The organism is Erwinia sp. TECH1 (assembly GCF_054057575.1).
The window spans coordinates 2,569,401-2,682,801 of sequence record NZ_JBSRZK010000001.1 but is presented as its reverse complement, the minus strand read 5'-3'; the positions used below and the strand labels follow the sequence as shown (position 1 = coordinate 2,682,801).

Here is a 113,401-nt window from a genome sequence, read left to right as displayed (position 1 = left end):
AGAAACCGGTAAATGGGCCGACGGCGTGGCCCTGACTCCGGAGCAGAAAGAGAATAGCCTGCAGCTGGTGATGCTATGGCAGGCGCGTCACAACGACGAGCCGCAGCATATGAGCGTGGGCAAGGGCGGCGAAATGGTGACCAAAAGCAAGAAACAGCTGAAAGAGGAATTTGGCATCGACGACGACATCACGCCTATCAGACTGCACTAACATCGTTTGATGCCGTGATAAAGCCCGGCTACGTATTGATAACCGGGCGAGCGGGCCCTCTTAGCCTGGTGACTAAAAGCTGCATGGATGCGACGCCGAACGAGGCAGCGTCTGCGGCGCCGTTTAAATAATGACTGCGCCTTTAGCCGCCATTTCTGCCAGCGCGATTTCACTGTCCTGCGGTGACAGGTTTACGCCCCGACAGCCTGCGGCGACGACCTGAACCTGATAACCGAGCGCCAGCGCGTCCAGCACACTATATTTTACACAGTAGTCCGTCGCCAGGCCCATCATCGTCAGGCTGGTGACGCCACGGCTCTTCAACCAGCTATCCAGCCTTGTTTTGTTGCGGTGGCCGTTATCGAAAAATGCGCTATAGCTGTCGATAAGCGGCTGCTCGCCTTTATAAATCTGTGTGGTCAGATAGCGCCGATCCAGCTCAGGGTGCAGCTCTGCGCCTGCGCTATGCTGCACGCAATGATCCGGCCACCCTATTTGCGGCAGGCCGTCCAGTTCGCCCAGCGTGCCCACCGATTGCCCCGACACTGACGCAAAGCTGCCGTGGTTAGCCGGATGCCAGTCCAGCGTTGCCACCACCGGCCGCTGAAGCCGATGAAATTCTGCCGCATATTGGTTAGCGACGGCGAGGGTGCTGTCGCCGTCCTTCACGGCCAGCGCGCCGCCGGGGCAAAAATCATTTTGCAGATCGATCAGGATCAGGGCCTGGTTCATGCTTATCTCACTTTTCGTCAGGAGTCAGCTCACCGCGCAAATTCACCTGCATTTGCTGGCGAACTTCATCGCTGGAAAGGTTCTGGCTGAGCAGGAAGTGCAGCTTGGTCAGCGTTGCCTCCACGGTCATATCGTAGCCGCTTACCACGCCCGCCAGCGCCAGCGCGTTCCCCGTCGCATAGCCGCCCATGTTTACCTTGCCGGACATACATTGCGTCAGGTTCACCACGACAATGCCGCGATCGGAAGCTTCTTGCAGCTCTTTCAGGAAAGCCGGATTCTGCGGCGCATTGCCAACCCCGTAGGAGCGCAGGATCAGCGCTTTTACCGGCTGGCGCAGGAAGTTGCTCACCACGTCGGCAGAAATTCCCGGATAGATCGTGACGACGCCGACAGGCTGAGGCGTAATCGAGCGCACAATGAGCGGTCCCTGGCCGCCAGGAGCCGGAGGCGTATTCAGACGACGAATATGGATACCCGCTTCCAGCAGCGGCGCCAGGTTAGGCGAGGCAAAAGCGTTAAAGCCGTCGGCATGGGCTTTAGTGGTGCGGTTACCGCGATAAAGCTGATTATTGAAGAAAAGGGCGACTTCATTAATGGGATAGTTAGCCGCGACAAACAGCGAATTAAGCAGGTTTTGCTGACCGTCGGAACGCAGCTCCGCCAGTGGGATCTGTGACCCTGTCACAATTACCGGCTTGGCCAGGTTTTCCAGCATAAAAGAGAGCGCGGAGGCGGTAAACGCCATGGTATCGGTGCCGTGCAGGATCACGAAACCGTCGTAATTATCATAATTAGCCTGAATATCATCCGCAATCGTTTGCCAGTCCTGCGGCGTCATATCGGAAGAGTCGATCAGCGGCTGGTACTCGTGAATGGTAAAATCCGGCATTTCGGCACGATGGAATTCCGGCATCTTCGCCAGCTGATTTTGCAGATGACCAGAAACAGGCACATAGCCATGCTCGGAACGCTGCATCCCGATGGTGCCGCCGGTATAGGCTACATAGATGGATTTTTTTTGCATGTGATTACTCAGGCTTGAAAAAGAGGGCAGTATAAGGGGAAAAACCGGGAAAAGCAGCCCGACCAGCGGGCTGCTTTCGGCTTATTTGACCTGGCTACAGGTCAGGCAGAACGCATAGCGGTTCTGCGGGTCGTTCAGGTTGTCGAGCAGGCCCGGCTGATTTTTCATCGCGGCCATTACGTCATACATTGGCGCAGGCAGATACGCTTGCAGCGCCTCGGGCAGCGCCGCACGTGCGGATGCGTCCATCTGGCTGAACAGCAGATCCATAAAGCCAGGCTCATCCTGATACCAGTTCAGCTGGTATTGCTTGAGATGCGCCAGCTCCGCCGCCTTCGCCACCGCGTCGTCGAAGTCGCCCAGCGCGTCGACCAGGCCATTGCTTTTGGCGTCGCTGCCTGTCCAGACGTGGCCCTGAGCGATTTGATCGATCTGCTCCGGCGTTTTGCCCCGCGAGCTGGCTACCAGACCCAGGAAGTTTTTATAGCCGTTTTCAATGCTCAGCTGCATCAGCTGCTGCACTTCCGGCGGCAGCGCTTTGGTCGTCGTCACGTCCGCCAGCGGCGAAGTCGCCACGCCGTCGGTATGGACGCCAATCGCATCCAGCGAATTTTCAACCGTATTGATCACCCCGAAGATACCGATAGAGCCGGTCAGCGTGCTCGGGCTGGCAATAATGTAATTCGCCGGCGTAGAGATCCAGTAGCCGCCGGAAGCCGCCATACCGCCCATCGACACCACCACCGGCTTGCCTGCCGCTTTGGCCGCCGCCAGCTCCTCACGAATGGTTTCAGACGCGCTGACGCTGCCGCCAGGGCTGTTGACGCGCAGAATAATCGCCTTGACCTTGTCATCCAGGCGCGCCTTGCGAATAGCCAGCGCGGTGGTATCGCCGCCGACGTTGCCCGGCGTTTCCTCGCCGTCCATGATCGCGCCGTTAGCCATGATGACGGCAATATTGCCGTTGGCCACCGGTTTGTCCTTCAGCGGGTAATCGTAGATGCTGGTGCCGTTAAAGTCCTGCGCCTGCTTGTCCCAGCCGAAAACTTTGCCCAGCTGCGCATCCACGACTGAACGAGAAGCCAGTTCATCCACCAGTTTGTTATCTTTTGCATAGCGCGCGGTATCGCCGCCTACTTTCTGCAGGCCATCAAGCACGCCCTGTGCGCCCGGGAACAGCTGCTGCGGCGTTACCTGGCGATTGGCAGCGACAGTATTAAGATAGTTTTGCCACAGCTCGCCAATCCAGCGGCTGTCCGCATCACGCGCGGCAGGCGACATATCATCGCGCAGGAAAGGCTCTACCGCCGACTTATAGGTGCCGACGCGGAAAACATGCGAGCTGACCTTCAGCTTGTCCAGCAGCGTTTTGTAGTAAAGCCCGTTGGTGGCGAAACCGTGTAAATCGACCGTGCCCTGCGGCGACAGATAGATCTTATTGGCGAAGCTGGCGAGGTAGTATTGCGCCTGGCTGTAGCTGTCGCCCGTGGCGTAAATCTGTTTGCCGCTGTCGCGGAATTCGCGCAGCGCTTTGCCCATATAGCTCAGCGAGGGCTGATCGGCCCCGGCGAAATCGCGCAGATCGAGCACCATGCCGGTAATATTGGCATCGCTTTTCGCCTGGCGAATCGCATCCACGACGTCAAACAGCGAATTCTCTTTCAGCCGATCGCTGCTGGTGCCAAGCAGCTGGCGGCCAATCTTGCTGAGCTTATTGCTGACCGAAGGCTTGTCGACAATCACACCGGCAAGGTCGACCACCAGCGCGCCTTTCTGCGTTTCCACAGGCGCGGAAGATTTGGTGAACTGAAAATAGACCACGGCGCAGATCAAAATCAGCAGCACCAGGAAAAGATTAAGAATAAATTCCCGAATAAAATTCAGCAGGCGCCAGGCCCATTTAAAAACGCCAGCGATCGCTCGCCACAAAGTGCGCATAGTCTCTCCATAATCGCGATAATAAACCCGGAAAATCGACGGAAACCAGCCCGTGCCGGGTCGGGATGGTGACATCCTAAAGAGCAGGGGCAAACTTGTCAGCAGGAAAAAGCGGAATGCTGTAACAAATCATCATCCTGTGCTAGCTTCAGCTGCTCAGCATTCTTATCAGGAGTAAGTTATGGACGCACTGGATCTGGTAGTCAACCGTCGTTCCGCCTCACGTTTAAGCGAACCTGCGCCCGCCGGAGAAGCGCTGGAAAATATCATCCGCGCCGGGATGCGCGCGCCCGATCACGGCACGCTGCAACCGTGGCGTTTTATTGTTGTAGAGAACGAAGGACGCGACCGCTTCAGCCAGCTGCTGGAAAAAGCCGCGCGTGACGACAATATGGAGCCGAAAGCGATTGAGAAGGCTAAGCAGTCGCCGTTTCGCGCGCCGATGATTATCACCGTGGTGGCCCATTGTGAAGAGCACCATAAGGTGCCGCGTTGGGAACAGGTGGTGTCCGCCGGCTGCGCGGTGATGGTGATGCAGATGGCGGCCGTGGCGCAAGGTTTTAACGGCATCTGGCGCAGCGGCGCCTGGACCGAGCATCAGGCCGTGCGCGAGGCGTTTAACTGCCGCGAGCAGGACGCCATCGTCGGCTTTCTTTATTTAGGCACGCCGCAGTTGAAATCCTCCACCACGCTTGTTCCGCCCGATACAACGCCTTTTGTCAGCTATTTCTGACAGATTGTCACCTTCAAAAAAGGCAGAATAGTCGCCTGACCGTCATTTTGCCGGGATAATAAGCGAACGGACGGTGAAACGCTTATCACCGTCTGTTGAAAACGCTACCATCTACCCACTGTTATCCCCTGAAGGAAGCCATCGCCGGATGCGTTTGTTTATTGCCGAAAAACCCAGCCTCGCTCGCGCGATTGCGGACGTTCTACCCAAGCCGCATCGTCGGGGCGACGGCTATATCGCCTGCGGCAGCGATGATGTAGTGACCTGGTGCGTCGGTCACCTGCTGGAGCAGGCGCAGCCCGACAGCTACGATAGCCGCTATGCGCGCTGGTCGCTGGCCGACCTGCCTATCGTGCCGGAAAAATGGCGCCTCCAGCCGCGTCCTTCCGTAGCAAAGCAGCTTAACGTCATTAAAACGCTGTTGGAGAAAGCCAGCGACGTGGTACACGCGGGCGACCCGGACAGAGAAGGGCAGCTGCTGGTGGACGAAGTACTGGACTATCTGGCGCTGCCGCCGCAGAAGCGCGAGCGGGTACAGCGCTGCCTGATCAACGATCTGAACCCACAGGCTGTTTCAAGGGCGATAGATCGTCTGCGGGAGAACCGCGAATTTATCCCTCTGTGCGTATCGGCGCTGGCGCGGGCGCGGGCGGACTGGCTTTACGGCATCAATATGACCCGCGCCTATACGCTGCTGGGCCGTAATGCCGGTTACGATGGCGTGCTGTCGGTCGGGCGCGTGCAGACGCCGGTGCTTGGGCTGGTGGTACGGCGCGATGAAGAGATCGAGAATTTCGTGCCGAAAGATTTCTTTGAGGTAAAGGCGCATATCGTCACGCCGAAGGATGAGCGCTTTGTCGCTACCTGGCAGCCGAGCGAAGCCTGCGAGCCGCATCAGGATGAAGAAGGACGGTTGCTTAATCGCCAGCTCGCCGAGCACGTAGTCGCGCGTATCGGCGGCCAGCCAGCGCACGTGACCAGCTATAACGACAAGCGCGAGAACGACACCGCGCCGCTGCCTTTCTCGCTTTCTTCTTTACAGATAGAAGCGGCCAGGCGCTTTGGCCTGAGCGCGCAAACGGTGCTGGATACCTGTCAGAAACTTTATGAAACGCATAAGCTCATCACCTATCCGCGTTCGGACAGCCGCTATCTGCCCGATGAGCATTTTGCCGGCAGGCATGCTGTGCTCAACGCCATCAATGCGCATCAGCCAGAACTCACGCCGCCAGCCGATTTTGACAGCGATCGCCGCAACCGCTGCTGGGATGATAAGAAGGTGGATGCGCACCACGCTATTATTCCTACGGCGCGCAGCGGGCAGGTGAGGCTGACGGAAAACGAAGCGAATATTTATCGCCTGATCGCCACGCAGTATCTGATGCAGTTCTGTCCCGATGCCATTTACCGTAAATGCGTGATCGAGCTGGACATCGCGGGCGGGAAATTTATCGCTAAAGCGCGCTTTCTTGCCGAAGCGGGCTGGCGCGCGCTGCTGGGCAGCAAAGAGCGGGACGAGGAAAACGACGGCACGCCGCTGCCCGTAGTGGCGAAAGGCGATGAGCTATTGTGCGAAAGCGGAGAGGTGGTCAGCAAGCAGACTCAGCCGCCTCGTGCCTTTACCGATGCCACGCTGTTATCGGCCATGACCGGCATTGCGCGATTTGTTCAGGATAAAGATCTAAAGAAAGTGCTGCGTGCGACCGATGGTTTAGGAACAGAGGCGACGCGCGCCGGGATTATCGAACTGCTGTTTAAACGCGCTTTCCTGATTAAGAAAGGGCGTTACATCAATGCGACTCCCGCCGGGCGCGCGCTGATCCACTCGCTGCCGGAAATGGCGGCGCGTCCGGATATGACCGCCCAGTGGGAATCCACGCTGACCAAAATCAGTGAGAAGCAGTGTCGCTACCAGGACTTTATGCAGCCGCTGGTGGGGACGCTCTATACTCTGATCGATCAGGCGCGACAGCAGCCCGCTGCGCACGCGTTCCGTGGCCTTCCATCACCGGCGGGTAACCGTAAAAAGCCGCAGCGTAAGGCGGCGAAAGCGAAGGGGAATTAAGCGATGAAAAGCATTTTAGTCACGGTCGCGCTGCTGTTTTGTGCTCCGCTGTATGCGGCAGGCGGCATGCATCTCAGCACCGGCCACGGCGATTATGAGCAGGAACCGCCGCAGGGCGGCGGCGTCAATGCCGATGTGATGGTGGATATGCCGCCGGAAGCGTGGACGCAGGGGCAGAACAATCAGCCGCCGTGCCTGCGCTGCTGTACCTATCAAAATCGCAGCTATACGGAAGGCTCGGTAGTGAAGATGGAAGGCGTGCTGTTGCAGTGCAGCCGCGATGAAAAATCTTACGGCACCAATAATCTGATTTGGCAGACCATTAAGTAATCTGTGCGAGCCAGGCGGCCAGCAAGGGAATATCCGCTGGCGCCAGCTCGTAACGCATTGCTTCCTGCGGCAAACACCAGGCGAGCGCCTGATGACAGTTAAGCCCGGGTTCACCGGTAAAGGCTTCTACCAGCCAGGCGTGCAGATGGATCTGCCGCCCGCTGACTTCCCGGCTTTCGCTGGCGATATAGCCACCGATAGCGGCCTCAATGCCCAGCTCCTCTTTCAGTTCCCTTTGCAGCGCCTGAGGCTGGCTTTCGCCTGCCTCCACTTTGCCGCCCGGAAACTCCCACAGGCCGGCCTGATCGCCATGCGGGCCGCGCTGCGCCAGCAAAATTTTCCCCTGACGTACAATCAGCGCGGCCACTACGTCAAGCCGTTCAGCTGCCATCAGAAGCGGAATTCGGCCCAGACGGGCGCGTGGTCGGAAGGCTTTTCCATGCTGCGGATATCGTAATCAATGCCGGTTGCTACGCAGCGCTCGGCCAGCGGCTGGCTTGCCAGCAGCAGATCGATACGCAGGCCCCGGTTGTCATCGAAGCCCTTAGAACGGTAATCGAACCACGAGAAGCGATCGTTGATGTCAGAATTCTGCGCGCGCCAGGTATCGACCAGGCCCCAGTTCAGCAGGCGATCCATCCATTCCCGCTCTTCCGGCAGGAAGGAACATTTGCCGGTGCGCAGCCAGCGCTTGCGGCTCTCTTCGCCGATACCAATATCCAGATCGGTCGTGCTGATATTCATATCGCCCATAATCAGTACAGGATTACCGGGCTGGTGCTCCTGCTCCAGATAGCTTTGCAGATCGCGGTAAAACTTCTCTTTTGCCGGGAATTTTGTCGCATGATCGCGGCTCTCGCCCTGAGGGAAGTAGCCGTTGATCACGGTAATATTGCCGATTGGGCTGGCGATATCCGCCATAATCAGGCGGCGCTGCGCATCCTCATCGTCACCGGGAAAACCGCGACGTACCGCTACCGGCTCGCTTTTAGTCAGCAGCGCGACGCCGTAGTGGCCTTTCTGTCCGTGGTAAAACACGTTGTAGCCCAGGCTGGCGACTTCTTCGAGCGGAAACATGTCATCGTGGACTTTGGTTTCCTGTAGCCCGATGACGTCCGGCTGGTGCTGCTCGACGAGCGCGGCAAGCTGATGAGGGCGGGCGCGCAGCCCGTTGATATTAAAAGAGACGAATTTCATAACTGCACCCGGTGGCGGGAAAAAAGATGTGCGGATGGTAGCAGAATCGGGCGCGGGCTGTCATTAACGCGCTTTTACTCTATTGACAGACCGGCTTATTGCAGAGCTTGTCATAAAAAAGCATGGCGTCGTGCTTTCGGTTATTCTATCTTCACACGAATCGTTCGATCCGCACCATTTATCCCATGAGGAACCTCTATGTTAAGTTTTACCGCCAATCAGGCTAAAACGCAGTTTGGTGATTTGATGACCAAAGCCCAGCGTGAGCCAGTCAGCATAACCCGTAATGGTCGTCCTGCCGTTGTTGTGGTTTCTGCCGCAGATTATGAGGTCATCGAACAGCTGAAACTGGAAGCCTTACGCACAAGGTTGGCCCATTCGATTGCGCAGATGGAAGCCGGCCAGGTTCAGGATGGCGAAGCCGTATTTGATGAGCTCATGAAGGATTTGTAATGGGAAAGTATACGCTTACGGATGATGCAAAGCAGGACGTGGAAGAGATTAAAGCTTATTCAATGGAGACCTGGAACCGTGAAACTGCAAAGGCGTATTTGACAGGGATGCGTCTTGCTATACAAAGGCTTGCGGATAATCCCGGCATTGGCGAAGACGCCAGTGATAATACCTGGCCGGGAGTGCGTAGCTGGCCTTATGAGAGACACTATATCTTTTTCGTGCCGAACCCTGAAGGGGTGACCGTGGTCGGCATTCTTCATCAATCCCGCTTGCCAAAGGCATTTAAAAAACGCGCGCCGTGACTTTATTGATACATCTTTACAGGATTAGGCCGAAGCTTCTCATCCTTCCCCGTGGGGGATCTGGAAGATTGTGCTTAAACATTGGGATTCAAAGAGGTCTGAAATGGTGGTGCTGAGGATGGCATCGTGCGGGAAGGATTCACGTCACTGCGTTCCGTGCCCTTCGGGTCAAACCTTCGAGGTCGAAGCTTCTCATCCTTCCCCGTGGGGGATCTGGAAGAATGTGCTTAAACATTGGGATTCAAAGAGGTCTGAAATGGTGGTGCTGAGGTTGGCATCGTGCGGGAAGGATTCACGTCACTGCGTTCCGTGCCCTGCGGGTCAAACCTTCGAGGTCGAAGCTTCTCATCCTTCCCCGTGGGGGATCTGGAAGATTGTGCTTAAACATTGGAATCCGAAGAGGTCTGAAATGGTGGTGGGGGAAGGATTCACGTCACTGCGTTCCGTGCCCTGCGGGTCAAACCTTCGAGGTCGAAGCTTCTCATCCTTCCCCGTGGGGGATCTGGAAGATTGTGCTTAAACATTGGGATCCGAAGAGGTCTGAAATGGTGGTGGGGGAAGGATTCACGTCACTGCGTTCCGTGCCCTGCGGGTCAAACCTTCGAGGTCGAAGCTTCTCATCCTTCCCCGTGGGGGATCTGGAAGATTGTGCTTAAACATTGGGATCCGAAGAGGTCTGAAATGGTGGTGGGGGAAGGATTCGAACCTTCGAAGTCGATGACGGCAGATTTACAGTCTGCTCCCTTTGGCCGCTCGGGAACCCCACCAGGGGAAGCGTACTACTTGTTGGCTTTAAACGCCGAACCAACATAAGTTGGAAATGGTGCAAACTAACTTGTGCTGCTGTGCAGGAAGGATTCACGTCACTGCGTTCCGTGCCCTTCGGGTCAAACCTTCGAGGTCGAAGCTTCTCATCCTTCCCCATGGGGAATATGACAGAGCGTGCTTAAACGCCGGACCAACATAAGTTGGAAATGGTGGTGGGGGAAGGATTCGAACCTTCGAAGTCGATGACGGCAGATTTACAGTCTGCTCCCTTTGGCCGCTCGGGAACCCCACCACTGGCCTTGCTTCCTGCTTGCTGAAGCGGGGCGCATCATATCAAATGCTGGCCCGCTGTAAAGCCCGGATTCAGCGATTATAACGCGTTTGCCGCTTTTTTATTCTGACTGCTGCTTTGTCCGACAAAACAGCAGTCTTTAACCTTTACAGAATGATAGTGCGATTGCCGTAGACAAATACGCGCTGCGCCAGCACTTGATAAAGCGCGCGGCTCAGCACATTTTTCTCTACGTCACGTCCCGCACGCATCATATCTTCCGCCGTGTAGGTGTGATCCACATGGATGACGTCCTGCATGATAATCGGGCCTTCGTCCAGATTGTCATTAACGTAGTGCGCGGTAGCCCCGATAATCTTCACACCACGCTCGTAGGCCTGGTGATAAGGCCGCGCGCCGATAAAGGCAGGCAGGAACGAGTGGTGGATATTGATAATCTGATTAGGATAGCGCTGCACAAAAGCAGGCGTCAGCACGCGCATATACTTGGCCAGCACCACATAATCAGGCTGGAAACGGTCAATCTCCGCCGCCATGTTATTGTCGTGATCTTCCCGCGTCAGGCCTTCATGGCTCACCAGAATAAACGGAATATCAAAGCGTTCGACCAGCGTCCGCAGCGTTTCGTGGTTGCCGATAACCGCCGCGATTTCAACATCCAGACCGCCATAGGTGCTCTTCATTAACAGATCGCCCAGGCAATGCGCTTCTTTCGTCACCAGGATCACCACGCGGCGACGGCCCGCAGCGTTCAGCTCTCTGAACGATCCGGCAGGCAGGGCGTTGTCCAGCTCGGCCAGCAGTGTGGCATCGTTAAAAACGCCTTCCAGCTCGGTGCGCATAAAAAAGCGGCCGGTGCGATGATCAACAAACTCATTGTTCTGCACGATGTTCAGCTCGTGCTGGTAACAAATGCTGGTAATTTTGGCGATCAGGCCTTTGGCATCAGGGCAAATGGTTCGTAAAACTTTTCGTTGTAGTGTTTGCGCTTGCATTGCGATGGTAATCCTGTCAAAGCAATTCTGAGGGAATGCGGGGGACCATTACTGGCCACAACATTTTTTAAATTTTTTTCCGGAGCCGCACGGGCATCGGTCGTTTCGCCCTGTTTCGGGGAAGGTTCCGTCAACATAATACCAGCGTTGCGCCAGACGAAGAAAGCGCGAACGCTCATGAATAAAGCTGTTGCGCTGATTTTCAGAGAAACGGGCGAAGAAGGTGACGTAGCCTTCTGCATTATCCCCTGGTGCTTGTGCCTCAACTATATGTAAACTAAGCCATCTGGTCACGGCAAAGCTCTCTTCCAGGCTCTCGCGGAAGCGCGCGGCATCGCAGTCAGGATGCCAGGTGGCAATCAGGTAATCGGCATCGCCTTTGGCGTAAGCGGTATAGCGCGAGCGCATCAATGCTTGCGGCGTAGGGGGAATGCCGTCACCATTGAGCCAGGGCTGGCAACATAAGCTATACTCCAATCCGCTACAGCATGGGCAGGATTCAGACACGTTGTCTCCAGAGGATAATAAAAAGCAGAGTGAGTTTTGGGCGTCATGGTAACCGAGCTGTGTGAGTGGCGCCATTGGTTCGTTAAGCAAACACCAGAGGTGGAATGAGACAGGTTAAGATTGGGCTGGCACTGGGATCGGGTGCAGCCAAAGGGTGGGCTCATATCGGCGTGATTGAGGCGCTGGAACGAGCCGGCATCAGGATTGATGTGGTGGCAGGTTGCTCCGTGGGAGCGCTTGTCGGCGCCGCTTATGCCAGTCAACGTCTTCCTCTTCTCGCCGGTTGGGTGCAGGGTTTCAGCTATTGGGAAGTGCTGCGCCTGATGGACTTCTCCTGGCAGCGTGGCGGCCTGCTGCGCGGCGAGCGCGTGTTCAGCCATGTACGTCGCCTGCTGCCGCATACGCATATTGAGGCTTGCAGCCTGCCGTTTGGCGCCGTCACCACCAATCTCAGTACCGGACGCGAACTCTGGCTGACGGAAGGGGATCTTCATCAGGCCATTCGCGCCTCATGCAGTATGCCGGGTCTGCTTTCGCCGGTCGCCTGGAACGGCTACTGGCTGGTGGACGGTGCCGTCGTCAATCCCGTGCCCATTTCTTTAACCCGTGCGCTGGGCGCCGATATCGTTATCGCCGTCGATTTACAGCACGACGCGCATCTGATGCAGCAAAACTTACTCTCCGTTACGCCACAAACCGTGAAGCTGCCCGCTGCTGCCGATGGCTGGCGCGGCAAGCTGCGACAAAAACTGAGCGAGATAGCCCAGAAAAAAGTTAATCAAACGCCGGGAGCGATGGAAATTATGACTACCTCGATTCAGGTGCTCGAAAACAGAGTCAAGCGCAACCGGATGGCCGGCGATCCGCCGGATGTGCTGATACAGCCTTTCTGCCCGCAGATTTCCACCCTGGATTTTCATCGGGCGGAAGAGGCCATTGAGGCAGGCAGGCTTGCCGTAGAGAAAAAGATGGATGAATTGCTTCCGCTGGTCCGTCAGTACGCAATGCCGGAAGAGAAATGAACAGACTTCGGGCAAATCTGAGAGGCGCAATTGTGGTTTTTGAGCCACTATTGACTTATCTGGCGCACAAGGGGGGACAATGGAGAAGCCATTAAGCGGAAAACAGATCCTGATAGTTGAAGACGAAGTGGTTTTCCGTTCTCTGCTGGATAATTTTCTGAGCGCGCTGGGCGCCGTTACCTCGCTTGCCGATGATGGCGTTCAGGCTCTGGAAAGTATGCAGCACCAGGTCTTTGACCTGATGATATGCGACCTGGCTATGCCGCGCATGAACGGTATCAAGCTGGTTGAACATCTGCGCACCCGGGGCAACCCCGTGCCGATCCTGGTGATTTCCGCCACTGAAAACATGTCTGATATCGCACACGTACTGCGTCTTGGCGTGCAGGATGTGCTGTTGAAGCCGTTAAAAGATCTGGAAAGGCTGCGCGAGGCGGTTTACGAATGCCTCTATCCTTCTATGTTCACTTCCAAAGTCGAGGAGGACGAGCAGCTCTTTCAGGACTGGGACGCCCTGGTGCGCGATCCCCAGGCGGCGGCAAAGTTGTTAAAGCAGCTGCAGCCGCCGGTACAGCAGGAAATCGCTAACTGCCGCATTAACTATCGTCAGCTGACGATGGCGGAACAGCCGGGCCTGGTGCTCGACGTCGCGGCGCTTTCTGATAAAGACCTGGCTTTTTATTGTCTGGACGTTACGCGCGCGGGCGATAACGGCGTGTTGGCCGCGTTATTATTAAGGGCATTATTTAACGGCCTGCTTCAGGATCAGCTTTCGGGTCAGGCGCAACGTCTGCCCGAGCTAAATAGTTTGCTGAAACAGGTTAATTTACTTTTACGCCAGGCCAACCTTCAGGGGCAATTTCCATTGCTGGTCGGCTATTATCACCAGGGATTAAAAAACCTTATCCTGGTTTCTGCTGGTTTAAACGCCACTCTGAATATTCATTCTCATCAAATACAGCTGAGTAATGGCGTTCCGCTTGGCACGCTGGGCAGTACGCATCTTAATCAAATCAGCCAGCGCTGCGATGCCTGGCAGTGTCAGGTGTGGGGCGCCGGCGGCAGGCTGCGCCTGATGTTGTCCACCGATTAAACGTCCCTTTCCTTTTTATCGCTGCGTGCCAGGGACAGGACCAGCGATAAGCTTTACACTTAGGTAATAGTCTTAAATTGCGTGGAAATGAATGAACCAGGATAAATCCATCCGGGTTCAGCTGATATACTCACTTCGTTTTTTAACTCGACATATCAAGTAATAACTTGAACGGCCTAAAGAGAGGTACTTAGATGTCTGCCTATAAGTCCAAAGTAAAAAAAGCGGTTATCCCTGTTGCTGGTCTGGGAACCCGTATGTTACCTGCCACCAAAGCAATTCCTAAAGAGATGCTGCCGCTGGTTGATAAGCCGTTAATTCAGTATGTCGTTAACGAGTGTATCGCTGCTGGTATCACCGAGATCGTGCTGGTAACGCACTCATCTAAAAACTCTATCGAAAACCATTTTGATACCAGCTTTGAGCTGGAAGCGATGCTGGAAAAACGCGTTAAGCGTCAGCTGCTGGAAGAAATCCAGTCTATCTGCCCGCCTCACGTGACCATCATGCAGGTACGTCAGGGTCTGGCGAAAGGCCTGGGCCACGCGGTAATGTGCGCTTATCCGGTTGTCGGTAACGAGCCGGTAGCGGTTATCCTGCCTGACGTTATCATCGACGAGTACGAATCTAACCTGGCTCAGGACAACCTGGCCGACATGATGCGTCGCTTCGATGAAACCGGCCACAGCCAGATCATGGTAGAGCCTGTAGAAGACGTGACCGCATACGGCGTGGTTGACTGCCAGGGCGCAGAGCTGAAAGCGGGCGAAAGCGCGCCGATGGTCGGTGTGGTAGAGAAGCCTAAAGCAGATAAAGCGCCATCTAACCTGGCGGTTGTGGGTCGTTACGTGCTGTCTGCGGATATCTGGCCTCTGCTGGCGAAAACGCCTCCGGGCGCAGGTGATGAAATCCAGCTGACTGACTCTATCGCTATGCTGATGGACAAAGAAACCGTTGAAGCTTACCACCTGAAAGGCATCAGCCACGACTGCGGTAACAAACTGGGCTACATGCAGGCATTCGTCGAATACGGCGTGCGTCATAATACGCTGGGTGCAGATTTCAAAGCATGGCTTGAAAGCACCGTTGGCAACGAGAAATAAGATTAATTTTTTAACCGGGACAATTCAATGAAAGTCACCGTATTTGGTATCGGCTATGTGGGTCTGGTTCAGGCTGCGGTTTTGGCCGAAGTCGGACATGACGTTCTTTGTATCGATGTCGACGCAAACAAAGTCGAGAATCTGAAGAAAGGGATCATTCCAATTTTTGAACCAGGCCTGACGCCGCTGGTGATGCAGAACTATGAGGCCGGTCGCCTTAAGTTCTCCACCAATGCGGAAGAGGGTGTTAACCACGGCATTATGCAGTTTATCGCTGTGGGCACGCCTCCGGATGAGGATGGCTCTGCGGATCTGAAATATGTCACCGCGGTAGCGCGTACGATTGCCCAACATATGAACGATCATAAAGTGGTTATCGACAAGTCAACCGTACCGGTAGGAACGGCTGACCGCGTGCGCGGCGTGATGGAAGAAACGCTGAAGGCGCGTGGCAAAGAGATCGCTTTCGATGTGGTATCTAACCCGGAATTCCTGAAGGAAGGTGCGGCGGTCAACGACTGTATGCGTCCTGAGCGTATTGTGGTAGGTACCGACAACGAAGCGGTAGTAGACCTGCTGCGCGAGCTGTATGAGCCATTCAACCGCAATCACGATCGCATGATCCTGATGGATATCCGCAGCGCCGAGCTGACCAAGTATGCGGCTAACTGCATGCTGGCAACAAAAATCAGCTTTATGAACGAGATCTCCAACCTGGCTGAACGCCTGGGTGCGGACGTCGAGAAAGTGCGTCAGGGTATTGGTTCCGATTCCCGTATCGGCTACTCCTTTATTTACCCTGGCTGCGGCTACGGCGGCTCCTGCTTCCCGAAAGACGTGCAGGCGCTGATCCGCACCGCCGAGCAGATTGGCTATAAGCCGCGTCTGCTGCAGGCTGTGGAAGACGTTAACGACTCGCAGAAGCACAAGCTGCCGGACTTTATCAAGCGTCACTTTGGCGACAACCTTCAGGGCAAAACCTTTGCGCTGTGGGGACTCTCCTTTAAGCCAAACACCGACGATATGCGTGAAGCGTCAAGCCGCGTGCTGATGGAAGCACTGTGGCAGGCCGGGGCTTCCGTTCAGGCTTTCGATCCGGAAGCGATGGACGAAGCGCAGCGCATCTATGGTCACCGCAGCGATCTTAAGCTGATGGGCACCAAAGAAGCGGCATTGCAGGGCGCAGATGGCCTGGTTATCTGCACCGAATGGCAAAACTTCCGCGCGCCGGATTTTGATGTCATTAAAAATGCGCTGAAAGAACCCGTGATTTTTGATGGTCGTAACCTGTATGATCCAGAAAGAGTCAGCAAACGCGGTTTCGTTTATTATGCAATCGGCCGCGGAGCTTCTATCCAAATTGCATAATTAACGAGGGAAGTATGAAATATCTGGTTACCGGCGCAGCAGGCTTTATCGGTTTTCATGTCGCACAACGCCTGTCAGGCGCCGGTCACCAGGTTGTCGGTCTCGACAACCTGAATGACTATTATGATGTAAAACTCAAACTCGCCCGCCTGGATTTACTCAAACCTTTTTCAAACTTCACTTTTATTGAGCTTGACCTTGCCGACAGGGAAGGGATGGCCGCGCTTTTTGCCGCCGAAGGTTTTGACCGCGTTATTCACCTGGCCGCGCAGGCAGGCGTTCGTTATTCGCTGGAAAACCCGCTGGCCTATGCCGATGCCAATCTCATCGGACATTTAAATATTCTGGAAGGATGCCGCCATAATAAAGTCGGTCATCTGCTTTATGCTTCTTCCAGCTCCGTATATGGCCTGAACCGCAAAATGCCGTTCTCAACCGACGATACGGTAGACCATCCGGTTTCCCTGTATGCGGCGACTAAAAAAGCCAATGAGCTGATGTCTCATACCTATTCTCATCTTTATGGCATCCCAACTACTGGCCTGCGGTTTTTCACCGTCTACGGCCCGTGGGGACGCCCTGATATGGCCTTGTTTAAGTTTACCCGCGCCATGATTGCGGGTGAAAAGATTGACGTATATAACAATGGCCAGATGCGCCGCGACTTCACCTATATCGACGATATTGCCGAGGCCATCGTACGTCTGCAGGACGTTATTCCTCAGCCAGACGCCAGCTGGACAGTAGAAAGCGGCAGCCCGGCGACCAGTTCGGCGCCGTATCGCGTCTATAATATCGGCAACAGCAGCCCGGTGACGTTAATGGCTTATATCGAGGCGCTGGAGAAAGCGTTAGGCATGACCGCCGAGAAAAACATGCTGCCTATGCAGCCAGGCGACGTGCTGGAGACCAGCGCGGATACCACGGCGCTTTATAAGGCGATTGGATTTAAGCCACAGACTGGTGTAGAGGAAGGCGTAAGTCGATTTGTTAACTGGTATCGCACTTTCTATCAGGTATAACGGTAATAAAAAAAGGAAGCTTCGGCTTCCTTTTTTTATGTAGCCCGGATGAAAATTCATCCGCTGAAGAAATTTACAGCATGAAATCTTCGAGTTTTTTACCCTGTTCTTCGATAGCTTTTTTGATTACGGCTGGCGTACGACCCTGGCCGGTCCAGGTTTTCGTTTCGCCATTTTCATCCACATATTTATACTTGGCAGGACGGGCAGCGCGCTTGGCTTTACCCACGCTTTTTGCAGCGTTCTGCGTAGCAAGCAGTTCATTAGGATCGATGCCGTCGGCAATCAGCATTTCACGATATTGCTGCAGTTTACGGGTGCGCTCTTCGATTTCAGCCTGAGCGTGGCTCTCTTCATCACGGCGTTCGTGCACAACAACTTCCAGCTTCTCCAGCATCTCTTCTAAAGTTTCCAGCGAGCATTCTCTGGCCTGTGCACGCAGAGTACGGATGTTGTTCAAAATTTTAAGTGCTTCGCTCATTGTTCTAATCTCAAAAATTATAATGGGGGAATGTTCTGCCTGATAATAATAGAGTGCGTCATAATGAACTGCAATAGCTAATTTTGTAAGGGAAAGAAATGTGTTTATCTTTCGACGCTGACAATCCCTTATTAAGCCCTGGACAAATAGGCTTAAGATGAATAAAAGATTGATTGTTGCAACAGATAACCACTTCAGCTTACCCCAACGCCTGGAATTATAATCAAAGTTGTAGGCTTGTTTTGCTAAATGGTGTTCAAAGCTAACCCACAGAAAACGCAGTGAATAATAGCAAGAACACAATCCTTTTTTTAATCGTTAAATGCGATAAAAATAGCCGCGGTAAAACCCGTTGCGAAAAGGGGCCGGCGATTTCGCCTGTCCATTAGTACAGTCTTTACGCCAGCGGCTACGCAATACTGCACGAAAAAGGCGCGCCGCAGGGTCATCCTGGTCTTTGATGAGTGTGATACAATAATCTTAACCCGTTAAACTTTAATTCGGAGCAAGGCCAGATGGCTCAGCTTTATTTTTATTATTCCGTAATGAATGCAGGTAAATCGACTGCGCTATTGCAGTCCTCATATAACTATCATGAGCGCGGGATGCGCACGCTGGTCTATACAGCAGAAATTGATAATCGTTTTGGATTGGGCAAAGTGAGTTCGCGTATTGGCCTTTCTTCTCCAGCAAAATTGTATAATAACGACACGGCACTTTTTGATGAGATAAAAGCAGAACAGCAAATGGAACCGGTTCACTGCGTGCTGATAGATGAATCGCAATTTCTGACCAGAGAGCAGGTAAAAGCGTTATCTGACGTGGTGGATAATCTGGATATCCCGGTTCTCTGTTATGGTTTGCGAACCGATTTTCGCGGGGAGTTATTTAGCGGCAGCCACTATCTTCTTGCCTGGGCCGACAAGCTTGTCGAGCTGAAAACAGTTTGCCACTGCGGAAGAAAAGCGGGAATGGTATTAAGAGTCGATGAAAACGGCGAGCCTTACGATGAGGGCGAGCAGGTAGTGATCGGCGGCAACGAGCGCTACGTCTCGGTCTGCCGTAAGCATTATAAGGCGGCGCTTGAGCAGCACTCGCTGGAGGCGGTTTACGGGGAAAAAGGCCGCAAGCCAGCCTGAAAAGGGGAAAGGCGATGCGACAAAACCAGAGCGGTTCTTAACGCCTGATGTGCGCAGGATGATTAGCCCGGCTTAAGGATAAAAAAAACCCGCCTTGCGGCGGGTTTCAGTCAGGTTAGATTATTTTTTCACTTTCTTGCGCATTTCGACCGGCTGCGCCACCAGGGCTTCGGCTACGGAATCGAAAGGCTCTACGTATTCACGACCGTAGAAGGTATCCATCATAATTTGCTTCAGCTCGGCAATCAGCGGATAGCGCGGGTTAGCACCGGTACACTGATCGTCAAAGGCATCTTCCGCCAGCTTATCCACTTTTGCCAGGAAGTCCGCTTCCTGTACGCCAGCCTCGCGAATCGATTTAGGAATACCCAGTTCCGCTTTCATTCCTTCGAGCCACGCAAGCAGTTTTTCAATTTTCTGCGCGGTGCGGTCGCCAGGCGCGCTAAGACGCAAATGGTCGGCTATTTCAGCATAGCGGCGGCGAGCCTGCGGACGATCGTACTGGCTGAACGCCGTCTGCTTGGTTGGGTTATCGTTAGCGTTGTAGCGGATAACGTTGCTGATCAGCAGGGCGTTAGCCAGACCGTGTGGAATATGGAACTCAGAGCCTAACTTGTGCGCCATGGAGTGGCAGACGCCCAGGAAGGCGTTGGCAAAAGCGATACCGGCGATGGTCGCGGCGTTATGGACGCGCTCACGAGCAACAGGGTTTTTCGCGCCGTCACGATAGCTCGCCGGTAAATTTTCCTGCAGCAGCTTCAGCGCCTGGAGCGCCTGGCCGTCGGAATATTCGTTAGCAAGCACGGAAACATAGGCTTCCAGCGCGTGGGTCACGGCATCCAGACCGCCAAAAGCACACAGCGACTTCGGCATGTTCATCACCAGGTTGGCGTCAACGATAGCCATATCCGGCGTCAGCGCATAGTCAGCCAGCGGATATTTCTGGCCGGTCGCGTCATCGGTCACCACCGCAAAAGGCGTAACTTCTGAACCGGTGCCGGACGTAGTGGTAATGGCAATCATCTTCGCCTTCACGCCCATTTTCGGGAACTTATAGATACGTTTACGGATATCCATAAAGCGCAACGCCAGCTCTTCGAAATGGGTTTCAGGATGCTCGTACATCACCCACATAATTTTTGCCGCATCCATTGGCGAACCGCCGCCGAGAGCAATAATCACGTCCGGTTTGAAGGAGTTCATCTGCTCCGCGCCCTTACGCACGATGCTCAGCGTCGGATCCGCTTCGACTTCAAAGAACACTTCGGTTTCAAGGCCGTGAGATTTCAATACCGATACCACCTGATCCGCATAGCCGTTGTTAAACAGGTAACGGTCGGTAACGATAAAGGCGCGTTTGGCACCGTCGGTCGCCACTTCTTCCATGGCGATAGGCAGGGAACCGCGGCGGAAGTAGATAGACTTAGGAAGTTTATGCCACAACATATTTTCTGCTCGCTTGGCCACGGTTTTTTTGTTGATCAGATGTTTAGGTCCTACGTTCTCGGAGATAGAGTTGCCGCCCCAGGAGCCGCAGCCCAGCGTCAGTGACGGAGCAAGTTTAAAGTTATACAGGTCGCCGATGCCGCCCTGCGAAGCCGGGGTATTAATCAGAATACGCGCGGTTTTCATTCTGTCGCCGAAGTAGTTAACGCGCTCACGCTCGTTATCCTGATCGGTGTACAGGCAGGAGGTGTGACCGATACCGCCCATCGCCACCAGTTTCTCCGCTTTGCTGACCGCGTCTTCAAAATCTTTTGCACGGTACATGGCAAGCGTAGGGGAAAGTTTTTCATGCGCGAAAGGTTCGGACTCATCGACCAGCTTCACTTCGCCAATCAGGATCTTGGTGCTGGGCGGTACGCTGATACCTGCCATTTCGGCAATTTTCACCGCTGGCTGGCCCACAATCGCCGCGTTCAGACCGCCGTTTTTCAGGATGATATCCTGTACCGCTTTCAGCTCTTTGCCCTGCAGCAGATAGCCGCCGTGGCTGGCGAAGCGTTCGCGTACGGCGTCGTAGGCGGAATCCACTACGATAACAGACTGTTCAGAGGCGCAGATTACGCCGTTATCGAATGTTTTAGACATCAGGATGGAAGCTACGGCGCGTTTGATATCCGCCGTCTCGTCAATCACGACCGGGGTATTACCGGCACCGACGCCGATAGCCGGTTTACCGGAGCTATAGGCCGCTTTCACCATGCCTGGCCCGCCGGTCGCAAGGATCAGGTTAATATCCGGATGGTGCATCAGCTGATTGGAAAGCTCCACGGAAGGCGCGTCAATCCAGCCGATAATATCTTTTGGTGCACCGGCGGCAATAGCTGCCTGCAGCACGATGTCCGCCGCTTTGTTGGTGGCGTCTTTAGCGCGCGGGTGCGGAGAAAAGATAATACCGTTGCGGGTTTTAAGGCTAATCAGCGCTTTAAAAATAGCGGTGGACGTTGGGTTAGTGGTGGGGACAATGCCGCAGATCAGGCCGGTAGGTTCGGCGATAGTGATGGTGCCGAAGGTGTCATCAGTGTCGAGAATACCGCAGGTTTTCTCATCTTTATAAGCGTTATAGATATATTCAGAGGCAAAATGGTTTTTGATGACTTTATCTTCAACAATCCCCATTCCGGATTCCGCTACGGCCATTTTAGCCAGAGGAATGCGGGCGTCGGCAGCAGCCAGAGCGGCAGCGCGGAAAATCTTGTCGACCTGTTCCTGAGTGAAATTCGCGTACTCTCGCTGGGCTTTCTTTACACGTTCGACCAGTGCGTTAAGCTCAGCAACGTTAGTAACGGTCATAATGCTCTCCTGATGAAAGTTAAACTCTGTTAGTAAACAAGTCAGAACTGTCAATTATAGACAAGGGCGCCTGGTTGTTACCGAAACGTGCTGGCTTTTTGGTTTCCAGGTTCTACAGGTTTACTAAAAGAGTCTACGCATCATTACCGTTACAGGCGGTGAATCTGCGGGTAATTCCGTTTACTGAGTACAATAGTACGCACAGGTCTGGCCGATGATTTTGATGTAGATCAAGAAGCATTCATGCTGACACCTTTCAGCATCAGCCTTGCGGCCTGTTACCTGAATTTTCAATAGGCTACATTTGCCGAACAGGCTAAATTATTAGCGCTATAGTTTGCTAATATATGAATTATTAGAGTAATTAACTGCTTAAACAGCTGTCGAAGGGAGCAAATCTACGGCAGCCCGGGCTTGACCGACGCGTTAAGCGACATCCCCCTTACTGGAGTAAAGCGTGAACCCGACCATCCTCGATCTTTCAGGCTATATAAAATTTTTCGTCGGGCTTTTTGCGCTGGTAAACCCGGTCGGCATTATTCCCGTCTTTATCAGTATGACCAGCTATCAGCTGCCGGCAGCCCGTAACAAAACCAACCTGACGGCCAGCCTTTCCGTCGCCATTATTCTCTGGACCTCGCTGTTTTTAGGCGACGCCATTCTGCATCTGTTCGGTATCTCGATTGATTCTTTCCGCATTGCGGGCGGAATACTGGTGGTGACTATCGCGATGTCGATGATCAGCGGCAAGCTGGGCGAGGATAAACAGAACAAGCAGGAAAAAACAGAAACCGCCGTGCGCGAAAGCGTGGGCGTAGTGCCGCTGGCGCTGCCTTTAATGGCGGGGCCTGGCGCCATCAGCTCGACCATTGTCTGGAGCACCCGCTATCACAGCTGGGTAAACCTGCTTGGCTTTAGCGTGGCGATTGCGCTTTTCGCCGTCTGCTGCTGGCTGCTGTTTCGCGCGGCACCGCTGATGGTCAGGGCGCTGGGGCAGACAGGAATCAACGTTATCACCCGTATTATGGGACTGTTGCTGATGGCGTTGGGTATCGAATTTATCGTCACCGGCGTCAGGGCGCTGTTTCCGGGGCTGGTGGGATAAAACTCCTCACTATAAAACGGGCCTGTAGAGGCATAATCTGCGCTTAATTCACCGATGCAATAAAATGGCGCCCCAAAATTGTGCAAAAGAGTGCCGCGCTGCCCTTTTTTGGTGCGAGTATTCTTCTGGCTTAACCAGCTGCGCAGATTATTAATGTAATTACTGAAAAATAACCTTTTTTCAGAAGCTCATCAGAAAATGTTATTTCAATAACAAATTTTATCGCTGTTATGATGCGTGCATCACACAGTAAATGTCATGATAAAGGTTTCATCTATTATTTTATGCTAAGAAATAGGGGTTAAAGCCCCATCTCTGCTGCAACATACCAATAACGGCAAGAAATAGCGGATTTTTAAAGAAATTATTTCCAAATCAAAGGGTTGCCTTTTGTTTTTTGTTCAAAATAAGTTATGTATTCGTTAACTTCTGCGTAATAAAAGCGAATTGGTTAACATTTTCGTTATTTTACCTTGGCGCGAAAAGTCGGCATCTGATAGGTTTTGCTGCAGCGGACAAAACTGGCATCAGATGTGCAAAGCCTGTCAGGCAACGTTTACGTCAGAAATTTTCGTACAGAGGTAGAAATCGTTTAATGAGATTATTGCTGAAGCCTCTGAAGCTGGCCGTCGCTGTCTGTAGCGCGTTGACCGCTTCCTCCCTGAGCGCTGCGCCCGCAGGCATTGCACTGGCCCCGCAGCAAAGCATCACGATTAATAACGGCGGCGAAGTCTCCACGCTCGACCCGCAAAAAATTGAGGGCGTGCCGGAAAGCAACGTGGTGATCAACCTGCTGGAAGGGCTGGTGGCGACCGACAACAATGGCCATATCGTGCCGGGTATGGCCGAGAGCTGGCACAGCGAGGCGGGCAAGGTCTGGAATTTTACGCTGCGTAAGGCCATGTGGAGCAACGGCGAGCCGGTAACCGCACAGGATTTCGTTTACAGCTGGCAGCGCCTGGCCGATCCGCATACGGCTTCACCCTATGCCAGCTATCTGCAATACGCGCATATTGAAAACATTGACGAGATCCTGGCCGGAAAAAAACCACCGACAAGTCTTGGCATCCGCGCGGTTGACGACACTCATCTACAGATAGTGCTGAGCGAGCCGGTACCTTATTTTATCGCGCTGGCGGCCTACGCGGCACTGAAGCCGGTAAACCGTAAAGCCGTCGAACAGTGGGGCGAGAAGTGGACGCAGCCTGCGCACTACGTCGGCAACGGCGCTTATACCCTCAGCGACTGGGTAATCAACGAAAAAATCGTGCTGAAGCGCAATCCTCACTACTGGAACAATGCGCAGACCACTATCGAAACGGCCACCTTTCTGCCCATAACGTCTGAAGCGACCGATGTTAACCGCTATCGCAGCGGCGAAATCGATATGACCAACAGCGTGCTGCCGCCCGAGCTTTTCCCCATGCTGAAGAAAACGCTGGGCACTCAGGTGCGCGTCAGCCCGCTGCTGTGCACCTTCTATTATGAACTGAATAATAAGCGACCGCCGTTTAACGATCCGCGCGTGCGTACAGCGGTCAAGCTGACCCTGGATCGCGATATTATCGCCAACAAGATTATGGGGCAGGGGCAGATCCCGGCGGGCGGGTTTACGCCGCCTTTTATTGACGGCGCGGATTTACCTCCACCGGCCTGGATGAAGCTGACGCAGCAACAGCGCAACGAACAGGCGAAGGCCTTGCTGAGCGAGGCAGGCTACAGCGCGGAAAAACCGCTGCGTTTCCGGCTGCTTTATAACACTTCCGATTTAAATAAAAAGCAGGCTATCGCTGCGGCTTCAATGTGGCAGAAAAACCTGGGCGCGCAGGTCACGCTGGATAATCAGGAGTGGAAAACCATGCTGGATACCCGGCATCAGGGCGATTTTGAGGTGGCTCGCGCTACCTGGTGCGCCGACTACAACGAACCCTCCACCTTTCTTAACGCCATGCAGAGCCAGTCTTCCAACAACACGGCGTTCTATAAAAGCGATAAATTCGACGAGCTGTTGGCAAAAACGCTGTCGGCTGACGATGCCGCACAGCGCGCCTCGCTTTATCAGCAGGCCGAGCAGCAGCTCGATCGCGATTCCGCTATCGTTCCCGTCTATTACCGCGTCAGCGCAAGGTTGATCAAGCCCTGGGTTGGCGGTTTTACCGGTAAAGATCCGCAGGATCAGCCGGATATAAAATATTTATATATTATAAAGCATTGATTTGTAAGGAAGGTAATAGCTAGTGATGACAGCAGCCAGGGCAAATAAAAAACGGCCGTGACGTATTCGTTCCCCGTCATGAGCCGTGGCCCGGCAAAGAGGGATAGCTAAAGCGTCCCGGTAATAATAAAAACTGGAGTAGCAAAATGACCAACATCACGAAAAAGCGCCTGCTGGCGCTGGGTATTCTGAGCGCGCTGACCGGCATGGCATCGGCCGCTACGGTGCCCGCAGGCGTGCAGCTTGCCGCTAAGCAGGAGCTGATTAAAGGTAACGGCGACGAAGTGCAGTCGCTGGATCCCCATAAAATTGAAGGCGTGCCGGAATCTAACGTCAGCTACGACCTGCTGGAAGGGCTGCTGATCAACGACACCAACGGCCATCCCATTCCGGGCGTGGCGGAAAGCTGGGAAAACAAGGACGGCAAGGTCTGGACTTTCCATCTGCGCAACAACGCTAAATGGTCTAACGGCGAGCCGGTCACCGCACAGGATTTCGTCTACAGCTGGCAGCGCCTGGCCGATCCTAAAACGGCATCGCCTTACGCCAGCTACCTGCAATACGGGCATCTGGCCAATATCGACGATATTATCGCGGGCAAGCAGAAGCCCGACCAGCTGGGCGTAAAGGCGCTTGATGCGCACACGCTTCAGGTCACTTTGACCGAATCGGTGCCTTATTTTTATAAGCTGCTGATCCATCCATCCATGTCGCCGGTTTATAAACCCGCTATCGACAAGGCTGGCGAAAAGTGGACGCAGCCGGAAAACTGGGTCGGCAACGGCGCCTATAAGCTACAGGAACACATTATTAACGAGCGCATCGTCGTGGTGCGCAACCCGCAGTATTGGGACAACGCGCATACCGTGCTCGATAAGGTTACCTTCCTGCCGATCCCTTCTGAAGTTAACGACGTTAACCGCTACTTCAGCAGCAACGGCAGCGATATGACCTACACCAACCTGCCGATCGAGCTGTTTAAAAAGTTGCAAAAAGAGAATCCGAAGGAATTGCGCGTCGACCCTTATCTCTGCACCTATTATTACGAACTCAACAATCAGAAAGCGCCTTTTAACGATCCTCGAGTCCGCACCGCGCTGAAGCTGGGGCTGGACCGCGATATCATGGTCAATAAAGTGCTGGCGCAGGGTCAGCAGCCCGCCTGGAGCTATACACCGCCGGCCATTGACGGCGCCGATTTAGTCAAGCCGGAATGGATGAGCTGGACGCAAGAGAAGCGTAACGAAGAGGCGAAAAAACTGCTGGCGGAAGCGGGCTACACTGCCGATAAGCCGCTGACCTTCGAGCTGCTTTATAACACTTCCGATCTGCATAAGAAGTTGGCTATCGCCGTCTCGTCGATCTGGAAGAAAAACCTGGGCGTCAATATCAAGCTGAATAACCAGGAGTGGAAAACCTTCCTGGATACCCGTCATCAGGGCAATTTTGACGTGGCGCGCGCCGCCTGGTGTGCGGACTATAACGAGCCGACCTCGTTCCTGAACACTATGCTCTCCGACAGCAGCAACAATACCTCGCACTATAAATCGCCAGCCTTCGACAAAATTATGGCGTCGGCCATGGCGGCCAGCGACGAAGCGGCCCGCAGCAAAGCTTATACCCAGGCGGAGCAGCAGCTGGATAAAGATTCGACCATCGCGCCGGTGTTCTACTACGCCAATACGCGCCTGGTTAAGCCTTACGTCGGCGGCTATACCGGCAAAGATCCGTTGAACTATCTGTACGATAAAAATCTCTACATCATCAAACACTAAAAAAATCGGGGGAAGGAACGCTTCCCCCATGTAATTCTTTTGAGCAGTGCTGAAGCACAGGCCAGCAGGTACGGGCAATGTTAAAATTTATTTTTCGTCGTTTTCTGGAAGCGATTCCGACGTTACTGATCCTGATTACTATCTCTTTCTTTATGATGCGCCTCGCACCCGGCAGCCCTTTTACCGGCGAGCGTACGCTGTCGCCCGAAGTGATGGCGAACATCGAAGCCAAATATCATTTAAACGATCCCATCTGGAAACAGTATCTGGACTATTTGATCCAGCTGGCGCGCGGCGATTTCGGGCCGTCGTTTAAATACAAAGACTATTCGGTCAACTACCTGGTCGGACACGCCTTTCCGGTATCGGCCAAACTGGGTTTTGCTGCTTTTATCCTGGCGATTGTGCTGGGCGTGACGGCGGGCGTAATAGCCGCGCTGAAGCAGAACAGCAAATGGGATTTCCTGGTGATGGGCGTGGCGATGACCGGCGTGGTGATCCCCAGCTTTGTGGTGGCGCCGCTGCTGGTGCTGGTGTTCGCCATCGTGCTGAAATGGCTGCCGGGCGGCGGCTGGAACGGCGGGGCTATCCAGTACATGATTTTGCCGATGGTGGCGCTGTCGCTGGCCTATATCGCCAGTATCGCCCGCATCACGCGCGGATCGATGATCGAGGTGCTTCACGCCAACTTTATCCGCACGGCGCGCGCTAAAGGGTTGCCGATGCGCCGCATTATTCTGCGCCACGCGTTGAAGCCTGCGATGCTGCCGGTGCTTTCCTACCTTGGCCCGGCGTTTGTCGGCATTATTACCGGTTCAATGGTTATCGAAACCATTTACGGCCTGCCGGGTATTGGGCAGCTGTTCGTGAATGGCGCGCTGAACCGCGACTACTCGCTGGTGCTCAGCCTGACCATTCTGGTCGGCGTGTTGACCATTCTTTTTAACGCGATCGTTGACGTGCTTTATGCGGTTATCGATCCAAAAATTCGTTATTAATCGCGGAGTTCGCCATGATACTGAGTAAGAAAAACAGCGAAGCTCTCGACGCCTTTAGCGAAAAGCTGGAGATCGAAGGCCGCAGCCTGTGGCAGGACGCCCGCCGTCGCTTTATTCATAACCGGGCGGCGCTGGCCAGCCTGAGCGTGCTGGTGCTGATTGCGCTCTTTGTGATCTTCGCGCCCATGCTCTCCTCGTTCACCTACGATGATACCGACTGGGGCATGATGTCCAGCGCGCCGGATATGGTGTCTAAGCACTACTTCGGCACGGACTCGTCGGGACGCGATCTGCTGGTGCGCGTGGCGATCGGCGGACGGATCTCGCTGATGGTCGGCATCGCTTCCGCGCTGGTGGCGGTGCTGGTGGGCACGCTTTACGGCTCGCTGGCCGGTTACCTGGGCGGCAAAGTCGATTCGGTGATGATGCGCCTGCTGGAAATCCTTAACTCCTTTCCGTTTATGTTCTTCGTGATCCTGCTGGTGACCTTTTTTGGCCGTAATATCCTGCTGATTTTCGTGGCGATCGGGCTGGTTTCCTGGCTGGATATGGCGCGTATCGTGCGCGGCCAGACGCTGAGCCTGAAGCGCAAAGAGTTTATCGAGGCGGCGCATGTCGGCGGCGTCTCTACCGCCAGCATCGTGCTGCGCCATATCGTGCCTAACGTGCTGGGCGTGGTGGTGGTTTATGCCTCGCTGCTGGTGCCGAGCATGATCCTGTTTGAATCCTTCCTCAGCTTCTTAGGCCTGGGCACGCAGGAGCCGTTGAGCAGCTGGGGCGCGCTGCTCAGCGACGGCGCCAACTCGATGGAAGTCTCGCCGTGGCTGCTGCTGTTCCCGGCCGGTTTTCTGGTGGTGACGCTGTTCTGTTTCAACTTTATCGGCGATGGTCTGCGTGATGCCCTCGACCCGAAAGATCGCTAAGGAGTTTCCCGATGAACGTTACACAACTACAGCCAGCGATGGCCACGCAGGCGGGAAGCGAACTGCTGCTGTCGGTAAAAGATTTGCGCGTGACTTTCACCACGCCGGACGGCGATGTGACCGCCGTTAACGACCTTAATTTTGACCTGCGGGCGGGCGAAACGCTGGGCATCGTCGGCGAGTCCGGCTCCGGCAAGTCGCAGACGGCTTTTGCGCTGATGGGGCTGCTGGCGGGCAACGGGCGCATCGGCGGCTCGGCGCGTTTTCGCGGCAATGAGATCCTCAACCTGCCGGAAAAGCAGCTTAACCGGCTGCGGGCGGAACAGATCGCGATGATTTTTCAGGATCCCATGACCTCGTTAAATCCCTATATGCGGGTGGGCGAGCAGCTGATGGAAGTGTTGCAGCTGCATAAAGGCTTGAGCAGCGCGCAGGCTTTTGAAGAATCGGTGCGGATGCTGGATGCGGTGAAAATGCCCGAGGCGCGCAAGCGCATGAAGATGTATCCGCACGAGTTCTCCGGCGGGATGCGGCAGCGCGTGATGATCGCGATGGCGCTGCTGTGTCGGCCTAAGCTGCTGATTGCCGACGAACCGACCACGGCGCTGGACGTCACCGTGCAGGCGCAAATTATGACGCTGCTCAACGATCTGAAAAGAGAGTTCAACACCGCGATTATTATGATCACCCATGATTTGGGCGTGGTGGCGGGCATCTGCGATCGCGTGCTGGTGATGTATGCCGGACGTACGATGGAGTACGGCAAAGCGCGCGATATCTTCTATCAGCCAACGCACCCTTATTCGATTGGTTTGCTCAACGCCGTGCCGCGCCTCGACGCGGAGGGCGAATCCCTGACCACCATTCCCGGCAATCCACCCAACCTGCTGCGGCTGCCAAAAGGCTGTCCGTTTCAGCCTCGCTGCCCCCACGCGATGGAAATTTGCGCCACGATGCCGCCGCTGGAGCCGTTTGGACAGGAGCGGCTGCGCGCCTGCTTTAAACCTGCGGAGGAGCTGGTATGAGCACGACAGAAAAGAACGTTCTGCTGGAAATCGCCGATCTGAAAGTGCATTTCGCGATCAAAGACAGCGGGCAGTGGTTCTGGCAGCCGCCGAAAACGCTGAAGGCCGTGGACGGCGTCAGCCTGCGCCTGTACGAAGGCGAAACCCTGGGCGTGGTGGGCGAGTCCGGCTGCGGGAAATCAACGCTGGCCCGCGCCATCATCGGGCTGGTCAAGGCCACGGAAGGGCGCGTCGCCTGGCTGGGCCGCGACCTGCTGGGGCAAAGCGAAGAGGAGTGGCGCAGGGCGCGTAGCGATATCCAGATGATATTTCAGGATCCGCTGGCCTCGCTGAATCCGCGTATGACCATCGGCGATATTATTGCTGAACCGCTGCGTACCTATCATCCCAAAATGGCGCGTCAGGAAGTCAAAGAGCGGGTCAAAACAATGATGATGAAGGTGGGGCTGCTGCCGAACCTGATTAACCGCTACCCGCACGAATTTTCAGGCGGCCAGTGCCAGCGCATCGGCATTGCCCGGGCGTTAATTCTGGAGCCCAAACTGATTATCTGCGACGAGCCGGTTTCCGCGCTGGATGTTTCTATCCAGGCGCAGGTGGTCAACCTGCTCCAGCAGCTACAGCGCGAGATGGGGCTGTCGCTGATCTTTATCGCCCACGATCTGGCGGTGGTAAAACATATCTCCGATCGCGTGCTGGTGATGTATCTGGGTCATGCGGTAGAGCTGGGCACCTATGATGAGGTTTATCAGAACCCGCAGCATCCTTACACCAGGGCTTTAATGTCCGCCGTGCCGATCCCCGATCCCGACCTGGAGAAAAACAAGGTTATCCAGCTGCTGGAAGGGGAGCTGCCTTCGCCGATCGATCCGCCGTCGGGCTGCGTATTTCGCACCCGCTGTCCGATAGCCGGGCCGGAGTGTGCCAAAACGCGTCCGCTGCTGGAAGGCAGCTTCCGTCATGCGGTCTCCTGCCTGAAGGTCGATCCGTTATAAAAACCAGACCGCATCCCGGCGACGGGATGCGGCTGCGGTTTATTCACGCCACAGAATATGGCAGAGCTTGTGGTCTTTTTCGCGGCACAGCAGGACGCGAGCGAAGATATCGGTCACCGGGTCGCCGTCGTTTTCTCCCAGGCCAATCACCACCTCGGCAAAAAAGTCCGGGTTCAGATCGAAATCCACATGCTCGGCCCAGTCCTCGGCGGGATCGTGCAGCTCTGCACCGCCGCGCTCTTCAAACTGAAGATTAAAGAGCAGGATATCAGCCGGATCGAGATTATCGCCCGCCAGCTCCAGAAAAATATCGTAGGCCTGTTCCAGGGTTTCATCTTCGGTAAGGCGGTTATTTAAATCCATAAAATTTCCCATAATGCCCGTCAGGGCTGTGCAATGCCGCTCGTTTTACAACAGCGGGCTGAAGAAATAAAACAGTCGTTCGACAATCCTCTGCCACCAGGCGCGCCGCGTCCACTGTTTTGCATCCAGCAGCCGCGAACGGGCGATATAATCATCCTGTACGCGCGCCAGATCGCCGCCGAAACCGTCATCATCAATCACCAGCGTAATCTCGAAATTGAGCCACAGGCTGCGCATATCCAGGTTAACCGTGCCGATGAGGCTCAGCTGCCCGTCAACCAGCACGCTTTTGGTATGCAGCAGGCCTTCTTCAAACTGATAAATTCTGACGCCCGCTTCCAGCAGTTCCGCAAAAAAAGCGCGGCTCGCCCAGCCTACCAGCAGTGAATCATTATGTCTTGGCACGATAATGCTCACCTCGACGCCGCGCTGCGCGGCGGTACAGATAGCGTGCAGCAAATCGTCGCTGGGCACGAAATAGGGAGTGGTCATAATCAGCTGCTCGCGCGCCGAATAGACGGCGGTCAGCAGCGCCTGGTGAATCAGATCTTCAGGAAAGCCCGGCCCGGAGGCGATAACCTGAATGGTGTGGCCGCTTTCCTGCTCGAAAGGCATAATAGTGCCGTCCGGCGGCGGCGGCAGAATGCGCTTGCCGGTTTCAATCTCCCAGTCGCAGGAGTAAATGATGCCCATGGTGGTTGCCACCGGGCCTTCCATGCGCGCCATCAGGTCAATCCACTGGCCCACGCCCGCATCCTGTTTAAAAAAGCGCGGATCGACCAGGTTCATGCTGCCGGTATAGGCAATATAGTTATCGATCAGCACCACTTTGCGATGCTGGCGCAGATCCATGCGGCGTAAAAAGACGCGCAGCAGGCTGACTTTCAACGACTCCACGACATCAATGCCCGCGTTGCGCATCATCGCGGGCCAGTCGCTGCGGAAAAACTGCACGCTGCCGGCGGAGTCCAGCATCAGCCGACAGTGAACGCCGCGCCGCGCCGCCGCCATCAGCACTTCCGCCACTTCATCCGCCATGCCGCCGGGCTGCCAGATATAAAACACCATCTCGATATTATGGCGAGCCAGCTGGATATCGCGGATCAGCGCCTGCATCGTATCGTCCGTAGAGGTGAGCAGCTGTAGCTGGTTACCTTTTACCCCGGCGATACCCTGACGGTTTTCACAAAGCTGAAACAGCGAGCGCGCCACGTCGCTGTTATCACGGGCAAAAATATGGTGACAGGATTTCAGATCGTTCAGCCATTTGGCGGTGGAAGGCCACATGGTGCGGGCGCGTTCGGCACGACGCTTCCCCAGATGCAGCTCGCCAAAGGAAAGATAGGCGACGATGCCTACCAGAGGGAGAATATAAATAATCAGCAGCCAGGCCATCGCCGAAGGCACCGCGCGGCGCTTCATCAGAATGCGCAGCGTGACCCCGGCAATCAGCAGCCAGTAACCAAACAGCAGCAGCCAGCTCATTAAAGTATAAAAAGTCGTCATAAAAGCGGAAGTCCTGTTCACCTCTGATTACAGGAGTTTACGTGCAGATCGGAGCGGACGAAACCTTTTCCTCAAGTCATCGGACTTGGCGTAGAGACAGAAGTCTTTATAATGCGGCGCGAGTTTTTGCAAGCGAAGAGGGTAATATGAGACGGAGTAGAAATGAAGTCGCACGCTGGCGCATGTCGCGTCAAATTCAGCGCCGACGGGCGCGCTGGCTGGAAGGGCAGTCGAGACGCTACGGACGGATGCACGCCATTCGCCATCAGCTAAGCCAACAGCAGCGTCGTTCTATTCTGTTTATTACCCAGCTGGTCTGAGCGTAAATACCCGGCCTTGCGCCGGGTTTCTTTTACTGCCTGCGCCTCAGGCGCCCGGCATCCAGGCACCGCTGGCGATAAACCATATCAGCAGCGCCGCGCCTGCTATACCGACCGCGGCCGGGAAAAGATAGCCAATTTTCATCAGGGTTCCAGGCGGAAGGCGTTAAAACGTGCGCTTAAATGGTTTAACGGCAACCTGCTTATACACGCCCGCGGCGATATAAGGATCGTCCTGCGCCCAGGATTGCGCCTCTTCCAGCGACGAGAACTCGGCGATCACGGTAGAGCCGGTAAAGCCCGCCACGCCAGGTTCGTTGCTGTCCACCGCCGGCATCGGCCCGGCGATAATCAGGCGTCCCTCATCCTGTAACAGCTGCAAACGTGCCACATGCGCGGGGCGAACCGCCTGCCGCTTTGTCAGTGAATCCGCATTATCTTCTGCATAAATTACGTAGAGCACGTTAACTCCTGTCCATCGCTAATGATTGGCGATCACGTTAAGGCATCGTTCGCTATTCTGCAAATGAAAGATGCTCTTGCAGGCGCGGCGCGTAAGGCTAACCGATTTTCTGACAAATTCACGCCTGAAAAGAGGCGAGTTGTTGAAACTGATTGCTATTTGCATTTAAACTTACGCCTCAACTTTTACAGCAGAAAGATTATGACGACGCTGACAGAAACTTCATTTTCTCGCCGACTTTCGCTACCGACCCTGCTTTCCGTGGGTCTGCACGCCGTGGTGATTGGCGGAATACTTTATGCTTCTTTTCACCAGACCGTGGAAGTGCCAAAAGCGTCTCAGCCTATCAGCGTCTCTCTGGTCGCGCCGGAAGTGCAGCCGGAGCCACAGCCAGCGCCCCAGCCTGCGCCGCAGCCGGTAGCGGAGCCTGAACCCGAACCTGAACCCGTGCCGGAGCCGGAGCCGCCTAAAGCGGAACCGGTGCCGATCCCGAAACCCGTTCCCAGGCCTAAACCCAAACCTAAGCCTAAAAAGGAAGTGGTGAAGCCGAAGAAAGAGGTGAAGCCGCGCGAGGAGCCTCGCCAGGCCGCGCCGTTGAATAACGATCGTACGGCTACCGCGACCAAACCTTCTACCGCGCCGAAAACATCGGCAGCGCCTTCAACGGCCGTCTCTTCCGGCCCGAAAGCGATGAGCATTGGCAAACCGGCCTATCCGTCACGCGCCTTTGCGCTGCGTCTGGAAGGGCATGTTCGCGTGCAGTTTGACGTGGACAGCTCGGGGCAGGTGGGAAATATCCGCATTCTCGAGGCCGAGCCGCGCAATATGTTCGAGCGTGAAGTGAAAAACGCCATGCGTAAGTGGCGCTATGAGGCGGGCAAGCCGGGCAAGGATTTGAAAATGAACGTTGTCTTTAAAATCAACGGCGGCAGCAGCATTGAGTAACGGGTGATGTTGCCCATCATAAAAAAACGGGAGCAAATTTTGCTCCCGTTTTTTATGCCGTTACGCTTCGCTAAAATGGCTTTTTTCCGGTGGCAGCGGTCGCGATTTGCCTTCGCTGTCAACGGCAACGTAGATAAATACCGCTTCGGTGGTACAGTAGCGCTGGCCAATCGGTTCTGAAGACACCTTCTTAATCCAGACTTCTACGTTAATCGTAATCGAGCTGCTGCCGGTACGAATGCAGCGCGCATAACAGCTGACCACGTCACCTACCGCAACCGGCTTCAGAAAGGTCATGCCGTCAGCCCGCACCGTCACCACGCGGCCGCCCGCGATCTCTTTTGCCAGAATGGCGCCGCCCATATCCATTTGCGACATCAGCCAGCCGCCGAAGATATCGCCGTTGGCGTTAGTATCCGCAGGCATAGCCAGCGTGCGCAGCACCATTTCGCCCTCAGGCTGTCGTTGTTCGTCGCTCATTATCTTGCTTCCGCATAAAAACGCCGTATCCGGCGCTGAATTATTTTTCTTCCTGCGGCATCAGGCGATAGATATAGACGCCGCTGAGCAGGGTGAAGAGCAGAGTCAGGCCGGTCAGGCCAAACACTTTAAAGTTAACCCAGAAATCCTGCGGTAGCCAAAAGGCGACGTAGATATTGGCCAGGCCACAGGCCAGAAAGAATATCGCCCAGGCCACGTTCAGCCTGCGCCACGCGGCCTGCGGTAACGTCAGCTCTTTACCCAACATGCTCTGGATCAGCGTCTGTTTCATCCAGAACTGGCTGTAGAGCAGCGCGGCAGAGAACAGCGTGTAGATAACCGTGACTTTCCATTTAATAAATTCGTCATTATGAAAAACCAGCGTCAGCGTGCCGAAAACGGCGACCAGCACAAAAGTGACGATGGTCATCTTCTCCAGCCTGCGATAAAGCAGCCAGCTGGCCACCAGCGCCAGCGCGGTGGCGACGATCAGCGCGCCCGAGGCGACGAAAATATCGTAGAGCTTATAAAAAACGAAAAAGACCACGAGAGGAAGAAAATCGAGTAACTGCTTCATAAGGGCTTCCGGTTATCAGATCAACACATCGGCTGCGCGCCGGTGAAGCGCGCAGCGACTGATTAACGTAACAGCATATACAGGCGGCTGAGGTAAATGATCAGCAGCGCCGAAACGAGATTGCTTAGCGCGTTCAGCAGCACCGAGGTGACGTTGGCCGGCAGCACGGTCAGCGACGAGGCCATCAGCAGCACCAGCACCTTCGCCAGCAGCCAGCCCAGGATAGCGGGTGCCACCACCTTAACATGTCCCCACACCAGCCGAGTGCTGGCGCGCATCGCGGCGAAAATGCCGACTTTTTCCGCCGTCATGATCATCGGCGACAGCGACAGGATGATAGCGAAAATAATGCCGGGCACCATCAACGCCATAAAGCCGAGCTGAATAATCAGCGTCATAAAAAACACCAGCGGCAGCAGTCGCAGCAGCATCGGCGCGGAAGCGCCCATGGCGCGCAGGGCGCTGACGCGCTCGCCGGCGGTAACCATAGGGATCAGGCAGAGCATCGCGCCCAGCAGCAGCGTATTGCCGACCAGCGAGGCAAGCGTACCCGCAGCGGAAGCGTGCAGCAGCAGCTGCTGCTGTTCTGGCGTCATGGTACGGATCCACTCCATCAGGCTCATTGAGCCGCTGTTGCCATCCGCCAGCCCGGAAATATCAGGCGTCAGCGCATGGCCGATCAGTACCGTAATAAAAGAGGTTAACAGCGCGATCAGTACGATGGTAACAAACTGATGGCGAAAGAAATTTCCCGTGTCACGGTATAACGAAGCCGCCGTGAATGACATGTACACTCCTTGAGAGCCGAATTTAGCGATCCGGCGATTGTACATGGTCTTAAGCCAACCTGGCACCCTGGCTTACACAACTTTCGCTTTGGCGATTTCTCGTGCCGTCTGACGTACACCGCCTGCACGCTTCATATAACACTATCTGGCCAATAAACCCGCATCAGATCACTTTTTAACTTAATTTTTCTTTATGAAATAAAGGTGGTTTTGATCCAGATCAATTTTTAGTGGATTTGCCGTTTATTGTGTTTCTGTGAGGGTGATCTTTCTGAAAATAAAGATAAAATCAGCACATTAAAAATAAGGGTGACAATTTGCGCTTTTTTCTATGTACACAGGAGTGATTATGAAAATTTCAGTATTGGCCTTGCTGGTCGCGGCCTGCGCGCCGGTAGCCGCTTCGGCACATCAGGCCGGCGATTTCTTTATGCGTGCGGGTTCCGCGACCGTGCGTCCAACCGGCGGCTCGGATAACGTCCTGGGACTGGGCGAATTCGACATCAACAACAATACCCAGCTGGGCCTGACGTTTACCTATATGCTGACCGATCACGTCGGCGTTGAGCTGCTGGGCGCCACGCCGTTCCGTCACAAGGTCGGGCTGGCCTCTACCGGCACGCTGGCTACCGTGCATCAGCTGCCGCCAACGCTGATGGCGCAGTGGTATTTCATGGATAACAACAGCAAGCTGCAGCCCTATGCCGGTATCGGCGTGAACTACACCATGTTTTATGACACCGATTTTAACCAGACCGGCCGCGATGCGGGCCTGAGCAACCTGAGCGTAAAAAACAGCTGGGGCGTGGCGGGCCAGGTCGGCCTGGACTATCAGCTAACGCCGCAGTGGATGCTGAACGCCTCGCTGTGGTACATGGATATTAATACCAAAGTGCGCTTTGACGCGGCGGGCGCAGGCCGCCAGAGTATCGACACCCATATCAACCCGTTCGTGTTCTTCTTTGGCGCGGGTTACCGCTTCTGATCGCCGCCGTCAGACAGCAAAAAGGCGCATACGCTGCGCCTTTTGTCGATCCTGTTACGCCCGAAAAGCGTTATTTGATCTGCATATTATTTACTACGGACTTCACGCCTTTCACGCTGCGGGTCACCTGCACGGCACGGCTGGCCATCTGGGCCGAGCTGACGAAACCGCTGAGCTGTACGCGGCCCTTAAAGGTTTCCACGTTGATTTCACGGGACTTCAGCGCTTCATCGTTCAGCAGCTGCGTTTTAACTTTGGTGGTGATGACGGTGTCGTCAATATAGCCGCCTGTGCCTTCCTGCTTTGCCGTTGGCGCGCAGGCGCTAACTGAAACAGCCACAACGGCTGCGATAACCATACCCGTCAACATTTTAAACAGCTTCATGGTAAATCTCCCTGTTATTTCCGAATGGCCTGGGCCGTGATTACAGATTCGCTCTGTAAAAGAAGCGTAGACCTGGGCGGCGAATTTTCCACAAAACAGCGCAAAAAGAGCGTGTTACTTGTTTACGGGGCGGTAAAGCGGCTGCCTGAGGCTACGCGGCTGGCCTGCTCTCGATCGGGCGGGCGTAACGGCTCAGCAATCACGACTGAGCCGCAAAAATAATAAAAGTACAGGAGGGGCAAAGCCCTGCCAGAGCGACAGGGCGGACGGTTAGCGCGTGGCGGCCTTCAGCTTCGCGACGAAAGCTTCCAGCTCGGCCAGCATCGTGGCCGGTTCATTGTGATGACGCTCGATGATTTTGACGATAGCGGAGCCGGAAATCGCACCCGCTGCGCCAGCGGCAAGCGCTTCCTTCACCTGAGACGGTTCAGAAATCCCGAAGCCCTGTAGCGGCGGCGCGGCGTGGTATTCGGTCAGCTTGTCCACCAGATGATGCAACGACTGGCTGACGCCACGGCTTTCCGTGCCGGTTACGCCCGCGCGGGAAAGCAGATAGGTATAGCCGCGCCCGTGTGAAGCGATCTCGCGCAGCAGATCGTCGCTGGCGTTCGGCGGGCAAATAAAGATCGGCGCAACATTATGCCGCATCGCCGACTGGCGGAACGGCGCGGACTCTTCGACCGGCACGTCTGCAATCAGCACGGAATCCACGCCCGCCTGCTGGCAGCGCGCATAAAAGTTGTCGATGCCGTTGGCGAAGACCAGGTTGGCGTACATCAGCAGCCCGATCGGGATGGTCGGATGCTTCTGGCGGACGGCGGCCAGCAGCTCAAAGCAGTGGCTGGGCGTCACGCCGGCGGCAAAGGCGCGCAGCGTGGCGTTCTGGATGGTCGGGCCGTCGGCCAGCGGATCGGAGAAGGGGATCCCCAGCTCCAGCGCGTCGGCACCGCCCGCGATCAGCGCATCGATAATTTGCAGCGACAGCTCGGGCGTGGGATCGCCCAGGGTGACGAAAGGCACAAAGGCGCCTTCCTTACGCGCGTTCAGCCGCTGAAAAAGCTGGTCATAACGTTCCATCAGATCTCTCCCTTCGCTGTCAGAATCTCGTGCACGGTGAAAATATCTTTATCGCCGCGGCCGGACAGGTTCACCACCAGCAGCTGCTCTTTTTCCGGCGCTTCACGCATCATTTTCAGGGCGTGAGCCAGCGCGTGGGAAGACTCCAGCGCGGGAATAATGCCTTCGCTGCGGCAAAGGGTTTTAAACGCGTCCAGCGCTTCGTCATCGGTAATGGAAACGTAGTCGGCGCGGCCGATGCTGTTCAGATGCGCGTGCTGCGGCCCCACGGAAGGGAAATCCAGACCGGCGGAAATCGAATAGGACTCCTCAATCTGACCCTCTTCCGTCTGCATCATCGGTGCTTTCATGCCGAAATAGATGCCGACGCGGCCATGCTTCAGCGGCGCGCCGTGCTCGCCGGTTTCAATACCGTGACCGGCAGGCTCCACGCCAATCAGCCCGACGGAAGCCTCGTCGATAAAGTCCGCGAACATGCCGATAGCGTTGGAGCCGCCGCCCACGCAGGCGATAATCGCATCCGGCAGGCGGCCTTCCTGCTCCTGGATCTGCACTTTAGTTTCTTCACCGATCATGCGCTGGAATTCGCGCACTATAGTCGGGAAAGGATGCGGGCCCGCCGCCGTGCCTAACATATAGTGGGCGTTTTCATAGCTGCCCGACCAGTCGCGCAGCGCCTCGTTACAGGCATCTTTCAGCGTGGCGGAGCCGCTGTGCACTGGGATCACCTCTGCGCCCATCAGCTTCATGCGGAACACGTTGGGCGACTGGCGCTCAATATCCTTGGCGCCCATATAGATGCGGCACTTCAGACCCAGCAGGGCGCTGGCGAGCGCCGAAGCGACGCCGTGCTGGCCCGCACCGGTTTCCGCGATAATTTCGGTTTTGCCCATGCGCTTCGCCAGCAGCGCCTGGCCCAGCACCTGATTGGTTTTGTGCGCGCCGCCGTGCAGCAGATCTTCACGCTTCAGGTAAAGACGGGTTTTGGTGCCTTTGGTCAGGTTCTTACACAGCGTCAGCGCAGTGGGGCGACCGGCGTAATTTTTCAGCAGGCCGAGGAATTCCGCCTGAAACTCAGGATCGCGCTGGGCGCTGACAAAGGCCTCTTCCAGCTGTTGCAGCGCGGGCATCAGGATCTGCGGCACGTACATACCGCCGAACTCGCCAAACCAGGGATTTAATAAAGTCATTTCGCTTCCTTATTCGCAGTTGCGCCGCCGTAGCGACGCCAGACGGTCAGTAGGCTCTCAGCGTTTGAAACACCGAGGCGATTTTGTCCGCATCCTTCAGGCCGGGTGCACTTTCGACGCCGGAGTTAAAATCCAGGCCGGCGCAGCCAAGTCGGGCGGCGCTGACGCAGTTGTCGGCGCCCAGGCCGCCCGCCAGCAGCACGTTATCCAGCTTTTCGCCTTCCAGCAGTGCCCAGTCGAAACGGTTGCCGGTGCCGCCGCTGCCGTTGTCAAAGACGTAGCGATCGACGTGCGGCCAGTCGCGGGCAGGCAGCGCGGAACGAATGCTGAACGCCTTCCAGATTTTTACCTCATCCGGCAGCTGACGGCGTAGCTCGGCGACAAAATCCCGATCTTCATCACCATGCAGCTGTACGGCAGAAAGGCCCAGCTCGCGGCTGATAGTGACAACGTCACTAAGGGAGTTGTTACGGAACACGCCGACGTATTTCAGCGCGCCGCCCGCCATCACCGTTTTCGCCTGCTCCGGCGTCACTTTGCGTGGCGAGCCTTCGGCGAAAATCAGGCCGCCGTAGACCGCCCCGGCTTCCAGCGCGCTCCGCGCATCCCCGGCGCGGGTCAGGCCGCACACTTTGTTATCGCCAATAATGACCCGACGCACGGCGGCGGAAAGATCCGCCTCCGACATCAGGGCGGAGCCGATTAAAAAGCCGTTGGCGAAGTGGCTCAGCTCGCGAACCTGAGCATAGTTATTGATGCCTGATTCGCTGATCACCGTTACGCCATGGGCAACTTTAGGCGCAAGACGACGCGTGCGGTCGAGATCGATAGAGAGATCGCGCAGGTCACGGTTATTGATGCCAACCACTTTGGCGCCCAGCGCGGTGGCGCGAGCCAGCTCTTCGTCGCTGATCACCTCAGTCAGTACGCCCATATTCAGGCTGTGCGCCACGGCGGCCAGCTGGCGATACTGCTCGTCATTCACTACGGAAAGCATCAGCAGGATCGCGTCTGCCTGGTAGTAGCGCGCCAGATAAATTTGATACGGATCGATAATAAAATCTTTGCACAGCACGGGCTGGGTAATGGCGGCGCTGACCACCGGCAGAAAATCGAAGCTGCCCTGGAAATATTTTTCGTCGGTCAGTACCGAAACGGCCGAAGCGTGATCTTTATAAACGCCCGCAATGGCGGCCGGATCGAAATCTTCCCGGATCACGCCTTTTGAGGGCGAGGCCTTTTTGCATTCCAGAATAAAAACGGTTCTGGCGCCTGACAGCGCATGATAAAAGCTGCGGGTCGCCGGTTCGATCTCGTTCTGAAACGAGGCCAGCGGCTGGCGCTGCTGGCGCTCGGCCAGCCAAATCGCCTTATCCTGCACAATTTTGTTCAGTACGGTTTCCATATTATCCTCTTGCTGCCAGCGCGACCACGCGCTCATAGGCCTGGCCGCTGCGGATCGCTTTCAGCGCCTTTTGCGCATTTTCCCGTAAGTCTTCCTGGCCGAAAATCTTCAGCAGCAGCGCGACGTTAACGGCCACGGCCTCTTCGTGCGCCTGCTCGCCTTTACCCTGGAGCAATCGCGTCAGAATGTCACGGTTTTCTTCCGGCGAGCCGCCCGCCAGCGCCTCCTGGGGATGATAGCTCAGGCCAAAATCTTCTGGCGTCAGCTGATAGCTGGTGATTTCGCCGTCACGCAGCTCCGCCACCTGCGTCGTGCTGTGCAACGCCACTTCGTCCATGCCGCCGCCGTGCACCACCGCCGCGCGCTGATAGCCCAGCACTTTCAGCGTCTGGGCAATCGGCAGCACCAGCTCCGGGCTGTAAACGCCGATCACCGCCAGCGGCGGCCGCGCCGGGTTGATTAGCGGGCCAAGCACGTTGAACAGCGTGCGGGTCTTCAGCTGCTGGCGCACCGGCATCGCGTGGCGGAACCCGGTATGGTACTGCGGCGCAAACAGGAAGCAGACGTTAAGATCGTCCAGCGCCTGGCGCGCCTGTTCGGCTGGCATAGCCAGATTGATGCCGAATGCTGCCAGCAGATCGGAAGATCCGGATTTGCTGGAGACGCTGCGGTTGCCATGTTTTGCCACCTTCAGCCCGCAGGCCGCCGCCACAAAGGCGCTGGCGGTAGAAATATTGATGCTGTTGCTGCCGTCGCCGCCGGTGCCAACGATATCGGCAAAGGCGTACTCCGGGCGCGGAAAGGGTTTGGCGTCCGCCAGCAGCGCCGTGGCGGCCCCGGCGATCTCTTCAGGCCGTTCGCCGCGGATCTTCATGGCGATCAGCGCGCCGGCCAGCTGGGTTGGCTCCAGCTGTCCGGTGACAATGGCGGAGAACAGCTGGTGGCTCTCGTCGCGGGTCAGGGTCTGCGCCTGGTACAGTTTTTCCAGTATTGCGTTCATCATGCTCTCCTTATTTCGCCAGCGCCCAGGCCAGGGTCTGCTCCAGCAGGCGTGCGCCCTGACTGGTCAGAATCGATTCCGGGTGAAACTGGAAACCGCAGACGCGGTCGGCGTCGTGACGCACCGCCATCACCATGCCGTTAAAAGTCGCGTTAATTGTTAGCTCAATCGGTACGTTGCTGCCGACCAGCGAGTGGTAGCGTGCCACGGGCAGCGGATTGCTCAGCCCGGCGAACATGGCCGACTCGTCATGGGCGATGGCTGAGGCTTTACCGTGCAGGATCTCGCCCGCCTGGCCGACGTGGCCGCCGTAGGCTTCCACAATTGCCTGATGGCCCAGGCAGATCCCGATAATCGGTAGCTGTCCGCGCAGGCGCCGCAGCAGTTCCGGCATACAGCCCGCATCGGACGGCGCGCCAGGGCCTGGCGACAGCAGCAGCACCGGATTGTCCATCTCCTGCAAACGGGCGATCAGCGTGTCGGCAGGCACGTTATTGCGGTAGATCACTACGTTATGACCGAAAGCGCGCACCTGGTCGACGAGGTTCCAGGTAAAAGAGTCGATATTGTCGAGCAGCAGAATATCAGCCATCAGAAAATCTCCTTGCAATGATGGGCAGTGGCGATGGCGCGCAGCACCGCGCGGGCTTTATTGCGGCTCTCATCGGCTTCCGCCTGCGGGTTGGAATCCAGCACCACGCCCGCGCCGGCCTGAACGGTAGCGACGCCGTCCTCGACGTAGGCTGAGCGGATCACGATGCAGGTATCCAGATCGCCGCTGGCGGTAAAGTAGCCGACCGCGCCGCCGTAGCTGCCGCGCCGGGTGCCTTCCGCCTCGGCGATCAGGCGCATGGCGCGAACTTTCGGCGCGCCGCTCAGCGTGCCCATATTCATACAGGCGCGGTAGGCATGCAGCACATCCAGATCCTCACGCAGTTTGCCTACCACGCGGGAAACCAGGTGCATCACAAAAGAGTAGCGGTCGACCTTGGTTAAATCGGCCACGTAGCGGCTGCCCGGCTCGCAGATGCGCGCCAGATCGTTACGCGCCAGGTCGACCAGCATCAGGTGCTCGGCCAGTTCTTTATGGTCGGTACGCATTTCCAGCTCGATACGGCTGTCGAGATCGCGATCCAGCGAGCCGTCGGCATGACGACCGCGCGGGCGGGTTCCGGCAATCGGATAAATTTCGATCTGGCGGCTGTCGGCCGAATACTTCAGCGAGCTTTCCGGCGAGGCGCCGAACAGGCTGAAATCCTGATCCTGCATAAAAAACATATAGGGGCTGGGGTTGCTGTTCTTCAGCGTGTCGTAGGCGGCCAGCGGCGACGGGCAGGGCAGCGAGAAGCGGCGCGACGGCACCACCTGGAAGATTTCGCCGCTGCGGATGGCTTCCTGCATCTTGCGCACCACGGCGCAATACTCTTCGTCGTTCTGGCTGACGGCAAGGGACATTGTCTCCAGCGGCTGCACCGGAATAGCGGACGCGGGCTGCAGCATCTGGCCGTGCAGCTGTTCGATACGGCGCTGCAGGCGTAAAAATTCGCCGGGCGCTGCCGTAAACAGGCTGGCCTGTAAGCGCGCGCTCTGGCTTTGATGGTCGATCACCAGTAACGTTTCGGCCAGATAAAAGCAGTAATCGGGACAGCGCTGGTCGTTGTCCAGCCCGGGCAGGTCTTCAAATCCTGCCACCAGGTCGTAAGCGAACAGGCCGCCAAGCAGCATCGCCTCGCGCTCGTCCGCCGGGCTTTTCAGCAAATGCGGGATCAGGCGCAGCGCGTCGAACACCGACAGCGTCTTCAGACGGGAATCCTCATCCTGCACCGCATTATCCTGCGGAAAACGCAGCTCGCGGCCGTCGGGACGTACGGTATTGATAACCGACTCCGGCAGCGCGGCATCCAGCAGCGGCAGCAGCGCGCGGCCATTCTCCGACAGCGCCTGGACGGTAACGGTATCGTCCAGCGCCTTAATGCGCAGCGCGCTGTCGATAATCAGCAGGCTTTTCAGGTTGCGTTTGCTGTCAATGTCCGCCGACTCCAGCAGCAGCGTAGCGGGACGCGCGCCGCAGAGCTGGTGGAAGAGCGCGGCCGGATCCTCACGGTAGGGCGCGGCGCCGGTAATCAACTTCACTGTAGTTTGCGTTTGCATAAGGTCAGTTCTCAAATTTGGCTAAAAAAAAGGCCCGCTTGCGGCGGGCCTGGGTAGCGTTACAGCGACAGCTGCGTGCACGACTTCTCCGCCCGTTCAGGAAGAAGTACGCCACCAGCCGTTCGTTGTCATTGTGTTTTTCATTTTTCGCTACCTTGTGTGTGAACTTGCGTACTAGTTAACTGGTTCGTGGCGGAAATGTCAATACTCTTTTTCTCTTGCCCGCAATTGCGGGTATCATGCAGCGACCTTTTTAGCGCTTTCCGGAGTCGTTTTGTCTGCAACCCCGCTTAATCCCTGGCCCATCTACGATTTACACAGCCACACCCGCGCCTCTGACGGCCTGTTAACGCCTGAAGAACTGGTGCTCAGAGCCGTGGAGCAACGCGTCGGTGTCCTTGCTATCACCGATCACGATTCGGTTGACGGCGTGCAGCCCGCCCGCGAAGCCATCACCAGACACCAGCTGCCGCTGCGGCTGATAGCGGGCGTCGAAGTTTCTTCGCTATGGGAAAATCACGAAATTCATATTGTCGGACTGGGCGTGGAAGAAGAGCATCCCGTGCTGAAGCAGTTTCTGCAGGCGCAGAGCGATCGTCGAATGGTTCGCGCGCAGCTGATAGCTGAACGGCTGGAGAAAGCGCGCATTCCCGGTGCGCTGGAAGGCGCGCTGGCGCTGGCCGACGGCGGCGCGATCACCCGAGGCCATTTTGCCCGCTTCTTAATTGCGCAGGGCAAGGCCGATAATATGGCGCAGGTCTTTAAAAATTACCTGGCGCGCGGCAAAACCGGCTACGTGCCGCCACAGTGGTGTACAATTAAACAAGCCATTGATGCTATTCATCATTCTGGCGGGCGTGCCGTGTTGGCTCATCCGGGCCGCTACGGCCTTTCCGCAAAATGGTTGAAGCGTTTAATCGCCCACTTTAAAGAAGAAGGGGGGGATGCAATGGAGGTCGCACAGTGCCAGCAGGCGCCCAACGAGCGCACGCAGCTGGCGCGTTACGCGCAGGACTACCAGCTGGCCGCGTCGCAGGGATCTGATTTCCATCAGCCCTGTCCGTGGATAGAGCTGGGAAAAAAATTATGGCTTCCGGCCGGTGTGGAAGCCGTCTGGCTGCGCTTTCCTGAAATTTGATCCTGTTCGCCCGTCGCGCGACAGGCATGAGGTCGATTATGAGTCAGTTCTTTTATATACACCCGGAAAACCCCCAGCCCCGGCTGATCAAACAGGCCGTAGAGCTGCTGCATAAAGGGTCGGTCATCGTTTATCCTACGGACTCGGGCTATGCGCTGGGCTGCAGGCTGGAAGATAAAAACGCGATGGAGCGCATCTGTCGCATCAGGCAGCTGGACAGCGACCATAACTTTACGCTGGTCTGCCGCGATCTTTCAGAGCTGTCTACCTATGCGTACGTGGACAATACCGCGTTTCGCCTGATTAAAAATAATACGCCAGGCAACTACACGTTTATTTTGAAGGCGACCAAAGAGGTGCCGCGCCGTCTGATGAGCGATAAGCGTAAGACGATTGGTCTGCGTGTGCCTTCCAATCCGGTGGCGCTGGCGCTGCTGGAGGCGCTGAACGAACCCTTAATGTCCACTTCGCTGATGCTGCCGGGCAACGATTTTACCGAATCCGATCCGGAAGCGATTCAGGAGACGATCGGCAAGCAGGTTGATTTAATTATTCACGGCGGCTATCTGGGACAGCAACCTACTACGGTTATCGATTTAACCGAAAGTACGCCGCAGGTCGTGCGCGAAGGCGCAGGCGACGTTAAACCTTTTCTCTGAATAATATCAGGCTCGTCAAAAAGGCGAGCCTTAATAAATAAACATAGATAATTACTTTTCAGATATTAATACGCGAGCATATTATTCTCACGACGTTGTTTTTTGCAGCCAGTCTTTAAAGTCCGCATAAGGAATATAAAGTGACACATCTTTCAACGGTCCGCTACCGGCCTTATGCCTCTTAATCTGATTGGTAAAACCGACTATCACGCCGCCGATTGTATCATCGCCGTTATAGACCGCGCCGCCCGACATGCCTTTCACCACGCCCGCATTGGAAGCCATCGCTACGCAGGGACGTTTATTCCACTCATTGCGAATACCGGTCAATGCCAGGTTCACGCCGGAAGATTCCACCGGCATGGCGGTAATAAAGCTGTAGCCGTACATTTTCACCGGCGCGCCAATTTCACCTTCGCGAAATTTCGGCAGGGTTTTCATGTCGTTTTTATGATAGATAATCGCCAGGTCGCAGTAAGGATGATAAGCCTTAACGCGCTGTACGGAGAGTTTAGCCACGTGAGCGGCAGTCAGGCTGTACTCGGGCGTAATCGGAATGCTGGTACCCAGCGAGCCGACGCCCAGCACGGTAGGAATGCCGGTAAAGTTCATATCGACACGTTTCAGTGCTTCTCTGCTGTACTCATATTTACCTACAGAGCAGCCGGTCAGCGTCAGCAAAGCCAACGCCGCGAGGGGCATTATTCTTTTCATAATAGTTACACTTTGTCGGACACGTCAGTAAATCCCTGGTGAAGATTGACGACGTGCAAGGCCGATGCCGATTGAAATCGGCGTTATACAGGGAGTCGTGCTCCCCTCTGTTTTTTAACTGACGTTTACTGCAAAAATAATTTACGACTTAACTAAAATTTTTATTGTGACTGTTTAACAATTCACTGTGCAGGCTCTTTTTGGCCTGAGTGAATTCTACACAAACTAATTAGTGGATCAAATAAATAAACAGCCGAAAATAATTAAAACCGCAATTACGATGAATTAACTCAATCTAAAATGGCGATAAGCTATTTGTTTGGAGAGGGCTTTAGCATTTGTGTGGGTCATTTGTGTTAAGTCAGTTTAAATCACTGGCGTGGCGTAAAAAATTGGTTTTAACATCGGAGAAACATTTTGCTTAATGGATTCACCCTCTGCTGAGGTGGCTATTTGGGTTTAATTAAGGTGAAATTCAGGCGCGGCGCAGTATCGGCAGAAAATATATTAACTTTAATTTAACTTAAAATAACTAAATATATATCAACAAGGCGATAACATTTGCCTTAAATAACGCGGCGCGGCCCGGCGTTAAATTGGCTTAGGGCGGCCGCTTTGGTAAGCGCAGGGAATGAGTGACCGTCCGTCGATAGCGGGCGACGCCGCCGCTTTTCAGGATGGCGCATCTTTTCCCTGGCAAACGGCCCGGTAGCGTTATCAATAGCCGATAACTTAGTGTAGAATGCGCTTCCCCTGAAAATGGGGCGGGCGTCGCGTGCATTCAGCCGCAAAAAGCCCCGCCTCCTGAGTAACGGCCCATTCATTTTATGACGCCTGGGAAGGCGACAAAGAGGCAGCGCCATGAGCGAAAAATTACAGAAAGTCTTAGCGCGCGCCGGGCATGGTTCCCGCCGCGAAATTGAAACCATGATTTCTGCCGGACGCGTTAGCGTGGACGGCAAAATGGCCACGCTGGGCGACCGCGTAGAGCCGAGTAAAGCATTAAAAATCCGTATCGACGGCCATCTGGTTTCGGTAGCGGAATCCACTAATGAAGTTTGCCGCGTGCTGGCCTATTACAAACCGGAAGGCGAACTCTGCACCCGTAACGATCCCGAAGGCCGTCCTACCGTATTCGACCGTTTACCCAAGCTGCGTGGCGCACGCTGGATCGCCGTAGGGCGTCTGGACGTTAACACCTGCGGCCTGCTGCTGTTCACAACGGATGGCGAGCTGGCTAACCGTTTGATGCACCCAAGCCGGGAAGTGGAAAGGGAATACGCCGTACGCGTGTTTGGGCAGGTCGATGACGATAAGCTGAAGCAGCTGAGCCGTGGCGTACAGCTGGAAGATGGCCCGGCGTCGTTTAAAACGCTGAAGTTTACCGGCGGCGAAGGCATCAACCAGTGGTATAGCGTTACGCTGACCGAAGGCCGCAACCGCGAAGTGCGTCGCCTGTGGGAATCGGTAGGCGTGCAGGTCAGCCGTCTGATCCGTACCCGCTACGGCGACATCACGCTGCCGAAAGGGCTGCCGCGCGGCGGCTGGACGGAGCTGGATCTGCCGCCGACCAACTATCTGCGCGAGCTGGTTGGGCTGCCGCCGGAAACCACCAGCAAAGTGGCGTTGGAAAAAGATCGTCGCCGTACCAAGGCCAATCAGATCCGTCGCGCCGTCAAGCGCCACACTCAGGTCAGCGGCAACCGCCGTACGACCAGCAAGCGTTAACAGAAAAGGGCGAAGCGATTCGCCCTTTTTTTTGGCCTGTTACCAGTCGATACCCTGCTGCGCCTGGATCCCCGCATCAAAAGCGTGTTTAACCGGACGCATTTCGGTTACGGTATCCGCCAGCGCCAGCAAATCGCGATGACAGCCCCGGCCGGTAATGATAACGCTCTGCTGAGGCGGACGGGCGCGCAGCGCCGCCATGACCTCTTCCAGCGGCAGATAGTCAAAGCTCACCATATAGGTCAGCTCATCCATCACCACCAGATCCAGCGACGCATCCTGCAACATCCGTTTGCCGTGCTGCCAGACTTCAAGGCAGGCGGCGGTATCAGTTTCGCGGTTCTGCGTATCCCAGGTGAAGCCGGTGGCCATCACCTGAAACTCCACGCCGTGCGGCTCCAGCAAATTGCGTTCGCCGTTTGGCCATTCGCCCTTGATAAACTGAATGACGCCCACGCGCTTTTGATGGCCCACCGCACGGGCGGCAGTGCCGAAAGCGGCCGTGGTCTTGCCTTTGCCGTTACCGGTAAACACCATCAGAATGCCGCGCGTTTCGGTCGCGGCGGCAATGCGCGCGTCAACTTTTTCCTTCAGCTTTTGTTGACGCTGCTGGTGGCGATCGTCGGCCATTATTCCGCTGCTCCCGGTTTGCGTCCTGGCTGCGCATCGAAGCTGACGCCGCTTTCCGTGCAGTCATCGCCCATCACGTAAAGGTAAGTGGGCATAATATCCGCCGGGGTTTTCAGCTTGCCTGCGTTCTCCTGCGGGAAGGCGCTGGCGCGCATTTTGGTGCGTGTGCCGCCGGGGTTAATGCAGTTGACGCGCAGCTGGCCGCGATACTCTTCAGCCAGCACCTGCATCATGCCTTCGGTGGCGAATTTAGAGACGGAGTAGGCGCCCCAGCCCGCGCGTCCCTGGCGGCCCACGCTGGAAGAGGTAAACACCAGCGAGCCGGCCTGTGACTTCAGCAGCAGCGGCAGCAGCGCCTGAGTCAGGAAGAAAGTGGCGTCAACGTTTACGCGCATCACCTGCTGCCAGACGGCGGGATCCTGCTCGGTCATGGGCACCACGTCGCCCAGCAGGCCCGCGTTATGCAGCACGCCGTCCAGCCTGGAGACATGACGGGAAATTTCATCGGCCAGCTGACGGCACGCTTCGGGCGTGGCGCTGTCCAAATCCAGCGTAAAGAAAAGCGGCGAAGGCTTGCCGACAGCGGCGATTTCATCCGCCACATTTTGCAGCTTCTGCGCGTTGCGTCCCAGCAAAATAACCTGCGCGCCATAGCGAGCGTAGGTGACAGCAGCCTCGCGGCCAATGCCGTCGCTGGCGCCGGTAACAAGAATAATACGATCGTTGAGCAATTGACTGGCAGGTTGATAATTCATTGATGCGCCTCTGGCGATGCTTAGTGCGGAAGGGAAACAGGGTAACGCCGCTAATCCATTGACCGCAACAGTAAACCGCCCGAATGCCTGGTCTCTGCGCAGCGCTATCTTTGCGTACTCAACGGATCCGGGCGACGACGGGCAGCGACTCGGCTACACTAGCTGCTGATCTAATTGGATGTTAAATAAGGCGGAATGCGTGGAACTACTCTCTTACTACGGACTTTTTCTGGCCAAGACGGTCACGGTGGTCGTGGCGATCGCGGCCATTGCTATTTTGATTACGCATCTGGCCATGCGTAAACGCGCTCAGGGCGGCCAGCTGCGCCTGACGCGGCTGAATGAGGCGTATCAGGAGATAAAAGATGAAATGCGCCTGGCGAGCATGAAGCCGCATGACAAAAAACGCTGGTATAAAGAGCAGAAAAAAAAGGACAAGCTGGAGGCGAAAACCGCTAAAGCCGAGGCGAAACAAGGTATTAAGCCAGCCGAAAGCAAACCCACGCTGTACGTGATGGATTTTAAAGGCAGCATGGACGCGCACGAGGTCGCCTCGCTGCGTGAAGAGATCTCGGCGGTTATGGCCGTCGCCAGACCGCAGGATGAAGTGCTGCTGCGTCTGGAAAGTCCGGGTGGCGTGGTGCACGGCTACGGGCTGGCCTCTTCCCAGCTTCAGCGGCTGCGCGATAAGAACATCCGTTTGACCGTGGCGGTGGATAAGGTAGCGGCGAGCGGCGGCTATATGATGGCCTGCGTGGCCGATCGCATCGTGGCTGCACCGTTTTCTATCATTGGCTCGATCGGCGTGGTTGCCCAGATCCCTAACTTCAACCGCCTGCTGAAGCGCAATGAAATTGACGTAGAGCTGCATACAGCCGGAGAGTACAAGCGCACGCTGACGCTGTTTGGCGAAAACACCGAGCAGGGCCGCGAAAAATTCCGCGAGGATCTCAACGAGACGCATCAGCTGTTTAAAGAGTTTGTGCATCAGATGCGTCCGACGCTGGACATCGACAGCGTGGCGACGGGCGAACACTGGTTCGGCACCCAGGCGCTGGAAAAAGGCCTGGTTGACGCTATCGGCACCAGCGACGATCTGATTATCGACCAGATGCAGGCGCGGGAAGTGGTTGCGGTGCACTACGTGAAGCGCAAAAAAATGATGGATCGCTTTACGCAAAGCGCCAGCGTCAGCGTCGAACGCCTGCTGCTGCGCCTGTGGCAGCGTGGCGAGAAGCCGCTGCTGTAGTCCTGTTAGCGCCTGCCTGGCGGGCGCTATTCCTGCAAGTGATAAAGCGGCGACAGCTCCGTGGCCAGAAACTTAAAAACGTTAAACACCACCGTGCTTTTACTGCCGGGCAAGCCTTGCTCGTCCAGAAAATAGTCGCCGCAAAAAACCAGCACGTCGCCTTTCTGCTCCACGTCGGTGGCGCTCAGTCCGGGAAAAAAATCCTTGTGCTCCGCGATGAGCTCGTTCGCCTTTTGCAGGAGTGCGGATTTATCAATAGCCTGGGTATGCTTCACAGAATTCTCTCCTTTATAGAGACGGCAGATGAGCAGTATATTACGCCGCGCTGCCGCAAAAACTCAATGCCGATGGGCGCTTGCCTGCCCACACGCTTTTTTATGACTTTCTGGCGTAAATCCGTTGTGGATGCTAATTAAGTTGCGTAACAGATTTTATCAGGTAGAGTGTGGGCGTTTCGGGTTCCGGGCGTAAAACTGGCTTTACGCTTTGTTAGTGATGCGCTTAACAGTTTGTAAAAGGTGTCGTTAATCAGTGAGTTGGCTTCCTGAGCGGGAAGCGTTAACAGGGAAAGTGCCGGATTCTGCCGTCGGCCATGAAGGTTTTAACGCGCTGGATTGCCCGCAGGCTTTCGGCACAATTTACTCTCGGATGTTTTAATCAGGTAAAGGTAAATATGGGCAAAGCTCTCGTAATAGTTGAGTCCCCGGCAAAAGCCAAAACAATCAATAAATATCTCGGAAACGACTACGTGGTGAAATCCAGCGTCGGTCATATCCGCGATTTGCCGACCAGTGGATCAACAGTTAAAAAGAGCGCTGACTCTACAACCAGTAAGACCACCAAAAAGGTGAAAAAGGACGAGAAGGCCGCGCTGGTCAGCCGGATGGGCGTCGATCCCTATCACGGCTGGGAAGCGAACTATCAGATCCTTCCCGGCAAGGAGAAAGTGGTCTCCGAGCTGAAAGCGCTGGCGCAAAATGCCGACCACATCTATCTCGCAACCGACCTTGACCGCGAAGGGGAAGCCATTGCCTGGCACCTGCGGGAAGTGATCGGCGGTGATGATTCGCGCTTCAGCCGCGTGGTGTTTAACGAAATCACCAAAAATGCTATTCGTCAGGCTTTCGACAAGCCGGGCGAACTGAATATCAATCGGGTTAACGCTCAGCAGGCGCGCCGCTTTATGGACCGCGTGGTGGGCTATATGGTTTCGCCGCTGCTGTGGAAGAAAATCGCTCGCGGACTGTCCGCCGGGCGCGTGCAGTCGGTCGCCGTGCGGCTGGTGGTGGAGCGCGAGCGCGAAATCAAAGCGTTCGTGCCGGAAGAGTATTGGGAACTGCATGCCGATCTGAATACGCCGGAAGGCACGCTGCTGCCGATGGAAGTGACTCATCAGCACGACAAGCCTTTCCGTCCGGTTAACGGCGAGCAGACCCAGGCCGCCGTCAGCCTGCTGGAAAAAGCGCGCTATCAGGTTACCGACCGTGAAGATAAGCCGACCAGCAGCAAGCCCGGCGCGCCGTTTATTACCTCAACGCTGCAACAGGCGGCCAGTACCCGTCTGGGCTACGGCGTGAAAAAAACCATGATGATGGCACAGCGCCTCTATGAAGCGGGCCACATTACCTATATGCGTACCGACTCGACCAATCTGAGTCAGGATGCGGTCAGCATGGTGCGCGGCTACATTGAAAACGAATTTGGCGAAAAATATTTGCCGAAGGCCGCCAATGCCTATGCCAGCAAAGATAACTCGCAGGAAGCGCACGAAGCGATCCGTCCTTCGGACGTCGCCGTCCTGGCCGAGCAGCTGAAGGATATGGAAGCCGACGCGCAGAAGCTGTATCAGCTAATCTGGCGTCAGTTCGTTGCCTGTCAGATGATGCCGGCGCAGTATGACTCCACGACGCTGACCGTCAGCGCCGGCGAGTTTAAACTCAAGGCGAAAGGGCGCACGCTGCGCTTTGACGGCTGGACCCGCGTGATGCCTGCGCTGCGCAAGGGCGATGAAGATCGCACGCTGCCGCCGGTTGAAGTGGGTAAAGAGCTGGCGCTGCAGCAGCTGAAGCCAAGCCAGCACTTTACCAAACCGCCGGCACGCTTCAGCGAAGCCTCGCTGGTGCGCGAGCTGGAAAAACGCGGCATCGGTCGACCTTCTACCTACGCCTCGATTATCTCGACCATTCAGGATCGCGGCTACGTGCGCGTGGAAAGTCGTCGCTTCTATGCGGAAAAGATGGGCGAAATCGTTACCGACCGGCTGGAAGAAAACTTCCGCGAGCTGATGAACTACGACTTCACCGCGCATATGGAAAACAGCCTGGATCAGGTTGCCAACAACGAAGCGCAGTGGAAAGGCGTGCTGGATAAATTTTTCGCCGACTTCAGCCAGCAGCTGGAAAAGGCGGATAAAGATCCGGAAGAGGGCGGCATGCAGCCGAACCAGATGGTGCTGACCACCATCGATTGCCCAACCTGCGGGCGTAAGATGGGTATCCGTACCGCCAGCACCGGCGTGTTCCTCGGCTGCTCGGGCTATGCGCTGCCGCCGAAAGAGCGCTGCAAACAAACCATCAATCTGATCCCAGAGAATGAAGTACTGAATATTCTCGAAGGCGAAGATGCGGAAACCAACGCGCTGCGCGCGCGCCGTCGCTGCGGCAAATGCGGCACGGCGATGGACAGCTATCTGATCGACAACCAGCGCAAACTGCACGTGTGCGGCAACAACCCAAGCTGCGACGGTTACGAAATCGAGCAGGGCGAATTCCGTATCAAAGGCTATGACGGGCCGATCGTAGAGTGCGAAAAGTGTGGCTCGGAGATGCACCTGAAAATGGGGCGTTTCGGCAAGTATATGGCCTGCACCAACGACGACTGTAAAAATACCCGTAAGATCCTGCGTAACGGCGACGTTGCGCCGCCGAAAGAAGATCCGGTTCCGCTGCCGGAGCTGCAGTGCGAAAAATCGGATGCTTACTTTGTACTGCGCGACGGCGCGGCAGGCGTTTTCCTGGCGGCTAACACCTTCCCTAAATCCAGGGAAACGCGCGCGCCGCTGGTGGAAGAGCTGCAACGCTTCCGCGATCGCCTGCCGGAAAAGCTGCGCTATCTGGCCGACGCGCCGGTTGCCGATGATGAAGGCAACAAGACGGTAGTGCGCTTCAGCCGCAAAACGAAGCAGCAGTACGTCAGTACGGAAAAAGAAGGTAAGGCTACAGGCTGGACGGCGTTCTACGTAGACGGCAAATGGGCCGTCACCGAAAAAGCGGCGAAAGCCAGTAAGAAATAACCTGTCGGGCCGGCGTTTCAGCTGGCCCGTTTTTCTCCTGCGGCTTCAGCCCTGCTATACATTCCACCCATCTTTGATATGATTGTTATAGATATACCTTTCCTTATTATAAAATCGCATTAGGCCGATACGTTGTGCTCTGTCAGCACAGCCCGTCGGCGCGCGGCGCCAAACTGGACGGATCAAACATGAAATTGCAGCAGCTGCGTTACATCGTTGAAGTGGTCAATCACAATCTGAACGTCTCTTCAACGGCTGAGGGGCTTTATACATCGCAACCCGGGATCAGTAAGCAAGTACGTATGCTGGAAGACGAGTTGGGTATCCAGATCTTTGCCCGCAGCGGCAAGCATCTGACGCAGGTCACGCCCGCAGGCCAGGAAATTATCCGTATCGCCCGCGAAGTGCTGTCAAAAGTCGAAGCCATCAAATCAGTCGCCGGGGAACATACCTGGCCGGATAAAGGCTCGCTGTATGTTGCTACAACGCACACGCAGGCCCGCTACGCGCTGCCCAACGTGATTAAAGGCTTTATCGAACGCTATCCTCGCGTTTCGCTGCATATGCATCAGGGCTCGCCTACGCAAATTGCAGAAGCGGTGTCTAAAGGCAACGCGGATTTTGCTATCGCTACCGAAGCGCTGCATCTTTATGACGATCTGGTTATGCTGCCTTGCTATCACTGGAATCGCGCCATCGTGGTGACGCCGGATCATCCGCTGGCAGGCAAAGAAAAAGTCTCTATCGAAGAGTTAGCCGAGTATCCGCTGGTTACCTATACCTTCGGCTTTACCGGGCGTTCAGAGCTGGATACGGCGTTTAATCGGGCTGGCCTGACGCCGCGTATTGTTTTCACCGCGACGGATGCGGACGTGATTAAAACTTACGTACGTTTAGGGTTGGGCGTGGGCGTCATCGCCAGCATGGCGGTCGATCCGGTCTCGGATCCGGATCTGGTCAGAATAGAAGCTACGGACGTCTTCAGCTTCAGCACCACCAAAATCGGCTTCCGCCGCAGCACCTTTTTGCGCAGTTACATGTATGATTTTATTCAGCGTTTCGCGCCGCATCTGACCCGTGACGTCGTCGATACGGCCGTGGGGCTGCGCTCGAACGAAGATATTGAAGCAATGTTTAAAGATATTAAATTACCCGCCAAATAATTTTTTGCCCCTGCATCCCTATTCAGAGCCGCGACGCGGCTCTGCAATAATCATTGGTCCTGCCTGTTACTGCAATTGATAAAATCTTTTTATTCTTTTTACGTAAATGCCGCCCCCATCACATGTTTTTCCAAAGTTATTCATTAAATGAGAAACAGTACACATTTTTCAGCGGGCATCTTTGCGCACCTCCAGGATGATTCTCATACTCTGGTTATCAAGGCGCGACAGGGCGCGAACGGCAAGGAGGTTTCAATAAATGCTGATTTATCAATGGTGCGAAATGGTGCGAAAAAACAGCTATTGTCAGTAAATTTGGCTTAAAGGGTAATTTGTTAACGCGAGTTTGGTTAAGTACGATCAATAGATTTCATAAACTTTAATGAATACTATTAATCGTTCGGCGTAATAAAAATAGCTGGATTTCACGCCATAAAATGTTTAGGATTCCTCCTAATTTCTGATTGCTCAAAACAATCGTTTCAATGAGAGTGATTATCAAAAACTATGGCTAGCAGAATTTCTGTAGAAACCGACTTCGGTCACAAAGCTCTGAAGGTTCAGCGTAACAGCAATCTGAGACGCAAGGCCTGGTTAGCGGTATTCGCCGCATCGGCGCTGTTTTGGGGAGCTGTTGCAGTCGTGATTTGGCAGATATGGGGGTAGCGATGCACCTGCAGTATTCGGATCAAAAACCACAGCAAGCTGTTAAGTTGAAAAAAGTAGAGTGTAAAAGCAAAGCGAGAGAGAGCATCATCCCGGAAAGCTGGGGGCTGAGCGAAGTGCAACGCAACTTTATTGATTTTATGACGGATAAAACGAATAAAGCTTAAGCCTTACGCTTATATTCACTCTTTGTTTTAACCATGACAAATATAAATATTAACATTATTTAACGGACCAGCTATTTCTGGTCAGGGCACGCTGTCGGCCCAACGATGGGAAACCACAATGGCAACCCATTGATAAACGGTAAAACCTGCTCGCAAAGGCGTGAGGTTTTGAAGTAATACGTTTGGTCTTATAAGACCTGAGTGAGGGCAAAAATGAATTTAACTCAAATGACATGGTTCAGTGCCTGGACGTTTTCAGCCTTATTCTGGGCTAGCCTGCTCTGGCTGAGCATGGTCATGCATTAATAAAGCATATTTAAACAGATATTAACGACGCTTCGCTGAGCAATCAGCGGGGCGTTTTTCTTTTATGCTTCATCGATGTTATCAAAACGTTACGCCAACTTTGTACTATCTTTAAATCAAACCCTGCTTTTATTCAGGTTATGCGAAGATAAACGAAGGAGGAGTAATGTCGTCTACCCTACGTGAAATAACAAAAGACGCGCTGGAAGTTAAAGGTCAACGTTATCACTATTACAGCCTGGCCAAAGCCGCCGGGCAGCTTGGCGATCTCTCCCGTATGCCCAAATCCCTGAAAGTGCTGCTGGAAAACTTGCTGCGCTGGCAGGATGAAGATTCCGTTACCGATGAGGACATCCGCGCGCTGGCAGGCTGGCTGGCTCAGGCGCATGCCGACCGCGAGATCGCCTATCGGCCCGCCCGCGTGCTGATGCAGGACTTTACCGGCGTGCCCGCGGTGGTCGATCTGGCCGCTATGCGCGAAGCGGTGAAAAGACTGGGCGGGGACGTGGCTAAAGTGAATCCGCTTTCGCCAGTCGATCTGGTTATCGACCACTCGGTTACCGTTGACCGTTTCGGCGACGACGACGCCTTTGAAGAAAACGTGCGTCTGGAGATGGAGCGTAACCATGAGCGCTACGTCTTTTTGCGCTGGGGGCAGAAAGCCTTTAACCGTTTTAGCGTGGTGCCGCCGGGCACCGGGATTTGCCACCAGGTCAACCTGGAATATCTCGGCCAGGCGGTATGGCATGAAATGCAGGACGGTGAGGAAGTTGCCTATCCCGACACGCTTGTTGGCACGGACTCGCACACTACCATGATTAACGCGCTGGGCGTGTTGGGCTGGGGCGTGGGCGGTATCGAGGCGGAAGCCGCTATGCTGGGGCAGCCGGTGTCAATGCTTATCCCTGACGTGGTTGGCTTCAAGCTTAACGGTAAACTCAATCCTGGCATTACCGCCACGGATTTAGTGCTGACCGTGACCCAGATGCTGCGTAAACACGGCGTGGTAGGGAAATTCGTTGAATTCTATGGTGATGGCCTGGCTGACCTGCCGCTGGCGGATCGCGCTACCATCGCCAATATGGCGCCGGAATATGGCGCAACCTGCGGCTTTTTCCCGCTGGACGACGTCACGCTGGGCTATATGAAACTTACCGGCCGCAGCAGCGAACAGGTGGCGCTGGTGGAAGCCTACGCCAAAGCGCAGGGGCTGTGGCGTAATCCCGGCGATGAGCCGGTATTTACCAGTTCACTGGCGCTGGATATGGCTACCGTTGAAGCGAGCGTAGCCGGGCCGAAACGGCCGCAGGATCGCGTTTCGCTGGGCGAAGTGCCGCAGGCTTTCCAGGCCAGTAACGAGCTGGAAGTCAATCGGGCGCAGAAACAGCACCAGTCGGTCAGCTATCGCGACAGCGCCACGGGCAAGGAGCATCAGCTGGAAGATGGCGCAGTAGTGATTTCAGCCATTACTTCCTGCACCAATACCTCCAATGCCAGTATCCTGATGGCGGCGGGCCTGCTGGCGAAAAACGCGGTAATGCTTGGCCTGGACCGCAAGCCGTGGGTAAAAGCGTCGCTGGCGCCGGGATCCAAAGTGGTTTCCGACTATCTGGCGGCGGCGCGACTGACGCCTTATCTGGACAAGCTGGGCTTTAACCTTGTTGGCTACGGCTGTACTACCTGTATCGGTAACTCCGGCCCGCTGCCTGACGCTATCGAGAGCGCGATTAAAAAAGGCGACCTGACGGTTGGCGCGGTGCTTTCCGGCAACCGCAACTTTGAAGGCCGAATCCATCCTTATGTCAAAACCAACTGGCTTGCTTCGCCGCCGTTGGTGGTGGCCTATGCGCTGGCCGGCAATATGAATGTTAATCTGGAAACGGATCCGCTTGGTACTGACAAGACCGGCAAGCCGGTATATCTGAAAGATATCTGGCCGTCACCGGAGGCGATTGCGGAAGCGGTACAGCTGGTTTCCACCGATATGTTCCATAAAGAGTACGCGGAAGTGTTTGAAGGCACGCCGGACTGGCAGGCCATCAGCGTTAGCGAAGCGGCCACCTACGACTGGGACGAAGGATCTACCTATATTCGCCTTTCACCGTTCTTTGATGATATGGAAAAAGAGCCGAAGCCGGTTGTTGATATCAAGGGCGCCAGGATCCTCGCGATGCTGGGCGACTCGGTCACTACCGACCATATTTCGCCTGCCGGCAGTATCAAAGCGGAAAGCCCGGCCGGGCGCTATCTGCTTGCTCATGGCGTCGAGCGGGGCGATTTTAACTCTTACGGCTCGCGACGCGGCAACCATGAAGTGATGATGCGCGGTACCTTTGCCAACATTCGCATCCGCAACGAAATGGTGCCGGGCGTGGAAGGCGGCATGACGCGTTTCGTGCCCGGCGACGAGCAGCTGGCGATCTACGATGCGGCGATGAAATATCAGCAGCAGGGGACGCCGCTGGCGGTGATCGCCGGGAAAGAATATGGCTCCGGCTCCAGCCGCGACTGGGCGGCTAAAGGCCCGCGCCTGCTGGGGGTGCGCGTGGTCATCGCCGAATCTTTTGAGCGTATCCACCGTTCAAATCTGATTGGGATGGGCATACTGCCGCTGGAGTTCCCGGAAGGCGTAACGCGTAAAACGCTGGGGCTGACCGGTGACGAGCAGATCGACGTGGAAAACCTGAGCCAGCTGAAGCCCGGCGGCACGGTGAAAGTCACGCTGACCCGTGCGGACGGCAGTCAGGAAACGCTGCAAACGCGCTGCCGTATCGATACCGGCAATGAGCTGACCTACTACCGCAACGACGGCATCCTGCACTACGTTATACGTAACATGCTGGTCGAGAGCTAAAATAAAAATGCCCCTGATAAGGGGCATTTTTTTGCGCGGAAGGGGGAAAGCGCCGCGCGGAAAAACAAAACGGGACGCTGTCGGCCCCGTATCCGTTACTCTTTTGGCAAGAGATGACCCATCTTCTCGGCTTTGGTATCAAGGTAGTGCGCGTTTTCAGGATTGCGCCCGACAATCAGCGGCACGCGCTCGATGATATTAATCCCCGCCTCGCTAAGGATCTCGACCTTACGCGGATTGTTGGTCAGCAAACGCACTTCATTAACGCCCAGCAGCTTAAACATGTCCGCGCAAAGGGTAAAATCGCGCTCGTCGGCCGCAAAGCCAAGCTGGTGGTTAGCCTCAACGGTATCGTAGCCTTTATCCTGCAGGGCATAGGCGCGGATTTTATTCAGCAGACCGATATTGCGGCCTTCCTGACGGTGATAAAGCAGAACGCCGCGGCCTTCTTCCGCGATATGGTTCAGCGCCGCCTCCAGCTGGAAACCGCAGTCGCAGCGCAGGCTGAACAGAGCATCGCCCGTCAGGCACTCGGAATGCACGCGCGCCAGCACCGCCTCGCTGTTCGTTATATCGCCATAAACCAGCGCCACATGGTCGTGACCGGTTGCCAGTTCTTCAAAACCAACCATGAGGAAATCTCCCCACGGCGTGGGCAGTTTGGCTTCTGCTACCCGTTTAAGCTGCATGTGACTCTCCAGATACATCAGGGGCTGCGCTAACCTTTGCGCCGACCATTCATAATAGCTATTTTGCCACAATCGGGCGTCGGGCGGTTAACCTCTTCGAGCGATTGTTTTAATACCGCACAATTATCGCCATCTCAATCAATATGTTATTATTTTTTATCACGTTGTCATCAGAAATAAATCAATGCCTTACTGAATCGCCGGGGAAAGCCATGTTTGAGATCGCCAAACGCACCACGCTGGGTGCTCTGTTGCTGTTGATTATGCCGTTCGGCGTGCTGCTGTCCGGCTGGCGCTGGCAGCCGGTGGAAACAGGGTGGGGCCATCAGCTGCTGTTCTGGCTGACCGAAACCGTGACCAGTCCATGGGGAACCTTAACCAGCGTGATCCTCTGCGCGTGGTTCCTGTGGTGCCTGCGCTATCGCCTTAAGTCGGCAATTATTCTGTTGCTGATCGTGGTGTCGGCAATCCTGCTCGGGCAGTACACCAAAACGTTTATTAAAGATCAGGTACGCGAGCCGCGCCCTTATGTGCTGTGGCTGGAGCAAAACCACGGGCTTGATGAAAAATACTTTTACGAGCAGACCCGCAAGCAGCGCAGCGTAATGGTGCGGGAAGCGATTGCGGAAGATCCTCGCCTGCCTGACTGGCTGAAGGCGCACTGGGAATTTGAAACCGGCTATGCTTTCCCTTCTGGTCATACCATGTTTGCAGCCAGCTGGGCGCTGCTGGCGGTAGGGCTGTTATGGCCTCGCCGCCGTATCGTCACGCTGTGCGTGCTGGTGGCCTGGGCGATTGGCGTGATGGCAAGCCGTCTGGTGCTGGGAATGCACTGGCCGCGCGACCTGATTACCTCAACGCTTATCAGCTGGGTGCTGGTCACGCTGGCGACCTGGCTGGTGCAGCGCTACAGCGGGCCGCTCACCGTTCCGCCGGCGGAAGAGCAGGAAATAAGCGAACGCGACGAGGCGTGATTGTGTTCGCGCCGTTTGCCCCCATAACCTGAGGATTGGGCAGGCATTTCATGCGCCCTGCGCGCATCAGGCAAGCAACAGGGCTAATTTTTTGGCATAATTCATCTGGTTATCACCAGACTATGGGACGGACTGTGAAATACTTGCTGATTTTTTTACTGGTTTTAGTGATTTTCATTATCTCTATTACGCTTGGCGCGCATAACGATCAGGTGGTTACCTTTAACTATCTGCTGGCGCAGGGCGAATATCGCGTTTCGACGCTGCTGGCTACGCTGTTCGCTGCGGGTTTTTTAATCGGCTGGGCGATTTGCGGTCTGTTCTGGCTCCGTCTGCGCGTGGCGCTGGCTAATTCCCAGCGTAAACTGAAACGTCTCCAGCAGAAGCTGGGGCAGGCAGAAGAAGCGGCGGCTCAGCCAGCCGTGCCTGCCGTTAAGGAATAATCCCCTATGTTGGAACTGCTGTTTCTGTTGCTGCCTGTTGCCGCTGCCTATGGTTGGTATATGGGGCGCAGGAGCGCGCAGCAGGATAAGCAACAGGAAGCGAGCCGCCTGTCGCGCGATTACGTCGCCGGCGTCAATTTCCTGCTGTCCAATCAGCAGGATAAAGCGGTCGATCTCTTTCTGGATATGCTGAAGGAAGACAGCGGCACGGTAGAGGCGCATCTGACGTTGGGTAACCTGTTTCGCTCGCGAGGCGAGGTTGACCGGGCTATCCGCATTCATCAGGCCCTGATGGAAAGCGCTTCGCTGACCTACGATCAGCGCCTGCTGGCCGTGCAGCAGCTGGGCCGCGACTATATGGCCGCGGGTTTTTACGATCGGGCGGAAGAAATGTTCAGCCAGCTGACCGATGAGACGGACTTCCGCGTCGGCGCGCTGCAGCAGCTGCTGCTTATTCATCAGGCGACCAGCGACTGGCCAAAAGCCATCGAGGTGGCCGAACGGCTGGTAAAGCTGGGCAAAGAAAAGCAGCGTATGGAAATTGCGCATTTCTACTGCGAGCTGGCGCTCCAGGCGATGGGCAGCGACGATCTGGATCGCGCTATGGGCCTGCTGAAAAAAGGCGAATCCGCCGACAGGCAGAGCGCCCGCGTCTCGATCATGATGGGGCGTATCCACATGGCGAAAGGCGACTATGCAAAAGCGGTTGGGTTTTTACAGCGCGTGATAGAACAGGATAAAGAGCTGGTCAGTGAAACGCTGGCGATGCTGGAAACCTGCTATCAACAGCTGCAACAGCCCAACGCCTGGGCCGAGTATCTGAAGCGCTGCGTTGAGGAAAATACCGGCGCGGCGGCCGAGCTTTACCTCTCTGACGTCATTGAAAAAGACGAGGGCGGCGAAGTGGCGCAGATCTATATTAATCGCCAGCTGCAGCGCCATCCTACCATGCGCGTTTTCCATCGTCTGATGGATTACCACCTGCATGAAGCGGAAGACGGTAGGGCAAAAGAGAGCCTGATGGTGCTGCGGGATATGGTCGGCGAACAGATCCGCACCAAGCCGCGCTACCGCTGCCACAAGTGCGGCTTTACCGCCCATGCGCTTTACTGGCACTGTCCTTCCTGTCGCGCCTGGTCCTCGGTTAAACCTATCCGCGGCCTGGACGGGCAATAAACCGGCCAGCGGCTCCTGTTGTGGAGCGCTGGCTTTTTTAACAGGTCAAAAATAGTTACAACATACCAATGAGTAAACTTCATATCAGGGTTTCAGCAGCAATGAGAGCCGCATGGTCTGGCAGGCGAAAAGGGAAAACTTGCCGCTAAACTGTGAATTTAACGACGTCGCAGGTAGAATGCTTGCCGTTTATCTCCTGCACCCTGCGGTGCGCTATTTCAGAGGGTTTCAACATGCAATCATCTCACGGCTCCCGGATCCTGGTGGCGCTGGACTACGCTAATCACGCCAGCGCCATGGCCTTTGTTGACCGTATCGATCCGCGCAGCTGCCGCCTGAAAGTCGGCAAAGAGATGTTTACGCTGTTTGGCCCCCAGCTGGTGCGGGATTTACAGCAGCGCGGCTTTGAGGTGTTTCTGGACCTGAAATTCCATGACATCCCCAATACCACCGCACATGCCGTTGCGGCGGCGGCCGATCTGGGCGTCTGGATGGTTAACGTCCACGCCAGCGGTGGCGCGCGGATGATGACGGCCGCTCGTGAGGCGCTAAAGCCCTTTGGTAAAGACGCGCCGTTGCTGATCGCCGTGACCGTACTGACCAGTATGGAAGCGGAGGATCTGCGCGGGATTGGCATCGAGCTTTTGCCAGCGGAGCATGCTGAAAGGCTGGCGCGGCTCACGCAGCAGTGCGGCCTGGACGGTGTGGTATGCTCAGCGCAGGAAGCGGCGCGCTTCAAACAGACGCTGGGCAGCGATTTTAAATTGGTCACGCCGGGCATTCGTCCTGCGGGCAGCGAGGCGGGCGATCAGCGGCGCATTATGACTCCGCAGCAGGCGCTACAGGCCGGGGTGGATTATATGGTGATTGGTCGTCCCGTCACCCAGGCCGCTGACCCGGCAGCCGCGTTGAAGAACATCATCGCATCACTTCAGGAGGCATAATGGCCGATAACAACAGCCGTCTGGTCTATTCCACCGAAACCGGACGCATCGATGAACCCAAAGCGGCGGTACAGCGGCCAAAAGGCGACGGCATCGTGCGCATACAGCGGCAAACCAGCGGCCGTAAAGGCAAGGGCGTATGCCTGGTCACGGGCGTCGATCTGCCGGATGCCGAGCTGGAAAAGCTGGCGGCCGAGCTGAAGAAAAAATGCGGCTGTGGCGGATCGGTTAAAGAGGGCGTGATTGAAATTCAGGGCGACAAGCGCGATCTGCTGAAAACGCTGCTGGAAGCTAAAGGGCTGAAAGTGAAGCTGGCGGGCGGCTGAAGCAAAAAGGCCGCGTTTTGTCGCGGCCTTGTGCTTTCTTTGCTTAACGGTCAGCCGTTACCGGCTGATCTGATGACCGATGATCCCGCCCACAGCGGCACCGCCGACGGTGCCCAGACCGCTGCCGTTAGAAAGAATAGACCCGCCGATAGCACCTGCGCCCGCGCCGATAGCGGTATTGCGATCGCGTTTCGACCAGTTTGAGCATCCGCTTAAGGAAAGCACCAGAGTGGCGGCCAGCAGGCCAGCGGTAATACGTTTAATTGTTACTGACATAGTCACTTCTCCATCATTGCTGCTGCAGGAATAACGCTATAAGTATAGAGGTTTACCTTGCCTTTTGGCCCGGATACGCCCGTTTCTTAGCGATTTATCTCACGTAAATAAAACATTGCCATCATATATCACGTCGTTCTTACCGTACTCGTGAAGCAACACTTACACATTTGTTAAGTTTCAGACTTATTTCTGTAAAGGTATTGCTGGCACGTATTCTAAGCATAGACGATCGTCTTCACAGGTAAAAAATCTTAATTTCCCACGCTTTTTACCGTCACCCAGCTAATTTCTGCCACGCATCCAGCGATTGCCTCCATACCCTGATGGCTGGCCAGCGGGGACAATGTAGAAAAAAGTGGGAGAAACCAAATGCTGGAAGAACTGAAACAACAGGTGTTGGAAGCCAATCTGGCGCTGCCTCGCCACGGTCTGGTGGTGTTCACCTGGGGTAACGTAAGCGCGGTCGATCGTGAGCAGGGCCTGATAGTGATTAAACCTTCCGGGGTCAGCTATGAGGCGATGAAACGCGAAGATATGGTCGTGGTCGATCTGCACAGCGGCGAGGTGCGGGAAGGCAATATGCGGCCTTCTTCCGATACCGACACGCACCGCGCGCTCTATCTGGCCTGGCCTGAGGTAGGCAGCATTGTCCATACGCATTCCCGCCATGCCACCATTTGGGCGCAGGCGGGCAGAGAGATCCCCGCCTGGGGCACTACCCACGCCGATGATTTTTACGGCGCCATTCCCTGTAGTCGCCAAATGACGCCGGAAGAAATCGGCTCCCGCTATGAGTGGGAAACGGGGCAGGTGATTATCGAAACTTTCCGTGAAAAAGATCTGGATCCGCTGGCTGTGCCGGCCGTTCTGGTCAATTCCCACGGCCCGTTTTGCTGGGGAAAAACGCCGGAAAAAGCCGTGCATTCGGCGGTCGTGCTGGAAGAAGTCGCCTATATGGGCATTTACAGCCAGCTGTTAACGCCGTCGCTGCCCGCCATTCAGCAACCGCTGCTGGACTGCCATTATTTACGCAAGCACGGCAGCAATGCCTGGTATGGTCAGATAAAATAATTTAATCAGAAATCATAACGTTATTTCCCTCCACCGGTCTTTGCGGTAAAAACCGTCAGTTATTAGCGCCTCGCTGGCTTTCAGGCCGGCGGGGTGAAAATAATTTACCTTTAAAATCAAACGAAAGTACAGCCGTCTCGCACTCTGCATTACGCTTGGAGCGCGCTTAAGCGCACCCATAAACAGAGGATGAGAATATGACCGTAATTAATCAGACCACCTGCCGGCTGTTTAGCGAAGCTGGACAAACCACTCAGCTTTCCGCCTACTACGAAGAAGGACGACGCACGTTATGGATGATGCTACGCGCGCAGCCGCGCCCCAGCTTTAACCATGAGCTTATCGAAGAGATAATGAACCTTAGCTATGCCGCGCAGCGTTCCGGCTTGCCCATCGACTTTTGGGTAACCGGCTCGCTGGTGCCGACGATGTTTAATGCGGGCGGCGACCTCGGATTTTTTGTGGAATGCATTAAAAACGGGCGTCGTGAAGCGCTGCGGGCCTACGCGCGCGCCTGCGTGGACTGCATTCATGCGGCGGCGCGCGGGTTTGATACCGGCGCGGTGACCATCGCCATGATCGAGGGCAGCGCGCTGGGCGGCGGCTTTGAGGCCGCGCTGGCGCACCACTTTATCCTGGCGCAGGACACGGCGCGCATGGGCTTCCCGGAAATTGCGTTCAACCTGTTTCCGGGCATGGGCGGCTATTCGCTGGTGGCCCGGCGTTCGGGCATGAAGCTGGCGGAAGAGCTGATCTGCGAAGGAGAGTCGCATTCGGCGGAATGGTTCGAAACGCGAGGGTTGGTCGATCGGCTGTTCCAGCCGGGCGAGGGCTACCAGACTACCCGCACCTTTATCGACACGATGAAACCGAAACTCAACGGCGTCAGAGCGATGTTAAAGGCGCGTCAGCGAGTATTGCAGCTGACGCGGGCAGAGCTGATGGATATCACCGAAGATTGGGTGGAATTCGCCTTTTCTATCGAACCCAAGGATATAGCCTATATGGAAAGGCTGGTACAGCTGCAGAACCGCCACAGCGCGCAGGTTATGCGTAAAGCGGGTTAAGCACCGGCGTAACGTTTTGCCAGCCATTGCTCCAGCGCGTCTGCGGGCATAGGCCTGGCATATAAAAATCCCTGGCGAGCGTCCACACCGCTCGCCATTATAAATGTCTCTTCCTCTGTCGTTTCGATACCTTCCGCGATAACCTGCAAATTCAACGCCTTCGCGACCGCGACAATCGCCCGCACCAGCGATTGTGAAACCGGCTGACTGTTAACGCCGCGAATAAAGCTTTGATCCAGCTTGATGGCGTTAATCGGCACGCGCGCCAGCTGCGAAAGGGAGGAGTAACCGGTGCCGAAATCGTCCAGATGCACTTCCGCTCCCAGCGCCTGGAACTGATTCATCAGCGTCAACGCCTGCTGCTCGTTTTCAATCAGGCAGCTTTCGGTCAGCTCAATATCCAGCGGGCAGCTCGCCAGGTTCGCTTTGCCCAGCGCGCGCTTCAGATCGATATAGATGCTTTCATCAAGCAGCTGGCGCGGCGAGACGTTAACGGCCACGCGCAGGTTGATGCCTTTTTTGCGCCAGGCCAGGATCTGTTCAAGCGCGGTCAGCATGACCCAGCGGCCCAGCGGCACGATCAGCCCCGACTCTTCGGCATAGGAGATAAAGTCCGCCGGTGAAACCAGCCCGCGTTCCGGCGACACCCAGCGTACCAGCGCCTCTACGCTATGCACTTCACCGGCCCGATCCAGCTTGGGCTGATAGTGGATAATCAGCTGATCCTGCTCCAGCGCCTTGCGAAGATTGGTATCCAGCCAGAGATATTCAAATACCCGCTGATTCATTTCAGCCGCAAAAATGCAGTACTTGCCGCGCCCGTTCTCTTTTGCCGTATACATGGCCGTATCCGCATTGCGGATCAGGCTCTCGCGATCTTCACCATGCTGCGGACTCAGCGCGATGCCGATAGAGCAGCCGGAATAGACTTCAATCAGCCCGATGCGGAAGGGCTGTCTGAGCCTGTCGAGAATGCGCGTAGCCATCGCTTCCAGCTCTTGCTGCGTCGCGCCGACCGCCAGCACCAGGAATTCGTCGCCGCCCAGGCGCGCCAGCGTCTGGTTCTTTGCCAGGCAGCTTAAGATAGCCAGCGACACCGCTTTTAACAGCTGATCGCCGAACATATGGCCATAGGCGTCGTTAACCTTCTTGAAATTATCCAGGTCGAGATAGACGATACCGATCTGCTGCTGCACCTCTTCCGCCAGCGCTTCTGCGATAGCGTTATTGATCGCATTACGATTGGGCAGGCCAGTAATGCCGTCGGTGTTCGCCAGTACCCGCAGACGCTCCTGCGCCCGTCGCTCTTCGGTAATATCGGTGCCGGAGCAGATCAGGAAGATTTCATTTTTCCCGCTGCCGCTGTGGACAAACTTGTTTCGGAAAAGAAACAAACGCTGTCCCTGACGGGTTTTCACCCATCTTTCCACTTCGTAAGAGTTGCCGTCGCGGAAAAAACCGCTGATGTTGCGACGTGACGAAGCCGCCTCCTGGCGGGTCATAAATAGTTGGAAGACGTTGCGGCCGATAACTTCCTGCTCTTTCAGCCCGGTATACTCCTCGCTTTTGCGGTTAAAGCGCTGAATATTGCCGCGCTGGTCCAGGATAACGATCACCGAGTTGGCTTCCGACACCACCTGTTCGGCAAACGAAAGGCCCAGCGCCAGATCGCGCGCCACGCTTGCGGTATCGCCCCAGGCGGAGGCGCTGCCCGCCCATTCGGTCTGGTTAACGCGGCGGCCAACCAGATGCATGGAAAGCGGCTCGCCATACAGCGACACCGTCAGGTTCACGCTGGAGGTGATCACGGTCATCGCGCGCAGCAGGCTCGCCTGCGTAGGCGTTAAGGGGATAACGACGTGCGTATCGGCCGATTCATCCTCTGCAAATAAAAGCGCATCGCTGTCGGACTTTAAACGCCAATGAGGGCTGTTAGTACCAAACCAGGTATAAAGTAGTGATTGCCCTTGCTCATCGGTCATCAGATTTCTCCCTGGAGGATGCAATACAGGCTGTATCTTCTTATTTTAGCAACAGTATTCGGCAAACAGGATAATCACAAGCGCAATGTTTAAGATATTTTTTATGTCGGAAATTAACTATGGCGAAAAAAGCCCCGACCGCGCGATCGGGGCGGAGATCAGCAGGGACATTTTCCGACTTTTCCCGCCACGGAAGGAAAGCGGGCTTCCAGGCAGTAGCGGTGAAACTCTTTCTCCGTCATGGCCTTATTAGCGGGATGATGCTGCTGCATATGTCGCAGGTAGGTTTGATAGTCCTGAACGCCAACCATCAGGCGAAAACACTGCGCCAGCCGCGACATTAACAAACGTAACGTTAGTGATTCTTTTAATACCGTTGTGGCTAAAGGTCGACAGCGGATCACCTGAAGCCGGTTTCTTGCAGGTCGGGAAAAAATCGCTCTAGCCATGACGCGCCTCGCTTCGCAGGGAAATATCGGCTTCGTGCACCGTCGGACTTTGACTGTTTAATGCGCGACGAATGACGAAAAAAGCCGCGATAAGCATGGTAACGGCAACCAGCATAAAAAAGGCGCAGAGCGCGGCGTTGATCTGATTGCTGAACACGATAGTCTGCATATCCGCTACAGTTTTGGCTGGCGCGATAATCATGCCGTCCTCAATGCCTTTAGAAAACTTTCTGGCCTGAGCAAGAAAGCCAATGGCCGGTTTTTCGTGGAAAATCTTCTGCCAGCCTGCATACATTGAGGTGATAAAAAGCCACGCCGTCGGCAGGATGGTCACCCAGGCGTAACGCTGTTTTTTCATCTTAAACAGGACAACGGTGCCGAGGATCAGCGCCATTGAGGCCAGCATCTGATTACCGATGCCGAACAGCGGCCACAGCGTGTTGATGCCGCCAAGCGGATCGACCACGCCCTGATAGACAAAGAACCCCCAGCCCGCTACCGCCACGGTGGTGCCCGCCATATTGCCCAGCCAGGAACGGTTGTTCGCCAGCGACGGCACCACGGTGCCCACCAGATCCTGCACCATAAACCGGCAGGCGCGGGTGCCCGCATCCACGGCGGTCAGAATAAACAGCGCCTCAAACAGAATGGCAAAGTGATACCAGAACGCCATCATGGCGCGGCTGTTAAACACTTCGGTAATGATATGCGCCATGCCTACGGCAAAAGTAGGCGCGCCGCCGGCACGAGAAAGGATAGTGCCTTCGCCAACATCTCTGGCGATGCCGCTCAGCATTTCCGGCGTCACCACAAAGCCCCAGCCGTTAATAGCCTGCGAGGCGGATTCTACCGTAGTGCCGATTAGTGCGGCAGGCGAGTTCATGGCGAAATAGACGCCAGGCTCAATGACCGAAGCGCAGATCAGCGCCATAATCGCGACAAACGATTCCATCAGCATCGCGCCGTAGCCAATCATGCGGATATGGCTCTCACGTTCAATCAGCTTGGGCGTGGTGCCGCTGGAGACCAGCGCGTGAAAGCCGGAGATAGCGCCGCAGGCGATAGTGATAAACAGGAAAGGAAACAGGCTGCCGGCGAACACCGGGCCGCTGCCGTCAATAAAACGCGTCACGGCGGGCATTTTCATCTCCGGCATGGCAAACAAAATGCCGATAGCCAGACCAACAATCACGCCGATTTTCAGGAAGGTGGAAAGGTAATCGCGCGGCGCCAGCAGCAGCCACACCGGCAGCACGGAAGCGACAAAACCGTAAATAACTAACACCCAGGTCAGCGTAGTGCCTTTGAGGGTAAAAAACGGCCCCCAAAACTCGTGTTGCGCGATGTTGCCGCCGTAGATAATTGCCGCCATCATCAGCACAAAACCAATCAGCGATACTTCTGCGATTTTTCCCGGACGCAGAAAGCGCATATAAATCCCCATAAACAGGGCAATAGGGATGGTGGCCGCGATAGTAAACAATCCCCAGGGGCTGTTGGCCAGCGCTTTGACCACCACCAGCGCCAGCGCGGAAAGAATAATGATCATTACGCCCAGCGCGCCCAGCATGGTTACAACGCCCGCGAACGCGCCCAGCTCCTGTTTCGCCATTTCGCCCAGCGAGCGGCCGTCGCGGCGGGTGGAGATAAACAGGATCAGGAAATCCTGTACCGCACCCGCAAGCATTACGCCGATCAGGATCCACAGCGTGCCGGGCAAAAAGCCCATTTGCGCCGCCAGAATCGGGCCGACCAGCGGGCCGGCGCCGGCGATAGCGGCAAAATGGTGGCCGAACAGTACCCATTTATTGGTGGGCACGTAGTCCAGCCCGTCGTTGAGCCTTTCGGCGGGAGTGAGCCGACGGTCGTCCAGTTCGAACACGTTTTTGGCGATAAAGCGGCTGTAGAACCGCCATGCGATGCTGTAGCAGGCCACGGCGGCCACCACCAGCCAGAGCGCGTTAACCTGTTCACCGCGGCTGAGCGCCAGCATGGCGAAGGCGATCGCGCCGACTATCGCCACGCCGGCCCAGACAATGGCCGATTTTACCTTGATCATCACAATACTCCTTGTTATCTCCCAGCGAGATAACGCTAAAGTAATGTTGATATTTTGTTAGTGAAAGCAGGGGGAATAAGAAGTGTGAGGCAAGAGGTTTTTTTCTCCGCGCGACCTCAGAGAGCAAGGGCGACAGAAGCAGGCGGGACAGGGCGTCCCGCCTGACAGAGCATCAGGCTGCCGGACGAGCCACGATGCTACGGGTTTCCATCCGCACTTCTGCGATGGTCACTTCGATCAGATCGGTCACGCGATAAACCACTTCGCCTTTGATCTGCACCGTGCCGCTTTCCTGGCTGCATACCATCTCATCACGTACCGCGTGAATAAACGGCGCAGGGATAAAGGCAACGGCGCCGTTAGCGGTCAGGCGCACGCGCATGCCGCCGCGAGACACATCGATAATCTCCGCCGCAAAGCGCTCGTCGGTGCCCGCCGCTTTCTGCAGGAAACGGGAATAGAGCCAGTCGCCCACGTCACGCTCTGCCATACGGTTCAGGCGGCGGCGCTCGCTCATCTTCACGGTAATCTCATCCTGCGGACGGGAAGCCGCTTCGCCTTTGATCATCGCTTTCAGCAGGCGATGGTTGATCATATCGCCGTACTTACGAATAGGCGACGTCCAGGTCGCATAGGCTTCCAGTCCCAGCCCGAAGTGCGGACCAGGCTCGATGCCGATTTCGGCGAACGACTGGAAACGACGGATGCGGCTGTCCAGGAACTGGGTCGGCTGCGCGTCCAGTTCGCGACGCAGCACGCGGAAACCTTCCAGCGTGGCGATAGCCTGCGGATCGACCTTCACGCCGTGGTTTTCCAGCACGCTGGCGGCCTGCTCGGCGTTCACCAGGTCAAAACCGAGGTGAATGTTGTAGATCCCGAAGCCCAGCTTCTCGCGCAGCACGGTGGCAGCGCAGATGTTGGCGGTGATCATCGCTTCTTCCACGATGCGGTTAGCGATGCGGCGATGTTCAGCAACGATATCCAGCACTTCGCCTTTTTCGCCCAGCAGGAAGCGGAAGTCAGGGCGATCTTTAAACACCAGCGCGTGGGTTTTACGCCACTCGCCGCGCGCCAGGCACAGCTTGTGCAGCAGACGGATCTGGGTAGCGATCGCGTCGTTTTCCGGCTGCCAGTCGCCGCTGTTTTCCAGCCAGTCGGAAACCTGGTCGTAAACCAGCTTGGCTTTGGATTCAATCCAGGCCGCGAAGAAGTGGATATCTTCGCCCAGCGTGCCGTCGGCCGCTACCGTTACGCGGCAGGCAAGCACCGGACGGCGCTCGTTGGGACGCAGCGAGCAGACGTCATCGGAAAGCTGGCGCGGCAGCATCGGAATGTTAAAGCCCGGCAGGTAGTTGGTGAACGCGCGCTCGGCGGCAATAGCATCCAGCTCGCTGTTCGCCGCCACGTAAGCGGTCGGATCGGCGATAGCGATAGTCAGGCGCAGCTGGCCTTCCGGTAATGCTTCTACGTACAGCGCATCGTCCATATCTTCCGTGCTGGCGCTGTCGATGGTAACAAAATCCAGCGCGGTCAGATCTTCGCGCTCAAGCTGCTCGTCAAGCATCTCGCCAGCCACGGCTTCCGGCGCTTCGCGCTCCAGATTGTGGTGGGAAAGCGTCACCCACCACGGCGCCAGATGGTCGTCAGCGGTGGTGATAAAAGCGGTCAGCTCGGCGTAGAAAGTGCGATCGCCTTTCAGCGGATGGCGCTTCATCTCGGCCACGGCCCAGTCGCCAGCCTGGAATTCATGATTCAGGTTGCGGTCGGGACGGCACTGAATAGCGTCTTTGAGCAGTGGATGATCGGGCACGATAGAAAGGCGATCGTCTTTCTTCTGCACGCGGCCGACAAAACGCGTCAGGAAAGGCTCAACAAGTTTTTCCGGATCGGCGACTTCACGATCCTTATCGGTTTGCAGCACGGCAACAATGCGGTCACCGTGCATCACTTTTTTCATGAACGGCGGCGGAATGAAATAGCTTTTCTGGGCATCAACTTCCAGAAAGCCGAAGCCTTTTTCGGTGCCTTTTACCACCCCTTCAACACGCGGCGTCTGGGAGTGGAGTTTCTCTTTGAGCTGCGCGAGCAGCGGGTTATCCTGGAACATAATCTCAACGTTTTCGTGGCCTAAGAGCGGCAGACAGTTTTACGCGATTAACCGCCCCGCGGCAAGTAAAAAGCCCGGAAAATCGCGGGCTTTGCGAGACTGTGCGCTGAATTGTCGCGCTTTTTTTGGCACGGGCTGGCGGCGGCAAAAGGGCGGAAGAATTTTCCAGCCGCGAATGCCTGTCGCCAGCCGTAAGAAATAAAAAAGCCGGGAAAATCCCGGCCTGGTGTTAGCGCATTGTGACTCAGGCGATACGCAAGCCTGGCTTCACTTCGGACAGGGTGATTTTCACCGGCACCGATTTAGACGTTGGCGTGCCGCTGCCGTCGCCAAAGCTGGAAAGCGGCACCAGCGGGTTGGTTTCCGGATAGTAGGCCGCCAGGTTGCCTTTTGGAATGTTGTAAGGCACCAGCTTGAACTCGCTGACTTTACGGGTGATCCCGTCGTTCCACAGCGTTTCGATATCCACCTTGTCGCCCGCCGCAAAGCCCAGACGCGCCATATCTTCCGGATGGATAAACAGCACTTCGCGCTGGCCATACACGCCACGGTAGCGGTCATCAAGGCCGTAAATCGTGGTGTTGTACTGGTCGTGCGAGCGCAGCGTTTGCAGCGTAAACGGCACTTCCACATCCAGCTGCGGGAACAGCGAGTCCGGCAGGCTGGCGGCGCTGAACTGCGCTTTATTGTTCAGCGTATTGAAACGGAACTCTGCCGCGGCGTTGCCCAGATAGAAACCGCCCTTGATATCGCACTTAGCGTTGAAATCCGTAAAGCCCGGAATGGTAGCGGCGATATGGTCGCGGATCAGATTGTAATCCGCTGCCAGGCCCAGCCAGTCCACTTTTTCCGAACCCAGCACGGCGTGCGCGATACCGGCAACGATCGCCGTTTCGGAACGCTGCGTCTCGGCGATAGGCTTGCCCACGCCTTCAGAGGCGTGAACCATGCTGAAGGAGTCTTCCACGGTGATAAACTGCGGGCCGGTCGCCTGGATATCCTGCTCGGTACGCCCCAGCGTCGGCAGGATCAGCGCGTCAACGGCACCAGGACACAGGTGGCTGCGGTTCAGCTTGGTGCTGATCTGCACGGTCAGGCCGCAGCGACGCAGCGCCTCTTCGGTGCGCGGGCTGTCCGGCGCGGCGGCGGCCAGGTTGCCGCCCAGCGCGATCAGCACTTTGATCTCGTCACGCAGCATCGCTTCCAGCGCTTCAACCGTGTTGTGACCGATTTCGCGCGGTGGCTCAAAGCCAAAGTGTTTGCCCAGGCTGTCGAGGAAGGCCTGAGAAGGCTTCTCGTCAATGCCCATGGTGCGGTTGCCCTGCACGTTGCTGTGGCCGCGAACCGGGCAAAGGCCTGCGCCTTTTTTGCCCAGCTGGCCAAACAGCAGCTGCAGGTTAACGATCTCGCGCACCGTATCCACAGAATGCTTGTGCTGCGTGATGCCCATCGCCCAGGTACAGATCACGCGCTCGGCGCTCTGGTAGATAGCGGCCGCTTCACGGATCTGCTGTTCGGTCAGGCCGGACTGCTGAACGATATGCGACCATTCCGTCGCCTCGACGGCAGCCAGGTAAGCTTCCATGCCTTCGGTTTTGGCATTGATAAAGACTTCATCAAACAGGCCAGGTTCGCCAGCAGCCAGACGGGCATAATGCGTTTCCGCCAGCGCTTTCACCATGCCGCGCACCGCTGCCATATCACCGCCGAGGTTCGGCTGATAATAGGTAGAGCTGATGGTGCCCGCTTTACTGGTTACCACTTCCAGCGGCTTCTGCGGATCCGCAAAGCGCTCCAGGCCACGTTCGCGCAGCGTGTTGAAGGTCACGATTTTTGCACCGTGATCGGCGGCGTGACGCAGGCTGTGCAGCATACGCGGGTGGTTGGTGCCGGGGTTCTGGCCGAAAACAAAAATAGCGTCCGCATGATCGAAATCATCCAGGCGAATAGTGCCTTTGCCCACGCCGATGCTGCGCTTCAGGCCGGTGCCGCTGGCCTCGTGGCACATATTTGAGCAGTCCGGGAAGTTATTGCTGCCGTTCATACGGCCAAACAGCTGATAAAGCCAGGAGGCTTCGTTGCTGGCGCGGCCAGAGGTGTAAAGCTCCATCTGGTCAGGATTGTCCATCGCCTTGATATGGCGGGCGATCAGGGCAAACGCGTCGTCCCAGCTGATGGGCTCGTAATGGTCGGTTTCACGATTGTAGCGTAGCGGCTCGGTCAGGCGACCCTGATATTCCAGGAAGTAGTCGCTCTGCTTATAGAGGGCGGAAACGCTGTGTTGAGCAAAGAAGCTGGCGTCGATAAAGCGGCGCGTCGCTTCCCAGGTCACGGCCTTGGCGCCGTTTTCACAAAAGCTGAAGGTGCTTTTGTTATCGTCGCCCCAGGCGCAGCCGGGACAGTCAAAGCCTTTGGCTTTGTTCATGCGCATCAGGTTGCGCATATTTTTCAGAACTTGTTTGCTGTCAAAAACGAAACGGGTTGTCGCTTCCAGTGATCCCCAGCCGCCCGCCGCCGCCTGGTAGGGTTTTATTGCAGTTTTAAATTTCATAGTGCTTCGCAGGTGGTTACAATGTTTTTGTCTTGTTAAGAAGTTATTACTTCTTTTATCGGCACAGTCTGTGACTTCTTAACAAAATTGTCTAATTGATTGCTTTAATCATGCGATAGGTGGGGTTTATCGCTAAAGCGTGAGACATATCAAAGAATCATACGGAAGCATATGCATTTCTCCGCGTCCCGTCTTGCGCTGGATCATACTCAGGCTTTCAGCCGGAAAGACGAGGGGCCTGTGAAAGAATTTGCCAGTAAAATTCATGCTTTCGGCAAAGCGCTGATGATGCCGATCTCCGTTATCGCCGCCGCCGGTATCTTTCTGGGCGTGGCGGCCGCGCTGCAAAACCCGGCGATAACCGGCGATGCGTTTGCCAGCCTGCACGTTCCACAGCTGATTATTGGCTTTATCCGCAAGGTGGCGGGCGCGCTGTTTGCCAATCTGCCGCTCTTTTTTGCCGTTGCCAGCGCGATTGGCCTGGCGAAAGCGGAAAAGCCGACCGCCGCCTTTGCTGCCGTTATCGGCTTTATCGCCATGCATGTCGGCGTCAGCGCCACGCTTGCGGCGCAGGGATTGACGGCGGCTACGACCACGCCGGAAGCGCTGCAGGCGAAAGGCATGGAGCAAACGGCCGCCATGATGACCTCGGCGGAATATATCCCGATGCTGGGTATCTTTACCTATAACATGAGCGTGCTGGGCGGCGTTATTGCCGGTTTGCTGACCGCGACCATTCATAACCGCTTCTATACCACGCAGCTGCCTACCGCTATCAGCTTCTTCGGCGGGCGACGTTTTGTGCCGATCGTGACCGTGCTGGTGCTGCCGCTGATGGGCGTGCTGCTGGCGGCGATCTGGCCCACTATCGGCGCCGGTATCGCCTGGGTTGGCGAGCTAATCGGCAAAAGCGGGCAGTATGGGGCGTTCTTATATGGCACCAGCGAACGCCTGCTTATCCCTACCGGCCTGCATCATATCCTTAACGAAACGGTGCGCTTCACGCCTATTGGTGGCGTCGCTACCGTGGATAATCAGACCATCGTGGGCGCGCTGAATATCTTTAATACCGCGCTGACCCATCCCGGCTCCGTACCGGATGACATTATCAGAAACGCCACGCAGTTCCTGGCGCAGGGAAAAATCCCGGTGATGATGTTTGGCCTGCCGGCGGCCGCGCTGGCGATCTATCACTGTGCGAGGCCGGAGCACAAGCAGCGGGTCAAAGCGCTGATGCTGGCGGGCGCGCTCACTTCGTTTACGACCGGCATCACCGAGCCGCTGGAATTCTGCTTTATCTTTGTTTCGCCCATTCTTTATCTGCTGCACGCGCTCCTTAGCGGCCTGTCTTTTATGCTGATGTCGATGCTGCACCTGATGATCGGCAATATTCAGGGCGGCGCTATCGATCTCGTGGTGTTTGGTATTCTTGGCGGCAGCAAAACTCAATGGTGGTGGACGCTGGTGCTTGGCGCCATCTACGTGCCGGTTTACTACTACGGTTTTCGCTTTGTTATCCTGCGTATGCGGGTAGAAACGCCGGGCAGGGAAGCGGAAGAGACGGAGCCGGAAAGCAAAACGGTCGCGGCCGATCAGCGTATTCGGGTGATCATTAGCGGACTGGGCGGCGAAGGCAATATAGAGGACGTCGATTGCTGCTTTACCCGACTGCGGGTGCGGGTAAAAGAGATGAAAGAGGTCGTCGATCAAACGCTGATGACCACGGGCGCCAACGGCATCAACCGCGTCAGCGACCACGATATCCAGGTCATTTACGGGCCGCAGGTTGAAAAAATCGCCAGCGAGGTGAAAGCTGCCCTGGGCGTGGCCTGACTGCTGCCGTCCCTGGCAGGCCGCATTTACAGAACGTTCGCCGTGTCAGGCTTTCCGGGCGAGGGCGGCGGCGACCAGGCCATCCAGCCATGCCTGATGGCCGTTAATCATCGGGTTTGGCGTGGTTTTCGCCAGTGCTTTAGCCGGATGGCCGTTCTGGGTTTCCTGGGTCAGGATACGTACGCGTCCGCCGGCCAAATCTTCCAGCAGCCAGGCATGATGCACATCCAGCCGCGTTTCGCCTTCGCCGGACCAGCCATGCCACGCCACGCGCGCCGGTTCGCCGGTGGATGGCGCTACGCATTCAGTTACCTGCGCCTCGACAGGAAAACCAAAAGTCGTGAAGTAGAAACGCACCTCCTGCGCCAGCTGCGGACCTTTACCGTGACAGAAACGAATATCAGCAACATTTTCATAATAGGTTGGCCACAGCGCTGGGGTATTCAACAGCGGCCAGACTTCCGCCGTGGACAGACCTGCCACAATAACCTCGTTCGAGGCGAAGTTATCACAAAAACCCGGAATATAGCCTTCAGGCCAGATAATAGCGTTCATTAGTCACCCATAAAAACAGAGCACAGCGCCAGTCGCTGTTGGTAAAGCGAGTATGCGGAGAGTGCTGATATAAGGCTAATCAGGGTTTGTTATTACTGATATCATGAAGAATGATATCTAAAGGGGAAGCGAAGCGAGATGAAAACGGATATCCGCACAATGGATTTGAATCTGTTGAAAACCCTGGATGCATTGTTGGATGAACGCAGCGTTACGCGTGCGGCAGCCAGGCTGTCGCTTACTCAGCCAGCCGTCAGCGGAATGCTGACGCGGCTGCGCGACTGTTTTGACGATCCGCTGTTCAGCCGAACGCAAAGAGGGATAGTGCCCACGCCACGCGCGCTGGAGCTGGCTGCGCCGGTGAAAAGGATCCTCAGCGAAACGGAAGCGTTATTACAAAGAAAAGTGTTTAACCCGGCCAGCGCAGAGATGACGATCACCGTCGCCGCCACGGATTATGCTTTAAAAGCGGTTATCGTGCCGTTTGTGACCGCGCTGCGTCGACAGGCACCGGGCATTCGCGTGGCTGTGGTGCCGGTTGAGGCCGGCCAGCTCGCAGATCAGCTGGCGCGGGGCGAAATCGATTTCGCCCTGGTCACGCCTGAAACCACGCCGCAGGAGCTGCACACCCGCCACCTTTTTGATGAACGCTATGTCTGCATGATGCGCAAAGATCATCCTGATGCCGGCCCCCGGCCGCTGACGTTGGACCGTTTCTGCCAGCTTGACCAGGTTCTGGTTTCTTTTACCGGGGACAGATTTTCCGGCGTGACCGATCGCGCTTTAGCGGCGTTGGGACGAGAAAGAAGGGTGGTCATGGCGATCAACAGCTTTCTGATGCTGCCGGAAATTTTGCAGCTCAGCGATCTGATTGCGGTAACGCCTTATCGACTGACCGTGGGCGTCGAGAAAATGGCGATACAGGCGCCGCCGCTGGTCATTCCCGGCTTTACCAAAACCCTGGCGTGGCACGACCGTACGCATCGTGACGCCGGGCACCGCTGGCTGCGAGCCTTGTTTACCGCTCTGTTCAGCGATGAGCCGTAATCAGACAGGGACAGACGGCCCTTCTGCCGTCTTGCTATTGCAATGGGTATATTTCATTACAGAGATAAAGGCTTAAGCCTGCTGTGGTTTATTAACTGTTATTTTAAAACATTATTAATAATCCTGAAAGATTATGTCATATTTGTCGCGTCTATATATTTTACTGATTTGGCTGGCTTTTTCAGGGGTGCGTATGAGAAAGCCTGTGGAATATAAAATGAAACAGGCGGCCCGCCATTAAATAAGGGTTTTTTCTTGCAGCCTGACGAGAGGTTGCTATAGTTATTCATGCACGACGTTCACCGGCGTTCGGTAAAAACAGCAGTAGCCGAGCTATATTATCCGGTGAGAAATTGAATACACGAAGAGGAAGCTATTATGACTCAGCATCGTGGAAATTCCGGTAACTTCGCCGAGGATCGTGAAAAAGCATCAGAAGCAGGTAAGAAAGGCGGCCAGAGCAGCAGCGGTTCTTTCAAAAATGACCGTGAAAAGGCCTCCGAAGCCGGTAAAAAAGGTGGGCAGAATAGCCACCGCAGCTAAGTAATATGGGATGACCACAGGTAGTATCGGGCCGTTTAAATTGGCTAAACTATTAGCCGATTGGTTAAGTTGGCCGAAGAAAGTAATTTAAGGTTGTCCCGTAACCGGCTAAAACCCGCATCCCTCTGTTTCAGGGGTGGCGGGTTTTTTTTATGCATTATTATTAATTTCTACAACTTATTCAGAAGTGGGAGCTTCATTTTCGCTTTTGCCGATAATTTTATATCTGCATGGTTCCAGATTTGCCGCTTCGTTTATATCCTTCTTTTGGAACAGGTGGAGAAAATTCAGATCGCGAGAAAGGGCGTGCGCCGTATAAGACGGCTTTTTTACGCTTGCCGCCTGTCTGTGAATATGCGAAAAACGGACTTCATTTTTTCAGGAGAAAAGCATGTCTGCCCAAACCCTTGCCATTGGCCTTTTGCTTTACCCCGATTTAACCCAGCTCGATCTTACCGGCCCTTTTGAAGTTTTTGCCCGTGCGCCTGGCGCGCAGGTGCATCTCATCTGGAAAACGCGGGAACCGGTAGTGTCCGATCGCGGCATGGCGATCCTGCCTTCCACAACCTTTGAGGCTTGCCCAAAACTGGATGTCCTTTGCGTGCCCGGCGGCCCAGGGCAGATCGCGCTGATGGAAGACAACGATACGTTGGCATTTATCCGCCGCAAAAGCGCAGAGGTTAATTTGCTTACCTCCGTTTGTACCGGCTCGCTGGTGTTGGGCGCCGCCGGGCTTTTACAGGGACGCAAAGCGACCTGCCACTGGGGATCGCTGTCGCAGCTGGCGTTACTGGGTGCCGAGCCGGTAGGCGAGCGCGTAGTGCGGGATGGTAATCTTATTACCGGCGCTGGCGTGACTTCCGGCATCGATTTTGCGCTTAGCGTGGTGGCCGCGCTCTACGGCGACGAAATCGCTCAGGCTATCCAGCTGCAGATGGAATACGATCCTGCGCCGCCGTTTGACTGCGGCTCCCCTCGCGTGGCTTCAGCAGAGCAGGTCGCAAGAGCCAGCGCACAGGCGGCGGGATTCATTGCTAAAAGGCTGAAGGCAACGCAAAAAGCGGCATTACGGCTGAGCAATTCTGCCTGCCGGTCGTGACCGGGACCGGCAGGCAGGTGACGGCGTCACTAAAAGACGATGCTGGCTTGATATTTATTACAGCGGTAATTAACACCGGGGCCAATTCTGAATATAAGCCGGGATGTCAATAAATAAGAATAGTCTGCTTTGTCCTTAGGGTATTAATAATAAAGAGCGGCGGCCAGGCATGGCCTGATTCTGAATATAAGCGACAAAAGCATTATCAGGGTGCATTCGTTACCGAAGTATGGAATAACTGGCAACAATTTAGCAGCTAACGCTTTTCTGCCAGGCAAGGCAGGCTTACGGGGAATATAATGCAGACTGAAACCGTTCAAACCGACGAACTGGAAGGCAAAGCCCTGGAATGGGCCGTGCTTAAAGCTATAGGCGGCGCCTGGCCGAAAGGCGCGGCTACGACGTGGGACAAGGCTGGATATCTGATAAGCAATCTGAATATATTCCTGAGCAGCGGCGGCCATAAACAGATGTTTATCGCTTATCTGGACGAAAGAGCGCCCTCCGTGGGCAAAACCTTACCGGAGGCGGTGTACCGCGCCGTGGTTCACGCTTCAATAGGCAGCTGGATATCAGTGCCGGTATCAATTTTAAAGGCTTAGCCGCCGTGAAGGAATAAAGACAAAGGCGGTGAAATTAATGAGCTTTTCTATATTTTACAGTGGCACTAAAAACCTTGTATTCTGAAACCATCTTATCGCACACGGATAGTTAAGGCCTCGTGCCACTGAATACGGTTATTATAATATCTGTCCTCGCTTTAAATTAACTATCTGCTTTCTGGCTCGCTTTCAGTGTAACCTCTCTATAGAAAATATTAGCGCTTTTATCAGCACCTATTAAACCTGAACCGTGCGCGCTTTTGGTAAAAATAGCAGCTATATCATGCTCATCTCTGTGCTGACACGGACAGGTAAGGCGTTATTCAGGATTATTTATATAAAAAAAGCCCGCAGGGAGCCGCGGGCAAAAAAACGAAGTTAACTCTGTTTTGCCTCACCACCCTAAAGTAATACGCAGACCATAAAGTGATCCGAATCACATCCCGGTGGTTAAATTTTGTTCTGAGACGAATCTTATTAAGGGATGTTTACCCTGAAATGCTGCCAATACCGCCGTGCGAGCCAAAGTATGGAGAGAGGTTTAGCAGCATAAGTGCCGCCATCAGGCCACTTTAAACAGCTGTTACCGGCACGGCGGTTGGTCATCTCGCCTGAACCACAGCGCCTGGCCATCGGCTCTTAATTTGCTATTTGCTGAACCATAACTATGCTTAATCAGGTAGTCGCCAATGCGCCGCCCGACCGACGGACTGACCCTTAATCAGTGATGATAAACAGGCGCACCAAATTTCAGGCTCTGCTCAGGCAGGGCCTTTTTTCTGTCTGCGGTGTACTACACTACCAGAACATGCTCCTGCGCGAGGGACGTATCAACCATGCTTCTCCTCAGGGAGACGGGTGAACAAGCTGCGCTAACGATTTTACCGGAACGTAACCGGAATCAGGTTACCGGAACGCAACTGGCATCAGGTTACCGGAACGTAACCGGCATCAGGATTAAACCGCCGTTAGCTCACCTGGAGAGAGCATCAGCCACGGAGCTGAAGGTTTGGGGTTCGAATCCCTGACGGCGGTCCAGTACTTGTTCTGAAGGTCACCCTGGGTGGCCTTTTTTTACGCCTGCGCTTTATTAACCTTTTTATATAAAGGGTATTATAGGGGGATCAGCGTAAGAGATAACGTTTTGAGCGTTGTCTGTCCGTTATTGGAATAAGGTGCGCAAACAACCTGAGCCTCGCCAACGCGGGGCTTTTTTACGTCCGGAAGAAGGAGAACACTATGCTGACCGTTAAAAGTATCATCGGGGGTGTGACGCATATCTGTGAGGTGAACAATATCACTATTGCAAGACGCGGTTCGGAAACCTTCGGCTATGTTCTGACGCTGACCAAAGAGCATCCCAATCCCGATTTTGCTGAGGTAATGCCTGCTATCTATGAAAATGAAGAGAAAAGCAAAGTCTTACAGCAAGAGGCCATTATGATCAGTGAAAGGGATGGCGTACTGGTCGGGGACGCTGTAGCTGTGCTTATCAGCGAGGTGGATAGCGTGAAAATGCCTGGCCTTAAAGAAGCGGATGGAACGCTGTATCAATACATCTATCCGGGAGACAAGGTCTACGTGATGAATTCGCACGGTTCAACTATTGAGACAGTCAAATGATCAAGGTTTCCCCACAGAGAAAGCCAGGCGTTAAAGTGCGGCAGCCTAATCCAGATCGAAAATGCAGGTTAGTTGAGTAAAATTTGCGCAGGGATGGTATAATCAGGCTCACTTCTCACAAGGCCAAATACCATGTCCTTTTTCGCTCAGATGATGGATCGTATCGCCAGAATAAACGCTGACGCCAAATGCCCTATATGCGGAAAAAGCTCTAAGCATTCAGTTGCAAAAATTTCTCGAGAGCAGGCATTGCTCTGCCCACATTGCAAATCCCTTTTTGTTATTCACGGTTAAATAGTGCTGAAAAGCTAAGCCGCCTCCGGGCGGTTTTTATCGGCGTGTTTAATACTGACCGCGCCAGGAATGGCTGTTACGGCGCCAGAAACAGGGGCGTCCAGATGATTTATCCTTAAAACATGAAACATAACTTGCTAAATTAATTAACACATACAGTGAGTTTTGGCTTACAGGCTGAAGATTAAAAGGGCCGGGTGACCAAAACGATAAAAAGCCGATAGCACAATACGGATCCTTTGCACGTCAGTATTACGTGAACAAATGTAACTTAAGTAATAAAATCAATATTAATAATAGGTTGTATTGCCCTGCACGAAAAAAAATTTAAACTTGATACAAGGGCTAATTTTTTTCAATGGCATACCGATAACCCTACCCTGGGGACAAAAGGTCTTCTTAGGGCTTATTAAATTATCAGGTTTGAGGTAGGTATGAATATTACGCAGCGTTTGTTCCTGACGTTTACCCTGTTGGCGCTGGCTTTATGCACGCTGGCAGCGGTATCGTTCTCAATTATATCGGGTTTTCAATCCCGCTTCGAATATGTGCAGAATAATGCTATCCCCAGCATTAAGGATCTTAACAAATCCATTAGCGCTTCCAGCGCTTTGGGCTTGGCCTTATACAAGCACCAGGCGCTTACCGATGATACAAAGCTGCCTGCCGCTGAACGCCATATCGACGACACGCTGGATGAATTGAAAAAGCTGACTGATTACTACATGGCTAATGATATCTCCAGTGCTGAAGATCGTAGTATGACAGAGCAGATCTACCGTGACATCGACGCAGTACGGGCTGACTTACCGGCGTTCCTTAACGCTTCCCGCGCGCAAAATGAGAGCGTAACGCTGGCCTTGCTTCAGGGTGAATCAGGTATAGGTGCTGCAGGTAGAAAATTAGCATCAGATTTGAATAAGCAGATTGAACTTAATATCCAGATTGGCAATGAGCTAAAAAAAATCAATAAAGAAATCTATTCAAAAACAATCTGGATGATGTCAACTGCGGTTCTTTTGGTGATTGTGCTGCTCAGCTTTTTTGCCATAAAAACCATTCTGAATATCAGAAGAAGCCTTCTGAATATAGAAGAGACAATGCTGGAAGTCAGCAACACGTTAGACCTTACTCGCCAGGCTGACGACAGCCACGCTGATGAAATAGGAAAAACCGCTTCAGCGTTTAATAAATTACTGACTAAGTTTTCAGAGACGTTAACGGCTGTTAATAGCGCATCGTTATCCGTAAGCTCAGGATCTTCACAAATTGCCGCAGGTAATGAAGATTTGTCTTCTCGTACCGAGCAGCAGGCGGCTTCGCTTGAAGAGACCTCTTCGAGTATGGCTGCACTGAGTGAAACGGTAAAAAATAACTCCTTCAGTGCCAGCGAGGCGAGCACGCTGGCCGATAGCGCTAATAAGCTGTCGACAGAAAACGGTCAGTCCGTGAGGAATATGTTGAATACGATGGAAGATATCCGCACCAGCTCCGGAAAAATTTCCGAAATAACGGGGCTGATCGAGGGGATTTCATTCCAGACCAATATTCTGGCGCTGAACGCTGCCGTTGAGGCGGCAAGAGCTGGCGAGCATGGCAGAGGCTTTGCAGTGGTGGCAAGCGAAGTGCGTAATCTTGCGCAGCGTTCTTCCTCTGCGGCAAAAGAGATTAAAGATCTGATCAACGCCTCCGTTATGCACGTCGAAAGCGGGGCGTTGCAGGCAGCCAGCGTGGGTGAAAACTCAGCAAAAGTAACCAGCTCAATCAACCAGGTCGCGACTATTGTCAATGAGATTGCTACTTCGGCAGCGGAACAAAGCCGCGGTATTGAGCAGGTTCATTTGGCTATCGGGCAGATGGACGAAGTGACGCAACAAAATGCTGCGCTGGTCGAGGAAGCCTCGTCCGCGTCCAGATCGCTACAGGATCAGGCGGAGACGCTCAGCCAACTGGTGTCTGCCTTTAAGTTAACTTCAGATACGCGGATGTACAAAAAAACCGAGACCTTTGTTAAGCCATCCGTGAGCCGTACGCCCGCGAAGGCGGCCGCTGTATCAGCCGGGGATTGGGAAAGTTTTTAATGTGGTTCGCCCCCAGTAATGGGGGCTTTGGCGTTAAAGTCATTTTCCACGCTCTTGATCCACAGCCAATGCAGCGCCGATAGCCCTTTCGGGCGTGCTCGTTGGGCTGATATCGTCACCAGTCATCAGCAATAACGTTTAGTCGAACCAGTCTGCCATTTTTTCTGTAGCCTGGTTTTTACATCTTCGTTGATATACATCGACACAGCAGCCAGCGCCCCAGCCGGGACACCAGGGTCATCCGTAAAGTCAACAACGGGCAAAGCATCAGGGACGGCATCAATCGGCAAAACGAAATAAGCAAGCGCAGCGTAAATCGTCATTTTGCCCAAATTGGCGTGTCTGGTCTCTGCGCAGAAAAATAGAACCAAAGCGCTTTTTCAATGACTTCATGCCCCGCTTTTTTAACGTACTTAACAATTTTTACCAAAAGCCGTCATCGTTAAAATCTTTAGCGGTGGTGAACTTGTTTTCCATCTCTTTCTCCTGAAATTAAACCCTGTTGTTCATCGGCATATCTCTTCAGGGCTTTATCTCTTTGTGAGCGGCCCGGTATTTATGTACGGATTCTGTCGTAAAACTAAAGCTACCGTTAACCATTTCAGTAAAGAGATGCCGGGCAACTTTATTACGCACCAAAAAAATGCCGCAATTGTCGGGCTGCAATAATAAAAATCCATTATTAACGAGCTATCTGGCCTGAAGGTAAAAAAAGCCTGTAAGGGATGCAGGCAAATAATCAGAGCCGGTTGACCCGGCACACTAAATTAATCCCAATGTTATAAAATGGCTGGAGGCACGTACCTGAGCCTGAAATTTGTTCCGACGGAATTTTATCAGGGAAACTTGCATACAAATGCTTTTGCTGAATGAGCGCGGACAACAGCCATTATTGACGTTCAGCAGCACGACATTAGCCTTTAGGGCTCTTTAAATTGACATCTCAGGCGCGCTGGCTGAAGATCTTCTTTAGTCAGCAATGCCTGTCGACCGGGCTGATTTTGCGCCCGGATGCCTGCTTACCAGTCAATAAAGCCTGTCTGACATAACCTTCTGAAAAATAAGAAAAATGGATATAAAACAACTTATTTACCTGTGTAACCTTGAGCGCGAGCGCCATTTTGGCCGTGCGGCGGAGGCGAGCTTCGTCAGCCAGCCGACGCTGTCGATGCGTCTGAAAAACCTGGAGCGCGAGCTGGGGCTATCGCTGATCAACCGCAGCAATAACTTCGACGGCTTTACGCCAGAAGGCGAAAGGGTGCTGACGTGGGCGCGGGAAATCGTCTCCGTCTATCAGGGCCTCAAGCTGGAAGTCGAATCGTTAAAACATGGCGTTGCGGGCACGCTACGTATTGGCGTGGTGCCGCAGTGCAGCATCTCGCTGCCGCTGGTGCTGAAAGGCATCCAGGAACGTTATCCGCAGCTTAACTATCGCGTCTCGGTGCTCAGCGCCGATCAGCTGCTTGACGCATTGAACAGCTATACGGTGGACGTCGGCATTGGCTTTTTTGAGCTGGTCACGCTGCGCGAGCTGCATTTCCAGGCCGAACCGCTGGCAGACAACGGCGTGGAAGTGGTTTTCCATCCCGAACATTTTCCGCAGCTGGTGGGCGAAGCGCCGCTGAGCCTGAACGAACTAAAAGAGATCCCGCTGTGTCTGGCGGAGCAGACGCGCTATTTCCGACGCTATCTGGATACCCACTTTCGGGAAGCCGATATCCATCTGCGGGTGATACTGGAAACCACCTCCGTGTTTCAACTGGCGCAGGGCGTTCAGGTAGGGCTGGGCTGCCTGATTTCGCCTCGCGGCCATCTGCTGCCGGCCATGACGCCGGAATTGCAGTCGCGCCCGCTGGCCATTGCGCCGATGAGCCGCCAGGCCGCAGTGGTTATTGCCGAGCCGGGCAGAGCGACGCCGCTGTCCCAGCACTTTTTTGACGAGGTACGCCGCTGGCTTAGCGAACGTTAGCCGCGACGAACGCTAACTCCCCAGCGACTGCATCAGCCGGTTATTCCAGCCTGCCAGCGCCGTACTGAAAATCACGTTCATCATTCTCTGCAGCGAAAAACCCGCCTCTTTCAGCGGCTGTAAATGCGCGGCGCTGAAGCGCTCCGGCGAGCGGGTCAGCTGCGCGGCGGTCTGTATCACTGCCCGATCGACGGCGCTGGCGCTTCCGATCGCGTCATCAACGCCTGTTTTTAACGCGCTACGCAGCGCTTCCGGCGCGTACCGGTTAAAGCAGGCTGCACTGCCGTTGATCCGTGCGGCTACAGCGGCGGCAAGCTGGCCTTCCGGCGTCGTCGTTTGCTCTTCCAGTACCTTAATCAGCTGACCCCAGCCGTACAGGGCATCCCCGTCGTGCGCCAGCAGCCAGGCGCTGCGGCTTAATGCCTGCTGCGGCTGGCAGAAGGTCAGCGCTTCCAGCTGGCTGTGCGTGGCGTAACGCAGCTCAACGGGCGTCAGCCGGGGCTGCCAGCTATGCTGGTCGGTAAAGCCGCATTCGTCCGCATCTGGCGGAACGGTTACGCCAGGGATCCAGCGAACCGGCAGGGCGAGCAGGGCATGCACGCCAGCCGCCACTCGCGCCTGATAACAGACAAAACCGATAATCTGGCTAAAGGTGATGATATCCGGCGCGGTCAGGCCTGCCTCATCCAGCCGCTGCAATGCTGCCTCGTCAATCAGCGTCGGCTGCATCGCCAGCTGGCGGGCATATTCGGTAATTTGCGTCAGGCGACGGTTGCTCTCACGTGAAGAGTCCGGCCCGCTTAGCGGGTTGAGGCGTGCGGCGTAATGGTTACACAGGCGCTGAACGCCGGTAACCTGCGCCACGGTAAGTGCGGTGCTGAGACGATCGTATAACGTCAGTGTATGCGTCAGCGAGGCGGTCAGCGACGAAGGAAACAGCAGCGAGTAGAGATCCCTGGAAGCCAGCAGCGCCGGCTGCGCTTCCTGTAGCGTCTGCCGCAGCCCGCCTTCACAAAGCGCGGCCAGTCCCAGCAAAAAACGGTCTTCAATATCAGCGGCCTCGGGCACCAGAGGCTCTGCCCGGCTGGCGAGCGTGGCCTGAGTTTCGTGATACCAGTGGCTATGGCTTTTAAGCCGACGCTGTTCCATAGTCATTCCTTTTCAAGTTGGCTGGCCCTGAGTACGGACCGGAGGGCAAGCCTATCCTCGCGCAAGCGGAATAACCGGCAAAGACCGATCGGTGCTAATAAATAGCGGAAAAGCATAATGGTGAAAGAAGCAGCGGAACCGGCTGGAAATTCGCCCATTCCTGGCAGAACGGGCGTTTAAAAGAGCCGGACTAACGATCTTTACGCCAGGCGTCCGCCGTCAGCGCTTCGCCAAAGTGGCTGGTAATCAGTCTTTTCGTCAGATCGTGTAGCGGGCAGGCGAGGACATCTGCGGTGCTGCCGCGCTCTACTACTTCGCCGTGATGCATGACGATTACCTGATCGCTGATATGCTTCATCATGCCCAGATGCTGCGTCACATAGATATAGGCGATGCCGTGCTTGTCCTGTAGCTCCAGCATCAGATTCACCAGCTGCGAGCGCATAGACATATCCAGTGAGGCCAGCGCCTCGTCGGCGACAATGACCTTAGGTTGCAGGATCAACGCGCGGGCAAGACCGACGCGCTGCTTCTGTCCTGGCGCCAGCATATGAGGATAATAAGCAGCGTGATCGCGCAGTAAACCGACCTGGCGCAGGGTGGCGATAATGCGCTTTTCCCGCGCTTCGGCGGTCAGATCGGTATTCAGACGCAGCGGGAAATCCAGGATCTGGCCGATGCGCTGGCGTGGATTCAGCGAAGTGGACGGATCCTGAAAGATCATACGGATACGCTGGCTGCGGTAGCCGTAATCGCCATATTGCAGCGGCCGATCGTCAATCAGGATTTCGCCCGCGCTCGGCTCAATCATGCCGCTGAGCATTTTCGCCAGCGTCGACTTGCCGGAGCCGTTTTCGCCGATGATCGCCAGCGTCTGTCTTTCGCGTAGCGTAAAGCTGACCTCTTTGACCGCCTCAACATGCTGACGCCGAAACAGGCCGGTTCGGTAACGGTAGGTTTTACTGAGGTTGCGTACCTCCAGCAGCGTTTCAACCATTACTGACTCTCCATATTCAGCGGGAAATGACAGGCGAACAGGTGCGATTTTCCGCCCGCCAGGCGGGGCGTTTCGATACATTTTTTCTGCGCATAAGGGCAGCGCGGCCCCAGACGGCAGCCAATGGGCAGGTGCTCCAGCGAAGGGATCGCGCCGGGCAGGGTGTTCAGACGACTCTTATGCGGCAGCGAGCGCCCAAAATCCGGCATCGCCCTGATTAGCGCCTGCGTATAAGGATGGTGCGGCTGCACGATCAAATCTTCGCTGGTGGCGGTTTCCACCGTCTGGCCGCAGTACATCACGTTGATGCGGTTCGCCCAGTGGCTCAGCATCTGCAAATCGTGGCTGATCAGCAAAATCGTGGTGTTGTTGTTCTGATTAAGCCGGGAAAGCAGACGGAAAATCTGCGCCTGCGTCGTCGGCTCCATTGCGTTAGTGGGTTCATCGGCAATCAGCAGGCGCGGCTGGTTGGCCAGCGCAATGGCGATCATCACTTTCTGGCATTCGCCTTCGGTCAACTCATAGGGAAAACTGCGCATAATATCTTTATGATCTTTGATGCCCACGCGGTGCAGCAGCTCGATAGCGCGACGATGCCGCCAGCCGAAACGCTGGTACCAGCGGCCTTTCCACGTCCAGCGGGGAATAGCCTGTTTTAGCTGTTTACCCACGCTTTCAGAAGGATCCAGGCAGGACTGCGGCTCCTGAAAAATCATCGACACGTTATGGCCAACAAGTTTACGCCTTTCGCGCGGCGACAGCTTAAGCAGGTCGATATCGTCAAAGCGCATACGGTCGGCAGTAACCCGCCAGTTATCTTTGGTCACGCCGCAGATCGCTTTGGCGATCAGGCTTTTGCCCGAGCCGGATTCGCCCACCAGGCCGCGAACTTCCCCTTCGGTCAGCGTAATACTGACGCGATCGACCGCCTTGACCGGGCCATCGGCGGTCATAAACTCAATGGTCAGATTACGAATATCGAGCAGCGGCATTATTCAACTCCCGCAACGATGGCGCGACGAATACCGTCGCCCAGCAAATTGACAATCAGCACGCTGAGCATTATCGCCGCGCCGGGCAGCATCACCGTCCAGGGTGCGACGTAAATCAGCTCCAGCGCATCACCAAGCATGGCTCCCCATTCGGGAGAAGGCAACTGCGCGCCCAGATCCAGAAAGCCCAGCGCGGCAATATCCAGGATAGCCATCGACAGCGCGCGGGTAAATTCCGAAACCAGCAGCGCCAGGATATTGGGGAAAATCGCATAGCGAAGAATATTCATGCTGGAAGCACCATCCAGACGGGCGGCGGTGACATACTCTTTTTCCAGTTCGTCGTGCACGGCGGTATAGACCGAGCGCACCAGACGAGGAATTATCGCCAGGAATACTGCCAGCCAGGCATGGCTTAAACCTGGGCCAAAAAACGCCACCACGATGATCGCCAGCAGCAGCGAAGGAATGGAAAGAAAGGTATCCAGAATGTGGTTCATCACCGCCGAACGCAATCCTCTGGTCAGCCCGGCAAAAACGCCCAGCACCATGGCGCAAAGCGAGGCCAGTACGGTAATGGCTATAGCCGATCCTACCGTTGGCGCCGCACCGCTCAGCAGGCGGCTCAGCAGATCGCGGCCCAAATCGTCCGTGCCGAGAAAAAATGAAACATCGCCGTAGCGCGACCACGAGGGCGGCAGCAGCTGATAACCTAAAAACTGCTGCGCCAGCCCGTAAGGCGCAAGCAGGCGGCCAAACAGGCACAGCAGCAGCAGCGCGATAAACAGGTAGAAGCCGACCATCGCGGTGGTGTCATGATAAAACAGCCGCCACGTGGTGCGGAAAGTGCTGGGCAGCCGTTTTTCGGCGTAAATATTATCGGAGGGCATACCATTCCTTATGCTTCAGCGGCGTTGTCAGCGCGCCCAGAATATCGGCCAGCACGTTCACAGTAATCACCAGGCCGCCAACCATCATTACGCCTGCGGAGATCGCCGCGTAGTCCTGCTGCCTGATGGCGTCCACCAGCCAGCGTCCCAGACCTGGCCAGCTGAACACCACTTCAGTGATCATTGCCAACGTCAGCATGGTAGAGAATTGTAGTCCCAGGCGAGGCACAACCGGCGGCAGCGCATTATGCAGCACGTGACGGCGGATAATGGTCAGTCGTGAAAGACCGCGAGTGGCGGCGGCTTTAATATAGTTTTGCTCCATCACTTCGCGCGTGCTGATACGCAGCAGACGCACCACTTCCGTAGTAGGCGCCACGGCCAGCGCCGTCACCGGCAATATCAGGTGCAGCAGCACGCTTTTCAACATCTCGTGCCGCCAGGGCGAATCGCTCAGCCAGGCGTCAATCAGCGCAAAACCGGTGATGTTTTTCATGGGATAAAGCAGATCGACGCGGCCAGAAACAGGCAGCCAGCCCAGATCCAGCGAGAAAAACAGCGTCAGCAGCAGCGCCAGCCAGAACACGGGCATTGAAAAGCCCAGCAGCGCCAGCGCGCTGATCGCTTTATCCTGCCAGCGGTTGCGCATCACGCCGGCGGCAATGCCGAACGGGATGCCAACGGCCATCGCCAGCACGAAAGCAAGAATGCACAGCTCAAGCGTAGCGGGGAAGACTTCTAACAGCTGCAGGGAAACCGGCTCGCCGTTAATGCTGGATACGCCGAAGTCAAACTGCATCAGCCCCTGATACCAGAACAGTATTGCATCACTAAACGAAGCGCCCTGTAGCGGCGCGTGGGGCGTAAAGTAACTCAGGCTGAAACCGACCACCGTCAGCAGAAACAGCGTCACCAGCCACAGCACCAGCCTTCTCAGCGTATAGATAATCATGGCTTCGTCCTTGGGTCGCGATAAACGCCGGCAAAAGAGGCATTGCCGAACGGGCTGAGCACCAGGCCGTGAATATCATGGCGATAGGCCTGAAGCCGCAGCGAGTAGGCCAGCGGCAGCACCGGCAGCGACTGCGCCAGCATAGCCTGCGCCTTGCCGTAGTACTCGATGCGCGACGCCAGCTGTTGCGAGAGCAGTGCTTTTTGTAGCGTCTCGTCAAAAGCGGCGTCACACCAGTGCGCAAAATTGGTCTGCGAGCCGATAGCGGCGCAGCTTAACAGCGGGCGGAAAAAGCTGTCGGGATCGTTACTGTCGGTAGCCCAGCCCGTTAGCGTCAGATCGTGATTCATCTCCATCAGGCGCGCTTCCTGAAAGCGTCCCTCGACGGGCACAATTTTTACCGTAACGCCAACCTGCGCCAGATCGGCCTGGATCAGCTCGGCGGTTTTCAACGGGCTGGGGTTCCAGGCCTGCGAGGTGGCCGGTACCCACAGCGTCAGCTGGAGATCTTCCACGCCCAGCGCCTTGAGCATCTCACGTGATTTTTGCGGATTGTATTCGGTGACGCGCGCGTTGTTATCATAAGCCCAGGAAGCACGTGGCAAAATAGAAGCCGCCGTTTCCGCCGTGCCGTAGTAAACGGACTCCATCAGCCGCTCATTATTAATTGCCAGCGCCAGCGCCTGACGCACCTCGGCGCGATCCAGCGGCGCTTTGCGCGTGTTAAACGCCAGATAGGCGATATTCATACCGGGCCGCAGCGTCAGCCGCAGGCGCGGATCGTCGCGCAGCACTGAAATCTGGCTGGCGGCAGGATAGGCCAGCACGTCGCATTCGCCGGTCAGGAGTTTGGAAAGGCGTCCGGTGCCGCCCGCGCCCATATCAATCACCACCATCGGCATGCGCGGCATGCCTTTCCAGTAATTAGTATGGCGGGCGAGGCGGATATACTGGCCGGTGCGGTATTCGCTAAGCTTAAACGGCCCGGTGCCGACAGGCTGGCGATCCAGCTGCTCCTGCCGATCGACTTTACTCAACTGCGCGGCATATTCCGCCGAAAGCACCGGCGCATAGTGGGTCGCCAGGTGCCACAAAAAGGAAGCGTCCGGTGCGTTCAGCCGGATCTCGACCGTGTCGCTGCTCAGCTTTTTCACGCTGGCGACGCTGTCGGCGAACTGCAGGCTGTCGAAATAGGGATAACTGCCGCCGTTAACGCCATGCCAGGCGGATTTGCGGTCGAAAATACGCTGAAAGCTGAACACCACGTCGTCCGCGTTCATAGGTCGGCCAGGGGTGAACCATGCCGTTTTCTGAAAAGGCACGTTGTGCCGCAGATGAAAGCGGTAGGTCGCGCCGTTATCCAGCGTCTCCCAGCTTGCCGCCAGTTCCGGGATCAGACGATAGGTGTAGGGGTCGACATCCAGCAGGCGATCGTAAAGCTGCGCAGCCAGCGTATCAACCACCAGCCCGCCGCTGACCAGCTGCGGATTAAAGGTGGTCGCCGCGCCGTTCACGCAATAGACAAAACCGCTCTGACGGATGTCTTCCGGCGGAGCGGCGGCAACCATAGCGCTGAACAGGCTAAGGCCGACAAGAAAAGTGCAGAGTAGTTTGCGCATAGGTCATCTGAAATATCAGGCAATTCTCACAGTGTACCGCACTCTTGGTGCTCCCCCAAAGTTTGCGGGGACAACTGACGTTTTTTCATACGCGGGCCGTTGTGTGCTTTGGGGTTGATGCTCCTTTGTTATTGATAAAAGGTCGCGAAGCGTTGGTCAAAAACGTCAGGCGTTTTCTGGCAGCGAGCAAGGTCAGGTTGGCGAAATACGCCCGATCTTAGTGTGGTAATGAGAATTATTCTCAATAAATACTTTACAGCTATGTATGAGAATGATTATTATTCTTCTGCGCTTCAACGGTGGCTCTACCGGAGAAGGGCACGACATTGCTCACATTGCTTCCAGTATTTTTAGCCCGCCCTGCGCGGGCTTTTTTTTGCGCATTTTGCGGCGGTCTACGATCGTGCCGCGGTGAAAGAGAGGCCACGGCCGACTATACTGGTAGCTAAAAGGAGGCGCTTATGTCTGATAAAATCAAATTATTACAGGGTGATATTACGCAAATCCCCGTAGAGGCGATGGTCAACGCGGCTAACTCGTCGCTGCTGGGCGGCGGCGGCGTGGATGGCGCGATACATCGCGCCGGGGGAAAATCGATTCTGGAAGAGTGCAGGGCGATCCGCGCGCGACAGGGCGGCTGTAAAGAAGGCGATGCCGTAATAACGGGAGCGGGCAACCTGCCTGCCCGTTACGTTATCCATACCGTAGGGCCGGTGTGGAACGGCGGGCAAAACGGCGAGCCTGACCTGTTACGTAGCGCTTATCACCGCTGCTTCGACCTGATTGACGAGCATAAAATTAAATCCGTTTCATTTCCTAATATCAGCACCGGCATCTATCGTTTCCCCAAAACGCTGGCGGCAGAAATTGCCTTTGAAGCGATCTCCGCCAGGCTGCACGAGGCGGTAGAACAGGTCAATATCGTCTGCTTTGAGCAGGAGAGTTACGCTATCTGGCACAATTTGCTCCAGCAGCGCGGCTAAAATGGCCTATACCTCGCCGTCTTCAGCGCCGATTTCCACGTTGTGCTTTTTCATCATTGCGCGCAGCTGATGATAGGTAACGCCCAGCAAATCCGCCGCGCGGCGCTGGTTGTAGAGCGCCTGCTTTAAACTCTTTTGCAGCAGATCCCTTTCCTGCTGATGCTGCCAGCGGCGGAGATCCAGCGGCAGCGCGGGCAGCCGCTCTGCCGCTGGCGCTGTGGGGGCGGCGTACAGGCGCTGAAAAGGATTGATAATAATGGTATCCAGCTCCTGATCCGTTTCGCTGTGACGATAGACTGACCTTTCCACCACGTTTTTTAGTTCCCGCACGTTACCCGGCCAGCCATAGTCCAGCAGAGCCTGCCGCGCCCCCGGCGAGAAGCCGGGGAAGAAAGCCAGGCCCAGCTCCCGACACATCTGAATAGCAAAATGCTCCGCCATCACCAGGATATCGCTACGACGCTCGCGCAGCGGCGGCAGCTGCACCACGTCAAAAGCAAGCCTGTCCAGCAGATCGGCACGGAATTTTCCCTCTTCGGCCAGCTGCGGCAAATCGGCGTTGGTGGCGCAGACCAGCCGCACGCTGACCTGCAAAGGCTGACTGCCGCCGACGCGTTCCAGCTGCCCATATTCAATCACCCGCAGCAGTTTCTCCTGTACCAGCATCGGCGCCGTCGCCAGCTCGTCCAGAAACAGCGTACCGCCGTCGGCGCGCTCGAACCGACCCAGATGACGCTTCTGCGCGCCGGTAAACGCGCCGGCTTCGTGGCCGAAAAGCTCGGAATCCAGCAGATTCTCGTTCAGCGCCGCACAGTTTAATGAAATAAAAGGGCCCTGCCAGCGCTCGGAAAGATAGTGCAGCCGGCTGGCGATCAGCTCTTTGCCGGTACCGCGCTCGCCGATAACCAGCACCGGCTTATTCAGCGGTGCCAGACGTGAAACCTGCTCCAGCACCTCCAGAAAGTTATTCGACTCGCCAAGCAGGGTTTCTTTTTCCATTTTTTTTACCAGGTATTGGTTAATTACGCCACTTTAGAGAAACAAGGCGCGGCTGTAAACCGGCGTAATTAAGGAAAATCAATAAGATAAAAGTTGGCACGCGATTTGAATAGTAATACCCGTAACGCCAAAACAATTTAAGAGGATGAAGATTATGGGTATTTTTTCTCGCTTTGCCGACATCGTGAACGCCAACATTAATTCGCTGCTGGAAAAAGCAGAGGATCCGCAAAAGCTGGTGCGCCTGATGATTCAGGAAATGGAAGATACGCTGGTGGAAGTGCGTTCCACTTCGGCCCGCGCGCTGGCAGAGAAAAAGCAGCTGCAGCGCCGCATTGAACAGGCGGAGATCCAGCAGGCCGAGTGGCAGGAGAAAGCGGAGCTGGCGCTGCGTAAAGATAAAGACGACCTGGCCCGCGCCGCGCTGATTGAGAAACAAAGACTGAACGATCTGACCGCCTCGCTGACGCGCGAAGCCGAACAGGTTGAAGAAACGCTGACCCGTATGAAGGGCGAAATCGGCGAGCTGGAGAAAAAGCTGAGCGAAACGCGCGCTCGTCAGCAGGCGTTGACGCTGCGTCATCAGGCCGCTTCTTCTTCCCGCGACGTGCGTCGCCAGCTGGACAGCGGTAAAATTGACGAGGCGATGGCTCGTTTTGAATCCTTTGAGCGCCGCATCGACCATATGGAAGCCGAGGCGGAAAGCCACAGCTTTGGCAAAAAGAAAACGCTGGATCAGGAATTTGCCGATCTTCAGGCCGACGATGCCATCTCTGAGCAGCTGGCGGCGCTGAAGGCAAAAATGAACCGTAGCGAATAATCTTTGCCGGTGGCATTCCCCGGAATGCCCGGCATATCAATTCAAGGAGAATGAATGAGCGCGTTATTTCTGGCGATCCCGCTGACGATATTTATGCTGTTTGTGGCCCCCATCTGGCTATGGCTGCACTACAGCAAGCGTCAAAACAGTGATGCCACACTGTCGCAAGGCGAGCTACAAAGGCTGCAGCAGCTGACTCAGGATGCCCGCAGGATGCGCGAACGTATCAAGGCGCTGGAGGAGATCCTCGACGCCGAGCACCCTAACTGGAGGCAGCCATGAGCAGCAGGAAACTTTACCGCATTCCCGCGCGCGGCAAGGTAAAAGGCGTCTGCGCCGGGATTGCCGACTATCTGGATATCCCGGTACGGCTGGTGCGGGTTATCGTCGTGCTGTCGATGATCTTTGGTCTGTTTATGCTCACGCTGATCGCCTATTTTCTGCTGGCCTTTGTGCTGGACGAGAAGCCGCAAAGCGCGGAGGAAAACGCCCCGACGGCACATATGCTTTTAGACCAGCTGGAGGCGGAGCTGCGCGGCGGAGAGCCAGGCGTACGCGATATAGAACGCTACGTCACTTCTGAAACCTTTAGCGTGCGCAGCCGATTCCGTCAGCTGTAGGCGCCCGGAGAACACCATGCGTAACTGGCAATCTGCTTTACACCGCAACGCCGCGCCCACGCTGAAAAAGGCCGGTAAGTTCGTGCTGCTGGGCGCGTTAAGCTACGGCCCGGCTGGCCTGACCGGCTGGGCGGTGAAATCCGTCGCGCGTCGGCCGCTGAAAATATTGTTAGCCTGGGCGCTGGAGCCGCTTATCCGCCGCGCGCTGCGGGGCGCAACGGCGCGCTGGAACAAACCCTGAACGTCGCGGCTATGCTATTCTGAGCCGTCGGCCTTAAGGATATGGACCAATGAAACGACTTCAGACAGAACTGCTTTCATTAATGAACCGGGGCGCAGATCGTCATTTGCGCCTCGCCGTCACCGGCCTGAGCCGCAGCGGCAAAACGGCTTTTATCACCTCGCTGGTCAATCAACTGCTTAACGTCAACGCCGACGCGCGTCTGCCGATGTTTTCCGCTGCGCGAGAAGGCCGCCTGCTGGGCGTTAAGCGCGTGCCACAGCGCGATATGGGTATTCAGCGCTTTACCTATGATGAAGGCCTGGCGCAGCTGTATGGCGAGCCACCCGCCTGGCCGACGCCGACGCGCGGGGTCAGCGAAATGCGTCTGGCGCTGCGCTATCGCTCGCAGGAATCTTTGCTGCGCCATTTTAAAGATGCCTCCACGCTTTATCTTGAAATTGTCGACTACCCCGGCGAATGGCTGCTAGATCTGCCCATGCTGGCGCAGGACTATCCTGGCTGGTCGCGACAGATGGCGGGTCTGTTGAATGGCGATCGCGCCAGCTGGTCAGCGCCATGGCGCAAGCTTTGCGCCGATCTGGATCCGTTTGCGCCTGCGGATGAAAACCGGCTGGCGGCAATCGCGGCGGCGTGGACAGACTACCTGCATAAGTGTAAACGGGAAGGGCTGCACTTTATCCAGCCTGGCCGCTTTGTGCTGCCGGGCGATATGGCCGGCGCGCCAGCCTTACAGTTTTTCCCCTGGCCGCAGGCGGAAGAGGCGGACGCCTCCAGGCTGGCGCAGGCGGATGCCAACAGTAATATCGGGATGCTGCGCGCGCGCTATAACTACTATTGCCAGCACGTGGTTAAAGACTTCTACAAAAACCACTTCCTGCGCTTTGACCGCCAAATCGTGCTGGTGGACTGTTTGCAGCCGCTTAACAGCGGGCCACAGGCGTTTAACGATATGCGGCTGGCGCTGACGCAGCTGATGCAAAGCTTTTCCTACGGCCAGCGCACGCTGTTCCGCCGCCTTTTCTCGCCGGTAATCGATAAGCTCCTGTTTGCCGCCACCAAATCCGATCACGTTACCAGCGATCAGCACGCCAACCTGGTGTCGCTGTTGCAGCAGCTGGTACAGGATGCGTGGCAGAATGCTGCTTTTGAGGGTATCGATATGGAGTGCCTGGGCCTGGCGTCGGTGCAGGCTACGCAAAGCGGGCTGGTCGATCATCAGGGCGAAAAGATACCGGCGCTGCGCGGTCACCGGCTGACCGACAACGAACCGCTAACCGTCTATCCGGGCGAGGTGCCGCCGCGCCTGCCGGGCAACGTATTCTGGCAGCAGCAGGGGTTTCATTTTGAACAGTTCAGGCCGCAGCAGCTGGATGCAGACAGGCCTTTGCCGCATATCCGTCTGGACGCGGCGCTGGAATTTTTACTGGGAGATAAACTGCGATGAACGCACCGCTTAAACCGCGTATCGACTTTGCGCAGCCGCTGACCGCGGAAAAAGATGCCGCTATAAAATCCGCCAGACATTTTACCCCGCAGGAGGCGAGCTTTATCGCTGCGGAGCCGGAAGCGCATGTGGAAGAGGAAGACGCGGGCGAAAAGGCGGTCGAGGCGGCGCTGCGGCCTAAACGTAGCCTGTGGCGCACGCTGGTAAAAACCGGTCTGGCGCTGTTTGGCCTGAGCGTCGTGGCGCAGGGCGTGCAGTGGACTTATCAGGCCTGGCAGGCGCAGGACTGGATCGCCCTGGGAGGCTACGCGGCGGGCGGATTGATCGTCGTGGCCGGCGCCGGTTCCCTGGTAGGCGAGTGGCGACGGCTTTACCGGCTGCGCGAGCGGGCCGAAGAGCGAGATATCGGTCGCGAGCTGTTAAACAGCCAGAGCATGGGCAAAGGGCGCGAGTTTTGTGAAAGGCTGGCGCGCCAGGCCGGGCTGGATCGCACTAACCCGGCGCTGCAACGCTGGCATGCCTCGCTGCACGAAACGCATAACGATCGCGAAGTCGTGGCGCTCTATGCACAGATAGTGCAGCCGATGCTGGATAGCCAGGCGCGACGCGAAATCGGCCGCAGCGCCGCCGAGTCAACGCTGATGATCGCCGTCAGCCCGCTGGCGCTGGTGGATATGGCGTTTATCGCCTGGCGCAACCTGCGGCTGGTTAACCGCATCGCCGCGCTGTACGGCATCGAGCTGGGCTATTTCAGCCGCATTCGTCTGTTCCGGCTGGTGCTGTTAAACATTGCGTTCGCTGGCGCTTCCGAGCTGGTGCGGGAAGTGGGTATGGACTGGATGTCGCAGGACATTGCCGCGCGCTTCTCCGCTCGCGCCGCGCAGGGCATCGGTGCAGGCCTGCTCACCGCTCGGCTGGGCATCAAGACGATGGAGCTGTGCCGTCCGCTGCCCTGGCTGGAAGGCGACAAGCCGAGGCTGGGCGATTTCCGCCGCGACCTGGTGGTGAAATTGAAAGAGACGTTGCAGAAGTAGGCAGGTAAAGGTCGGTTATGAGCATGGAGCCTCAACTAACTTTTTGAGGTTCCTCAATCTCTTTATGCCATTCTTCAATGAACTCTTGTGATGCTAATAATGCTTCATAATACACCGCATCCCATTGGTTAATATTTACCCTTGAAATAGACGTTTTTCTAAGGGTTAGTGTAGCAATAAGATTTTTTGTAGAATCTAACTTCAGGCTGCAATAAAAATATTTTTCTGAAATTAATAATGTTGCGGCGTGGCTTTCATAAAGGCTCTTAATTTCAAGCGTATTGAAGTGGTTTTCAATTCTTTCCTTTAATAATGCAGGTGTGCCGGGAGGTGTATCGACATAGTACTCCAGTCTGACTTTTGGTGTATTGAAGACTCGTGCACGTAGCCAACGTATATTAACGATATCATCAAAATATGGGTGAATGGTTTGCGAATTTTTAGGTAATTGATACTTATCTCTTTTTGCATTGTTACAGTCTGTGCAGCATGGGTAGAGGTTAATAGGCATAATAGCATATTGTGGGTAGTGAGCTTTAGGTAAATAATGATCCAAAGTGTTTATTTTTCTTAAGGCACATAATGGGCAGACATTATTTAAGGATGCATCATAGATTTCATCGTAGTGTTCCCTGCCTTTTACGAGTTTTACCATGCCTTTAGTGTATAGATTTTCCATTTCTTTAGCAGTAATAATGCCATAAACCTTACTTAGCACTGGTAGGGTGTTGAGTGAGGCAGTTACGCCTTTTATATGATAAATAGCGTTGAAAAAAAAAATATACTATTAATTATTGTTTTTTTTATAAGTGCTATATATTCCACTTATTGGGTTTTTGTCAGAGATGCTATCCCGATGTGCCTGAAAGTAACAAGTAGTAGGCTTAGGCAGTTTTAACATATAGTTTTACCTCGAGGTCAGGGCAGAAAGAATTGTGATGGCTTCAGAGCCAAGTTTTCCATCAAATTTTTCGAGTGCGGAGGTAAAACTGTCTTGGGGTGATACGGCCCTTTTTATTAGAGATACATATCCACTCTTGTCATTATCGAGCATAAATACACGATGTGTTAAAAGCGAAACATTTTCACCAAAGGTTTCATATTCCGGACGGCAGGAGCGGGTAGTTGTACCGGGCCGATTTAAAATGGTAACACAGTTTCTGGATATCTCCTGAAGTACCACAGGTGAATGCGTTGCTAAGACGGCTACCCCATTGGTGCTAATCAGTAAATCGGATAACGCCCTGACAAGGTTAGCCAGCATAGGGGGATGGAGATGAACCTCAGGTTCATCAAACAAAACCAGGCTTTTTTCCTGAATTTTTTCCACCAGAGAAGTCAGTGTCAGTATAACTATCTTGTGGCCAGAGCTTAATTTATTGAAAAAAGATATGTGCTCATTATTGCGGATAAAATAAAATTCAGTTTGTGAAGGTGAGTTGATAATATCATTGATAACATCGAGCATAATTTCTGGTAGAGCTAGCTTATTGAGTGCGTCAAGGAGGAATTCTTTTTTAGGTGAGTATTTGCAAGCCTGTATGCTGCTCATGAAATCAAACCCGAGCTCATATTTATCATGTGGGTAGTGATTTCTATAGAATGAAATATTTTCATTTTCTGGTCTTATTTTGTTAATGCCAATATGTGAATAATTTATCATGGATTGTGCGTTATGATGTTCATTTGCACTCTCAAATCCACCAAATGCACTGAATGATATCGCAATAAGATTAGCGAATCGGTCATCGTTACGCATTTGCGTTTTGATATTTCCGCTGCCCCATTGTAGATTCTCAATTATTGAATTCAACAGGTGTGACTTACCCACGCCGTTGTCACCAATGATTGCATGAATATTAGTCGGAAGAATTGATGTGGGCAATACATCGAAATCGATATTTAGCTTAAAGTCCCTGTCATTGGCAAAGCAAGAGAATTCATAACTACTGAGTTTACTTCGACCGGATAAAATGTTACGAAACTGACCTGTTATCGTTGGAGTAGCGACATAGCGCTGTAATGACTCCGTCATGATATCCTGATATTGGTTGCGGTAAAATAAACTTTCATTCCAAACGATATCATTCATAATATTCAGGATTGAATGCATCACAGATGGCGTAAGAGCTTTTAGATTCTCATAATACCGATCGCTTTGCCCTAAACTGAAATAACCTTCCGGAAGTTTGGGGCAGGAATCTGGTAGAGAAGGTCTTTTACCGCTAAGCTTTTCATTTGGGCAGCCTATTTTTACATAACCAATAGTGTGCTTATCACCTTTGCTATCAGCAAACACCATCAGATACTGTGTATTAAAACGCCCCCAGTCGTCCCAGTTATCCTGTATCAGGATAACTGCATTTTTCCTTTTCAAAGAAGCAAGCTGGCTTTGTACAATTCGAAAAATTTCAAGCATCAGGTAAACCCATAATTTAAGAATAAAGAGGTATAAGAAACATCCTAATGCTGCCTTTAATTTATAACAAGCTGCTAACAAAGGTAGGTGATACCTTTTGTTAATCAGACATAACAGGCTTGGCTGTCAACTTTTCCTTCCAGAACGCTTCTGACCCCTGCGGCAATGGGGTATTATTAATGTCCGCCCGGAATTGATAAAGGTTTATACATGCGTCTGGAAGTCTTTTGCCACGACCGACTTGGTCTGACCCGCGAACTGCTCGATCTGCTGGTTGAAAGGAACATCGACCTGCGCGGCATCGAGATTGCCTCAATCGGCCGCATCTATCTTAACTTTTCAGCTGTGCCCTTCGAGCAGTTCAGCCAGCTGATGGCGGAAATCCGTCGTATTCCCAGCGTCACCGACGTGCGCACGGTGGCGTTTTTGCCGTCCGAACGCGAGCATCGGGCGCTGAGCGCGCTGCTGATTGCGCTGCCGGAGCCGGTGTTTTCCATCGATATGAAAAGCAAAATTGAGCTGGCGAACCCGGCAGCTCAGGCGCTGTTTTCGCTTAATGAAGAGAAAATGCGTAACTACGGCGCAGGCGCGCTGATTGGCGGCTTTAATTTTCAGCGCTGGCTGGAAAACGAGCGCATTGAGCCGCAGGCGCATCATGTGGTATTGCAGGGCCGCGACTTTCTGATGGAAATCACGCCTATTTTTACCGCAGGCGAGCACGAACAGGCAGACCGGCCAGCTGGCGCGGTAGTTATGCTTAAATCCACCGCCCGAATGGGCCAACAGCTACAGAACCTGGCGGTTAACGACGACAGCGAGTTCCAGCATATCGTGGCGGTTACGCCAAAAATGCGTCAGGTCGTGGACCAGGCGCGCAAGCTGGCGATGCTGGATGCGCCGCTGCTGATTGTAGGCGATACCGGCACCGGCAAAGATATGCTGGCACGCGCCTGCCATCTGCGCAGCGCGCGCGGTAAAAAACCTTTCCTGGCGCTGAACTGCGCCTCGCTGCCGGACGACGTGGCGGAAAGCGAGCTGTTTGGTCATGCCGCCGGCGCCTATCCCAACGCGCTGGAAGGCAAAAAGGGCTTTTTTGAGCAGGCCAACGGCGGCTCGGTGCTGCTGGACGAGATAGGCGAGATGTCGCCAAGAATGCAAACCAAGCTGCTGCGTTTTCTTAACGACGGCACTTTCCGCCGCGTAGGCGAAGAGCATGAAGTGCACGTAGACGTGCGGGTAATCTGCGCCACGCAGAAAAACCTGACGGAAATGGTGCAGCGCGGCGAGTTTCGCGAAGATCTCTTTTATCGACTGAACGTGCTGACGCTGAACCTGCCGCCGCTGCGCGATCGCCCTCAGGATATTTTGCCGCTGACGGAAATGTTTGTTGCGCGTTTCGCCGACGAGCAGGGCGTCGCCAGACCCAAGCTTTCTCCTCAGCTTAATGCCTTCCTTAGCCGCTATACCTGGCCCGGCAACGTCCGCCAGCTGAAAAACGCGCTTTATCGGGCGCTGACCCAGCTGGAAGGTTATGAGCTGCGGCCGCAGGATATCGTTCTGCCGGAGTTTTCGATGGATATTCAGCTTGGCGAAGAGGCAATGGAAGGATCGCTGGACGACATCACCAGCCGCTTCGAGCGTTCGGTGCTGACCAAACTTTATCTCTCTTATCCCAGCACGCGCAAGCTGGCGAAACGGCTTGGCGTCTCGCATACCGCTATCGCCAACAAGCTGAGGGAATATGGGCTGAGTAAAAAAGCGGACAGCGAAGGGAAATAATTGATTAATGATCGTTCAGCAAGAGTCATGGCTGATATGATCACATAGTCATTAAAGAAAAATAAAATGACATCGGATAAATTTTATCTGATCAATTAAGGCAAGACCGTAACAAGGTTCTCGTGTTGGGGTTAGGCAACAGATGCCCCCCTAAATGAGGGGGGGCATCTAGAAATAAGCTCGTCTGGATGGTATAACTCTTGGTGATGATTAACATAATTTCCTTACCAAGGGTTATTATTAAGATGGTTGATTAAAAATAGCAACAGATGGTGAATGTGGCTGCCAGGATTTATTTGTAAGCCCTTAAAGTGATATGTTAAAGGATGTCTGTATCATATTAAAAAGAATACCGAAATTATTATTTTCTAAACTGACTGCCGGAGGTTGAAAATGAAGATGGAATTTCAAGTCAATGATATTATTAAAGAATTTATTGAAGCGGCACTACACCATCTTGGTGAGCTAAAATGGGCTTACGTTATCCTTTCTAAAAAAAATCTGTCACGTATATTTCATGTTACTAATTACCCTGCTGAATGGGTGAAATACTATCAAGAAAATAGCCTGCAATACACCGATCCCGTGGTTATTACGGCTTTGAATCGTCTCACACCATTCTTCTGGGACGAGAAAATCAAGGTTGGAAACGATTTTGATTTATCAGGAATATTCGCCAAAGCAAAAAAGCATAGTGTCATTAATGGTTTTACCTGTGTTTTGCATGATTATAAAAATAACCTTGCCACTCTCTCTTTTATTATTGATCCTGAAAAAAAAGAAGAAATAAAATCCTGTCTCAATGAAAATAAAGCTCTCATCGACTTATTGCTTGCCACCGTCCATGAGAAATACTTAGCGCTTAATTCATTGCCAGATAACGAAGAGGAAACTGTATCTGGAACTGATCTTTTTACAGAAAGAGAAAATGAAGTATTGTATTGGACAAGTGTGGGGAAAACTTACCCTGAAACGGGAATGATTTTAGGTATTAAAACTACTACAGTGAAGTTTCATATGTCTAATATCGTTAAAAAGTTAGGCGTAACAAATGCAAGGCACGCAGTGCGTCTCGGCGTGGAACTTCAACTTGTGAGGCCAGTTAGATAAAAATTAAAGCTTATTAAGCACAAAAGGCCACTGTTCTAACAAAGTTTGAGGAAGTTTTTTTTCTTTATCAAGGATTTCCTCTTTTAATTTCCTACAACTTTCATCATCAATATGTCCTAATAATAAATGGACAGGCTCGCCCTTCTCTGACTGTCCTGTTTTCAGTTTTGTGATTTTCCAGCCTGATTGTTCAATGATTTGCATCATAGCATGACTGGCTACAGCAATGATGCCTTCATATTGGTGTTTCCGTGCAAAATTAATTAGCGATAAAAAAAGAATTTTAGTGACGGGGAAGTTATATTCTAATAGATTTCTGGTGCGCATTTTATCCACAAAAAAGCGTGTTGATTCAATATACTTTCCTTCCGGTATTTCGATATCTTTGAAAAAGCTAAAGAATGTTTTTTCAAGCATATTAGCATTACTCATAGGGATTATTCTTGTTCCGCATATTATTTCTTGATCGACAACACCAAGAATATAGTTTGTTTGTACATCATCAAACTGATCGTTTTCCATTCCATTTATACATGTCACAGCCCATCCAAGTCTGTCATAAAAAGTGCTTTTCCTTAGGGTATACAAATCAATTTTTGCCCTCGAAGAAAGATCTACATAGTTAATGCTATAAATATTAAACATAATGCTACCCGTATAAATTTTGAGTTTATATGCGGCAACACAATTTGATTTCCTGAGATGACGCCGAGACCTGAAAATGATAATGGTAATTATCATTTTTGCGAGTGATTTATGATGTAGAAAAAAAGATTTCATTCTTACAATAAGTTGCAGGACGAAGTGCAGATATTTTTCTGCATGGCAGGGGAGTTTAACGGTTATCAAAAGGATTGAGATTTAAAAATTTTTGAATTGATAACCGTAAGATTTTACGGAGATGTATTTTCTTTTAAGAAAAACTAAAGTATTAAACGTGGCTAATAAAAACACCTAAAAAATAACAAGCCGGTTACTAACCGGCTTACTAAATTACTTCAGCACGGCCAGCGCGGCGTCATAATCCGGCTCGGTGGCGATTTCATCGACCAGCTGGCTATGCAGCACCTTATCCTGCTCGTCCAGCACGACGACGGCACGCGCCGTCAGTCCTCTTAGCGCGCCGTCGTTAAGCGCCACGCCATACTCTTCTTTAAACGTCTCACCACGCAGGGTGGAAAGCGTAACCACGTTATTCAGGCCTTCCGCGCCGCAAAAACGCGACTGGGCAAATGGCAGATCGGAAGAAATGCACAGCACTACCGTGTTTTCTACCTTTCCGGCAAGCTCATTAAATTTACGCACCGAGGCGGCGCAAACGCCGGTATCCACGCTCGGGAAAATATTCAGCACCTTGCGCTTGCCCGCATAGTGCGAGAGCGAAACATCAGAAAAATCTTTAGCTACCAGCGTAAATGGTTTCGCGGTCTGGCCCGGCGTCGGCAGCTCGCCTGCCACGGCGACCGGATTGCCCTGAAAATGTACGGTCTGAGTCATAACTTTTCCTTATTAACGCGGTAAACGAATGTCTGAGTGTAAGCTATGGGGCTAAACTCCAACAGCGCTAAACACAACATTTCCCGCTTTATTGTCAAAATCCCCGTGGAATGGCTATGGTGTGGAAAGAATCATTGCTCTGCCAAAAGGAACCTTTAATGAGAAGTGTCAAAGTCTGGCCGGAAACCTGGCCGTTGCGCGCGCCTTTTGTTATCGCACGCGGCGGCCGCAACGAAGCGGACGTGCTGGTGGTGGAACTGGAGGAAGAGGGGATCGTCGGCACCGGCGAAGCCACGCCCTATGCGCGCTATGGTGAAACGGCGGCTTCAGTGCAGGCGCAAATCACGGCGCTGACCAAAGATCTGGAGCAGGGCATGACGCGTGAGCAGCTACAGCAGGCGTTACCCGCTGGCGCGGCGCGTAATGCTATCGACTCCGCGCTGTGGGATCTGGAAACCCGCAGGGCAAACAGCGATCTGTGGCGGATGACTCATGTTGTGCGTCCCGATGTGGTGGAAATGGCTCAGACCATCAGTATCGACTCGCCGGAAGTCATGGCCAGCGGCGCGCTGGCGCTGTGGCAGAACGGCGCGAAGGTGTTGAAAATCAAAATGGACAACGCGCTGATCACGGAAAGGCTGGTGGCTATCCGCACCGCCGTGCCGGACGCCACGCTGATCGTCGATGCCAATGAGTCCTGGCACAGCGAAGGCCTGGCGGCGCGCTGTCAGCTGCTGGCGGATCTGGGCGTGGTGATGCTTGAGCAGCCCTTACCGGCGGCGGACGATGCGCTGCTGGCCAACTTTATCCATCCGCTGCCGATCTGCGCCGATGAAAGCTGCCACACCCGCGAAAGCCTGCCTCAGCTGGCGGGACGTTATGAAATGATTAACATCAAGCTGGATAAAACGGGCGGGCTGACCGAGGCGCTGGCGCTGGCCGCCGCCGCCAAAACGGCCGGGCTGGAGGTGATGCTGGGCTGTATGCTTTGCACCTCCAGAGCCATTCGCGCCGCGCTGCCGCTGGCCGGCACGGCCCGTTTTGTCGATCTGGACGGGCCTACCTGGCTGGCGCAGGACGTGACCGCCTTGCCGTTCCGCTGCGGCAGAATCGCGCTTTCAGAAAGTCTTACTCAATAGCTCGACCAGCGCGGTCAGATATTTTTCGCTGGCCTCGTCTGCCGAAACGGGCGGCAGCTCGGCGGTGATCACCGGCAGCCCCAAATCGGCGCACCAGCTGCCGAACGAGCCTGGCGTGGCGTAGCCGACAGACGTGACCAGCGGCAGCCCCATCTTTTCGGCCAGCCAGCGGCCCGGCTCGCTGTCGAGCGGATCCTCAATACAGGCCAGCGGCTCGTGAAAACTCACTACCCAGGCGGGTTTAAGCTGGTGGATCAGCGCACAAAGCGCCTGCGTTTCCGGTTCTGATCCAGCGCTTTCCCCTGTGGAAAGCGTCACGTCCCGTTCATTCGCCGCGCTATTCCAGCGATAAACTGTCTCGCCCGGCTGCCAGTTAGCCGCAGGAAAATTACGGTTCAAATCCACGCCGCGCGCGTTTGCCCGTAGGCCAAGCTGGCAGCCGTCGGGATTAACCGCCAGCACCACGTGATGGCGACGATGCCTTTCGTGCAGCGTGCGCATGGCGCAGGAAAGGGTGATCACCGCCGCCGTTTCGTCGCCGTGTGTCCCGGCCAGGATCAGCCCGCTGGCATCATCCGCATTCGGCGCGGGAAACCAGAGCAGGGGGGCGCCCAGCACGCTGCTGCCATAGCGCAGGCGATCGGCCTCCAGCTTGCCGCGCCGGGGCCGTGGATGATTCTGAGGCATAGTGACTCCAGAGGATTTGTCTAAAAGCTTTTTATAGCAGACTCGGCGTACTCAAAGGAGGATGTTTTACGTGTTGTGAACTGACGAGCCGGAAAATGCTGTAATTATCACAATCAGTTGCGCTAAAGTTCCCTCTAAATTCCGTTGCCCTGACTGAGGTATCCTGATGAGGAACGCTTTTCGTTTTACGCTGACGCTGCTGGCCCTGAGCGTCAGCGCTTCTCTCTGCGCCGCAGAGGTGCCGGCCGGCACCGAACTGGCCGCCCGCCAGGAAATCGTTCGGCATATCAAAGACGAACCCGCCTCGCTCGATCCCGCTAAGGCGGTAGGGCTGCCGGAAATCCAGGTTATCCGCGATCTCTTTGAAGGATTGACCAATCAAAACGCGCAGGGCGAAAGCGTGCCGGGCGTGGCGACCCAGTGGCAAACCACCGACAATAAAACCTGGATTTTCACGCTGCGTAAGGATGCCCGCTGGTCGAATGGCGATCCCGTGACCGCCAGCGATTTTGTTTACAGCTGGCGGCGGCTGGTCGACCCGAAAACCGCCTCCACCTTCGCCTGGTTTGCCGATCTGGCCGGGATCGCTAACGCCGCCGCTATCACCAAAGGCGAGATGACGCCCGATAAGCTGGGGGTTAGCGCGCTGGACGACCATCGGCTGAAAGTGACGCTGGACAAGCCCGTGCCTTACTTCGTCAGCCTGACCGCTAACTTCAGCCTCTATCCGGTACCGCAAAAAGTAGTGGAGCAGCAGGGCTCTGCCTGGACGCAGCCCGACAGGCTGACAGGCAACGGCGCCTATAAATTGCAGGAAAGGGTGGTAAATGAAAAGCTGGTGCTGGTGCGCAACGATCGCTATTGGGATAACGCGCATAGCGTCATTAATAAAGTGACTTTCGTGCCCATCAACGAGGAGTCAAGCGCGACCAAACGCTATCGCGCGGGTGATATCGATATTACCGAATCTTTTCCTAAAAACATGTATGGCCTGCTGAAAAAGCAGATCCCTGACGAGGTGTATACGCCGGATCAGCTGGGCACTTATTACTACGCTTTTAACACGCAGAAAGGGCCGACGGCGGATGTGCGCGTGCGCAAAGCGCTTTCGTGGAGTATCGATCGCCGTATTATTGCGGAAAAAGTGCTGGGCACCGGCGAGAAACCCGCCTGGCATTTTACGCCGGACGTTACCAACGGCTTTAAGCCGCAGCCGGGCTTCCTGCAGCAGCATTCTCAGGCAGAGCTGGACGCTCAGGCTAAAACGCTGCTGGCGGCGGCGGGCTATGGGCCGACGCACCCGCTCAGCCTGACGCTGCTGTATAACAGCTCTGAAAACAATCAGAAGGTCGCCATCGCCGTCGCGTCTATGTGGAAGAAAAACCTGGGCGTTAACGTGAAGCTACAGAATCAGGAGTGGAAAACCTATATCGACAGCCGTAACAGCGGCAGTTTCGATGTGATCCGCGCTTCCTGGGTAGGCGACTATAATGAGCCTTCCTCTTTTCTGAGCCTGCTGACCGCCAGCCACAGCGGCAATATTTCGCGCTTTAAAGATGCGGCCTATGACGAGTTGCTGACCAAAGCGAGCCGGGAAACCAATGCCGGGATCCGTAATGAGAATTACAATCGGGCGGAACAAATCCTCGCGGATCGGGTGCCCATCGCGCCTCTTTATCAACTCTCTAACGGCCGCCTGATCAAGCCCTGGGTCAAAGGTTATCCGATAACGAATCCGGAGGATGTGGCGTACAGCCGGATGCTTTATATCGTTAAGCATAACTAAGTACGCGCCGGAGCAGCTGTCGCTCCGGCCATAGCAGGCGGCCTCTTCGCTAACGCTCAATAAACCAGCTAATCGTGCAGGTGCTTTACGCATCGTTATCGGATTGACGAGAGATAATAACGGACAGTGACTCCCCGTTATCAGGTGCTTTATGACTAAAATCGTTACGCTGCTTTCTTTACTAGTGCTGTTATCCGGCTGCGCGTTGAAACACTATCCTTCTTCACCCTCGGTGAGTGAAGTACAAAAAACGACTCTGGACTGCCCGGCAGTGCAAAAGGAAATTGCCAGCCAGCAGCAGGTACAGCAGCAGATTGATAAAACCGGCGAGTTCAGCGGGCTTACCGTACTGGGTTTTATCGGTGACTTCGGCATTGGCAACGGCGTGGCGAAAAGCCTGGCGCAGAAACATGCTGACCAGCGGATGATCCAGTTGAAACAACTGGAAAAAACCAAATGTTCCGCCACGCTGCCGGGCTGAAAAACGCGATTTACGAGAGATCTCACAGTTTCATCACGCAGCGCTTGAGCTACACCCGCAATGATCTATGGTAGCGGCTGGATTGCTACTGCTTCGCTGCAGGCAAAACCTGACATCGGCGCGATCCGACCGTCAGGTTTTTTTATTTGTGGGTAACTAAATGGATATTATCAAAGTACTCAATAACAACGTGGCGATAGTGCTGGATAAACAGGGCAAAGAGCAGGTCGTGATGGGGCGCGGGCTGGCCTTTCAGAAACGACCGGGCGAGCGGCTTGATCCCACGCGGGTGGAAAAAGTCTTTGCCTTGCAAAGCAGCGAGCTGACAGGGCGGTTAGCCGAGCTGCTGACGGAAATCCCGCCAGAGGTGCTTGCCGTCAGCGAATGCATTATCGCGCAGGCGAGGCAGGCGCTGACCACCGCTCTGCATGAAAGCGTGGCGATTGGTCTGACCGATCATATCCACTTCGCGCTTCAGCGCCAGCAGCAGCAAATTCCCTTGCGCAACGTACTGCGTTGGGAGATCCGCTCGCTTTACCCTAAAGAATATGAGCTTGGCCTGGCGGCGCTGACGATTAGTGAGAAGCGGCTGGGCATGCGTCTTGAAGAAGATGAAGCTGGTTTCATTGCGCTGCATCTGGTTAACGCGCAGCTGCATAGCGCGATGCCGGAGGTACACGCCATCACGCGGTTTATGCAGCAAATTTTGGATATCGTGAAATATCATCTGCAGATCGAATATCAGCCCGACTCGCTGAGCTATAACCGCTTTGTCACCCATCTTAAGTTCTTTGCCCAGCGGATGTTGGGGAAAAACGGCGTGGTCAGCGACGACCGCTCGCTGCACGACGTGGTGCGCAACCGCTACCCACAAGCCTATCGCTGCGTTGAGAAGATCGACCGCCATATCGTAAAAAATTATGCCTATACGCTGGGAACGGAAGAGCGCATGTTTCTGACCATTCATATTGAGCGGGTCAGAAAAGAGACGCTGGCCCTGGAAGAGCATGAGGATGAGGCGTAAGCTCGCAGGGCAGGCCTGACAAAGAGCAGGGCGACGAAATCTGGTATCGGGATACCGGGCCGCGGCTTATAGTAAGCATTATCAGTTATGCCTTACGTGCTATGGATTACAGGCTACAGATTTCAAACCTTATCAGGGCTGCTTACAAATCCACTATCAGAGAACGCCGCCTGAAGTCTCCCATACCGGCGGAAAATTCATCGCGGCGTGCCGATGTTTTTAATCAGAAAGTAATAACCGTTTTTACTCCTGTTACCCAGGCGTCCTGCGTTTCCCGTAAAGCACCGGGACGGTGCCAGTATTGCACTACTGGCTGAACCTCCAACCACGAGGTCGCACGCAGGCGATAGTAGAGCTCGGCGTTGACGGTGTGACCAGGAAGAGGGTGATAAAGCGCATCGACATCGTCGTGTGTTCCCTGTAGCTCGTTAAGGTATTGCTGGTTCCGGCGGTAATCCTTGCTTATTTCAATCCATGTAGCGCCCAGTCCCAGCCAGTCATCGGGCCGTGCATCGGCCAGGCCGTGATAGCGTAACGAAACGGCTGCGACCCGATGCAGCAGGTTACTGCGCCTATCGCTTAAACTCATACTGAATGAAGAGCTCAGCCCGCGGGTGGCATCGTCTTTGTGTCGGGTAAGCTGCTGGTTAAAGCCGCCGTACAGAAACCAGGTTCGATGATGGCTACGATAACCTTCCGCATCGTCAGCGCCGGTAGCCTGGGACTTTCCGGCATAAAAATCGGTTTGCGTCGCATTGGTAAACAGCAGGCCCAGGTTATAAATTCCGGGCAGGTTATTTATGCGAGTTTTTATTTCCAGCTCCAACGGCAGCACCACGCCTTTGCTGCCTCTGGTTGACCCGCTCCAGGCATGGCCGCGCGACTCAGCATTTGGGTTCTGCTCCATTATGCCGCTTTTTAAGGTCAGCTCATCGTTAAGTTTATATTGCAGCGTGGTTCCCCAGTAATGCACGTTCCAGTTATACCAGGTAAAAGAGTTAGCTGATTTGCCGCCGCACTGCGAAAGTAGCTGAAAGTCACAGGGGATTATTTGATCGAAATCCTGCACCTTGTTCATCATACCAATGCGCCAGTGCAGACGGCGATCGTGAAAGGTCCGGGCGAAAGTTAACCAGCCCAGACGGGTGATGGAACCCCGGCCGGAGCTTTCCTGAGCAATATCGTTAGCGCTGACCCTGGGATCCTGTAATCGTTTAAAGGTCAGGCTGTCATCGTGATTGCGATTAACAATATTGCCCTCGATTTTGGCATCGGCAATATTCGTCAGGTCTTCAAGATCCTGCCCGAACGTCAGCGAAAACTGATCGATATAGGCTGCATGACGATCGTGGTTGTAACCACCGGCAGCATTATAAGCAACCTGACTTAAATAGCCGAGGTTGA

107 protein-coding genes, 3 tRNA genes, 2 other RNA genes and 1 pseudogene (2 of these 113 only partly in view) are annotated in these 113,401 nt (G+C 54.9%); 61 read left to right on the top strand and 52 right to left on the bottom strand.

Annotation, left to right across the window (positions count from 1 at the left end; genetic code table 11):
* Positions 1–211 carry the 3' portion of a YeaC family protein gene (locus tag ACVWZ0_RS12515; RefSeq protein WP_253453748.1) on the top strand. The gene continues 65 nt to the left of window position 1, outside the view, so the window shows 211 of its 276 coding nt (coding positions 66–276); its start codon lies beyond the left edge, outside the window; its stop codon occupies positions 209–211.
* Between the two features lie 123 nt (positions 212–334).
* Here the strand turns inward: ACVWZ0_RS12515 and pncA are convergent, their stop codons facing one another.
* The 3 genes from pncA to sppA form a co-directional block, all read right to left on the bottom strand.
* Positions 335–943, bottom strand: a complete 609-nt coding sequence (gene pncA, locus ACVWZ0_RS12510) for a bifunctional nicotinamidase/pyrazinamidase (protein ID WP_253453750.1) — start codon at positions 941–943, stop codon at positions 335–337.
* 7 nt (positions 944–950) lie between these two features.
* Positions 951–1,970 carry an asparaginase gene (gene ansA / locus ACVWZ0_RS12505; RefSeq protein WP_253453753.1) on the bottom strand — a complete coding sequence of 340 codons (1,020 nt, stop codon included), beginning with the start codon at positions 1,968–1,970 and terminating at the stop codon, positions 951–953.
* A gap of 81 nt (positions 1,971–2,051) precedes the next feature.
* A complete protein-coding gene (gene sppA, locus ACVWZ0_RS12500) occupies positions 2,052–3,908 on the bottom strand; it encodes a signal peptide peptidase SppA (protein WP_253453755.1) in 1,857 nt (618 codons plus the stop codon).
* Between the two features lie 181 nt (positions 3,909–4,089).
* Between sppA and ACVWZ0_RS12495 the strand changes: the two genes are divergently transcribed.
* The 3 genes from ACVWZ0_RS12495 to ACVWZ0_RS12485 all read left to right on the top strand — a co-directional run bounded on the left by ACVWZ0_RS12495 (position 4,090) and on the right by ACVWZ0_RS12485 (position 7,036).
* On the top strand, positions 4,090–4,641 hold the full coding sequence (locus ACVWZ0_RS12495; RefSeq protein WP_253453757.1) for an NAD(P)H nitroreductase: 552 nt from the start codon (positions 4,090–4,092) through the stop codon (positions 4,639–4,641).
* A 148-nt stretch (positions 4,642–4,789) separates the two neighbouring features.
* On the top strand, positions 4,790–6,706 hold the full coding sequence (locus tag ACVWZ0_RS12490; protein ID WP_253453760.1) for a DNA topoisomerase III: 1,917 nt from the start codon (positions 4,790–4,792) through the stop codon (positions 6,704–6,706).
* A gap of 66 nt (positions 6,707–6,772) precedes the next feature.
* Entirely contained in the window at positions 6,773–7,036 is a 264-nt protein-coding gene (locus tag ACVWZ0_RS12485; protein ID WP_369894824.1) for a YnjH family protein, read from the top strand.
* Here the strand turns inward: ACVWZ0_RS12485 and ACVWZ0_RS12480 are convergent.
* Together ACVWZ0_RS12480 and xthA are read right to left on the bottom strand one after the other, a co-directional pair.
* Positions 7,029–7,427 (bottom strand): pyrimidine (deoxy)nucleoside triphosphate diphosphatase, encoded by a 399-nt coding sequence (locus ACVWZ0_RS12480; RefSeq protein ID WP_253453763.1) that lies wholly within the window; start codon positions 7,425–7,427, stop codon positions 7,029–7,031. The genes ACVWZ0_RS12485 and ACVWZ0_RS12480 overlap by 8 nt on opposite strands.
* Positions 7,427–8,233, bottom strand: coding sequence for an exodeoxyribonuclease III (xthA, locus tag ACVWZ0_RS12475; RefSeq protein ID WP_253453765.1), 807 nt, complete (start codon positions 8,231–8,233; stop codon positions 7,427–7,429). Before xthA ends, ACVWZ0_RS12480 begins: the two co-directional genes overlap by 1 nt.
* A gap of 198 nt (positions 8,234–8,431) precedes the next feature.
* On the opposite strand from xthA, the gene ACVWZ0_RS12470 reads away from it, so the two are divergent.
* Both ACVWZ0_RS12470 and ACVWZ0_RS12465 read left to right on the top strand, forming a co-directional pair.
* Positions 8,432–8,686, top strand: coding sequence for a type II toxin-antitoxin system Phd/YefM family antitoxin (locus tag ACVWZ0_RS12470; protein ID WP_253453767.1), 255 nt, complete (start codon positions 8,432–8,434; stop codon positions 8,684–8,686).
* Entirely contained in the window at positions 8,686–8,991 is a 306-nt protein-coding gene (locus tag ACVWZ0_RS12465; protein ID WP_253453769.1) for a type II toxin-antitoxin system RelE/ParE family toxin, read from the top strand. Before ACVWZ0_RS12470 ends, ACVWZ0_RS12465 begins: the two co-directional genes overlap by 1 nt.
* A 410-nt stretch (positions 8,992–9,401) precedes the next feature.
* Here the strand turns inward: ACVWZ0_RS12465 and ACVWZ0_RS12460 are convergent.
* The 6 genes from ACVWZ0_RS12460 to ACVWZ0_RS12435 form a co-directional block, all read right to left on the bottom strand.
* A non-coding RNA gene (locus ACVWZ0_RS12460) (RtT sRNA) lies at positions 9,402–9,497 on the bottom strand.
* A gap of 40 nt (positions 9,498–9,537) precedes the next feature.
* Positions 9,538–9,633, bottom strand: a non-coding RNA gene (locus ACVWZ0_RS12455) — RtT sRNA.
* A gap of 40 nt (positions 9,634–9,673) precedes the next feature.
* Positions 9,674–9,758 (bottom strand) — tRNA-Tyr (locus ACVWZ0_RS12450).
* A 208-nt stretch (positions 9,759–9,966) separates the two neighbouring features.
* A tRNA-Tyr gene (locus tag ACVWZ0_RS12445) sits at positions 9,967–10,051 on the bottom strand.
* A 146-nt stretch (positions 10,052–10,197) separates the two neighbouring features.
* Positions 10,198–11,046 (bottom strand): formyltetrahydrofolate deformylase, encoded by an 849-nt coding sequence (gene purU, locus ACVWZ0_RS12440; RefSeq protein WP_125287754.1) that lies wholly within the window; start codon positions 11,044–11,046, stop codon positions 10,198–10,200.
* Positions 11,047–11,094: 48 nt separating this feature from the next.
* Positions 11,095–11,553, bottom strand: coding sequence for a YchJ family protein (locus ACVWZ0_RS12435; protein ID WP_253453771.1), 459 nt, complete (start codon positions 11,551–11,553; stop codon positions 11,095–11,097).
* Between the two features lie 104 nt (positions 11,554–11,657).
* On the opposite strand from ACVWZ0_RS12435, the gene rssA reads away from it, so the two are divergent.
* The 5 genes from rssA to ACVWZ0_RS12410 all read left to right on the top strand — a co-directional run bounded on the left by rssA (position 11,658) and on the right by ACVWZ0_RS12410 (position 17,161).
* The gene (rssA, locus tag ACVWZ0_RS12430) at positions 11,658–12,575 is read left to right on the top strand and encodes a patatin-like phospholipase RssA (RefSeq protein WP_253453773.1); all 918 of its coding nucleotides are present in this window, start codon (positions 11,658–11,660) and stop codon (positions 12,573–12,575) included.
* Between the two features lie 79 nt (positions 12,576–12,654).
* Complete coding sequence (rssB, locus tag ACVWZ0_RS12425; RefSeq protein WP_253453774.1) at positions 12,655–13,668, top strand: two-component system response regulator RssB; 1,014 nt, start codon at positions 12,655–12,657, stop codon at positions 13,666–13,668.
* 194 nt (positions 13,669–13,862) lie between these two features.
* A complete protein-coding gene (gene galU, locus ACVWZ0_RS12420; RefSeq protein ID WP_125287750.1) occupies positions 13,863–14,771 on the top strand; it encodes a UTP--glucose-1-phosphate uridylyltransferase GalU in 909 nt (302 codons plus the stop codon).
* A 27-nt stretch (positions 14,772–14,798) separates the two neighbouring features.
* On the top strand, positions 14,799–16,139 hold the full coding sequence (locus tag ACVWZ0_RS12415) for a UDP-glucose dehydrogenase family protein (protein ID WP_253453776.1): 1,341 nt from the start codon (positions 14,799–14,801) through the stop codon (positions 16,137–16,139).
* Between the two features lie 14 nt (positions 16,140–16,153).
* On the top strand, positions 16,154–17,161 hold the full coding sequence (locus ACVWZ0_RS12410; protein ID WP_253453778.1) for an NAD-dependent epimerase: 1,008 nt from the start codon (positions 16,154–16,156) through the stop codon (positions 17,159–17,161).
* A gap of 73 nt (positions 17,162–17,234) precedes the next feature.
* Here the strand turns inward: ACVWZ0_RS12410 and hns are convergent, their stop codons facing one another.
* Positions 17,235–17,642, bottom strand: a complete 408-nt coding sequence (gene hns, locus ACVWZ0_RS12405) for a histone-like nucleoid-structuring protein H-NS (protein ID WP_253453780.1) — start codon at positions 17,640–17,642, stop codon at positions 17,235–17,237.
* Positions 17,643–18,157: 515 nt separating this feature from the next.
* Here hns and tdk point away from each other — a divergent pair.
* Positions 18,158–18,781, top strand: a complete 624-nt coding sequence (gene tdk / locus ACVWZ0_RS12400) for a thymidine kinase (protein ID WP_253453782.1) — start codon at positions 18,158–18,160, stop codon at positions 18,779–18,781.
* Positions 18,782–18,901: 120 nt separating this feature from the next.
* Here tdk and adhE read toward each other — a convergent pair whose 3' ends face one another.
* Positions 18,902–21,577: a bifunctional acetaldehyde-CoA/alcohol dehydrogenase gene (gene adhE, locus ACVWZ0_RS12395; protein ID WP_253453784.1), complete on the bottom strand. Its 2,676-nt coding sequence runs from the start codon at positions 21,575–21,577 to the stop codon at positions 18,902–18,904.
* Positions 21,578–22,034: 457 nt separating this feature from the next.
* On the opposite strand from adhE, the gene ACVWZ0_RS12390 reads away from it, so the two are divergent.
* From ACVWZ0_RS12390 to oppF, 7 genes are all read left to right on the top strand, one after another.
* Positions 22,035–22,682: a YchE family NAAT transporter gene (locus tag ACVWZ0_RS12390; protein WP_125287744.1), complete on the top strand. Its 648-nt coding sequence runs from the start codon at positions 22,035–22,037 to the stop codon at positions 22,680–22,682.
* A 595-nt stretch (positions 22,683–23,277) separates the two neighbouring features.
* Complete coding sequence (locus tag ACVWZ0_RS12385) at positions 23,278–24,897, top strand: ABC transporter substrate-binding protein (protein WP_253453786.1); 1,620 nt, start codon at positions 23,278–23,280, stop codon at positions 24,895–24,897.
* Positions 24,898–25,043: 146 nt separating this feature from the next.
* The gene (gene oppA, locus ACVWZ0_RS12380) at positions 25,044–26,672 is read left to right on the top strand and encodes an oligopeptide ABC transporter substrate-binding protein OppA (protein WP_253453788.1); all 1,629 of its coding nucleotides are present in this window, start codon (positions 25,044–25,046) and stop codon (positions 26,670–26,672) included.
* A 77-nt stretch (positions 26,673–26,749) separates the two neighbouring features.
* Entirely contained in the window at positions 26,750–27,670 is a 921-nt protein-coding gene (oppB, locus tag ACVWZ0_RS12375; RefSeq protein ID WP_253453790.1) for an oligopeptide ABC transporter permease OppB, read from the top strand.
* A 14-nt stretch (positions 27,671–27,684) separates the two neighbouring features.
* A complete protein-coding gene (gene oppC / locus ACVWZ0_RS12370; protein WP_125287740.1) occupies positions 27,685–28,593 on the top strand; it encodes an oligopeptide ABC transporter permease OppC in 909 nt (302 codons plus the stop codon).
* Positions 28,594–28,604: 11 nt separating this feature from the next.
* Positions 28,605–29,618 (top strand): ABC transporter ATP-binding protein, encoded by a 1,014-nt coding sequence (gene oppD / locus ACVWZ0_RS12365; protein WP_253453792.1) that lies wholly within the window; start codon positions 28,605–28,607, stop codon positions 29,616–29,618.
* Complete coding sequence (gene oppF, locus ACVWZ0_RS12360) at positions 29,615–30,613, top strand: murein tripeptide/oligopeptide ABC transporter ATP binding protein OppF (RefSeq protein ID WP_253453794.1); 999 nt, start codon at positions 29,615–29,617, stop codon at positions 30,611–30,613. Before oppD ends, oppF begins: the two co-directional genes overlap by 4 nt.
* Before the next feature lie 39 nt (positions 30,614–30,652).
* Here the strand turns inward: oppF and ACVWZ0_RS12355 are convergent, their stop codons facing one another.
* Both ACVWZ0_RS12355 and cls read right to left on the bottom strand, forming a co-directional pair.
* Positions 30,653–30,976 carry an HI1450 family dsDNA-mimic protein gene (locus tag ACVWZ0_RS12355; RefSeq protein WP_125287737.1) on the bottom strand — a complete coding sequence of 108 codons (324 nt, stop codon included), beginning with the start codon at positions 30,974–30,976 and terminating at the stop codon, positions 30,653–30,655.
* Positions 30,977–31,021: 45 nt separating this feature from the next.
* Positions 31,022–32,482, bottom strand: a complete 1,461-nt coding sequence (cls, locus tag ACVWZ0_RS12350) for a cardiolipin synthase (protein WP_253453797.1) — start codon at positions 32,480–32,482, stop codon at positions 31,022–31,024.
* Between the two features lie 146 nt (positions 32,483–32,628).
* On the opposite strand from cls, the gene ACVWZ0_RS12345 reads away from it, so the two are divergent.
* A complete protein-coding gene (locus tag ACVWZ0_RS12345) occupies positions 32,629–32,802 on the top strand; it encodes a YciY family protein (protein WP_125287735.1) in 174 nt (57 codons plus the stop codon).
* A gap of 46 nt (positions 32,803–32,848) precedes the next feature.
* Here the strand turns inward: ACVWZ0_RS12345 and ACVWZ0_RS12340 are convergent, their stop codons facing one another.
* Positions 32,849–32,947, bottom strand: coding sequence for a YoaK family small membrane protein (locus ACVWZ0_RS12340; protein ID WP_148101246.1), 99 nt, complete (start codon positions 32,945–32,947; stop codon positions 32,849–32,851).
* 21 nt (positions 32,948–32,968) lie between these two features.
* Positions 32,969–33,265 carry a YciI family protein gene (locus ACVWZ0_RS12335; RefSeq protein WP_253453799.1) on the bottom strand — a complete coding sequence of 99 codons (297 nt, stop codon included), beginning with the start codon at positions 33,263–33,265 and terminating at the stop codon, positions 32,969–32,971.
* A 201-nt stretch (positions 33,266–33,466) separates the two neighbouring features.
* Here ACVWZ0_RS12335 and tonB point away from each other — a divergent pair, with 201 nt between their 5' ends.
* The gene (gene tonB / locus ACVWZ0_RS12330) at positions 33,467–34,210 is read left to right on the top strand and encodes a TonB system transport protein TonB (RefSeq protein WP_253453801.1); all 744 of its coding nucleotides are present in this window, start codon (positions 33,467–33,469) and stop codon (positions 34,208–34,210) included.
* Positions 34,211–34,270: 60 nt separating this feature from the next.
* Here the strand turns inward: tonB and yciA are convergent, their stop codons facing one another.
* The 3 genes from yciA to ACVWZ0_RS12315 form a co-directional block, all read right to left on the bottom strand.
* Entirely contained in the window at positions 34,271–34,690 is a 420-nt protein-coding gene (yciA, locus tag ACVWZ0_RS12325) for an acyl-CoA thioester hydrolase YciA (RefSeq protein ID WP_253453803.1), read from the bottom strand.
* A 40-nt stretch (positions 34,691–34,730) separates the two neighbouring features.
* Positions 34,731–35,267 carry a septation protein A gene (locus tag ACVWZ0_RS12320; protein WP_253453805.1) on the bottom strand — a complete coding sequence of 179 codons (537 nt, stop codon included), beginning with the start codon at positions 35,265–35,267 and terminating at the stop codon, positions 34,731–34,733.
* Between the two features lie 62 nt (positions 35,268–35,329).
* Positions 35,330–36,055 (bottom strand): YciC family protein, encoded by a 726-nt coding sequence (locus ACVWZ0_RS12315; RefSeq protein WP_253453807.1) that lies wholly within the window; start codon positions 36,053–36,055, stop codon positions 35,330–35,332.
* 349 nt (positions 36,056–36,404) lie between these two features.
* Here ACVWZ0_RS12315 and ompW point away from each other — a divergent pair, with 349 nt between their 5' ends.
* Positions 36,405–37,040 carry an outer membrane protein OmpW gene (gene ompW, locus ACVWZ0_RS12310; RefSeq protein WP_253453809.1) on the top strand — a complete coding sequence of 212 codons (636 nt, stop codon included), beginning with the start codon at positions 36,405–36,407 and terminating at the stop codon, positions 37,038–37,040.
* Between the two features lie 70 nt (positions 37,041–37,110).
* On the opposite strand, the gene ACVWZ0_RS12305 is transcribed toward ompW, so the two are convergent.
* The 6 genes and pseudogenes from ACVWZ0_RS12305 to ACVWZ0_RS12280 all read right to left on the bottom strand — a co-directional run bounded on the left by ACVWZ0_RS12305 (position 37,111) and on the right by ACVWZ0_RS12280 (position 44,248).
* A complete protein-coding gene (locus ACVWZ0_RS12305) occupies positions 37,111–37,425 on the bottom strand; it encodes a BON domain-containing protein (RefSeq protein WP_125287728.1) in 315 nt (104 codons plus the stop codon).
* A gap of 270 nt (positions 37,426–37,695) precedes the next feature.
* Positions 37,696–38,502, bottom strand: a complete 807-nt coding sequence (gene trpA / locus ACVWZ0_RS12300; protein ID WP_253453811.1) for a tryptophan synthase subunit alpha — start codon at positions 38,500–38,502, stop codon at positions 37,696–37,698.
* On the bottom strand, positions 38,502–39,692 hold the full coding sequence (gene trpB / locus ACVWZ0_RS12295) for a tryptophan synthase subunit beta (protein ID WP_253453812.1): 1,191 nt from the start codon (positions 39,690–39,692) through the stop codon (positions 38,502–38,504). The genes trpA and trpB overlap by 1 nt, the downstream gene beginning before the upstream one ends.
* Before the next feature lie 46 nt (positions 39,693–39,738).
* Positions 39,739–41,097: a bifunctional indole-3-glycerol-phosphate synthase TrpC/phosphoribosylanthranilate isomerase TrpF gene (gene trpCF, locus ACVWZ0_RS12290; protein WP_253453814.1), complete on the bottom strand. Its 1,359-nt coding sequence runs from the start codon at positions 41,095–41,097 to the stop codon at positions 39,739–39,741.
* Position 41,098: 1 nt separating this feature from the next.
* Positions 41,099–42,689, bottom strand: a pseudogene (trpD, locus tag ACVWZ0_RS12285) (bifunctional anthranilate synthase glutamate amidotransferase component TrpG/anthranilate phosphoribosyltransferase TrpD).
* The gene (locus ACVWZ0_RS12280) at positions 42,689–44,248 is read right to left on the bottom strand and encodes an anthranilate synthase component 1 (RefSeq protein WP_253453816.1); all 1,560 of its coding nucleotides are present in this window, start codon (positions 44,246–44,248) and stop codon (positions 42,689–42,691) included. The pseudogene trpD and the gene ACVWZ0_RS12280 overlap by 1 nt, the downstream one beginning before the upstream one ends.
* 274 nt (positions 44,249–44,522) lie before the next feature.
* Between ACVWZ0_RS12280 and rnm the strand changes: the two genes are divergently transcribed.
* Both rnm and ACVWZ0_RS12270 read left to right on the top strand, forming a co-directional pair.
* Positions 44,523–45,386, top strand: coding sequence for an RNase RNM (rnm, locus tag ACVWZ0_RS12275; protein WP_253453818.1), 864 nt, complete (start codon positions 44,523–44,525; stop codon positions 45,384–45,386).
* Between the two features lie 38 nt (positions 45,387–45,424).
* Complete coding sequence (locus ACVWZ0_RS12270; RefSeq protein ID WP_253453820.1) at positions 45,425–46,045, top strand: L-threonylcarbamoyladenylate synthase; 621 nt, start codon at positions 45,425–45,427, stop codon at positions 46,043–46,045.
* 87 nt (positions 46,046–46,132) lie between these two features.
* Here ACVWZ0_RS12270 and ACVWZ0_RS12265 read toward each other — a convergent pair whose 3' ends face one another.
* Positions 46,133–46,759, bottom strand: a complete 627-nt coding sequence (locus ACVWZ0_RS12265; RefSeq protein WP_253453822.1) for a serine protease — start codon at positions 46,757–46,759, stop codon at positions 46,133–46,135.
* An 861-nt stretch (positions 46,760–47,620) separates the two neighbouring features.
* Here ACVWZ0_RS12265 and rluB point away from each other — a divergent pair.
* Complete coding sequence (rluB, locus tag ACVWZ0_RS12260) at positions 47,621–48,487, top strand: 23S rRNA pseudouridine(2605) synthase RluB (protein ID WP_253453824.1); 867 nt, start codon at positions 47,621–47,623, stop codon at positions 48,485–48,487.
* A 39-nt stretch (positions 48,488–48,526) separates the two neighbouring features.
* Here the strand turns inward: rluB and cobO are convergent, their stop codons facing one another.
* A complete protein-coding gene (gene cobO / locus ACVWZ0_RS12255) occupies positions 48,527–49,117 on the bottom strand; it encodes a cob(I)yrinic acid a,c-diamide adenosyltransferase (RefSeq protein WP_253453826.1) in 591 nt (196 codons plus the stop codon).
* Positions 49,117–49,872: a YciK family oxidoreductase gene (locus tag ACVWZ0_RS12250; protein ID WP_253453828.1), complete on the bottom strand. Its 756-nt coding sequence runs from the start codon at positions 49,870–49,872 to the stop codon at positions 49,117–49,119. Before ACVWZ0_RS12250 ends, cobO begins: the two co-directional genes overlap by 1 nt.
* A 199-nt stretch (positions 49,873–50,071) precedes the next feature.
* On the opposite strand from ACVWZ0_RS12250, the gene sohB reads away from it, so the two are divergent.
* Positions 50,072–51,121 (top strand): protease SohB, encoded by a 1,050-nt coding sequence (gene sohB / locus ACVWZ0_RS12245; RefSeq protein ID WP_125287716.1) that lies wholly within the window; start codon positions 50,072–50,074, stop codon positions 51,119–51,121.
* A gap of 26 nt (positions 51,122–51,147) precedes the next feature.
* Here the strand turns inward: sohB and ACVWZ0_RS12240 are convergent, their stop codons facing one another.
* On the bottom strand, positions 51,148–51,396 hold the full coding sequence (locus ACVWZ0_RS12240; RefSeq protein ID WP_253453830.1) for a DUF2498 family protein: 249 nt from the start codon (positions 51,394–51,396) through the stop codon (positions 51,148–51,150).
* A gap of 398 nt (positions 51,397–51,794) precedes the next feature.
* On the opposite strand from ACVWZ0_RS12240, the gene topA reads away from it, so the two are divergent.
* From topA to acnA, 5 genes are all read left to right on the top strand, one after another.
* Entirely contained in the window at positions 51,795–54,413 is a 2,619-nt protein-coding gene (gene topA, locus ACVWZ0_RS12235) for a type I DNA topoisomerase (RefSeq protein WP_253453832.1), read from the top strand.
* A 188-nt stretch (positions 54,414–54,601) separates the two neighbouring features.
* On the top strand, positions 54,602–55,576 hold the full coding sequence (gene cysB, locus ACVWZ0_RS12230; protein WP_253453834.1) for an HTH-type transcriptional regulator CysB: 975 nt from the start codon (positions 54,602–54,604) through the stop codon (positions 55,574–55,576).
* A gap of 507 nt (positions 55,577–56,083) precedes the next feature.
* A complete protein-coding gene (locus tag ACVWZ0_RS12225) occupies positions 56,084–56,242 on the top strand; it encodes a YmiA family putative membrane protein (protein ID WP_125287712.1) in 159 nt (52 codons plus the stop codon).
* A gap of 2 nt (positions 56,243–56,244) precedes the next feature.
* Positions 56,245–56,409, top strand: coding sequence for a hypothetical protein (locus ACVWZ0_RS12220; RefSeq protein WP_253453836.1), 165 nt, complete (start codon positions 56,245–56,247; stop codon positions 56,407–56,409).
* 472 nt (positions 56,410–56,881) lie between these two features.
* A complete protein-coding gene (gene acnA, locus ACVWZ0_RS12215) occupies positions 56,882–59,569 on the top strand; it encodes an aconitate hydratase AcnA (protein ID WP_253453837.1) in 2,688 nt (895 codons plus the stop codon).
* 95 nt (positions 59,570–59,664) lie between these two features.
* Here acnA and ribA read toward each other — a convergent pair whose 3' ends face one another.
* Complete coding sequence (gene ribA, locus ACVWZ0_RS12210; RefSeq protein ID WP_125287710.1) at positions 59,665–60,258, bottom strand: GTP cyclohydrolase II; 594 nt, start codon at positions 60,256–60,258, stop codon at positions 59,665–59,667.
* A gap of 212 nt (positions 60,259–60,470) precedes the next feature.
* Here ribA and pgpB point away from each other — a divergent pair, with 212 nt between their 5' ends.
* The 5 genes from pgpB to yciH all read left to right on the top strand — a co-directional run bounded on the left by pgpB (position 60,471) and on the right by yciH (position 64,121).
* Positions 60,471–61,232 carry a phosphatidylglycerophosphatase B gene (gene pgpB, locus ACVWZ0_RS12205; protein WP_253453839.1) on the top strand — a complete coding sequence of 254 codons (762 nt, stop codon included), beginning with the start codon at positions 60,471–60,473 and terminating at the stop codon, positions 61,230–61,232.
* A 134-nt stretch (positions 61,233–61,366) separates the two neighbouring features.
* Positions 61,367–61,675, top strand: a complete 309-nt coding sequence (locus ACVWZ0_RS12200) for a LapA family protein (RefSeq protein WP_253453841.1) — start codon at positions 61,367–61,369, stop codon at positions 61,673–61,675.
* A 6-nt stretch (positions 61,676–61,681) separates the two neighbouring features.
* Positions 61,682–62,851 (top strand): lipopolysaccharide assembly protein LapB, encoded by a 1,170-nt coding sequence (lapB, locus tag ACVWZ0_RS12195; RefSeq protein ID WP_253453843.1) that lies wholly within the window; start codon positions 61,682–61,684, stop codon positions 62,849–62,851.
* Between the two features lie 182 nt (positions 62,852–63,033).
* Positions 63,034–63,795 carry an orotidine-5'-phosphate decarboxylase gene (pyrF, locus tag ACVWZ0_RS12190; protein WP_437177806.1) on the top strand — a complete coding sequence of 254 codons (762 nt, stop codon included), beginning with the start codon at positions 63,034–63,036 and terminating at the stop codon, positions 63,793–63,795.
* On the top strand, positions 63,795–64,121 hold the full coding sequence (yciH, locus tag ACVWZ0_RS12185; protein ID WP_253453847.1) for a stress response translation initiation inhibitor YciH: 327 nt from the start codon (positions 63,795–63,797) through the stop codon (positions 64,119–64,121). The genes pyrF and yciH overlap by 1 nt, the downstream gene beginning before the upstream one ends.
* Before the next feature lie 57 nt (positions 64,122–64,178).
* Here the strand turns inward: yciH and osmB are convergent, their stop codons facing one another.
* Complete coding sequence (gene osmB / locus ACVWZ0_RS12180) at positions 64,179–64,397, bottom strand: osmotically-inducible lipoprotein OsmB (protein ID WP_125287704.1); 219 nt, start codon at positions 64,395–64,397, stop codon at positions 64,179–64,181.
* 372 nt (positions 64,398–64,769) lie between these two features.
* On the opposite strand from osmB, the gene ACVWZ0_RS12175 reads away from it, so the two are divergent.
* Together ACVWZ0_RS12175 and ACVWZ0_RS12170 are read left to right on the top strand one after the other, a co-directional pair.
* Entirely contained in the window at positions 64,770–65,471 is a 702-nt protein-coding gene (locus ACVWZ0_RS12175) for an L-ribulose-5-phosphate 4-epimerase (RefSeq protein WP_253453849.1), read from the top strand.
* Positions 65,472–65,668: 197 nt separating this feature from the next.
* Complete coding sequence (locus ACVWZ0_RS12170; protein ID WP_253453851.1) at positions 65,669–66,538, top strand: crotonase/enoyl-CoA hydratase family protein; 870 nt, start codon at positions 65,669–65,671, stop codon at positions 66,536–66,538.
* On the opposite strand, the gene pdeR is transcribed toward ACVWZ0_RS12170, so the two are convergent.
* The 5 genes from pdeR to ACVWZ0_RS12145 form a co-directional block, all read right to left on the bottom strand.
* Positions 66,535–68,520, bottom strand: a complete 1,986-nt coding sequence (pdeR, locus tag ACVWZ0_RS12165; protein WP_253453853.1) for a cyclic di-GMP phosphodiesterase — start codon at positions 68,518–68,520, stop codon at positions 66,535–66,537. The genes ACVWZ0_RS12170 and pdeR overlap by 4 nt on opposite strands.
* A 158-nt stretch (positions 68,521–68,678) precedes the next feature.
* Positions 68,679–68,969 (bottom strand): YbdD/YjiX family protein, encoded by a 291-nt coding sequence (locus tag ACVWZ0_RS12160; protein ID WP_253453855.1) that lies wholly within the window; start codon positions 68,967–68,969, stop codon positions 68,679–68,681.
* Positions 68,962–71,028 carry a carbon starvation CstA family protein gene (locus ACVWZ0_RS12155; RefSeq protein WP_253453857.1) on the bottom strand — a complete coding sequence of 689 codons (2,067 nt, stop codon included), beginning with the start codon at positions 71,026–71,028 and terminating at the stop codon, positions 68,962–68,964. Before ACVWZ0_RS12155 ends, ACVWZ0_RS12160 begins: the two co-directional genes overlap by 8 nt.
* A gap of 172 nt (positions 71,029–71,200) precedes the next feature.
* Positions 71,201–73,135, bottom strand: a complete 1,935-nt coding sequence (locus ACVWZ0_RS12150) for an exoribonuclease II (RefSeq protein ID WP_253453859.1) — start codon at positions 73,133–73,135, stop codon at positions 71,201–71,203.
* A 244-nt stretch (positions 73,136–73,379) separates the two neighbouring features.
* Positions 73,380–75,686 carry an FdhF/YdeP family oxidoreductase gene (locus ACVWZ0_RS12145; protein WP_253453861.1) on the bottom strand — a complete coding sequence of 769 codons (2,307 nt, stop codon included), beginning with the start codon at positions 75,684–75,686 and terminating at the stop codon, positions 73,380–73,382.
* A 285-nt stretch (positions 75,687–75,971) separates the two neighbouring features.
* Here ACVWZ0_RS12145 and ACVWZ0_RS12140 point away from each other — a divergent pair, with 285 nt between their 5' ends.
* Positions 75,972–77,519, top strand: a complete 1,548-nt coding sequence (locus ACVWZ0_RS12140) for a PTS transporter subunit EIIC (RefSeq protein ID WP_301289695.1) — start codon at positions 75,972–75,974, stop codon at positions 77,517–77,519.
* Positions 77,520–77,564: 45 nt separating this feature from the next.
* On the opposite strand, the gene ACVWZ0_RS12135 is transcribed toward ACVWZ0_RS12140, so the two are convergent.
* A complete protein-coding gene (locus ACVWZ0_RS12135) occupies positions 77,565–78,074 on the bottom strand; it encodes an SRPBCC family protein (RefSeq protein ID WP_253453863.1) in 510 nt (169 codons plus the stop codon).
* Between the two features lie 138 nt (positions 78,075–78,212).
* Here ACVWZ0_RS12135 and ACVWZ0_RS12130 point away from each other — a divergent pair, with 138 nt between their 5' ends.
* The 8 genes from ACVWZ0_RS12130 (at position 78,213) to ACVWZ0_RS12095 (ending at position 85,363) form a co-directional block, all read left to right on the top strand.
* Positions 78,213–79,121 carry a LysR family transcriptional regulator gene (locus tag ACVWZ0_RS12130; protein WP_253453864.1) on the top strand — a complete coding sequence of 303 codons (909 nt, stop codon included), beginning with the start codon at positions 78,213–78,215 and terminating at the stop codon, positions 79,119–79,121.
* A 378-nt stretch (positions 79,122–79,499) separates the two neighbouring features.
* A complete protein-coding gene (locus ACVWZ0_RS12125; RefSeq protein WP_253453866.1) occupies positions 79,500–79,664 on the top strand; it encodes a con-10 family general stress protein in 165 nt (54 codons plus the stop codon).
* 391 nt (positions 79,665–80,055) lie between these two features.
* Positions 80,056–80,763 carry a DJ-1/PfpI family protein gene (locus ACVWZ0_RS12120; RefSeq protein ID WP_253453868.1) on the top strand — a complete coding sequence of 236 codons (708 nt, stop codon included), beginning with the start codon at positions 80,056–80,058 and terminating at the stop codon, positions 80,761–80,763.
* A gap of 299 nt (positions 80,764–81,062) precedes the next feature.
* Positions 81,063–81,365, top strand: a complete 303-nt coding sequence (locus tag ACVWZ0_RS12115; protein WP_253453870.1) for a hypothetical protein — start codon at positions 81,063–81,065, stop codon at positions 81,363–81,365.
* Between the two features lie 962 nt (positions 81,366–82,327).
* Positions 82,328–82,403: transfer RNA gene (locus ACVWZ0_RS12110), tRNA-OTHER, on the top strand.
* 201 nt (positions 82,404–82,604) lie between these two features.
* On the top strand, positions 82,605–82,988 hold the full coding sequence (locus ACVWZ0_RS12105; RefSeq protein ID WP_253453872.1) for a hypothetical protein: 384 nt from the start codon (positions 82,605–82,607) through the stop codon (positions 82,986–82,988).
* Between the two features lie 132 nt (positions 82,989–83,120).
* On the top strand, positions 83,121–83,282 hold the full coding sequence (locus ACVWZ0_RS12100; RefSeq protein WP_301251653.1) for a YnfU family zinc-binding protein: 162 nt from the start codon (positions 83,121–83,123) through the stop codon (positions 83,280–83,282).
* Between the two features lie 434 nt (positions 83,283–83,716).
* The gene (locus tag ACVWZ0_RS12095) at positions 83,717–85,363 is read left to right on the top strand and encodes a methyl-accepting chemotaxis protein (RefSeq protein WP_253453874.1); all 1,647 of its coding nucleotides are present in this window, start codon (positions 83,717–83,719) and stop codon (positions 85,361–85,363) included.
* A gap of 125 nt (positions 85,364–85,488) precedes the next feature.
* On the opposite strand, the gene ACVWZ0_RS12090 is transcribed toward ACVWZ0_RS12095, so the two are convergent.
* A complete protein-coding gene (locus ACVWZ0_RS12090; protein ID WP_367399479.1) occupies positions 85,489–85,686 on the bottom strand; it encodes a YkvA family protein in 198 nt (65 codons plus the stop codon).
* A gap of 746 nt (positions 85,687–86,432) precedes the next feature.
* Between ACVWZ0_RS12090 and ACVWZ0_RS12085 the strand changes: the two genes are divergently transcribed.
* Positions 86,433–87,332 carry a LysR family transcriptional regulator gene (locus ACVWZ0_RS12085; protein ID WP_253453876.1) on the top strand — a complete coding sequence of 300 codons (900 nt, stop codon included), beginning with the start codon at positions 86,433–86,435 and terminating at the stop codon, positions 87,330–87,332.
* A gap of 12 nt (positions 87,333–87,344) precedes the next feature.
* Here ACVWZ0_RS12085 and ACVWZ0_RS12080 read toward each other — a convergent pair whose 3' ends face one another.
* The 6 genes from ACVWZ0_RS12080 to sapA form a co-directional block, all read right to left on the bottom strand.
* Positions 87,345–88,481: a CMD domain-containing protein gene (locus ACVWZ0_RS12080; RefSeq protein WP_253453878.1), complete on the bottom strand. Its 1,137-nt coding sequence runs from the start codon at positions 88,479–88,481 to the stop codon at positions 87,345–87,347.
* Between the two features lie 190 nt (positions 88,482–88,671).
* Entirely contained in the window at positions 88,672–89,478 is an 807-nt protein-coding gene (gene sapF, locus ACVWZ0_RS12075; protein WP_253453880.1) for a putrescine export ABC transporter ATP-binding protein SapF, read from the bottom strand.
* A complete protein-coding gene (gene sapD, locus ACVWZ0_RS12070; RefSeq protein ID WP_253453882.1) occupies positions 89,478–90,470 on the bottom strand; it encodes a putrescine export ABC transporter ATP-binding protein SapD in 993 nt (330 codons plus the stop codon). The genes sapF and sapD overlap by 1 nt, the downstream gene beginning before the upstream one ends.
* A complete protein-coding gene (gene sapC / locus ACVWZ0_RS12065; protein WP_253453884.1) occupies positions 90,470–91,360 on the bottom strand; it encodes a putrescine export ABC transporter permease SapC in 891 nt (296 codons plus the stop codon). The genes sapD and sapC overlap by 1 nt, the downstream gene beginning before the upstream one ends.
* A complete protein-coding gene (sapB, locus tag ACVWZ0_RS12060; protein ID WP_125287685.1) occupies positions 91,347–92,312 on the bottom strand; it encodes a putrescine export ABC transporter permease SapB in 966 nt (321 codons plus the stop codon). The genes sapC and sapB overlap by 14 nt, the downstream gene beginning before the upstream one ends.
* On the bottom strand, positions 92,309–93,931 hold the full coding sequence (gene sapA / locus ACVWZ0_RS12055; RefSeq protein ID WP_253453886.1) for an ABC transporter substrate-binding protein SapA: 1,623 nt from the start codon (positions 93,929–93,931) through the stop codon (positions 92,309–92,311). Before sapA ends, sapB begins: the two co-directional genes overlap by 4 nt.
* Positions 93,932–94,392: 461 nt before the next feature.
* Between sapA and ACVWZ0_RS12050 the strand changes: the two genes are divergently transcribed.
* Positions 94,393–94,914 carry an O-acetyl-ADP-ribose deacetylase gene (locus tag ACVWZ0_RS12050; protein WP_253453888.1) on the top strand — a complete coding sequence of 174 codons (522 nt, stop codon included), beginning with the start codon at positions 94,393–94,395 and terminating at the stop codon, positions 94,912–94,914.
* Positions 94,915–94,920: 6 nt separating this feature from the next.
* On the opposite strand, the gene pspF is transcribed toward ACVWZ0_RS12050, so the two are convergent.
* Entirely contained in the window at positions 94,921–95,913 is a 993-nt protein-coding gene (gene pspF / locus ACVWZ0_RS12045; protein WP_253453890.1) for a phage shock protein operon transcriptional activator, read from the bottom strand.
* A gap of 154 nt (positions 95,914–96,067) precedes the next feature.
* Between pspF and pspA the strand changes: the two genes are divergently transcribed.
* Genes pspA through ACVWZ0_RS12015 form a run of 6 tightly spaced genes read left to right on the top strand, consistent with a single transcriptional unit; the run spans position 96,068 to position 100,075 of the window.
* The gene (pspA, locus tag ACVWZ0_RS12040; protein WP_253453892.1) at positions 96,068–96,733 is read left to right on the top strand and encodes a phage shock protein PspA; all 666 of its coding nucleotides are present in this window, start codon (positions 96,068–96,070) and stop codon (positions 96,731–96,733) included.
* 54 nt (positions 96,734–96,787) lie between these two features.
* A complete protein-coding gene (gene pspB / locus ACVWZ0_RS12035; protein ID WP_253453894.1) occupies positions 96,788–97,015 on the top strand; it encodes an envelope stress response membrane protein PspB in 228 nt (75 codons plus the stop codon).
* Complete coding sequence (pspC, locus tag ACVWZ0_RS12030; RefSeq protein ID WP_253453896.1) at positions 97,012–97,353, top strand: envelope stress response membrane protein PspC; 342 nt, start codon at positions 97,012–97,014, stop codon at positions 97,351–97,353. The genes pspB and pspC overlap by 4 nt, the downstream gene beginning before the upstream one ends.
* A gap of 16 nt (positions 97,354–97,369) precedes the next feature.
* Complete coding sequence (gene pspD / locus ACVWZ0_RS12025) at positions 97,370–97,594, top strand: phage shock protein PspD (protein ID WP_253453899.1); 225 nt, start codon at positions 97,370–97,372, stop codon at positions 97,592–97,594.
* A gap of 49 nt (positions 97,595–97,643) precedes the next feature.
* Positions 97,644–99,041, top strand: a complete 1,398-nt coding sequence (locus ACVWZ0_RS12020) for a YcjX family GTP-binding protein (RefSeq protein WP_253453901.1) — start codon at positions 97,644–97,646, stop codon at positions 99,039–99,041.
* Positions 99,038–100,075, top strand: a complete 1,038-nt coding sequence (locus tag ACVWZ0_RS12015) for a YcjF family protein (RefSeq protein WP_253453903.1) — start codon at positions 99,038–99,040, stop codon at positions 100,073–100,075. Before ACVWZ0_RS12020 ends, ACVWZ0_RS12015 begins: the two co-directional genes overlap by 4 nt.
* 31 nt (positions 100,076–100,106) lie before the next feature.
* On the opposite strand, the gene ACVWZ0_RS12010 is transcribed toward ACVWZ0_RS12015, so the two are convergent.
* A complete protein-coding gene (locus tag ACVWZ0_RS12010) occupies positions 100,107–100,793 on the bottom strand; it encodes a hypothetical protein (protein ID WP_253453905.1) in 687 nt (228 codons plus the stop codon).
* Positions 100,794–100,982: 189 nt separating this feature from the next.
* Positions 100,983–102,494, bottom strand: coding sequence for an AAA family ATPase (locus ACVWZ0_RS12005; RefSeq protein WP_253453907.1), 1,512 nt, complete (start codon positions 102,492–102,494; stop codon positions 100,983–100,985).
* Positions 102,495–102,704: 210 nt separating this feature from the next.
* Between ACVWZ0_RS12005 and tyrR the strand changes: the two genes are divergently transcribed.
* Positions 102,705–104,273: a transcriptional regulator TyrR gene (tyrR, locus tag ACVWZ0_RS12000; RefSeq protein ID WP_253453909.1), complete on the top strand. Its 1,569-nt coding sequence runs from the start codon at positions 102,705–102,707 to the stop codon at positions 104,271–104,273.
* Between the two features lie 393 nt (positions 104,274–104,666).
* Positions 104,667–105,383, top strand: a complete 717-nt coding sequence (locus ACVWZ0_RS11995; RefSeq protein WP_253453911.1) for a LuxR family transcriptional regulator — start codon at positions 104,667–104,669, stop codon at positions 105,381–105,383.
* A gap of 3 nt (positions 105,384–105,386) precedes the next feature.
* On the opposite strand, the gene ACVWZ0_RS11990 is transcribed toward ACVWZ0_RS11995, so the two are convergent.
* A complete protein-coding gene (locus tag ACVWZ0_RS11990; protein ID WP_253453913.1) occupies positions 105,387–106,028 on the bottom strand; it encodes an acyl-homoserine-lactone synthase in 642 nt (213 codons plus the stop codon).
* 348 nt (positions 106,029–106,376) lie between these two features.
* A complete protein-coding gene (gene tpx, locus ACVWZ0_RS11985) occupies positions 106,377–106,880 on the bottom strand; it encodes a thiol peroxidase (protein WP_253453915.1) in 504 nt (167 codons plus the stop codon).
* A 158-nt stretch (positions 106,881–107,038) separates the two neighbouring features.
* On the opposite strand from tpx, the gene ycjG reads away from it, so the two are divergent.
* A complete protein-coding gene (ycjG, locus tag ACVWZ0_RS11980; protein ID WP_253453917.1) occupies positions 107,039–108,019 on the top strand; it encodes an L-Ala-D/L-Glu epimerase in 981 nt (326 codons plus the stop codon).
* Here the strand turns inward: ycjG and mpaA are convergent.
* Complete coding sequence (mpaA, locus tag ACVWZ0_RS11975; RefSeq protein WP_253453919.1) at positions 107,999–108,706, bottom strand: murein tripeptide amidase MpaA; 708 nt, start codon at positions 108,704–108,706, stop codon at positions 107,999–108,001. The genes ycjG and mpaA overlap by 21 nt on opposite strands.
* A gap of 166 nt (positions 108,707–108,872) precedes the next feature.
* Here mpaA and ACVWZ0_RS11970 point away from each other — a divergent pair, with 166 nt between their 5' ends.
* The 3 genes from ACVWZ0_RS11970 to licT all read left to right on the top strand — a co-directional run bounded on the left by ACVWZ0_RS11970 (position 108,873) and on the right by licT (position 111,997).
* Positions 108,873–110,492 carry a peptide ABC transporter substrate-binding protein gene (locus ACVWZ0_RS11970; protein WP_253453921.1) on the top strand — a complete coding sequence of 540 codons (1,620 nt, stop codon included), beginning with the start codon at positions 108,873–108,875 and terminating at the stop codon, positions 110,490–110,492.
* A gap of 151 nt (positions 110,493–110,643) precedes the next feature.
* Entirely contained in the window at positions 110,644–110,973 is a 330-nt protein-coding gene (locus tag ACVWZ0_RS11965) for a hypothetical protein (protein ID WP_253453922.1), read from the top strand.
* A 160-nt stretch (positions 110,974–111,133) separates the two neighbouring features.
* Positions 111,134–111,997, top strand: coding sequence for a BglG family transcription antiterminator LicT (gene licT / locus ACVWZ0_RS11960; RefSeq protein WP_253453923.1), 864 nt, complete (start codon positions 111,134–111,136; stop codon positions 111,995–111,997).
* Positions 111,998–112,220: 223 nt separating this feature from the next.
* On the opposite strand, the gene ACVWZ0_RS11955 is transcribed toward licT, so the two are convergent.
* On the bottom strand, positions 112,221–113,401 hold the 3' portion of the coding sequence (locus ACVWZ0_RS11955; RefSeq protein ID WP_253460961.1) for a carbohydrate porin. 133 nt of this gene lie beyond the right edge of the window; only the last 1,181 of its 1,314 coding nucleotides appear in the window; the start codon falls outside the window, past its right edge; the stop codon is at positions 112,221–112,223.

Coding starts and splice junctions, on each gene's coding strand:
- ACVWZ0_RS12155 (WP_253453857.1), bottom strand. CDS start 71,028: ATGATCAAGGTAAAATCGGCCATTGTCTGGGCCGGCGTGGCGATAGTC.
- ACVWZ0_RS12085 (WP_253453876.1), top strand. CDS start 86,433: ATGGATATAAAACAACTTATTTACCTGTGTAACCTTGAGCGCGAGCGC.
- trpB (WP_253453812.1), bottom strand. CDS start 39,692: ATGACTTTATTAAATCCCTGGTTTGGCGAGTTCGGCGGTATGTACGTG.
- ACVWZ0_RS11995 (WP_253453911.1), top strand. CDS start 104,667: ATGAAGATGGAATTTCAAGTCAATGATATTATTAAAGAATTTATTGAA.
- tdk (WP_253453782.1), top strand. CDS start 18,158: ATGGCTCAGCTTTATTTTTATTATTCCGTAATGAATGCAGGTAAATCG.
- rssB (WP_253453774.1), top strand. CDS start 12,655: ATGGAGAAGCCATTAAGCGGAAAACAGATCCTGATAGTTGAAGACGAA.
- ACVWZ0_RS12090 (WP_367399479.1), bottom strand. CDS start 85,686: ATGACGATTTACGCTGCGCTTGCTTATTTCGTTTTGCCGATTGATGCC.
- sapF (WP_253453880.1), bottom strand. CDS start 89,478: ATGGTTGAAACGCTGCTGGAGGTACGCAACCTCAGTAAAACCTACCGT.
- ACVWZ0_RS12145 (WP_253453861.1), bottom strand. CDS start 75,686: ATGAAATTTAAAACTGCAATAAAACCCTACCAGGCGGCGGCGGGCGGC.
- oppA (WP_253453788.1), top strand. CDS start 25,044: ATGACCAACATCACGAAAAAGCGCCTGCTGGCGCTGGGTATTCTGAGC.
- lapB (WP_253453843.1), top strand. CDS start 61,682: ATGTTGGAACTGCTGTTTCTGTTGCTGCCTGTTGCCGCTGCCTATGGT.
- rssA (WP_253453773.1), top strand. CDS start 11,658: ATGAGACAGGTTAAGATTGGGCTGGCACTGGGATCGGGTGCAGCCAAA.
- ACVWZ0_RS12305 (WP_125287728.1), bottom strand. CDS start 37,425: ATGAAGCTGTTTAAAATGTTGACGGGTATGGTTATCGCAGCCGTTGTG.
- ACVWZ0_RS12175 (WP_253453849.1), top strand. CDS start 64,770: ATGCTGGAAGAACTGAAACAACAGGTGTTGGAAGCCAATCTGGCGCTG.
- ompW (WP_253453809.1), top strand. CDS start 36,405: ATGAAAATTTCAGTATTGGCCTTGCTGGTCGCGGCCTGCGCGCCGGTA.
- sapA (WP_253453886.1), bottom strand. CDS start 93,931: ATGCGCAAACTACTCTGCACTTTTCTTGTCGGCCTTAGCCTGTTCAGC.
- ACVWZ0_RS12265 (WP_253453822.1), bottom strand. CDS start 46,759: ATGAAAAGAATAATGCCCCTCGCGGCGTTGGCTTTGCTGACGCTGACC.
- cls (WP_253453797.1), bottom strand. CDS start 32,482: ATGACGACTTTTTATACTTTAATGAGCTGGCTGCTGCTGTTTGGTTAC.
- trpCF (WP_253453814.1), bottom strand. CDS start 41,097: ATGGAAACCGTACTGAACAAAATTGTGCAGGATAAGGCGATTTGGCTG.
- licT (WP_253453923.1), top strand. CDS start 111,134: ATGGATATTATCAAAGTACTCAATAACAACGTGGCGATAGTGCTGGAT.
- ACVWZ0_RS12280 (WP_253453816.1), bottom strand. CDS start 44,248: ATGCAAACGCAAACTACAGTGAAGTTGATTACCGGCGCCGCGCCCTAC.
- ACVWZ0_RS12140 (WP_301289695.1), top strand. CDS start 75,972: ATGATGCCGATCTCCGTTATCGCCGCCGCCGGTATCTTTCTGGGCGTG.
- adhE (WP_253453784.1), bottom strand. CDS start 21,577: ATGACCGTTACTAACGTTGCTGAGCTTAACGCACTGGTCGAACGTGTA.
- ACVWZ0_RS12115 (WP_253453870.1), top strand. CDS start 81,063: ATGCAGACTGAAACCGTTCAAACCGACGAACTGGAAGGCAAAGCCCTG.
- ACVWZ0_RS12270 (WP_253453820.1), top strand. CDS start 45,425: ATGAGTCAGTTCTTTTATATACACCCGGAAAACCCCCAGCCCCGGCTG.
- ACVWZ0_RS12150 (WP_253453859.1), bottom strand. CDS start 73,135: ATGTTCCAGGATAACCCGCTGCTCGCGCAGCTCAAAGAGAAACTCCAC.
- pncA (WP_253453750.1), bottom strand. CDS start 943: ATGAACCAGGCCCTGATCCTGATCGATCTGCAAAATGATTTTTGCCCC.
- ACVWZ0_RS12050 (WP_253453888.1), top strand. CDS start 94,393: ATGTCTGATAAAATCAAATTATTACAGGGTGATATTACGCAAATCCCC.
- ACVWZ0_RS12415 (WP_253453776.1), top strand. CDS start 14,799: ATGAAAGTCACCGTATTTGGTATCGGCTATGTGGGTCTGGTTCAGGCT.
- ACVWZ0_RS12225 (WP_125287712.1), top strand. CDS start 56,084: ATGGCTAGCAGAATTTCTGTAGAAACCGACTTCGGTCACAAAGCTCTG.
- ACVWZ0_RS12120 (WP_253453868.1), top strand. CDS start 80,056: ATGTCTGCCCAAACCCTTGCCATTGGCCTTTTGCTTTACCCCGATTTA.
- sppA (WP_253453755.1), bottom strand. CDS start 3,908: ATGCGCACTTTGTGGCGAGCGATCGCTGGCGTTTTTAAATGGGCCTGG.
- pgpB (WP_253453839.1), top strand. CDS start 60,471: ATGTTTGAGATCGCCAAACGCACCACGCTGGGTGCTCTGTTGCTGTTG.
- ACVWZ0_RS12465 (WP_253453769.1), top strand. CDS start 8,686: ATGGGAAAGTATACGCTTACGGATGATGCAAAGCAGGACGTGGAAGAG.
- ACVWZ0_RS12480 (WP_253453763.1), bottom strand. CDS start 7,427: ATGGCAGCTGAACGGCTTGACGTAGTGGCCGCGCTGATTGTACGTCAG.
- mpaA (WP_253453919.1), bottom strand. CDS start 108,706: ATGCCTCAGAATCATCCACGGCCCCGGCGCGGCAAGCTGGAGGCCGAT.
- ACVWZ0_RS12015 (WP_253453903.1), top strand. CDS start 99,038: ATGAACGCACCGCTTAAACCGCGTATCGACTTTGCGCAGCCGCTGACC.
- pspC (WP_253453896.1), top strand. CDS start 97,012: ATGAGCAGCAGGAAACTTTACCGCATTCCCGCGCGCGGCAAGGTAAAA.
- ACVWZ0_RS12080 (WP_253453878.1), bottom strand. CDS start 88,481: ATGGAACAGCGTCGGCTTAAAAGCCATAGCCACTGGTATCACGAAACT.
- ACVWZ0_RS12005 (WP_253453907.1), bottom strand. CDS start 102,494: ATGCTTGAAATTTTTCGAATTGTACAAAGCCAGCTTGCTTCTTTGAAA.
- pspA (WP_253453892.1), top strand. CDS start 96,068: ATGGGTATTTTTTCTCGCTTTGCCGACATCGTGAACGCCAACATTAAT.
- tyrR (WP_253453909.1), top strand. CDS start 102,705: ATGCGTCTGGAAGTCTTTTGCCACGACCGACTTGGTCTGACCCGCGAA.
- tonB (WP_253453801.1), top strand. CDS start 33,467: ATGACGACGCTGACAGAAACTTCATTTTCTCGCCGACTTTCGCTACCG.
- ACVWZ0_RS12410 (WP_253453778.1), top strand. CDS start 16,154: ATGAAATATCTGGTTACCGGCGCAGCAGGCTTTATCGGTTTTCATGTC.
- osmB (WP_125287704.1), bottom strand. CDS start 64,397: ATGTCAGTAACAATTAAACGTATTACCGCTGGCCTGCTGGCCGCCACT.
- trpA (WP_253453811.1), bottom strand. CDS start 38,502: ATGGAACGTTATGACCAGCTTTTTCAGCGGCTGAACGCGCGTAAGGAA.
- ACVWZ0_RS12490 (WP_253453760.1), top strand. CDS start 4,790: ATGCGTTTGTTTATTGCCGAAAAACCCAGCCTCGCTCGCGCGATTGCG.
- ACVWZ0_RS12385 (WP_253453786.1), top strand. CDS start 23,278: ATGAGATTATTGCTGAAGCCTCTGAAGCTGGCCGTCGCTGTCTGTAGC.
- ACVWZ0_RS12160 (WP_253453855.1), bottom strand. CDS start 68,969: ATGGCTAGAGCGATTTTTTCCCGACCTGCAAGAAACCGGCTTCAGGTG.
- ACVWZ0_RS11970 (WP_253453921.1), top strand. CDS start 108,873: ATGAGGAACGCTTTTCGTTTTACGCTGACGCTGCTGGCCCTGAGCGTC.
- ACVWZ0_RS12135 (WP_253453863.1), bottom strand. CDS start 78,074: ATGAACGCTATTATCTGGCCTGAAGGCTATATTCCGGGTTTTTGTGAT.
- sapD (WP_253453882.1), bottom strand. CDS start 90,470: ATGCCGCTGCTCGATATTCGTAATCTGACCATTGAGTTTATGACCGCC.
- ACVWZ0_RS12470 (WP_253453767.1), top strand. CDS start 8,432: ATGTTAAGTTTTACCGCCAATCAGGCTAAAACGCAGTTTGGTGATTTG.
- ribA (WP_125287710.1), bottom strand. CDS start 60,258: ATGCAGCTTAAACGGGTAGCAGAAGCCAAACTGCCCACGCCGTGGGGA.
- oppF (WP_253453794.1), top strand. CDS start 29,615: ATGAGCACGACAGAAAAGAACGTTCTGCTGGAAATCGCCGATCTGAAA.
- ycjG (WP_253453917.1), top strand. CDS start 107,039: ATGAGAAGTGTCAAAGTCTGGCCGGAAACCTGGCCGTTGCGCGCGCCT.
- ACVWZ0_RS12105 (WP_253453872.1), top strand. CDS start 82,605: ATGCTGACCGTTAAAAGTATCATCGGGGGTGTGACGCATATCTGTGAG.
- ACVWZ0_RS12345 (WP_125287735.1), top strand. CDS start 32,629: ATGAGACGGAGTAGAAATGAAGTCGCACGCTGGCGCATGTCGCGTCAA.
- ACVWZ0_RS12125 (WP_253453866.1), top strand. CDS start 79,500: ATGACTCAGCATCGTGGAAATTCCGGTAACTTCGCCGAGGATCGTGAA.
- acnA (WP_253453837.1), top strand. CDS start 56,882: ATGTCGTCTACCCTACGTGAAATAACAAAAGACGCGCTGGAAGTTAAA.
- ACVWZ0_RS12485 (WP_369894824.1), top strand. CDS start 6,773: ATGCATCTCAGCACCGGCCACGGCGATTATGAGCAGGAACCGCCGCAG.
- ACVWZ0_RS12100 (WP_301251653.1), top strand. CDS start 83,121: ATGTCCTTTTTCGCTCAGATGATGGATCGTATCGCCAGAATAAACGCT.
- cysB (WP_253453834.1), top strand. CDS start 54,602: ATGAAATTGCAGCAGCTGCGTTACATCGTTGAAGTGGTCAATCACAAT.
- sapB (WP_125287685.1), bottom strand. CDS start 92,312: ATGATTATCTATACGCTGAGAAGGCTGGTGCTGTGGCTGGTGACGCTG.
- cobO (WP_253453826.1), bottom strand. CDS start 49,117: ATGGCCGACGATCGCCACCAGCAGCGTCAACAAAAGCTGAAGGAAAAA.
- tpx (WP_253453915.1), bottom strand. CDS start 106,880: ATGACTCAGACCGTACATTTTCAGGGCAATCCGGTCGCCGTGGCAGGC.
- ACVWZ0_RS12170 (WP_253453851.1), top strand. CDS start 65,669: ATGACCGTAATTAATCAGACCACCTGCCGGCTGTTTAGCGAAGCTGGA.
- ACVWZ0_RS11965 (WP_253453922.1), top strand. CDS start 110,644: ATGACTAAAATCGTTACGCTGCTTTCTTTACTAGTGCTGTTATCCGGC.
- yciH (WP_253453847.1), top strand. CDS start 63,795: ATGGCCGATAACAACAGCCGTCTGGTCTATTCCACCGAAACCGGACGC.
- ACVWZ0_RS12340 (WP_148101246.1), bottom strand. CDS start 32,947: ATGAAAATTGGCTATCTTTTCCCGGCCGCGGTCGGTATAGCAGGCGCG.
- pspB (WP_253453894.1), top strand. CDS start 96,788: ATGAGCGCGTTATTTCTGGCGATCCCGCTGACGATATTTATGCTGTTT.
- pdeR (WP_253453853.1), bottom strand. CDS start 68,520: ATGACCGATGAGCAAGGGCAATCACTACTTTATACCTGGTTTGGTACT.
- ACVWZ0_RS12495 (WP_253453757.1), top strand. CDS start 4,090: ATGGACGCACTGGATCTGGTAGTCAACCGTCGTTCCGCCTCACGTTTA.
- ACVWZ0_RS12220 (WP_253453836.1), top strand. CDS start 56,245: ATGCACCTGCAGTATTCGGATCAAAAACCACAGCAAGCTGTTAAGTTG.
- ACVWZ0_RS12095 (WP_253453874.1), top strand. CDS start 83,717: ATGAATATTACGCAGCGTTTGTTCCTGACGTTTACCCTGTTGGCGCTG.
- pspF (WP_253453890.1), bottom strand. CDS start 95,913: ATGGAAAAAGAAACCCTGCTTGGCGAGTCGAATAACTTTCTGGAGGTG.
- oppB (WP_253453790.1), top strand. CDS start 26,750: ATGTTAAAATTTATTTTTCGTCGTTTTCTGGAAGCGATTCCGACGTTA.
- topA (WP_253453832.1), top strand. CDS start 51,795: ATGGGCAAAGCTCTCGTAATAGTTGAGTCCCCGGCAAAAGCCAAAACA.
- pspD (WP_253453899.1), top strand. CDS start 97,370: ATGCGTAACTGGCAATCTGCTTTACACCGCAACGCCGCGCCCACGCTG.
- ACVWZ0_RS12020 (WP_253453901.1), top strand. CDS start 97,644: ATGAAACGACTTCAGACAGAACTGCTTTCATTAATGAACCGGGGCGCA.
- ACVWZ0_RS12130 (WP_253453864.1), top strand. CDS start 78,213: ATGAAAACGGATATCCGCACAATGGATTTGAATCTGTTGAAAACCCTG.
- oppD (WP_253453792.1), top strand. CDS start 28,605: ATGAACGTTACACAACTACAGCCAGCGATGGCCACGCAGGCGGGAAGC.
- ACVWZ0_RS12250 (WP_253453828.1), bottom strand. CDS start 49,872: ATGAATTATCAACCTGCCAGTCAATTGCTCAACGATCGTATTATTCTT.
- yciA (WP_253453803.1), bottom strand. CDS start 34,690: ATGAGCGACGAACAACGACAGCCTGAGGGCGAAATGGTGCTGCGCACG.
- ansA (WP_253453753.1), bottom strand. CDS start 1,970: ATGCAAAAAAAATCCATCTATGTAGCCTATACCGGCGGCACCATCGGG.
- ACVWZ0_RS11990 (WP_253453913.1), bottom strand. CDS start 106,028: ATGTTTAATATTTATAGCATTAACTATGTAGATCTTTCTTCGAGGGCA.
- xthA (WP_253453765.1), bottom strand. CDS start 8,233: ATGAAATTCGTCTCTTTTAATATCAACGGGCTGCGCGCCCGCCCTCAT.
- oppC (WP_125287740.1), top strand. CDS start 27,685: ATGATACTGAGTAAGAAAAACAGCGAAGCTCTCGACGCCTTTAGCGAA.
- ACVWZ0_RS12320 (WP_253453805.1), bottom strand. CDS start 35,267: ATGAAGCAGTTACTCGATTTTCTTCCTCTCGTGGTCTTTTTCGTTTTT.
- ACVWZ0_RS12355 (WP_125287737.1), bottom strand. CDS start 30,976: ATGGATTTAAATAACCGCCTTACCGAAGATGAAACCCTGGAACAGGCC.
- rluB (WP_253453824.1), top strand. CDS start 47,621: ATGAGCGAAAAATTACAGAAAGTCTTAGCGCGCGCCGGGCATGGTTCC.
- ACVWZ0_RS12315 (WP_253453807.1), bottom strand. CDS start 36,055: ATGTCATTCACGGCGGCTTCGTTATACCGTGACACGGGAAATTTCTTT.
- purU (WP_125287754.1), bottom strand. CDS start 11,046: ATGCAAGCGCAAACACTACAACGAAAAGTTTTACGAACCATTTGCCCT.
- galU (WP_125287750.1), top strand. CDS start 13,863: ATGTCTGCCTATAAGTCCAAAGTAAAAAAAGCGGTTATCCCTGTTGCT.
- hns (WP_253453780.1), bottom strand. CDS start 17,642: ATGAGCGAAGCACTTAAAATTTTGAACAACATCCGTACTCTGCGTGCA.
- sapC (WP_253453884.1), bottom strand. CDS start 91,360: ATGCCCTCCGATAATATTTACGCCGAAAAACGGCTGCCCAGCACTTTC.